Genomic DNA, 101,064 nt, shown 5'->3' on the forward strand with positions numbered 1-101,064 from the left:
TCCGATATCCCCTATTTTTTCTTTTGACAGGCTTTTTTCATAATCCGCAGGCGTCATTCTCCATATATGAATGCGATCCCCGAATTTCAGCCAAAGCCTGTCGGCGATACAGATCCCATCCGGATCAATATCCCCATTATAATAAACTTCGGCCCCACTGGCCAAAATATAGGGTATCAGTATCTGGGCCACGGAACGGGGCTGACCGGAAGTACACAGAAGGGTATGGTCCGAACTTTTCAGATTATGGATTAAATAGCTGAAAACCATCTCATTCTCAACTACATACACCTTCTCCCCAACTGCCTGCACGCCGATAATCCCCTTCATATTCTCCATGGTAATCACATATGGTTCTTTTCGGTCGCAGAACGTATCATAGGCCAAATGCCATCCCTGTTCCGTGAGCAGCTGAAGCCCATAACCGTGGACCATGGAAGATATATTGTCCGGAACAATTGAAACCTGCATCAGCAGTTTCCGCCACTGATGTGCGCTTTCGGGCAATTTCATTTTTTCGCACCAGCAAATTGCGTGTATAAAAAGCAGTCCGGCAGTTGTGCCACGGTCCAAATAATGAGGATTATCTGTTATCTCAGCGGCCAGCACGGCTAACGGATATTCCTCTTCGCCGTTTTCCGGCTCTTTTAGCTTCAACACTGCGTTTCCCACATTTTGCACCAGTTGTTCCGCCTGCTTCTCATCTTTTGCATACTCCCTCATCAACAGCTGATATCCGTATTTTTTCTCAGAAATCATTTCACGCATCCATAAAAGCGCCGCCGAATTATTGCCGGCATTTTTTTCAAAATATCCGCAGATTCTGTCCAGAAACTTATTTTTTCTCTCCAGCTCTTCTTTCTGCCGGCCCTGAGTAGTAATAAGCGTCTCTCCGAAATATTCCTCCAGCACCTCTTTCATATCAACCGGCGCAAAACGTGTTTTTTGCAGTCCTTGTTCAAATTCCAGGAAAGAAAACCGGATCGTTTCCTCATAAAACACTTTACCGATTATGCCGCCTACCGCCCGCCGCTCTTCCTCTGAAGTCCGCTTAAGCGTAATGTTTCCGGCAGCTTTTCCGTAAGATCTCCATTTTTTCCAAAATTCTTCAAAACATCTATGATATGCCTGCTGGCTTTTAAAGTATTTTGCACATTCTTTATTATTGCACATCTAATATCTTCTCACGTCCATTCCATGTATAACGGATCACCGAAACAACCTGTGAATCCTGAGGCCTTGAAAGTTCTGCAATCCGAAGTCCTTTTACCGTCTCAAAACATCCCCACAATGCCTGGGAATTCATAATATAATCAAAATCCAGCTTATGCACAAGCTCGAACATGCTGCTGATATTTTTGTCATCCACTCCTGCAAATGCCTCATCCAAAGCAATGATTCGCGGATGGTCTTCCTGCTCCGCTTTTTTATACTGTGCATTGACTGCCGCAAAAAGAGGAACATACATCGCCATAGCCTTTTCTCCGCCGCTGAAACGGTTAAACGCCGCATTGGTCAAAAACTTCCGCTCCCCTTCCCCACGTCTGAAAAACATGTGGAATTCAAACCATTTGCGATAATCCAGCGCATCCCTGACAAGGTCCATATAATTGATCATATCGCCTTTATCTTCCAGTTTCTGCTTTTCCGTGCGGATTCTGCTTCGAAAATGCGCCGCAACCTTTTCAATATCCTCTATGGTCAGAAGCGTATAATCTCTGAGCAGAATCTGTTCAAGCTCTGCGGTATCTAATTCCATATCATTTTCTGCTTTGCAGGGTTTCCAGTCCAGAGAAAAGATAAGGCCCATAGAGGTATCCATTTCCTTCATGAGCTGCGACATATCCGAAACCCATTTCCGGCTTTCCGCAATCCGGTCCGTGAGCTGCCGGCTGATGGTCTGAGACAAAATATCCTCAAACAGCTCCCTGTCCTTCTTCTGGATCAGCAGTTCCGTCTCATCAATGGCCTGTTTCAGGATTCCGTAAAATTCTTCCAGATATACCTTTTTCCCATTCCACGAGGAAACGACCCGTACCCGCTTTCGTATTGCGCCCGCCGCGGCCTCTGTTTCCAGAGCCGCCTCTGCCGGCGTGTCAAAGCATTCCTCCAGAGATGTGCCGTAATTGACCAGACTGCCGTTATGGCGCTGATATACCTGATGAAGCGCCTGCAGCAGGTCCGTCGGCTCTCTGTTCTTATCGCTTTCCCGAAGTACCGACACCGCTCTCTTGGCACACTCAAAAATCCCCTGGCTTTCTCTGGCAAATACCAGCTTTAGTGCAAGTTCCTCTTCAAAATAATTTCTCAGGCAGGTTTCTGCTATGATTTTCTGCCGCAGACTCTCCTTTTGTTTTGGCTCATCTTCCAGAATCACCCGCAGCCTTTCCTCCAGAATAGCCAAATCTTTTTTTAAAGCATCACACTCGGTCCCAATCTCGTCCAGCTCTTTCTTCAGCTGTTTTAAGCGGTTTGCCTTTTCTGCAATTTCCGGACGGTTAAGGTACTCCTCAAACTGCCGGATCCGAATCCCGCTCTCTTTTTCTTTTGTGCTCCAGCTGCGTTTCTCCACAAAAGCATCATCCATCAGCTGTTCACTTTGAATGAGCCTATCCTTCTCTGCCCTGAGATTCTCCTGATCCGTCCTAAACTGCAGTAACGCCTGCCGGATCTCCTGCCAGATACGGCTATATTCTTCCAGCGCATCATCGGCTTCCTCATAGGCCTCTTCTGTTCTTCCGTATGGAAATGGTTTGCACTTTTGAAGCATTGTCTGGTATTGCCGGTTCTTTTTTAATATCAGCTGCCGCTCCTGCGCTTCTTTTTTTCCACATTCCTCACATATCTTCTGCAGCTTGTATTCACATTCTTTTTCCTGGTCCAGGGCAGCGTTAATCTCGGAAAAACCAGGCAGCTTCTGATATTCCTCCTGCAATTTTTCCAAATGCTCCCGCACCGCTGTAATCTCTTTTTCCAAAATTACAATTGCTTCTGTTATCTCAGAAATCCGGCCTTCCAGCTCACGGATTTTCTGTTCTTTCCGCCTTTTTCTTGCCAGAACTCCCACAAACTCAGCACTACCTGTTTTGCCTGCTTTTCCAGCCAGAATTCCCTGTTGGAAACTTCCGTCTTTTCCAAGGTGAATTCCCTGTCCATGTTCTTTCTCTTCATAAATATTGCTTAGAATCCTCTGAACAGTCTCTTTCAGAGCAGGTTCCAGTTCTTCACTGACAGTCAGCTTGGAAAAACCGGAAGTTCCGCCCTCTTTCACATACAAAACCGTATCCAAAAAACCGGGACACTGCTTCCTGATATTCTCGAAATCATCCGCGGATACTACAAGCGCATCTAAAATCCCCATTTTCTGGAGCTGCGCCTCCAGCCTTGCACAGCCCGTCTCATCCAGATTCTCAGAAAATTCCACCGTTTTATAAAAAGGTACTGCTTTGATACCAGCCTTCTCCAGCGCCTTTCTTGAACCTTCTGCACTCTCGTCCCTCTCCGGCTCCAGATCCCCAGAATTTTGCAGACATGTGAGTTTTTCTTTTTCCTGATCCAGTTCCTCCTTCTGGATTTTCTTCTGATACTCCAAACTGCTTTTTTGATCCATCAGCTCCTGACGCTGGCGCTCATAATCCGTGCGCAAAAGCTCCTGCACCATTTCTGCATCTGCTGCCGACTGATACTCCCGGATCTTCTCCTCCAGTTTTGGAAGCAGCTCACTGTCAGGCCTCCACTGAGCAGATTTTTTCTCTGCTTCATAGACAGCTGTGATCCACTGATCCATACAGCGGACAACATCTTCCTGTGCAGTCTTAAGTTTCTGCTGATCCTCTGCTTTTTCAGTCTGAAGCATTTCCAGCTGCGCCGCCAGTTCATCGTACTGTCCGGATAACTCCTCATACTCACGTATTTCTCTCTTGCATTCAGCCAACAGTTTTTTCAGCAAATCAAGGCTTTTTGCAATTTCCCCACTTTTCTCATGATCTACTCCGTCTATCATCTGAAGAGCCTCTTCGTGCTGATTCCACTGAAGGATTTCCTGCTGCTCTCCCAGTTCCGACTTGGCATCACCTATCTCCTGCTGTATTTGATCCAGGTGATCCTTAATTTCCTTTATTCTGCGCTCTTCCCGCCAGATCATTTCCTGATAATCCCGGATCTTATTCTCCCAAGCGGTAACCTTCCCCGCAGCCTCTTCTTTCTCTCCCATGGCCTGCTCCAGCTTGCGGTCGATTTCCTCCAGATCTGCGTCCAGGAGTCCGACCCGCTCAATTCCTTTTAGCTTTTTTTGCTCTTCTAAGTCAGCCAGACGCTGACTCTTGCTGTTCCTGGCCGCCTCTGTCTCCTGGCTTTTCTGTTCCTGTATGTTAAGCTGACACTGTTCTGCCTCTATCTTCTGCTTCATCGCCATATAAGCTTGTGCCTTTTTAGCAAGCATATATTGATTATACCGGGTATATTCATTCCGTATGATCTTCACATCATCGAAGGCCCGCTTCAAAATCTCCAGACTGTCCTGAATCTCATCCATTTTCTCCATGGCGTCCACCATAGCGCGCAGGTCTTCATCTGTCAGCGTCTGCAAAGAATCATTTAATATCTCATATACCCTGGTAGGCTTAAATTCCTTGGAAAGTTTGGGAGCCCGGACCTTCACAAGCAATTTAATAAACTGTTCATACTGCTCTGCTTTCCGGAATCCGAAAATGTACTGGTTGACCGCTTTTTTATATTCACTTTGGCTTGTCGTAAAAAAATTGTCTTCTCCAAGCTCTGTTTTCATTTCCCTCCTGTCTAAAGGGATTTTGCTCGAACCGATCTCCTTGTACAGCTGCAAATCATAACCAATCCTTCGTCCGTCCAAAATGACAAATCCCCAGAAGTCAATGGGTTTTCCTTTTTTTGCCCTCTGCCCGATGGCAATGGTACGGTATTCTTCCGCCCCCTCTTTTTTGAGTTCCAAATATAAATATCCTGTGGATTCGTCCTTTCCTTCCTCCCCCAGGAAATAATACTCCATTCTACGGTCGCTGGACCCAAAGGGATCCAGCCGGCTCGGTGTACGGTCACCGTCCAATATGAAGGGAATAAAGCTCTGGGTCGTAATGGATTTACCAGACGCATTTTGTCCCCGCAGCAGAAGCTTTCCATTCACAAATTCAAAATCTTCTTCATCATATAACCAGAAATTCACGAACCCTATGCGGTTCATTTTAAAGCGGTCTTTCACTCCCCGGTACCTCCCTCGAAATCCTCCGGATAAACTCCTGCTGTTCTTCCCACAGACGGAAATATAACAATCTGCGTTCCATCATATCGAATCATCAGCCAGGATTTCATATATTTCAACACATGTTCCAGAAGCAGGTCCTCATCCATTTCCCGGTATTCTTTGCTCCATCCGCTGTTCCACTCTCTGCGGCAGGACAAAATCACGTCCGAAATGCGTTCCCTTGTCATGTAAATACATTCATTTTCCTGCTTTTCTAAAGTTCCTTCCGCTACCTCTTTCTGTATCTTCCCACAGACCAGAAGCACAATCTCCGGAAGCATGGCATCTCTTGGATGAACAGAACCATAACAGTCATCCCCGTCCAATGAGATACATGCCATATTTTTGTATAGATTCAGATTGCCTCCCATATTATCGTTGATATATTTTGCAACCCACTGACGCTGATTTTTTAAATAAAGTGAATCCGCGTCCTCACTGCTTTCCCAGTACATAGACGGACACACCGTCAGCTGCCGATACACACGGTTGATGCGCAAGGCGCCTCTGTTTTCCTGAAATTCCTCAAAATCCGTCTTTTCAAAATCCTCCCAGGATTCAAACCCGGAGATGCCGGTTGGAAAGCTGGTTGCAAAATACTTTGAATATCCGGTATTTTCATACAAAACTTCATGCCCGGCCTCCGAGCCAAAGGCCTCGCTGCGTCCCTCATATACCCGGAGCATCTGCAGTTTCTCCATATATTGCAGGACACGGACCAGAGACTTTCTCTGAGTGAAAGAAGTCCAATCTATGGATATATAAGATTTTAGCTGCGTTTCCACATAATCAATCAACTCCGACAACAGAAACTGCTCCTGTTCCTCTTTGTCCTCCAGATACATCAGCGCCACGCACAAAATACAGTAGTCCCTGATTTCCAAAAATTCTCCGATTCCCATAAACGATTCCGCATGGGCCGGTCTTTTCTCTAATTTCAACAAATTTTCCGTGTGAACGAGTTTCCAGCCGAGCTGCTCCCTGACAAACCTCTGAAAATTCGAAATATCTCGTTTCACTTTATAATACGTTTCCTTATCCGAATCCTTACAAATCCAGAAATTCTCTAACAGTGTTCTGAATTCATTCATAATGTTTTAAACTCCAATACAAACGCCGGCATGACCAGATCCCCATCCTCGCACTTTAACACGCATTTTCCTTTCGATCGTGTCAAACGATATTCCTGCCCATATTCTGTCCTTCCTGTTTTCCGGGAATTCATATTGGCCTGCGTGATCCACTGCAAAAATGTAATCCTTGTCTCCTCTGAAATAACCTCTTCTATCTCTGAAAACGTGATCTTGTCAGCCTTGATGTAATGCATAACAATCTCTTTCTGCCGTTTGATCTTCTGCAGATACTTCTCCCTCTGTATGTATTTCTCCAAAGACTTGTCGGTAAATCCTCTCCGGTCTTTTTTCTCCCGATAAGATCTTGTATGAGGTTTCAGCAGAAAAACAGCAGGCTCATCCTTATAAATGCTTTCATTGATCCCATCCCCCTCGCGGGGTTCCAACGTCTTAAAATGCTGAATTTTTTGTACTCCAAAGACATGAGCCGACAATTTCTGCGCCTCTTCCAAATCCTCACATTTCAAAAACAGCTCCAGAAACTTGCGATAATCATCCTTCCTGCTGATTCCGCCGTTCTGGAACTGAACAATCAGCGCTGCATTCTGAATAATACTTCTTATTACGTCATTCGTGATTTTCAGAACTTTTTTGCACTCACATTCGTTTCCCTGAGAATCTATAAACCAGTTTTTCAAAGAATTCCATTTGCCCATCACATTTTCACGAATACCCGGCTCCGCATTCCCATGAAGCTGCAAAACCGCATGTGGAATGTCCAATTCACTCTGTATCACTCTTTCCAGAATATTCTCTTCAATTACGGACATATTATCTGTCAGAATCTGCTCAATCCGCTTGGAATGGCGCTGCAATTCCTGCACAAATTCATTCAAATACTTAATAAACTTGTCCTTATGTACAACAAATTCCACTGACTTCATGAGCTGTTCCGTTTTTCCGGAATAGAAATCCCGCAGATAATCCTGATAATTCTGGTTTAACCTCTTAAAATCCTCCTGAAGCATTCCCCACCACTCATTGATCTCCTTCAGGCTGCTGTCTTTTATTTCTTCCGCCTTTTGCAGACTTTTTTCCAAACGCACAAAAAAATTCGTGGATAAATTTCCGGATTCCAAAAAGAGATTTTCCAGACGCACCGTGAGACGTTCAATCTCAACCGCATACTCCGACATGGTATAGCGATACTGCTTATTCTTGTAATCCGCTATGGTGTAAACCCTTCCCGGATCCTGGATCGGAGTAAGATTTTTCCACTTGACCAAGGCTTCCAGATCTGTCATCAGCTGTTCCATGGTATAATCCGTGAACGTCTTATCCTGCTTAAGCATCTGGTATATATCTTCTTTATATATCTGGAAATGCATCTTCTCATATTCACGGTAAAAACACCGCATAATTTTACGGTATACCGGTGCATTGGGAACGGCTAAATAAGATGTCTCATTAATTGGTTCAAAATATTCCATTTTTATAAATTGCCTCCGAATATGTACTTACAGGAAATTCTAAACATTCTGTAAACCAGCAGAAATGATAACATCAAGATTATAAAGTCCAAATGATATCATATTCCATCGGATCCGATTGTTGCAAAATTTGCAACAACAAAGCCCAGCTTAGTTCACCTTCTGAAAAGTATTTTTATGTGTCAGGATATCATATTAGTAATTAATACTCCAGTAATTTTTACTAATAATTCATAATCTTAAGCATACCATAATCTCTAAAAATAACAACTATAAAAACACAGTGTTTTTACCAAAACTACTATATTTTGTGGTTAAACCCTTTTATTTTCCTTTTAATCCACAATTCCGCATCATTATTACCGTCTCGACATGTGTTGAGGGGATAATAATGATGTTCACAGCGCAGAATTAGCCCTGGGTGTAGCCTCCTACTTCTTATACTACTTAATACAACTCATAATCACATCAAGCACCATCTTTTCCTTTACGCTGTAACGAAATAACTCTTTCCGCATGTGATGAGCGTATATAAAAATTTCTATTTAGCGTTGTTGGGTTATGACAGATTATATAAACTCTTATCACTAAGAAAAGATGTAATTATTTTTTCACTTTAAATAATCTTCCTTTTCCGCTAAAGAATAGACATTTTCCTTATATGTTTCCATAATTTCTAATACATAGTCCGTGACCTCTATAACCTCATTATAATTTGGTACTCGCCTACGCCCATGTACGATATTATGTCTAGGATTTAATAATTCGCGATCAATAAATGGTTCCCTTGCTTTAAACATATTCTCGTAATCTAAACCTATAATCTGAGTGATTTCTTTCAAAACATCTGGTTTAGGATTAGATTCTGTAGGTATAGCAGGCTCATCTTCATCAACTATAGGTTCTGCATTGTCATTTAACTTAATAATAAACTGTTGTGATAGTATGTTTTCATACTCTTCAAGTGCTTTCTTGACAACGGAAGTTTTTACTTTATATTGATTATTAGAAAATAAGTTATAGTGCTTTTTCCTAATTAAAATGGCCGCTATCTCTAATTTCAATTTGCGACATTCTATTTTTTGTCCAGCAATATATGCTATATATGCATTTGAGGCATATCTTATAAATCCTTCGAAATGTGCACATGATAATGTAAAACAAGAGCGTAACAAACATGGCAAATAATCATTTGCTATTATAAGGGTTCTTATATCTAATATTTCTTTTTTTCTCCATTGTAAATCCTGATCTAATTCTTCTAAAAGCATTTCCAAAGTATTTATTTTTATGGCCAATTAAAAAACCTCCTGCCCTACCTTAAGTAACGCTGTAAATCTATTAGTTGATCTTCTTCCTGAGAAAGGCCCATATTGTTTATTTGTATGCATTATTTTAACTTTTTCCATAAAGTCATTCTTAGAAACCTCAGATATATAATAATCAATTTTTTTGCTTACTTCAGGAACCATAGCCTCATATGCACTTAAGGTTATAGAACCCACAAATTTATTATGTTCTATATCATATCTTTTAAATGCATTTTCACCCAACATATTATTTATGTATTTAAACGTTTTTTCAAATATATCCACTTCCTTTTCTACATCTAATGCTTCTGTCGAGATAAGATTTATTATCGTATTATCAAAATATTCATGTAAGCTACTAGGCATATTATTAATATCTCCATGTCTCGCTACTATAAATCTAATAATATATTCTAAATCTTCTTGCTCTTTAATTGCTCTATCAGTAAGAGGCAAACAAGTTTTAAAATCTGCATTTTCCCTCATTTTTGATAATATATCATAAAATTCTTTATTCTCCATAATAATTAGACAAGTTCTTATCTCTTGTGGTGTTAAGTGTGATCCTCCTGTATTCAATCTTTGGAACAAATCATATTTAGCGTCTTTATCACTTGTTGATTTTAGTAATTTCACATCAATTTTTGCTCGCTTAATCAACAATCTTTGAGCTTGAGTTAATTGATATACATCATCGTTTTCATCCTCCCACACGATATTCTCTAATGCTGGCAAGAATTTTGTTTTTTCTAATTTTATTTTAGGATTTAATTTTTTGTTTTCATCCACATATATACCCGCAAATTCAAAAATAGTGGATAATCTTTGTTGCCCATCTATTACATCCCAAATTCCATCTCTTCGATGAAAAATAAAAATAGGCGGCATTGGTATTCCAAGTAAGATCGATTCAATTAACTTTGACTTTTGATCTATTCCCCACCTATATGCTCGCTGAAACTCAGGATGAATATCTATTTCTTCATCCCTATACATATTTATTAGCTCACCTATTGACATTGCATAGCTATCTGTTGCTATTGTCCTTGCTGCTACTTCAATTTGTTCTTGTAACGTGCTAATCATGTCATTTCTCCTTCGCCTGATAGATTTATAGTTGTTTTTAATTTCTGTACCTATTAATTCAAATTACGTTATACTTATTCTATCACATCTTAAAGTCTTTTTATCAGAAAACGCCATTTATCTTTTTATAAATTATGACTTAAGAACTATACTTGCTTCCTATTTTGGGGAAACGTTTCCATTTACTATTTTTATAATAGTTTGTAACGAATGCTAAGCCTATTTCATATTTTCGACAATTGACAACAAACCTCCGTATGGCTTGTCCCCGGAAACATATCCACCCCCCACGCAGTTTTTGCCTCATACCCCATCTTCCTAAACACCGCCAAATCCCTGGCCAGCGTATCCGGGCCGCATGACACATAGACCACTTTTTCCGGTTTCATCTTAACTACCGCCTGGATAAATTCTTCCGTGCTTCCACTCCTTGGCGGGTCCATAAAGACGACATCAACGTGTTCTCCATTGTCCGCCATCCTGCTCATGAACGCACCGGCATCATTACAATAAAACTGCACATTTTTAATCCCATTGATCTTAGCATTCTGAGCTGCGTCCCGCACTGCATCGCGGTTTAATTCCACGCCGATCACCTGGTCTGCCTCCTGGCTTGCCACGATCCCAATCGTACCAATACCGCAGTACGCGTCAATCACCGTTTCTTTCCCCTTAAGTGCGGCCAGCTCCATCGCTTTCCGATAGAGCACCTCTGTCTGTATCGGATTTACCTGATAAAATGATTTAGAAGAGATCCTGAAACGGAAGCCGCACAGGATGTCCTCAATATAGCCTTTGCCGTACAGCACATTCTCCCGGTCACCGAGTACCATACTGGTGTCCCTGCCGTTTACATTCTGAACAATCGTCGTAATTTCCGGGTGCTTTTCTCTCAATGCCCGTACAAAATTATTCTTTGAAGGAAATACAGGAGAAGCGGTAACCAGAACGACCATAATTTCACCCGTTGTGAATCCCCGCCGTATCAGGACATGACGAAGGAGACCATATCCCGTGTCCTCATCATACGTTTTAATCTTAAATGATTTTAACATGCCTCTGATAGTTCCAATAATCTCGTCCGCTTTTTGATCCTCAATCAGACAGGACTCTACGGGAACGACACGATGAGTATTCGCCTCGTACACCCCTGAAACGGGATTTCCCTTTTTATCATGGTCAAAAACAGCGTGTACCTTGTTTCTGTAATGGAAAGGATCCTTCATTCCAATAATTGGCTGCACCTTACAATAGGGCTTCAACAGTTCCTCCAGCTTTGTCTGCTTGATCTTCAGTTGTTTTTCATAAGGCATATCCAGAAGCTGACATCCGCCGCAGCGCAGAAACACAGGACATGCAGAAGTATTCTTTCTGACTGGCTGCCTGTCCACTTTTATTCCTTCCCTGTTCTGTAAATTGGAGTTCCCGCCAGAAGCTCTGTTCCTGCCTGTATCGTACTTCGGTTTCTGGCTGTCATTGCCCCAGTTTCCTTTTCCGCCTGCTCTTTGCTCCTTTTTAGGCCCTTTTTTCTGATCCGACGATTTCTCCCCCGAATCCGGCTTTCGTCCCATCTTCCTGCCTGTATTGGACGCTTTATTCTTCTCCTGCCTTGAACTGCTGTCTTTTGCAGCTTTATCATCACGCTTTCCTTTTGTCGCCTTTTCTGTCACTACTCTCGGTCTTTCCGCTTTCAGCCGGTTTTCAATCATTTGATTTTGCCTTCCTTTTTCTTCTTTTATGTTCATGGCGTATTTGGCTCCCTCCAACACTTTCCGCTGCTAAACTGCCAAATATGATAACTTCCTAAATATAATATTCAGCAAAAGCCATTCTATCGTTACAATCAATCGATAACCATTCCCTCTATAGAACTTATTATAATACAAGACGCTGTATAAAACCATCGAAAAAAACATTGCCCCGTCAATCCTGTATCAGTTACAATTCACGGCCCATTTGTCCGTCTCCTCCGTCCGTTCTGCTTACCTCTCTGCTTACACTTGCATTTTTCCCACACTCTAGTATAATAACACCAGGATTCTTATTACTCCTTTGACAGATTTCAAACAGAAAGAGGCACTCCATATGACAAACATTACGCCAGGAGAACGTGTTACCTCCATACCGGACTTTCACTTAGACCGCACCCTATATACCGGACGGCCCGCAAATCCTGCCGGGCGTCCTGATAAAGAGATACGCACTTACGATCTCCTGGACAAGCTGGGAATCGCCTATCAGCGTTTGGATCATGATCCGACCGCTACGATAGAAGCATGCCGTGATATCGATGCGCTTTTAAACACAAATATCTGTAAAAATTTATTTCTGCGCAATGCTCAGAAAAACAGTTTTTATCTTCTCATGATTCCGGGACATAAAAAATTTCGGACGGCAGTCCTGTCAAAACAAATCGGATCAGCCAGACTCTCATTTGCGGAACCGGAATTTATGGAAGAGTATCTGAACATAACGCCTGGCTCTGTCTCTGTTCTGGGCCTGATGAATGATAAAGAAAATCGTGTCCGTTTGCTGATTGACCAGGCTATTCTTGAACAGGAATTTCTCGGCTGTCATCCCTGTATCAATACGTCCAGTTTAAAAATCCGCACCTCGGACATTATCGAAATTTTCTTACCCTGCATCAACCATGCCTACACTCTGGTAGATCTGCCCGACGATCAGAATTAGAAATCCATCCTTATCATTTCACCCATCGTACTGCATGCTGCATAAAAAATGGCCGCGTTTTCAACGCAGCCATTTTTTTCTTATCCTTATTTCAATCCTCTTTTTACTTCTCTTCTTCTCGCCTACTCCTCATACCAGGCAATCCGATTTTTCCCCTCCTGTTTCGCCCGGTACATGGCCTGATCGGCTTTGGAAAACAGTTCCTGATACTCTTCGTCCGGCTCCCCGGTGCTTGCGGCGATTCCGATACTTACAGAAATCCGGTGTTCGCCTTCCTTCGTAAAATCCTCTGTGCCGTTTAAAAGCTTCATCGCCCTCGTTTTCGTCTCGCCGCACTCGGAATAGACCACGAATTCATCGCCTCCCACCCGGCCAATCAAATCGGAATCCCGGAAAATCTCACGCAGCAGTTCCCCGATTTTAACGAGAATCTTATCCCCGGCCGGATGGCCGTACTGGTCGTTCACATCCTTGAAATTATCAATATCGATCATATATAAACAGCCGCGGCTGCCTCTTTTTAAAGTTTCTTCCATCATATACTCAAATGCCGTCTTATTATACACGCCGGTTAAACCGTCTCTGGTGGACTGGAAGAGAAGCTGCTCCTCCCGCTCCTTCTGTTTGGTGATATCATCCAGTTTTCCGATCAGACAAACAGGTGTATCCGCCCCGTCGTACTCTGCCCTGACGCGACAGATACACCAGCGGTATTCTTCCATATTCGCTTTCATACGAAACTCAAAACATCTGTTTTCGCCCTGTGCCGGCGGACGCTTCACGTATTTCTCCAGCACACTCTTTAAAACCGGAATCTCGATCTGACCGGAAGCGTTCGGTGTAAATAGAATCGCTCCGTCCCGGTATCGATACTCAAACAGGACCGTATCGGCAAATTCCCCAAGTCTCCGGTACAATGCTTCCTGCAGCTCCTGCCCGTCCTGCCCCTGGCCACACTCCTGCATTATCTCTTTTTCCCTCCTCACTGGATAAGAAATCACAGTCATCACGGCCATTGCCGCCAAAGATACTACAAACACAGCCGCAATCAAGCCGCCTGCCGCCCCTTTGTACTGCATTCGGCAGCAGCCAAACATTCCTGCCATAATCAGGATATAGATCAGGCCGCATAAAAAAGCCCCGTTTTTCCAGGACCATTTATCCTTCCACTTTTTTAAATATTCTGTCATCGGACATCCTCTCGCCCTATAGGCACGCACTTTCTTTTAACATTCTCTTTCGTTTTTCTAACTTATATAATAACGCTTTTTATCCGTATATGCAACCGATTTTTCTGCCATTATTACGCATATAAAACGGAATGTCGGGAAAGATTATCCTTTATGATTAACCATAGAGGTGATAAGAATGAATGAACAGTTTGTCAGAAACAGAATTACAGAGCTCCGTTTGAAAAAGGATGTCTCGGAATACCAGATGAGTCTGGATCTTGGTAAAAATAAGAGTTACATTCAGGGTATTTCCTCTGGCCGCTCCATGCCTTCCATGAAACAATTCTTCGAAATATGCGATTACCTGGAAATTACGCCGCTGGAATTCTTTGATACAGAAATGGCGGAACCGCCACAGTTCCGCAGGGCCGTGGAGTTGCTGAAAGAACTGGATCAAGAGGATTGGGAAGCGATTATTCCGCTTCTGATGCGGCTTCGTAAAGAAATAACCCAAAAACAGGCGGAACCATAGCGATCGTGAATTCCCGTCAGGAAGACGATGAAAATCTATTTTTCACCGCCCCTGACAGGATCCACACCGCATGGCTCCGCCTTATATCGTTTATATGCTTTTTTATTTACGCCTGCTTATACTGCCCTCGTATTTTCCTTCAGCCATTCAGCCTCTTCCGCTGTCAAATACGGGGATATCTTCTCATATACTGCACTGTGGTAGCTGTTTAAGAGTTCCACATCCCGCTCGTTCATCAGGGATTTATCGAGTGCTTCCAAATCAATCGGCACAAAGGTCAGAAACTCAAATTCCATAAACTGGCCGTATTCGTTCTTCTCTGCCTTCTTGCAGACAATAAGATTTTCCGTACGTACACCGTGGCTGCCTTCAATATATACGCCCGGCTCGTCGGAAGTCACCATGCCTTCTTCCAGTACACAGTTGTCCTGGCGCTCCGGCACCATACGCCAGCGAATACCGTTGGGGCGTTCGTGAACATTTAACAGGTAACCTACTCCGTGGCCGGTTCCGTGGTCAAAGTTCAGTCCTCTGCTCCAGAGCGGCTCTCTCGCCACATAATCCAGGGTAAGTCCTCTGCACCCATATAAGAACTTTACAGCGGCCAGACGCAGCATACTGATGACGCTCAGGGTAAAATGTTCCCGTTCTGCTTCCGTCGTCTCCCCCAGAGAGATCGTTCTCGTCACATCGGTTGTTCCCTCATAATACTGTCCGCCGGAATCTACCAGATAGAGTCCTTTTGGCTCCAGAGTCGTATTGCTCTCCGGCGTCGCGGAATAGTGGCACATCGCCGCATTTGCCCCATAAGCGGATATGGTATGGAACGAAAGTCCCAGATTTCCCTCCTGCTCTGCGCGCAGATTATCCAGGTAATGCTCCGCGTCAAGCTCGGTGATCGTCTGCTTTCCAATATTCTTTTTCAGCCAGCAGATAAACTTCACCATGGCCACACCGTCTTTGATATGGGCCTTCTTCATATTTTCGATCTCAACCGGATTTTTGACTGCTTTGGCCGGAGCGGTCGGATTCATACGGTCAACAACTGCATTGGATTCATCCAGATTGCTGATGATCGCATAGTTGGTCTTCGCTGTCTCCAGAAGTACCTTCTGGCCCTTTAACTGGCTCACCGCATCGTAAATATCATTATACGGCCGTACGGTAACGCCCAGCTCTTTTAAATAGGATTTCACTTCGCTGTCCAGAACCGCCTCATTGATAAATAAATAGAACCGTTCCATCGTCACCAATGCATAGGAAAGGACTACGGGATTGCAGACGACGTCATTTCCACGGATATTTAACAGCCACACGATATCATCAAGCGTGGTAAGGACGTGGACCGTGGTCTTCTCCTTCTTCATCGCTTCCCTTAAATCAGCAATCTTATCCGCTGCTGATTTGCCCGCGTAGTTTTCTTTTAAAATCCAGACCGGTTCAGCGGATAACGCCGGACGGTCTTCCCAGATGAGATCCACCAGGTCTTCCTTCCAGGAAAATTTCACGTGCTTGTCTTCCAAAAGTTCTTCCAGCTTCTCTCCCAGCTGGCTGTTGACGACACGGCCGTCGAAACCCAGGGTTCCGTTCTGAGGCATAACCTCTGCCAGATACTCTTCCTCGGTCGGAACGCCCTCCTGACCGGATTTCATGAGGAGCACGCCGGTTCCTTCCAGCTGCTTCGCCGCCTGTACGAAATACCGGCCGTCGGTCCAGAGTCTCGCCTCTGTCTGCGTGATAATCGCCGTACCTGCGGACCCTGTAAAACCAGTGATAAATTTCCTGCATTTAAAATAATCGCCCACGTATTCCGACTCATGAAAATCGGAGGTTGGAATCATGTAAGCGTCAATCTGGCGCTCCGCCATCAGGCTTCGTAATGCTGCAATTCTCTCTTGAATCATAACCTTTCGTCTCCTTTTGCTTCATAATAATTCTCGATTGCCGCCGTTATGCCCTCGCTGTAAGTCGGATGGGCCCTCATGGCAAGCATGAGCTGATCCGCTGTCAGGCCATTTGCGATAGCAGTCGCCATCTCACTGATCATATCAGTGGCCCGCGGACAGACGATCTGAGCGCCGACAATGGTTCCGGAATATTCCTCAAAAATCAGATGAATAAATCCGCTCTGTTCTCTGGTAATGATGGATTTTCCATTACCGCTCATGGAGTAGCGCCCGCAGCGCACCTTCATGTTATGGGCCTTCGCTTCTTCCACCGTAATTCCGACGGAAGCAATCTCCGGCTCGGTATAAATGCATCCCGGCACGACTGGAAGTTCCACAAACATGCCATTCGGAACCACAGAAAGCCGGATAGTGTGATGCACGCCCGCGATCTTTTCAACCACATAAGTACCCTCGGCCGCCGCCACATGAGCCAGCATCTTGCCGGCCGTCACATCGCCGATGGCGTAAATGCCGGATTCACTGGTTCGGAACTCTGAATCCGTCTTAAGACATCCGTCTTCCATGGCAAGGCTGACATCCCGTCCAAAAAGTCCGTCCAGATTCGGCTTTCGGCCTGCTGCCAGGAGAATCTGGCCGGAACGGATCGTCCGCACCTCTCCAGCCGCCTCATAAACGCAGATGAGTCCCTGTTCCTCCTCGCGGATTTCCAGGACCTTTGCCTCACACTGGACAGCGATTCCTTTCCGTCTCAGTTCATTTTCCAGGACCTCGGAAACTTCATTGTCCATAGGTCCCAGTAAATGCTCCCGGCTTTCGATGATCGTCACATGGGAGCACAGCGCCTGGAATATCGTTGCGAATTCCACTCCGATCACGCCGCCGCCAATAATCGTGAGACGGTCGTAATTCCAGGTATCAGAAGCCAGCAGCCGGTCACTCGTCAGAACGCCCGGCAGCATCGCTCCCGGAATATCCGGTATCACCGGTTTCGCCCCCGTTGCGATAATAATGTGATCTGCCTCGTAATAGTCTTTACCTGAAGGACTGTTGACCTCCACGGTCCGTCCCCGGCGGATCGTCGCCGTTCCCTCGATATAGTCGACCCCCGCATTTTCAATCGATTCCCGAACTTCCTTCCGGTACTCTTTTACAGAACGTTTCTTATAGTCCTGCATTTTCTTAAAGTCAAAAGAAATGAAATCAGCCGATACTCCAAATACATCACAGCTCTGAAACGCTGCAAACATACTGGAGGCATGAAGCAGAGCCTTCGTCGGAATACACCCCTTATTGACACAGGTCCCGCCCAGTTTTTCCTTCTCTGCAATTGCAGTCTTAAGCCCCAGCCCTGCTGCCTTAAGCGCAGCCGTATAACCGCCGGGCCCGCCGCCTATGATAAAAATATCATAATGTTTTGCCATGCTACTTATTTCCTTCCCTGTATATTTTCATAAAAGTAATGCCACACACCCTTATAACCGGATCAGCCCAAAATGCACACAGGCATTGCGGATTCCATCCGAATCCACGGCATCAGTCACATAATCCGCAGCTTCCTTAAGCTCTTCCATGGCGTTTCCCATGGCGATTCCGATGCCTGCCGTCTTCACGATATCGTAATCGTTCATGCTGTCCCCAAACGCCACCGTACTGGAAAGAGGGATATTAAAATAGTCGCAGAGGCGGATCAGCCCCATAGCCTTGCTGGCTGTCTTCTCCACCACATCCGCGCCCCGTTTTTCCGCGAACATGTGCACATTTACCTCGGGGAACCGGGCCCCCATGGCCTTTGCGCCTTTTTCATCTCCAATGTATGCCATTGTCCTGACGTCCAAATCAGGAAGCTTCCACGGGTCCGCAAACCGGCGTCCGCATTCTCCCCACAGATCCGTATCGTGGCGGTTCACCACTTCCGGATGCACGTAGTAATCATACCCGCCCACACTGGCTCCCACGCTGCAGGCTGCATCCTCCTGTGCATAGGCAATGATCTGCCTCATCAGTTCCTTATCAAACAGATGCTCGTAAATAATCGTGTCCCCCACCGTAATCTTCGTTCCATTCAAATGAATGATGGCATCCGGCCTGATCTGTTCCTTTAACACGACGCTGAAGCTGGAATCCATGTCGCGGCCGGTGGCCAGCACAATGGTGTAATTCTCCCGGAGCCGTTCCAGGGTCTCCATGGCGCTGTCCGGTATCGTCCAGTCCTTATGGTCCAAAAGTGTCATATCTACATCAAAACTCACGATCGGTTTCATATTCTTTCTCACCTGTCTTTTCTCCATGAATCATATCGTCCTTACCATCATATCTTAAAATATAAAATATTTCAACAAATATACTTTTCAAATCGCAAACTTTCTGCTATAATACCATAGTGACCAGAAACGGAGTATGGCGTAGCTTGGTAGCGCGCTCGGCTGGGGGCCGAGAGGTCGCAGGTTCAAATCCTGTTACTCCGATTCACACAGAAGTGTTGGATTGTCTTTATTTATAAGGCTTCTGACACTTTTTTATTATCCAAAAACGCCTTATTTTTTGAAGACAGTTGAAGACAATTATTATTTGTATGGAGTATTGACGTTTTCTTAACACGATTCTTTGTTTCGCTGTCACGGTAATAATTGTAAAGATATTTGAGCGTTGTATCTTTGGTCGTATGGCCTGATACAGGCAAAATTCTGTGCCATTAACGTTTATTAAAAAAACAATGTAGCATGGCAGCCCCCTCACCTATTTTCTACAGAATAAAACTTTACGGGAGACGTACATTTGAAAAACAAGCTACGAAATATTACAGTCAGAAAACAATTATTTGTTTATTGGTATTTGAGCGGTAAAGACTTCGTTTTGAATATTACTCCCAAAGAAGATAAAACAGCTAAAGTAGCACTGGTTTTTAATGGGGTAGCTCCAGATGATGATCCTATCATGTTCTGGGCATTCTATGAAATTAAAGCGCTGAAAGACAATACCGAAACTCTTATTTGCCTGACTAGGCCAAAAATCATAGCAGAAATTATCTCTTTTCTTCTTGATAATACAGATAATCCGTTCAAAAAGGGGCACACCAATGTTTTAAACGACGCTATGATTTTGCTTAATAAAATGGGGTACACCGACTTGAATCCAATTTGGATACGAGAATGGTAATATTAATAACTGGCGTTATATAACCGAAGGGGAGACTTTACATCTCATTACTATAGTATACCCGTACAACAGCAAAACAGTCTATATGAGGACACTGTATTAAATTAAGCGCATTACTATAGAATTAAATTACGGGGGCAAATAGTTTTATTGATAAAATATTCACTTAAACCATTTTCACTATCAGAATTGAAATATTATATGAATTACAAGACAATTCTCTCATCTTTTGATTATGAAACAGGTAATCTATAATCTCGTAGGATAAGTAATAAATAAGATTTAAGGGGGGAATTCTATTGGAAATTATAAACTATTTTGATATATATAATAAAATATTTTGGAAAGAAAAAATTGGCAAAAGTGATTGGGGTGCTGGGCAATACTTATCTAAATTATTACGCAACGATTATTTAATGGATCTGTGTGGAAAATCAACTAAAGTCCTTATGCTTGTCGAAGAACAAACACTTATTTCATTTTGCACTTTAGCAGAACAGGATGAGGTAAGGGATACTTCATTAACTCCATGGATTGGATTTGTATATACTTACCTCTGAAAAAATATCAGTTGCGAAAATGAAGTATCACTTATATTTATATAAATCTTTTTTTCTTACCCTACGAACTACCTTTTTTCTTCTTATAAAAGTTTTTATATCGTTAATTAGTTCAATAATTGCTACTACTGTAAAAATAATCGCCAAGATAAACAAAATAACAGCGCCTATACCAACAAAATATAGAGTAACCTTATTATTTATGCCAAAATATACTACACTGGCATATGTAAATAGAGCGTATGCTATATAAATAATAGGAAGTACTGTCGAGAACTTCTCTGTTGTACTCTTAGCTATAAATTTTTCAATATAATTCGGTTCTATATACCCAATTTCACTTCTCAATTTTTGATTGTTGTGCTTAATATCTTTGTAAAACTTTTCATAGGCAGCTACGGTATCTTTATGATCTATCAGAGAATCTTCGAGCTTACTAAATAGTTTTTTTGTTTCTCCTGTAACATACTTATCATAAGCTTTAATTCTAGTCTTTACCTGACTCACGTAATTATCATAGGCCGTACAAGTAAAATTAAGTTTTTCCCCCCATACAAGAGCTGGATAATAGAATTTATTATAGGATATCTCAAGTTTATTAGTTGGACGTTTTTTATATATCTCATAACGTGTTATTATGAATGTTAATGATGCAGTCATTATTGATACTATAATATTTCCGAATACTTCCATAGTTACTCTCCAATTACAGCGGTAATCCTGCTGCTTATCCATTACATACTAAAAAGATTTATATGACCCCTGGCAAAAGTGCCAGCCTTGTCGACACCTTCAAAAATCGAAAAATCGTTATCCACAAACTATCTAACATGGGTAAAGTTAAAGATTTCTCTTAAAAAATAACGTCACAAGTTGCAGGAGCGCTACACAAACCTTTCTATCTCGCCAACTTTAAGTCCCCAATGGTTCTAATCCATATGAATAATTGTACCACTAAAATTATCATCAGTATAATATATTGGCATATAAAAAGTATACTCTGCAGAATTACAAAGAATATTGTATCCTGCTGTTGTAACTCCTGATTTTATATTTAGTTGATTCATATCTATTGATATAAAGGAAACTGTTTTTTCTGCTTTAGGAGCAATCACTACTTGGTCTAATAGTGAACATGTTTTTGAATCATACATAAAAAAACTTGTATGATAGTCTGGATCTGAAATAGAACACTTAGGCCCTAATGTTATTGGCGAACTCCCACAATTTATAATATTAAGACCAATTAGAATTTTTGAATTTGTTGTCAGGCTTATAACCGCGACAGTTACACCTGACGTATCTAATTGAATTACCCGTCCATCATTATCGCTAATTAGATTATCATCAGGATTGTAATAATTGAATCTTAAAGATCCATCATCATAAAAGTAATACCACTTATCATTTATATATGTTAATCCTTTATTCATATATCCAAAAGTATCGAAATGATATGTCTTTTCATTTAATGAATCACTAAACCAATCATTGATTATTGGCGTTCCGTCATCCTTTTGATATCGCCATCCATTTTCATCTTGCTTCCATTGACCAGCAAATGAGATTAGACAACTACCTAAAGAAATACAAACAGATAGACTTAATGTTGCGATAATACATTTATACTTTTTCATAATCTCCCCATTATCGTGTATGTTAACTGTTCTTTATCTTCATAATTTTACGAATCGAGTACATCTCGCCTTTTATTGTAACTATCTCGTCTAGTCTCTTTCCGACAAACGGATTTTTACTGTCTCTTATTGAGATGTTTATCTGTTCATTAGTTTTATAATGAACGACTACAATATTGTCTCCAATAGAAATAATTTTTACATTCTTTTTAGTTTTTGTACTCTTATTAGAACTAAACTTTTGTTGCTTTGCGCTTTGCTGCTGTGATTTTATATTCTTTATGTCCTTATGCTTTAACGATTTCATTTGCTTTTCAAACTCATCACAATTTAACTTACCGGCGCATTTGTTTTTGTGATTCACCGATGCTTTGCAAGAGCAATATCCAATGTTAAATACGCAATTGGTACTGTCGCATACGCGCTCACTTTTAGCATATTCATAATGCCAAGGTGTACCTTGTAAATCTGATCGCCCCATAATCGCCTCCTATATAAATAAAATATTACCATATTCTGCTACAATTGTGTAGTGGCTCTTTATTTTTAAATACCATCATTTAAGTAGTTCATATGTTCTTTAGAATTTATCCAACCATTAGTTTACAATAGTATTATAACGAATGATCGGGGAACTTTTACTATGGATATTTAAAAAATATACAATGATGCGGTCATTTACTTCAGGCTCATATCACCCCCTGCAAAACCTTAAAAAGTCTAAAAACAAGACCCTTGTTCTTACAATACAAGAGTCTATAAATCGTATACTATTATGAAAGGAAATATTATAGGTTGCGAGAACAATGAAGAGCAGATAGCTAAAGAATTAAGATCCTTAACAAATGAAATAATAGTTAAATAAAATAATTCACGAATATATAAAAAGATGATGCGACGCAATATTAATTTTATAACTTGGGTTAAGGCACAACATCTTAAATCCCGTTACTCCAATTCTTCGCAAAATGCCGGAAGGCCTTTCTCATAAGGGCTCCCGGCATTTTCTAATGCGGAAATACAGATCTGATCACTTCTCTATTTTCACATCATAACTTCCGACAAAATCCTTATAGGCCACGACCACAGAGTAGATATCGTCATTCTTCATAAAGATTTCCCTGTTAGAAGAAATACCGGTTTCATAAGTCTGCAGCACATTTCCCCCTTTGTCAGTCAGAAGCATCTCAAGCGTACCTTCCTTAACAGTGGATGAGTAACTGAATCTATAACGCTCCTCCTTCTTTCCCTGAAAAGAAATCTCACTGCTTCCGCTCTGCGCCGTATCCACAGTCTTCTCCATTGTTCCAACAGACCCCTGCAAGACTGCGGCACGAACCAGCAGAATCACAACGAGGGATATCAGCAAAAATATGATTTTTCTCATCGTACCACACTTTCTTCCGCGCTCCATCCTGTCTTTTCGCCTATCATCAGTCCGCATAAAGCACCCTGCACACGTTTTATTTCCCACTAAGCTCCCTGATCAAATCATTCAGGGTGCATACCCGTCCATTTTGATCCTCCAGCGAATACGTCTCCTGGTTGGCCTTCTTCGAAAAAAATTTAATCAGCTCCTCGAGGCTGTTCAGCAGAACGCCTTCCACCTCACACTTATGCCAGAATACGCCGGACTTATTCACCGTAAGAAACGCCTCCTCGTATAAGGTATCGCTCAACGGCGTGCTGGAAAACCCGCACATTTTATCTTCTGTGATGCTCTCTGCCAGATCTTTATTTACGATCTCACCGTTTGTCCCAGTACAGAATTGGTAAAGCTTATCTGTAATCTCCGGAAACCATTCTTCTTCCCAGAATTTCTTAAACTCCTCGCACTCTTTTTTTCTCTTTCTGTTTGCTATATAATATGTAGTTGACATTGGTTTCCTCCCACATTTTATTTCACTGCATATGACAATCCATCAACCAGTTTATAGATTGAAAAACTGCCTGGTATTTCTAAGCGCTGCCTGCTCCACGGCTTCAACGTCTGTATTTTTGACTGCGGCGATCTTTTCTGCCACATACTTTATATTTACCGGAACATTTCGCCGCGGCAGCCCCTTGATATTCAGCGGCGTCAAATAGGGCGCGTCCGTTTCGATCATCAGCCGGTCGAGGGGGATGCTTTTGACGGCCTCCACTACCTCCCTGTTCCTCCTGTCATCACAGATCCAGCCTGTGATTCCGATATAACATCCCAGCTGTAAATACCGGTATGCCGTTCCCCTTGAACCGGTAAAACAATGCACAACGCTTCTCCGGCACAGCTCCTGATGCTGTTTCATCAATTTTATAAAGTCCTGTTCCGCGCTCCGCTCGTGAAGAAAAAGCGGCAGTTCCAGGCTCTCGGCAATGTCGAGAATATCCGAAAAACACCGTTTCTGATTTTCCTTAGTGGAGAACATTCTGTCGTAATCCAGGCCAGCCTCCCCCACAGCGGCCACTATTCCGCGGTTGCGCTGAATCAGCTCCAACAGCTGTTTCTTATAATTCTCGTCCCATCGGTCGGCATTGTGCGGGTGAATTCCGCAGGTGCACCATGCATGCTCAAATTTGCTTTTTTTCAGATAATCGACCGCCGCGCGGTCTGATTTTAGATCCGTTCCCGTCACGATAAAGCCGACACCGGCTGCAAACGAATCGGCTGCAACCGTTTCCCGGTCTGAATCGAACTGCTTTCCCATCAAATTTAATCCTATATCAATATATTTTAACTCCATGTCGTTCCTTTCGGGAATGATGCTGTATCATTCCAATCCTTATCATTTCGTTAAACCGGCGCGGTCATTTCGATATGATTCCCCTCGCTGTCCACAAATTCCGCAACCCAGTTGTCCTTAATTTTCGTCAAAGGAAAGCAAAGTTCCAGGCCCGCCAGCTTCTGATTCAGCAGCTCCAGACTTTCCACTTCGATACTTGGCAGGCAGTTACTTCCATATGTATGTTCCTCCCCCATCATTTTATACGCAAATAAACCCAGCCGGAATCCTCCAATCGCAAAGATACTGTAGATATCATCCTTGATAAGAGGGGGCATTTCAAAGAAATCCTCGTAAAAGTTCAAAGCCCGTTCCATCTCATCCACACACAAATATAGTGAACGTAAATTGTATTTCATATAATTTTTACCTCATATTTTTAAATGGTTCATCACTGCCGCATTCCTGACTCAGCGGAAACAGCTCCTGTTCAATCATCTCTTTAAATGAAACATAATAGTTTTCAAAGCATTCAAAACACGCCGAATTCTTCGTGCAGTGAAGGCAATCAAAGGATTTCAGGGAGCCATATTTGTTCAATATAAAGCAGCACAGCTGATGGTATGCGCCGCCTAACAGCCAGGTATTGACCCGGAGTAAATCACGCAGGATCTCCTCCTTTGCCTCAATGTCCGCAGGCGTATAAAGGGGGATAAAGATACTCGGATGAATATAACTGTTGGATCCGCTCTCCACCTGGTCGATTTTAGCCATCTTCTCATCATCAGTAATCCGGCCTAAGCCATGATCTTTTGCGATATCCCTCTTGCTGATGATCGTAAAATCACCTTTAAACGCATATTTCTTATAAAGATCGTCGTATCGGTTATTCTTTTTATCATTCATATACAGCAGAACGGATATATAATTCTCAGCGTTAATCAAATTAAACATGTCAAAAAACGCTTCCACGGAGTTCCTGGTATTTCTCCTGACCGGCAGGAAGCCGAAGCAATCCACGTCTACATTGTTCTCTCTCAGATATTTCATATTTGCCTGGAAATTATCTTTTATTAAATAGAACAGCAGATAAATCTCCTCCCGCAGCACATCCGGATACAGCTTCGCCGTCTTCATAACGGCAAAATCCAGATAGTTCATCAGGTTATATTCATCATAAAATACCGGATTAAAAACGTGCATGGAATCCTCCTGTTGTGGACGATATGGTTAATTATACCATAAATATCCATTTTATGGTTACAAATATGTGCGGTAATGTATAAAAGCGTGCACAAATGTTATTTTTACGCCCCAAATCTGTTCCCTCACCCTATATTATCTGCCGCCTGTACGAAAATATAGCGACAAATTATGTAAAATAGAAATCGACAATTCAAACAGAAATGCATATACTGTACTAACTAACGTTCATGAGGTGACCCATGCCAGGCGGATGGTCTTATCAGTCATATCTTACGCCATATGACTCCTTCATATTTTTTAACGCAATCGGAAGACATAGCGATTTCTTCTATACTCCCATAGCCGTAGCAACGCAGGTAGTAAATGGAACCAATTACAAATTCATGACAATCGCAGAACCGCAGACGGAAGATTTAAACCCACAGTTTGCTGTCGTAGATATTTATCAGCCACTAAACGGTGAACCGTATGTAACCAGTATAACCATGCTCTAGTTTTTCATAACTGGAGCATTCCTCTTATCCTGAATGGTATACTCAGAACCACCAAAATGAAAAATGCCGGAGTCCTCTAAAAAAGGATTTCCGGTATTTTTTCGCATTGCAATTTCAGTCAAATTCTCTTCCACAATCCGTATATCTTATCCTCTCACTACACATCCTAACCAGGAGGTGATGAACATGTCCTATATTGCTCCCGCCGTCCAGGCCAAATTCGAGACGCTTTCCATCGATTTGAAAAATGAAATCCTGGATCGGAACGTGCAGATTAACACGATCTACGATCTTATCAACGTTCTGCAGGAAATCGTGAACGAAGGTCAGTAATCATGTGATCCGCACCCAGAATCCGGACCGGAACCCGATAAGCAGTTATCGGCTCCGGTCCGGATTTTTTGTTTTTCCAAATCTATCTCCAGAATACCACAAAACAGGATGGCCGGCAAGATTTATAAAATCGCCTTGACATTACATAATATGTAACGTTATAATAAAAGTATCATATATTACAAAAAAGCACATAGACGGAAGGAAAACGACACCGCCCCGCACCATCGGAAGATTCTGTTTCTCCCGGTCTGCAAAAAGCGGTCTGCCGTAAAGGAGGATCTTATGTCAGAACGGAAAATGATAACACTCGCCACCCGGAAACAAATGGATATCTATATGAACCCGCAGCGTCAGCGCCTTCTAAAGGCCCTGGAGGTAAGCGGTAAGCCCATGACCCCCAAGCAGCTGTCGAATGTCTTAAAGATATCGGCCTCTTCCGTCTCGCTCCATATCAGGAAGCTGGAGGAGCTGGGCCTGCTGGAGCTGGACCACACGGAATCCATCCATGGCATCCAGGCGAAATACTATAAAAAGCTTCCGGTCTCCGTCTCCATAGGCGGGAATCTGGATGATGATTTAAGGGAAGAGCGCTTCTATCTGTCGGATTATATCATGACGGAACTCTGGAATGGTTTTAAAGACCGCCTAAAGCGGGCGAAAGATAAGTCTGATGTGATGACGACCGGAGATTTTACCAGCGGAGTCGTCCATTTATCGAAAAAAGATGCGGAGGAGCTGTACCACTTAATTCTGGATTTCACCGATGCACACTCGGTTCCGGGCAAAGACACGATTCCCTGGGAATTTGGTCTGGTGGCATATCCCCACAGTTCGCTTTCGGAAGAAAAGGAGGAGCAGCCATCATGAAACGAAGCCACATCCTGTTATTTGGGGCCAATGCCTTCGGTACCGGACTTCTCGCGCCGGTACTCTCCCTCGTGCTCTTAAGCCACGGCGCCACCCTGGAAAACCTGTCGCTGTGCATCGGAATTTTTGCCGTTATGGTCGTCGTGCTGGAACTCCCCAGCGGAATTATGGCGGATTTGATCGGAAGGAAACGAATCTTCTTACTGTCTGCCTGTTTCATGATGGCAAACTACGTCCTCCTTATGTTTAGCAGCCATTTCCTCATGCTGGCCGCCGCGTGTGCCATGCAGGGTATCGGCCGTGCTTTCAGCTCCGGCTCCATCGAGGCTCTGGAGATCGAGACGTATCTCCGGGAGCAGGAGGGCCGAAATCTGGAAAAGATCAACAGCACCATGGCTGTCATCGACAGCGTCGGCCTGGCTCTCGGGTCCATTACCGGCGGTGTCCTGGGATTTCTGGACGGCTCCTATAGCCTTCTCCTGATCCTGGCTCTGGCCATACAGGCGCTTATCCTGTTTCTGGCCGCCTGCTTTGTGAAGGAGCCTGCCCGCGAAAGGAGCCCCCTTTCCCCCGTCCTCCAGTTTAAGGAGCAGCTCCGGGGCCTGTATCACTCCCTCCGAAACAGCCTTTCGGTCATCACCATTGTTCTGATGTCTGCCGCCTACGGGCTGCTTCTCTGTACCGTCGAAGTCTACTGGCAGCCGACGCTCAAGACATTTCTCCCCGAGCAGCTGGGATGGATCTTCGGTGTGGTCACCTGCCTGGGCTACTTAGGCGTCACCATCGGCAGTAAAGCGGCCGAGGCAGCCATGCAGTCCAAAAAAGCAGTGCTCACACCGGAAAAGAGCTGGCGTACATACTGGATCCTGCGTTTTCTTCTCGTGTTAAGCGTCGCCGCCCTGGGATTTACCCACCGGGTCTGGCTGTTTCTGGCCCTCTTCGTCCTGGTCTACATTGTGTTGGGCGCCGGGAATCTGATTGAAAATACAGTCTTCCACGAGGACGTCGGCAATGACCAGCGCGCAAGCATGATGTCGGTTCTCTCCCTTTCCCTGCGGGCTGGAGGGCTGGCCGCCTCCGTACTGGGAAGTCTGATCGTAAGCGGTCTTTCCCTGTCGTATGTCTGGCTTCTGTTCCCTCTGTTTTCAGCACTCACCATTGGCGGAATCATGATTTTCCACTACCGGGCCGGAATGCGCTGCCACGCCGCCGAAGCTGGCTGTTAAACCTACATCACCCCAGTTTCCTCCAGCTTGCGCTCGAAGAAATCGTTCAACCTGATCACCTGTTTTCGCAGAACCACGCCCACAAACAGGGAGATGGGCAGATATAAGAGGACCTTTGCCATATCCTCGCGGTAGGCATTTCCGTAGATACCGCCGACGCACTCTCTCATGGCATTAATGGCGTGTGTAAACGGCAGCATCGGATTGACCATACGGAAGAAATGCGGCGTCACCTCAATCGGGAAGGTTCCCCCTGCCCCGGCCACCTGAATAACGAGCAGGACGACCGCCAGGGCCTTCCCCACATCGCCGAAGGAGATGGTGAGCGTGTAGATGATATTGACAAACACCACGCTCGCCAGAACCGCCGCCAGCACGAATTTCGCCGGCTCCAGGCACTGGATCTTCAGCAGGTAGAGGTCTCCCAGCGACACAATAAGCGCCTGCGCCACACCGAACAACATAAAGATGAAGTACCTTCCAAAGTATTTTTCATACGCCTTACCGCCTTGAATTTTCTCGTCCTCCACAACGCGGCACTTCAAAACAGCCACCAGGACCAGACCGCCCACCCATATGGCGAGAATCGTGTAAAACGGAGTCATGGCCGAACCGTAATTTTCAATGGGATAGATCTGATTCTCCTCCAGATTCACCGGGGATGACAGGAAATCCCCCATGGTCTCCGGATCATTTTTCATGATCTCCACAATCTTGGCCAGCCTCTCGCTCTCCTCCACGGATTCCACCTCATCGATGATGCGGTCCAGTTTTTCCTCACCGGCCGCGATCATGGACGCAGTCTGGTCCAGCGTCTCGATCAGACTGTCAAAGGAACCCGTGGTCTGAGTCAGGGTGCCGTCAATCTGCGGCAGAAGCCCGTTAATACCGACTGCGTAATCGGACGCGGCGGAAATGCTGTCATAAAGACTGTCCAGTCCTGCCGTCAGGGCCGGTTTCACCTGGCTGTGATACTGATCCGTAATCCGCGACCCCTGATCCATCATCTCCTCCAGTGATTTCCTGATCTCCTGTCTGGCGTCCTCCGGAAGCTTCCCCGTCCTTAATACCGTGTCCTCCGCCGTCTCTATCATATGTATCATATTTTTCTGCCTGTCGATCTGGCTGGTAATCATATCGGACAGCACTCCCAGAACCTTTCCCGGTCCAGGAATCTTCTCCTTTAAATTGTTCACCAGATCATAAAGCTTCTGGTTCACATTCAGCAGTGTATTTAATACGTCAGAGGCCTTGTTTAATTCCCCTGCTGCCGCGTTCGCATCGCGGTCCCAGCGGTCAATGGCATCGCGGACCGAGCGGTCCACAGAGTCCATCAGGCCATCTTCGATGTCCAGCACATTTCCCACGCTGTCTGTCATGGTGTCGGACAAATCCTCTGAGGTGCGGATGAGACGGCTGGCCTCCGCTCCCGTGTCCTGCCCCGACTTAAGCAGCTCTTTGGAATCCGGAAGCATTGCCTGAACACTGCTCAAAAGACCTTTTCCCGCGGTCAGAGACGATTTTAATGCGCCGACCGAGCTGCCCATCAGAACCAGGTCATTTCTGGCATCCTTCATGGAGGACACCATCTCATCCGCCAGATCCTCCTTCTTCCCTTCCACCGTACCGTAGGTGACGTGAAATGCCTTCCCCAGTGCCTCTGAAGAAGCGCTGATCAGGGATTCATTCACCTGCTGCTGGATGGTGCTGACGCCCTTATCCGTTATTTTCGTGGCGATTGCATTTTTCTTTTCATTCACATAGTACTGAAGCGTCGGCTTCTGAACGTTCGACGTAAAGATGCTGGCCGTCTTCTCGCTGAAGTCCTCCGGAATGATGACACAGGCGTAATAACGGCCCGCCTTCACGCCCTCCACCGCCTGTTCCTCATCCACAAACTGCCATCCAATCTGATCATTTTCATGGAGATTGGAAATAATCATGTCACCGATGTTTACGGTGGTGTCCAGCTGTTCGATCCGTGTCCCCTGATCCAGACTGGCCACAGCCACCCGGAGCCCCTTCGTATTGCCGTAAGGATCCCAGTTCGCCGCGATGTTGAACCACGCATACAGCGACGGCAGTATCATGATTCCCAGCGCTACGATAACCGCCACCGGATTTTTTCCTATGTTCTTTATATCTCTGAGAAATATGGCCCATATCTGCTTCATCTTTCCAAGCCTCCTTGTTTTGCCCTGAAGTGTGTTTAGAAGTGTGTTTATCTTTTTAAACGTAATGGATTATAGCGGTGTGGAAATTAAAAGTCAATAGGCAGATTGGGGGATGTGTCGTATTCCTGTTTCAGAAGAAAATCGCAGGAGAAAAAAAGAATCCCCGCCGCGCATTCCGATCTGCGAGGCGGAGATTCTTTTCTCTGCTTTTTTATCTGCTTTTTATTTCTGTTTATGTATCATTTTTCTTTTTATTCTATTCGTTCTAACGCTGTTTTTCTTCCGTAGCCGCACCGTGAATCAGAGCGTGTTTGAAAAGTGCTCTAACGCATCATCATGAAAGGAAAATTCTGTCCGTTCATGCCGCTGTTCTGATTTCCGCCGCAGCTCTGACCGTTGGTGCAGTTCTGGTTGCCGGAGCAGCTCTGACCGAAGCCGCAGGATCCGTTATCTGCACAACCCTGACCGTAGCCGCAGGATCCGTTGTCCGCACAGCCCTGGCCGTAACCGCAGGATCCGTTACCCGCTAAGTTCTGACCGAGACCGCAGCCCAAGCTGCCTCTGCTGCCCGTACCCGCGCCCAGCTGATTTAACATATTTGCCAAATTGCCGGTCTGTCCGCTGCAGTTAGTCATATAACCATTCATACCATTGCCGCCTCCAACTACCTGGATGGTCGCTGCGTGAGCCGTCATCGGTACACTGGCGATGCTCAGTGCGGTTGCTGCTGCCAGAACAAATAATGGTAACTTTCTCATGATAAAGTCCTCCTTGTATATTACAAAATTGTTACATTTCTGTTACAAAATGTATCATAACATACTGGTACCGCTTTATCACTAGGAGAAAAATGGCAATTTCCCGCTTACTCTGCCAGCTCCAGTTCATCCATGGCGAGCTTTAAGGCTCCCATGATTCCCTGATTGTCATTCAGGCTTGGAAGAACGATGTAGCTGTCCAAATCCTCCAGCTCCTTTGTCTGGATATAGCCGTTTAGCTGGCGCTTCACTTCTTCTCTCACCAACGGCATCATGTGCTCCTGATGCATAACACCTCCGCCCAGAATGATTCTCTGAGGAGACAGGATCACGATGTAATCCACGATGGCCTGGCCGATGTAGAAGGCCTCCATCTCCCATACTTCCTTCCTGTCTGCAAGCTCGATTCCTTTCTTGCCCCAGCGCTCTTCAATGGCTGGACCCGCAGCCAGACCTTCCAGACAGTTTCTGTGATACGGGCATTTTCCCGCATACGTGTCGTCCGGATGCTTCGCTAAAAGCACATGGCCGCCTTCCGGATGAAGCATGCCGTGGAGCAGCTTTCCGTTGGAAATGATTCCGGCGCCCACTCCGGTTCCGATGGTAAAGTACACACTGTTTTCCAGCCCCTTTGTGATGCCCCAGGTCGCCTCACCCAGCGCAGAGCCGTTCACATCCGTGTCGAAGCCAACCGGAACACCCAGCGCCTCTTGGAACGCGCCTACTATATTATAATTGGCCCATTTCAGCTTCGGTGTCGTGGTAATGTATCCGTAGGTCTCTGACTTTCTGTTTAAATCGATAGGACCGAAACAGCCGATTCCCAGCGCTTCGATCTCCTTGTCCTTAAAATATGCAATCAGCTTCGGCATCGTAATCTCCGGTGTCTCCGTCGGAATCGAAACCCGCTCAAATATCTCACCCTGTTCGTTACCGATGGCGCAAACCATCTTTGTTCCGCCTGCCTCTAATGCTCCAAGTCTCATCTCATTACTCCTCCTGTCTGTATTCTTCCTTTATCTGAATCCCGATGTGCCGCAGCTTCCTACAGAGTCCCTGACTCCGGATTGGAACAGATCACCGACATCTTTCCTTCAAATCTCAATTCTCCCGCTCCTGCCGGAACGATAAAATGCTGTCCCGTTTCCAGCGGAATTCCGTTTACATAGCCTTTGCCGCTGATCACGCTGACATTGGCAAAAAACCGGCTGAATTCCCTGGTAAACACGCCGTCGATCTCATACTTGTCCACAGAATAGAACGGACACGTAATGAGGTGCGTGTGCACAGCCCCCGGTATCTTTTCCGTAAAGGTGTCACAGGAGGCCTCTTTAAACGGCGCCTCGATGGTCGCAATGCTCTGTTCCACGTGCAGCTGCCTCGGTTTTCCATCAGACAGTCTGTCATAGTCGTAGACACGGTATGTAATATCACTGCTCTGCTGGGTCTCCAGAATCAGAGTCCCGCCCTTAATGGCATGGACGCATCCCGGATTGATCTGGAAGAAGTCGCCCTTCTTTACCGGGACCTTGCGGATAAATTCGTCCCACTGATGGCCGCGGATCATGGCTTCCATCTCCTCATGGCTCCCTGCATGGTGGCCGATGACAATCTCCGTCCCCGGGTCACAGTCCAGAATATACCAGCACTCTGTCTTTCCCAGCGATCCGTCCTCATGAACCTTCGCATACTCGTCATCCGGATGAACCTGAATGCTTAAATCCGCCTTTGCATCAATAATCTTGACGAGAAGAGGGAACTGATCTCCCGGATAATTCCCGAAAAGCTCCGGCTTCTCTTCCCACAGGCTGCTCAGCAGCCGTCCGTCATACATACCGCCGGCGATCCGGCAGTCTCCATTCTTATGGGCGCTCACAGCCCAGCATTCGCCTGTCGTATCACTTGGAATCTCATAGCCGAACACGTCGCGAAGCTTCGTGCCTCCCCATATTGCTTCCTTGAACACAGGCTCCATAAACAGCAGTTCCATATGTTTTCCTCCTTATTATGACTCATTATACCACCCCTCAATGGTGTCTGTCATAGTACCATTTTACTCGAATAAAGGAAAAAGGGAAAGAGGAAATTTCAAATATCGTGAAGAAATTGACAAATAAGGTACGCAGACCCCGGCGGGGCTGCGTACCTTATATTTGCACTTCATTTTCTCCTGCTTCCTGCAGTCTCTTACTTCCCGTAAACTTCAATCTGCGTCAGCGCCGGGAACGGAGACGGATCATCTGCCTTGATCAAATTGCTGAGCTTCAACCAGGTGATTCCCTTTTTCTCAATTCTGAACTCATGAGGCTTCACGCTCTTTTCCATATCCACCACTTCCGTGGTGCCGTCAGAAAAGGTAAATGTCGCCTTTACCCACCAGTTATCATGAGGGAAATCGGCTCTCGTAACGAGAACAATCCTGTCAAAATCCACGGGACGGCCGAATTCCAGGGTCATCTCCGCATCATCCTGACGGTTAATTCCCCAGGACTCATACGGCCATTCACCGTGAGATTCGTTGGAAACCACGCCGTCAATGGCATTGCGCGCTGCGAACACCGCTTCGCCGCGTGTCTCCACATTCGCATACACATGGGGATAACAGCCCGGATCGCCGTGCTGGTCCATCACGTTTTTCGCAAGATTGCGGTAAGCCGCGGTCTCATACGCCTCCGCTGTTCTCATGGTCAGATAGTGTTTCTCCCCGGCAAATGACTTGGGATTATAGGAAACCTTCTTCTCATCAAATGGGATCCCATAAACCACTTCCGGCTTCGTGATATAAACAAGCGCCTCGTCCATGGTGTCATCCACACGAACCACGTAGTGCTGGTTCACTGCGTCTGTCGTAAATGTGATGGTATCTCCTTCGCAGTACGTGCCCTCGTAAACGAGAACGGCCCGTTCCTCACCGCAGACAGAGCTTTTTACCGCGCCATTTTCATCTTTTATGGTAATCGATACTTTCGCCATCGTCTATTCCTCCTGTTCAAAATAATCTTTATATTCCACATCGATCTGGTGTTTCATGCGTTTCATGCTGTAATAGAGATGTTCCTTCAGGGAACGCTCCAGCCCGGCAATATCCTTTTTCTCCAGCAGTTCAAAGAGCTCCGTATGCTCCCGTATGATCCTGGTAAAATCCGTCTCTGTAACGAAATCCAGCATACGGAACCGGGTATAGTGAAGCTGCTGCGCCTGAATCATATCCCAGAGCTTCATCTTGTCCGTGGCCCGGAACCAGATGGCGTGCATCTCCGCATCCATGCGGTAGAACTGTTCCGGCTCGAATCCCTTCTCCTGAATGAGGGCCTGCTGCTTTCTGATCATGTAGCGGACCTCCTCCATCCACAGCGGAGTCGCAATGTCCACAAAATCCCGCATAACCATGGTCTCCACCGCCACGCGCATATAGATCATCTGTTTGATATTGCTCAAATTTAAAAGCGTTACCTGAGTGCCGGAATAGGGCACGGAAATGACGAACCCCTGCTCCTGCAGTCTTCTGACCGCTTCTCTCACAGGCGTCCTCGAAACGCCGAAACGCTCGCAGATCTCATTCTCACTGATCATCTGCCCCGGTTTCAGCTCCAGGTCCAGTATCTCCCGCTTTAACGTCTCAAAAACGAGCTCCCCGCGGTTTTTATAGGCTTTCGTCTTCTCTTCCATGGCACCTCTCCGTCATCATTTCTAAAAAACATGCCATGAGCTCTGCCGGAAACAGAATCATGGCATGAATATTCGTTCTTTTATAACCAGGCTTAAGTACACCGGGTGCTCATAGTATAGCATAACCTTTCTTTGCGGTCAATTGCCGGCTATGCAGCGTTACCGTTCCCGCCGGTCCCTGTTTCCAGTCATTTACTGCGGCTGCTTGCCGATATAAGCCAGGATACCGCCGTCTACGTAGAGAACGTGTCCGTTGATGAAATTAGATGCATCGGAAGCTAAGAATACTGCCGGTGCCGCAAGGTCTTCCGCTTCTCCCCAGCGTCCTGCCGGTGTCTTGGAAATGATAAACTGGTCAAATGGGTGTCTGGAGCCATCCGGCTGTGCCTCACGTAACGGAGCAGTCTGAGGAGTCGCTATGTAGCCAGGTCCAATGCCGTTACACTGAATGTTGAATTCACCGTATTCAGACGCAATATTCCTGGTCAGCATCTTTAAGCCGCCCTTTGCCGCCGCATAAGCGGATACAGTCTCACGTCCAAGCTCAGACATCATGGAGCAGATGTTAATGATCTTGCCGTGTCCCTTCTTGATCATAGACGGAATAACTGCCTTGGAAACGATAAATGGAGCATTTAAATCAACGTCAATCACCTGTCTGAACTGCTCAGCGGTCATATCGCACATCGGGATACGCTTGATAATACCGGCATTGTTCACAAGAATATCAATCACGCCGACTTCGCTCTCGATACGGGCTACCATCTCATTCACAGCAGCCTCATTGGTTACGTCACATACGTAGCCGTGAGCATCGATTCCCTCTTCTTTATAAGAAGCAATTCCCTTATCTACTAATTCCTGCTTGATATCGTTAAACACGATCGTTGCGCCGGCTGCAGCCATTCCCTTTGCCATTGCAAAACCAATTCCGTAGGAAGCACCTGTAATCAGTGCAACTTTTCCGTCCAGCGAAAACTTGTCTGTTAAGTAATCCATGTTCATGATTTGTTTCTCCTTTACTTATTTCTTTTTTGGTCTGGTCAGTTATTCCGTCATCCCGGTCTGTTTTTAAAAATGTATTCAAATCTTTAAATTTGTATACAACCTCAATGACTTGTATATAGACTAGCATAATGTATTCAGTTTTACAATGTGCAATATCACCAAACTATATTCCCTTTTTTTGTCATTATTTTTTCTTATCCGGATGATCGGCTCTTGAAAACCTGCGTGTGTCTGAAAATTGCTTTTCGTCAGCTGTAAGTCACACGTTGTGGGAAATTGATTCCCAATGGAGGAGGTGCAGCGGGCTGCGCTGACTGTATAGGGGCTTAATATGCTGCGAAGCGGAGTGGGCAGCGGGTGGAATGGATTTTCAGATATGCGCTGGTGAAACGCAGGAAAAAAGCTTCTATGAAACGGCTCATCTCTGCGTTTCATAAAAGCTTTTCTGTTTTTGGCTTTTGGCTTTTGGCTTTTGGCTTTTCTTTTTTCTTTTTACTGTTTCCACCGGCACTCAACGTGCCGGCGGATCTTATCGTGTCAGCGAATATCCATTTTTACGAGGTGATTAGCGGCAGCCACATCCGCATCCGCCTTCAGCAGCGGTGCCAGGAGCCGTAATCGGCATTACGTTGTTATTATTGCCTGCCCAGAAGCCATCTCTGAAGCCGGTCTCATAACCTGCGTTAAAGCCTGCAGCATAGCCGCGGCGGAACTGGCAGTTAGCCCAGTCATTCGGTCTGCATGAGCAGGAATTATTATTGTTATTATTGTTATTTCCGCATCCACAGCTCCAGGAACCGCATCCACAATTACATCCACAATTTACATTACATCTATTATTACAACAACACATATGATTGATCTCCTTTAATTTATCAGGTTTGTACTATATCATATGCGAATATACCTTAGATGTGCATAATCGGAAAATTCACTGCTGCTTACAGGATAGCCAAAACTCAGACACGGAACATGATTCTGTTTTTGAACTCCTGTGCCTTCCCCTCGTTCCAGTCGTGAACCGGTCTGTAATAACCGGCAATTCTGCTGTAGACCGCGGCGCGGCCTCCGCATTTGGGACACACGTTCTGCCTTCCCGGCAGATATCCGCAGGACTGGCAGATAGAGTAGATCGGCGACAGCGTATAATAAGGAATATCATGACCGGTCGTTATGTCGTGCAGAAGATCCCGCGCCTTCTTCCAGTCGTCAAACTCGCGTTCCATATAAACATGGAACACGGTTCCTGCCGTATAAAGCGGCTGCAGCTGATCCTGATTCGCCAGAGCATCTTCCAGGGAACCATCGTAGTCCGCAGGCAGCTTCGTACTGTTCGTATAATACGGTGCATCTCCTTCGTGCCCTGCCGTCCTGATACCAGGAAATTTTTCCTTATCCAGCATGGCGAAACGGTAGGTAGCCGACTCAGCCGGCGTCGCCTCAAGACCGTAGAGATCCCCGTATTCCAGCTGGTATCCCACGATCTTTTCCTTCATATGATTTAACATGGCAGCGGCAAACTGTCTCGTCTTCTCAGATTCCATGCCCTCTCCCAGCCACGGTGCATTCAGGCCGGCCTCATTCATCCCGATAATGCCGATGGACGAAAGATGGTTGCTGAAATCAGACAGATAGCAGGCCGTATATGGGTACAGGCCGTTCTTCAGCAGATTGGAGATTACCTCACGCTTCGTCCGCAGGGAACGCGCCGCCAGATCCATCTTCTCATCCAGTTTCTCATAGAACTCCGCCTCGTTCTTCGACTGATATGCAATCCTCGGCAAATTGATCGTAACCACGCCGATCGATCCCGTATGTTCCCCATATCCGAAGAAACCGCCTGCTTTGCTGCGCAGCTCATGTAAATCAGGAGTTACCCCGTCATAGGAAATTCTCACATCTCCCGGTGTCAGTCCGCTGCGGACGTAATTCGTAAAATACGGCGTACCGTAATGGGAAGCCAGCGAAAACAAAAGCCGGTTTCTCTCATTATCAGACCAGTCGAAGTCCGGAGTCAGTCCATAGGACGGGATCGGATACTGAAAACCGAGTCCGCTGGCATCGCCCTCCAGCATAGTCTCCAGAAATGCCCGGTCCACCATATCCAGTTCCGCCTGGCACTCCCCATAGGTGAAATCCATCTCCTGTCCACCCACGATGGCCTTCTGCGATGCCATATCCTCCGGAACCATCAAATCCAGGGAAATATGGGAAAATGGTGCCTGAGTCCCCCATCTGCTCGGCGTATTTACGCCAAAGACAAAGGCCTCCATACACTTTTTCACCCGGTCATACGAGAGGTTGTCCGCCTTGACAAAGGGCGCCAGATACGTATCAAAAGAGGAAAATGACTGGGATGCCGCCCATTCATTCTGCATAATTCCCAGGAAATTGACCATCTGATTGCAGAGCGTGGCCAGATGCTTCGCCGGAGATGCTGTAATCTTTCCGGTAATTCCGCCGAGCCCGTCCATCAGAAGCCTCTTTAAAGACCATCCACAGCTATAACCGGTCAGCATGGACAGGTCATGAATATGAAGATCACCGCCTATATAAGCCTCGGCGATTTCCTTATCATAGATTTCCGTCAGCCAGTAATTGGTCGTAACCGCGCCTGAGTTATTTAAAATCAGACCGCCCACAGAGTATGTGACCGTAGAGTTCTCCTTCACCCGCCAGTCTTCCACCTTCACATAGTTGTCCACCACATCTTTATAATCCAGCGTTGTCTTACCGAGATTCCTGATCTTCTCCCGCTGCTTCCTGTATAATATGTATGCCTTTGCCACGTCCGTATAGCCGGCTTCCTCCAGCACCTTCTCCACGCTGTCCTGGATATCCTCGACCGCAATCTGGTCGCCCTTCATCTTCCCCTGAAAATCAGACGTCACTCTGATCGACAGCAGTTCCACAATATCTTCCGTATAAAATTTCCCCGTTGCCTTAAACGCCTTCCTTATAGCTTCGGAGATCTTTTCCAGATGAAATTCCACGATTGCCCCATCACGTTTTGCTACTAAAATCATGCCTGTCCCCTCTTTCCTTGTGTCTCATTTGCTCTTACAATACTCTTACAAATATACCAGATTTCCCGTGAAGTCACAACATGCAATAAGCTGAAATACTGTATACACAATATCTTGAGTAAAGGTTTCAACTACTAACCTGATACTTGTCCCATTCAAATGTACACATTTTTTTCATAATTTCATCAAAAATTCTTCACATATCCCATGTATAGTAATACATGTAACAGAGAAAAACCAAACAAAACTTTTTTTCATACTCTGGCCGGCAAGAATCCCCCTCTTGCCGGCCCCTCCCTTTTTATCAGCAATTATTCTTTACATCAAAGCTGGGATTGAAAGCATAAAAATTCTTACTGTCTAAATTATCCTGGGTAATCCGCAGCGCCTCTCCAAATCTCTGGAAATGCACCACTTCTCTTTCCCTTAAGTAACGGATCGGATCACAGACCTCCGGATCCTTCACTACGCGCAGAATATTGTCGTAGGTGCTCCGGGCCTTCTGTTCCGCTGCCATATCCTCTACCAGATCGGTAATCGGATCGCCTTTCGACTGAAACTCACAGGCATTAAACGGAATTCCTCCCGCAGACTGCGGCCAGATACCCGTGGTGTGATCAATGTAATAAGGACCAAAGCCAGATTCCACAATCTGCTCCGGCGTTAAGTTCCTGGTGAGCTGATGAACGATCGTCGCTACAATCTCAAGATGAGCGAGTTCCTCTGTTCCGATATCCGTGAGGAGTCCCTTGCACTCCTTATATGGCATGGCGTAGCGCTGGGATAAGTAGCGCATGGAGGCACCCATTTCGCCGTCTGGTCCCCCATACTGACTCATAATAAACGTCGCCATCTTCGGATTCGGTGTTGTAATATTTACCGGATACTGTAATCTCTTTTCATATCTCCACATCAGCCGCACTCTCCTTCCCAAGGCCACGGATTGTTGACCCAGGTCCAGTAATTATCGGACCGGACTTCGTCAAACATCAGCGGGCCGCACTGAGCCTCATAGGCATCCATTGCCTGTTTCCGTAAATCTGATACATATTGGTAGTAATTCAGCGCATCCTGATCACTGGGATGAGTATCCAAATAGAGAATCACATCGTCCATAGCGAAGCTCGCCTCATAGACTGCTTGAAGCAGAGCGCTGCAGTTCATATCGGTATTTGCCATTATCTGCACCTCCCCATGGAAAACGGTTTATCCAGATCCGGGAAAATTGTCCCTCTGTTCATTGCTTTTTCAACCGGATAGACCTGCTGCCAGCGCTGCCACGGAACGTATGCCATGCCTACCGGAAACTGATCGATATCACAGGATGAATTCATAGAACCGGAATTCGTCGGCATTTCTGGGCGAACGGCTGATTCACGGCCTGACATTACCTCCCGGCGAGCGACCGTACCTGAGTCCATCGGTGCATTCGACTGCGGCATTGCGCCACGGCCCATTGGCATTTCCGGCTGTGGCATAGCTCCACGCCCCATCGGCATCTCCGGCTGCGGCATAACTCCACGCCCCATCGGCATCTCTGGCTGCATCATCGATCCGCGTCCCATCGGCATTTCCGGCTGCATCATCGATCCGCGATCCATCGGCATTTCCGGCTGCATCATCGATCCGCGACCCATCGGCATCTCTGGCTGCATCATCGATCCGCGGCCCATCGGCATCTTCGGCTGCATCATCGATCCGCGATCCATCGGCATCTCAGGCTGCATCATCGATCCGCGGCCCATTGGCATTTCAGGCTGCATCATCGATCCGCGACCCATCGGCATTTCCGGCTGCATCATCGATCCGCGATCCATCGGCATTTCCGGCTGCATCATCGATCCGCGATCCATCGGCATTTCCGGCTGCATCATCGATCCGCGTCCCATCGGCATCTCCGGCTGCATCATCGATCCGCGACCCATCGGCATTTCCGGCTGCATCATCGATCCACGACCCATCGGCATATTCGGCTGCATTGCTGGTCCACGACCCATCGGCATATTCGGCGGCATCGCCGGCCCTGGTCCCATCGGCATCTCCGAACGCATGTTAGGTCCACATCCTGCCGGGATATTCGGCGGCATCTCCGGCCCTGGTCCCATTGGCATATTTGGCTGTGTCGCTCCTCCACGCCCCATCGGCATCTCCGGAGGCATCGCTGGCCCCGGCCCCATCGGCATATTCGGCTGCGTCGCTCCTCCACGCCCCATTGGCATTTCCGGCGGCATCTCCGGCCCTGGTCCCATTGGCATATTCGGCTGCGTCGCTCCTCTACGCCCCATCGGCATTTCCGGCGGCATCTCCGGCCCCGGCCCCATCGGCATATTCGGCTGCGTCGCTCCTCCACGCCCCATCGGCATATTCGGCTGCGTCGCTCCCCCGCGCCCCATCGGCATATTCGGCTGCGTTGCGCCTCCGCGCCCCATCGGCATCTCCGGCGGCATCGCCGGTCCTGGCCCCATCGGCATATTCGGCTGTGATGCCGAATCGTGGCGAACGGCCGGGCCGGATCCCAGAGGAAGATCCGGGCGGATCACCGGGCCTGGGCCCATTGGAACATCCTGACGGCCTTTAGCGCCCTGCGGCACTGGCTGGCAGCCAGGACATCTTTGTTTCGTATAACAATCCATAGGATGAAATACTCCTTTCAATATGATGAGTTTCTAATATCAATTTATGAAAGGAAGGCTTTCTTGTGCAGGGCCAACGCATATTTTTCCATTTTGTTCAAATTGTGAGCCGTGACAGGGGCACTCATAGCGCCCGTCCATCCGATTATATACAAGCCTGCAGCCGAGATGAGGACACCGGGGAACCTTTGGCATAGCGCCACTCATGAGTCCGGCCGCAGAATAACCGGCATGGGAAAGAAATGTGGCTGCCGCCGCTTTGGGCCTGAACCGCTGCGGAGTAAATACCTCATCATACGGCGTCCTTCTTCCCATAATCTGCGCTGTCACGATCCTGGCCGCAGCCATTGACGTCGTCATGCCCCATTTTCCAAATCCCGTTGCCACGTACCAGTCCGCAAGCACGCCGGAGAAATGGCCGATGTAAGGCACACTGTCCACACTCATACAGTCTTCGGCCGACCATCTTCCGTATTCCTCCGTGTCCGGATAAAAATGTTCTCTCAACCGCCGCATCTCTTCGTAAGGATTCTTTTTCGGACACTTTCCAGTCCGATGGCTTCCATGGCCCAAAAGAAGCGTATCCCCCGCGCTCCGAAAGGAATAGGAGTTTTTATCAATCCCCAGATACATTCCCTCCAGCTCCTTTACAGGCCCCAGTGCCATCACGTAGCTCTTTTCCTGATACATCCGCAGAAAATAGAAGCCCGGAATATTCACAAATGGAAAATGACACGCAAATACAATGTGAGCCGCCTTTACCACACCTCTGTTCGTGATAATCTCATGCCCCTTCACCTCACGGACAGTCGTCCGCTCATAGACCGTTAAATCCCCGGAGAGCGCTTCGATGAACTCCAGCGGGTGAAATTGTGCCTGATCTGCAAAACGCACCGCCCCGTGAACAGGAAACGGAAGCTCTGTCTCCCGGACAAAGGAAGCCGGTATGCCGCATCGGGCAGCACAGTCCGCCTCCTGCCTCAGAATTTCCGACTCATTAACCGAAAATAAATAGGCATCCTTCTTCTCAAAGTGGCATGCTATGCGGTATCTGTCAATTAACTTCTCATAATCCCGAATAGCCTGCTGGTTCGCCATGGCGTAAGCGGCGGCATGCTTCTCCCCCATGGTGTTTACAAGCTTCTGGTAAATCAGGTTATGCTGGGAGGTAATCTTCGCGGTCGTATATCCCGACTGGCCGCTTCCGATCCGGTTGGCCTCCAGCACAATCACTTCTTTTCCCTGTTCCTTCAGATAATGGGCCGCCAGAATACCAAAGAGTCCGGCTCCGATTACTGCAACCTCTGTTTTCTTATTACCGGGAAGCGGATTTCTTCCGGGTATTTTCGTTGTCTGTGTCCAGATTGATTTCATATTTTCACCTCACGGTTATCATTCCCCGATATCCTGAAATTTACTTCTTCCTTTTCTCCTTCACCGGTATTTCTATTGACAAACCCAGAACAGTTTGATATAGTTCTAAAAAGAACAGTTCATTTTAAAACTAATTACAACTGTTATACTATCAGTTAAATACTCCGTTGCAAGCGGCAGGGTATTTGACCCACGCGGCAGTCGCCAAATACTCGAGCTAACAGCCAAATGCTCATTCAAACAGCCTGGCACCCGGCTGGCTGCTCGCGGAAATCCAAAGAAAAAGAGGTGAATCATATGGAGACACGCGATATTTTATCCGGAGCTAAGTCCTTTCACAAGATTTACAATCAGGTCATTCAGACCGCGGCCGCACAGCACCATTTATCGCTGATGGATGCCGACATTATTCTGTTTCTCTACAATAATCCGGATTACGACACAGCAAAGGACATCTCCTATTTCCGCATGCTGGCGAAATCAGGGGTATCGGCTTCCGTAGAGTCGCTGACCAGCCTGGGATACTTAGAGAGTCACGAGGACACCGCCGACCGCAGGAAAATTCATTTAAAGCTGACAGACTCCGCCGCCCCTGTCGCCCGGGATTTAAAACGGACGCAGGAGGATTTCTTCGAACGGCTGAACCGCGGGATTTCAGAGGAAGAACGGCAGATGTTCTCGGATCTTTTAAAACGGATGATGGATAATCTAAAACAAACGTAATCAAATCCCCCACAGCAAGCAGCGGAGGCATGAAACTTGAACCGCCGTGAGCAACAGGGTATTTGAACTGCCATAACCAGCAGAGTATTTGAACTGCCATAACCAGCAGAGTATTTGAATCGCCATGACCAGCAGAGTATTTGAACCGCCATAACCAGCAGAGTATTTGAGCCGCCATGACCAGCAGAGTATTTGAACCGCCATGACCAGCAAAGTATTTGCCCCCCCACAGCCGCCGCCAAAAACTCATGCAGCCATCGCACTTAGCTCGTTGCCCGCGGGAATAAACAAGAAAACAAAAGAAAAGAAGGTCTTACCATGCTAGTAAAAATCATTGTATGTCTCTTTGCAGGCCTCGGAGCCGGCTTCGGCACAGGCTTTGCCGGAATGAGCGCAGCGGCCGTCATCAGCCCCATGCTCATCACATTTTTAGGAGTCCCTGCCTATCAGGCGATCGGCATTGCTCTGGCCAGCGATGTTCTCGCCAGCGCCGTATCGGCCTACACCTACGGAAAACACAAAAACCTCGATATCCGAAACGGTATCATGATGATGGCCGCGGTCTTAATCTTCACCCTGATCGGAAGCTACATCTCCTCCCTGGTTCCCAATCACGCCATGGGGAACGCTTCCGTCTTCCTCACCATGCTTCTGGGCATTAAATTCATAGTGAGACCGGTCCTTACGACCAAAGACGCACAGGAATCCAAGACCATGCGGCAAAAGCTGATCCAGTCCATACTGAGCGGCATTGTGGTCGGTTTCATCTGTGGATTTATCGGCGCAGGCGGCGGTATGATGATGCTTCTGCTGCTGACGAGCGTGCTGGGATATGAATTAAAGACTGCCGTCGGAACCAGCGTATTTATCATGACGTTCACGGCTTTGACCGGGTCCCTCTCCCATTTTGCCATCGGCGGCATGCCGGATCTGTTCCTGCTTGTACTCTGTATCGTGTTTACCTTCCTGTTTGCCCGAATCGCCGCCGTTTTCGCAAACAAAGCAGATCCAAAACTTTTAAACCGGTTGACCGGCGTTATTTTGTTTTTGTTGGGAGCTGTCATGCTTCTCGTAAAGTAGGTTCGATATTTACCGAAATCTTCCTTGATTTCATGCCTGTTTTATACTACAATGAAGTTAATAATTGCAAAAACAGGAGGCAGACCACATGAGTTGGTTTCAAAAGAAGACAATCCCCACTCCGTCACCGGCGGAATCTGAGCCCGTGATCACTGAAAGGGCGGAAGAAAGCAAGTTGGAACGTGACGCATGCTACCGGCATCTGTCGGAAGTCATGGATACACCCTCAGACCGCGGAGTTGTATTAAAAGTATACATAGAGAATTTCAAACGACTGAATCAGGTATTCGGTTACGATTACTGTGAGAACCTTTTAAGCCAGATTCTCGCCTATTTAAAAGAAAAGACAGGAAAACCTGTTTATCACTACATCGGTGTGGAATACATCATGATCCTCGACCAGTATTCACAGGGACAGGCATCCGATCTTGCAGAAGAGATCGCCGAACAGTTTGATCACGCCTGGAAAGTGAACGGAACGGACTGCCTCTGTTCCGTACAGATGGGTATGTGCTCCTATCCCGGACACGCCGCGACGCCGGACGAGCTGTTAAAATGTCTCGACCTGGCAGTCTTAAGAGCGGAAGAAGGCGGACCGAACCAGGCCATTATGTTCGACAGTACGCTTCAGAAGCAGCTGCTTCGCCGCCACACCATCGCATTATACTTAAAAACCGCCATTGAAAAAGAAGAGATTGAGGTCCGTTACCGCCCGACGCTTAATATGGAGACCGGAAAGTTCAGCCGCGCAGAGTTTTATATGCGCATCTTCATCAAGGGGCTGGGGCTCATCGGAGCCAGCGAGGTTCTTCCGATCGCTGAAGACTCCGGCCAGATCCGCTCCCTCGAATATTTCGCCCTGGATAAAGTGGGCCAGTGTATCGCAAAGCTCACCGAGGCAGGCAAGGAATTCGATTCCATCGCTCTCCCGATATCTTCTATCCTCTTTTTGCAGGAAGATTTTCTGGATGAGGTCAGACGCGTCATCGATACCTACCAGATCCCCAAGGGCAAGCTTGCCATCGAGATCCAGGAAAGCGCCCTAACCACAGCATACTTAAACATCAACATCATGCTGCAGGAACTGTCCGACATGGGCGTAGAGCTGGTGTTAAATGAATTTGGTTCCGGATATTCCGGCGTAGCCACCATCCTGGAGCTTCCGGTCAACACGCTGAAGCTGGAACGTTTATTCGTATGGCAGCTGGAGACGAACCCGAAGTCGCGCTGCGTGATCGAGGGACTGATCCACATCGCCAAGGATCTGGATTTAAACATCATCGCAGAAGGTGTGGAAACCGAGAATCAGGTGAATATCCTGACGAACGCCGGATGCGACTACCAGCAGGGCTTTTACTACTCCCCGACTCTGGAGCAGGACACGCTGCTTAAAGTGATCGACAATACCTTTGCCGATTCCATCTCTCTGCTAAACGAAGAGAAAGAAAAAATGACAAGAGCATAAACACACATAAAAAAACGCCTGCCGCCGGGAAACACCAGTTACAAAAGTAACCGTTCCCGCCGACAGGCGTTTTACACTCTGGTACTATTTCCGTTTACTCTCCTGTGCCATTACTCACTTCCTGCTGCAGCACGTAAACACCATATATCCTTGCTTCCTGCCTGTGATTCCTTTTCACAATTCCTATCCCAGCACCAGCCGTGCCTTCTCTCCCGCGTTCCGGCAGGCCTGTGCCGCCTGACTGCATTCCTGGGACTTATCGTAGTAATAGCGAATAATGTCCTTTCTGGTGATGATTCCGATGAAGTTCTTCTGGTCATCTACCACGGGAACAAAGTTCTGGTTCAGCGCCTTGTCGATTAAATCTTCCATGTTGGAGTTGGCATATACCGGACGGTTGTCCAGTCTCCGGTCGATCGCCGCCACGGTTACGCGCTCGGCCTCCTTTAAGCTTAAATTAAACTTATTCTTGATTCCCCAGAGCATATCGCCCTCTGTGATGGTTCCAATATATCTTCCCGTTCTGCTGATAATCGGTACCGCGGAGTACTTGTGATACTCCATCTTCTCAAGGGCCTGCCGCAGAGTCTCGTCCTCATAAATATATGCCACTTCACACTTTGGTGTTAAAAAAAACAATATGTTCATAGCCGCACTCCCGTCACATTATTTTCGTCTTTATTATAGCATATTACCTTAGTTCACATATGAACAAATTATTATTTTTTTATAACATTTTAGTAGTAACAGTTCAGCCCTCACTTCCGGCTGTCGCGGTCCTTCCCGGCGCTTTCGTTTCCCGGACCTTTCCTGTTCCGGTTTCGGGCATAAGCATTTCTAAATGTGCAGGATTTTTCTAAAAACCAGTGAAAATCCCCAAACTCGCTGCGCTCAGACAGGTGGGGATTTCCCCTGAACGAAAAATTCTGCGCATTAAGAACTGCTAATGCCCTGCAAAGTCACAGGAAAGGTCCGGGAAACGAAAGCGCCGGGAAGGACCGCGACAGCCTGAAACGAGGGCTGAACTGTTACTTTTAGTAGCCCAGATCCTCGTTGATAAACACGACTTCCGCCTCCACACCGTTACAGGGGCGATCCTGGATGACGGTCGCTCTGCAGATGCGTTCCGGACTGTCACAGTCGTAGCAGCGGTCCCCTCCATTCGCCGCACAGGGCGTCTTCCGGTTCAGACGCAGCGCATTTTTCGGCGCCGCCACGTTCTTTGCACGCATGAGTGCACTGTGCATATCGGGCGAAATCTTGTTTCTGCCTACCAGATAGTACACCTTCTGAGGCCCGTAGATCGTCATGGAGACACGGTTGCCAGTCCCGTCGATATTGACAATCTCTCCGGTCTCGGATACCCCGTTGGCACTGCAGATATAGATCTCTGCCTGCTTCGCCTTCTTAAGCGTCTCTGCCCCTGGCTCCAGCCAGTGCCAGGTCAGCGCACACTCCCCGTCCAGAGCCTCATTCAGTTTTATCTCCTGCAGCGTCACACTGCCTCCCAGTGCCACCGTCTTCCCCTTCACCATCTCTTTTATGTAGGAAGCTGCTTCCTCCCCTGTCTCGAAATATGCAGTATGAAATCCATGCTTTTCAAAATTCTTCTTCAGTATATCGTAATTCATTATTTTTCTCCTTTCCCCGACGGCCACACATAAAAATACCGCTCACAAACCTCATTTTTATTATACCACATCCCCACCTCCATTTACACAAAAAAAACAGAACAGAAAACTTCAATAAGCCTTCTGCCCTGCCTTCTTTTCTTCACCGTATGGTACAGTCCGGTCCGCACGCTCTCACTGCATGAAATCCAGCGGATCTACCGGATGATTCTCGTGCTCCAGCTCGAAGTATAAGTTCGCGCCTTCAATCGAATAATATTTCGTAGGTTCGGCCACATAGCCCAGAACGTCGCCCTGAGCGACATATTCATTTTCCACTACCTGCAGTTCCTTTAACTGACCGCAGACAGCCGTATAGTCATTTCCCATGTTGAGAATGACGTAATTGCCCAGTTCTTCATTAGAACCGATCTCCTGGATTTTTGCATTTGCAGGTGCTACGACCGGTGTGCTCACGGCGCCCTGAATGACGATGCCCGGATTACATTTATACTGATCAAGAGTCGGGAAATAGATGGTGGACTCCATGCTGTAATCCAGAATGACATTTCCTGATACCGGCCATGCCATCTTTGTTGCATCGTTAAAATTGAGGACAAGCGCTGCGGCCGCCTCCTTTTCCGCTCCGGCCTTAACCGCCGGGGTTTCTGCTTCTGTCTCTGCTTTCGCTGTAGCCTTGGCGGAATCAGCAACCTGTGTATCCGCATCCAGATTCTGCTCAGCGTTGGAATCACCGGCAACTGCTACCTGGTTTTCCTGTGGTATCGTCTCTTCTGCAATGACACCCTTCTGGTCCGGAACTTCAAGATATGGACTCTGGCCATCATTGTTTCCTCTTTGAATGGTAATGACTCCTGCCGCAGCAACTATAGTCAGCAGGCCTAAAACCAACAGGACAAGGAATACTTTATCCTTGAACAATTGACTCATTTTCTCTTTCACGTTTATCACCTCGGTAATATTCTTACCAAAGGAGAAAGAGTTATTCAGAAATCAGAACAATATTTTTATAAAAAAATCCTAGAATCTCTTCCGCGGTCTTTCCCTCTTCCGCCATACACTTCGCACCGTACTGGCTGAGCCCGTAACCGTGGCCCACGCCCTGGCAGACCGCCCGGATTCCGCCGTCGTACTCCTCCAGCGTATAAGACGGAGACGGCAGCCCCAGCGCATACTGGACCTCCTCTCCGGTATACACCTTTGTACCGATCTGAATCTGTCCCACATAACCGCCGTCGTCGCGGACGATGATCTGAATGGACTGGGGAAGCTGGCCTGCATCAACAGGCACGCTGTCGGCGATCTGATTAATCCTGCCGGCAAAATCTTCCTTGCTCCAGGTCATCATGGTCAGGTAGCCTTCCGCCTCCACATCGCGTTTGCTGGCCACCGCCTGCAAATACGGATGGCTCTCATCTCCGGTTCTCGTCATCCCGGTGCTGGCCCGGTGAAACAGCGGCTCAATGAGCTTGCCGTCATAGGTGATCACCTCGCCCGCCGTCGAGCGCACGGCCTCTTCCACCGCCTGAAAATACGTCACAAAGGACTCGCTTCCCCACATGGCCTCCATCTGCTTCTCCTCCAGATATTCCATATGAAGCTCCGATTCCTTCACCTCGTCCTGACCGTTCATCTTCTGGTAAATAAACGTCCTGGCGATCACAGCCTGCGCCCGCAGCGCTTCCTTCCCATACTCCGCCGGAATCTGCTTTGCCACGACTCCGGGCAGATACTCTTCCACGTCCATATAGGATTCCCCGTTTTTCCGGTCCAGAATCACCTTTTTTCCGCTGGTAATGAGCGGTACCTGCTTCTTTTCCTCGATTCTGCCTGTCCATGCCAGGGTTATTATATATGGAAGCAGCAATGCCATGACGCATATCATTACAACTTTTTTTGCCACTAAAAACCTCCGCAAGTTCCTTTAAAAAATTCTATGCGGACAATTCTCGTTTATGCAGAAACGTTCCTTTTCCTTCCCACTCCATGTAATTCCCACAAACACGGAGCACTGTTCCCCCAGAGAGGTTACGGCGGTTTCCAAAGGCATACTGCTGAGATACACCGTTTTCGCCCCGGCCTGGTAAAAGGCTTCTGAAAATGCCTTTGCCTCCACCTCCGTCAGTTCCTCCGGCACGCACACTGCAATCCGCGGCTTTTTTATGGAGATACCGATCAGACGCTTCACAAATGAGTGATCATATCCCAGAGCCCGGTGTAAATAAAAACGGAACATATTTGAAGACAATGTAAAATAGGCAACGATTCCCCTCCGCAGCGCATTGACGGCGACAGCAGGAGTCGGCGGAGCATCCATCGCCTCCTCCGCCTCATTTCCCATGGCCATAATCAGACCGGTATCCCTGTTTACAAGAGCCATGGACGATTCCTCCAGCACAATACCTCTGTTTTTCACGTAAATCGTTATTTTCGACGGTTCAAATCCCCGTTTTCCGACTGTACTCTCTGTCATATTCTCCCCCGCTTTCCTCTTTTAAATCAAATCCCCGCCGCAGACGGCACTCAAAAACAAAACGGTGGGAAAATGCCGCCCGCTGTTCCGTCCTGCCGACGGCGCTTCTCGCTGCATTTTCCCACCGTAATTCTCTTAAGCGCTTATTCTGCACTGCCTTACTGATTTGCTTCTATTTCTACCTTCACCTTTTCCAGATGCCAGATGTCGTTTACATACTCCTCGATCGTACGGTCTGAGGTGAATTTACCGCTGCAGGCCACATTCAGAATAGCCGCTTTTGCCCACCAGGACTCATTGCGGTAAGCCTGATCGACCTTCTGCTGCGCTTCCGCGTAGGACGGGAAGTCCTTTAAGATGAAGTACGTATCTGCGCGGTCGCTGCTCTGCGTATTCAGCAGAGAATTATAAATGTCACGGAACAGCTCAGGATCCTGCGGAGCGAAGTAGCCGTTGATCAGCTGCATCAGGACGCGGCGAATCTGGTAATTATTGTTAAAAATCTCCATCGGATTATATCCGCCCTTGTTCTCGTAGCCGATCACCTCGTCGGAGGTCATACCGAAGATAAAGGCATTCTCAGCTCCAACCTCTTCCACGATCTCCACATTGGCGCCGTCCATGGTTCCCAATGTCAGCGCACCGTTTAACATAAACTTCATATTTCCGGTACCGGATGCTTCCTTGCTGGCCGTGGAAATCTGCTCGCTGACGTCGGCCGCCGCGAAAATGATCTCCGCGTTGGACACCTTATAATCCTCGATGAACACCACCTTGATCTTTCCGTCGATGGATTTGTCGTTATTGATTACATCTGCCACGGAATTGATCAGCTTAATGGTCAGCTTCGCCCTCTTATATCCGGCCGCCGCCTTGGCGCCGAAGATAAAGGTTCTCGGAACCATATCCAGGTTGGGATTATCCTTCAGCTGGTTGTATAAATAGATCACGTGAAGAATATTCATCAGCTGGCGCTTATACTCGTGAAGACGCTTTACCTGCACATCGAAGATGGAACGCGGGTCCACGTCGATTCCGTTGTGTTCCTTAATGTATTTGGCCAGGCGGACCTTGTTCTGGTACTTGATGTCCATGAACTCCTGCTGGCACTTCGGATCATCTGCGTATACCGCCAGACGGTGGATATGAGGCAGATTGGTGATCCATTCACTTCCGATCTTTCCAGTCACCCATTCAGCTAACAGCGGGTTGCCGTGAAGCAGGAAACGCCTCTGTGTGATGCCGTTGGTCTTATTATTGAATTTCTGCGGCATCATCTCATAGAAGTCACGCAGCTCTTCCTTCTTTAATATCTCGGTGTGCAGCCTTGCAACGCCGTTGACGGAGAACCCGCCGACGATAGCTAAGTTGGCCATGCGCACCTGGCCGTCGTAAATGATGGCCATCTTGCGGATCTTATCCTGGTTGCCCGGATACATCTGCTGGATCTGCTCCACAAAGCGGCGGTTGATCTCCTCCACGATCTGGTAGATTCTCGGCAGCAGTCTGGAAAACAGCTCGATCGGCCATTTTTCCAGAGCCTCGGACATGATGGTGTGATTCGTGTAAGCACACGTCTTCGTCGTCACAGCCCATGCCTCATCCCAGGTCAGGTTAAACTCATCCAACAGGATACGCATTAATTCCGGCACAGCCACGGTCGGATGGGTATCGTTTAACTGGAACACTGTCTTCTCGAAGAATTTATGGATATCCTCATGCTTTTCCATATACTTCTTAACCGCTCTCTGAACGCTGGCGGAAATGAAGAAGTACTGCTGTTTTAAGCGGAGTTCCTTTCCTGCGTAGTGGTTGTCGTTAGGATACAGAACCTCGACAATGGTTTTCGCTAAGTTTTCCTGCTCCACTGCCTTCTGGTAGTCGCCCTTGTCGAAGGAATCCAGACTGAAGGTATTGATTGCCTCCGCATCCCAGATTCGCAGCGTATTCACCACATTGTTGCCGTAGCCGACGATCGGCATGTCGTAGGGGACGGCGCGGACGGACTGATATCCCTCCTGAACGAAATGCTCTCTGCCGTTCTCCCAGACAGTTCTCACGTAACCGCCGAATTTTACCTCCGTCGCATACTCGGCGCGGCGTACCTCGAACGGATAGCCGTTCTTTAACCAGTCATCCGGAACTTCCATCTGATATCCGTTTTCAATCTTCTGCTTGAACATACCGTAACGGTAACGGATGCCGCAGCCGTATGCCGGATAGCCCAGCGTCGCCAGGGAATCTAAGAAGCAGGCGGCAAGACGGCCGAGGCCGCCGTTGCCGAGAGCCGGATCCGGCTCCTGATCCTCGATGGCGTTTAAGTCGAAGCCAAGTTCATCTAAAACTTCCTTCACTTCCGGCAGCGCCATGATATTGATGATATTGTTTCCAAGGGCACGGCCCATTAAAAACTCCATGGAGAGATAGTACAGGGTTTTCGCATCCTGCTTCTCATACTCCTTGTGGGTTGCAATCCACTCATCGATGATGACATCCTTTACTGCGTAGGCAACTGCCTGGAACGCCTGCTCCGGAGTAGCCTCATCGATCGTCTTGCGGAATACGTTTTTTACGTTATAAATAACGCTTTTCTTAAAGGTTTCTTTATCAAATCCCATACTCATTGTGAATGACCTCCTATCGGTTATTTCAATCTGAGAGAATCCTCGCTTCGTATTACTAAACTTTTTCAACGCCCAGAGTGACATTTTCACCATTGATGTTCCAATCCTTCGTATATCCCGCTGCCTTACCCAGTGTGATGCCTTCTGCGAGGACCTCGCTCTTTATTTCTTCGCCGTGCGCGCCAAAGATTCCGGCAATCTTCTCATTGCCTTCGCTGGTGATGAGGATATGGTCCATAACCTCAAAGCCGGCTTCCTTACGCATCGTCTGAATCTTGCTGATCAACTCGCGGACAAAGCCTTCCTCGATCAGTTTTGGTGTCAGGTTCGTGTCAAGCACAACCGTAACGGTATTATCACCTTCCGATACGTAGCCCTCCATCTGAGCCGTATCGATCAGTAAATCTTCCTTCGTCAGAATCACCTCACTGCCGTCAAAGTCGAACGTGAGGGCGCCCTTTTCATTCAAAGTATCCATGGCGGTGTTGCCGTCCACCTCGGAAAGGGCCTTTCTGATGTTGTTTAACTGTTTTCCATATTTCGGTCCGACAGTCTTTAACTGCGGCTTAAAGCTGTAGCTGGTGAAATCACGGACATCGTCTGTAAAGACAACTGACTTTACATTCAGCTCATCCTCGATGATCTCCTGATAGAATACGGAGAGCTCATGAGGCGCCTTCACGAACATCCGGCCGATTGGCTGGCGGTTCTTGATATTCGCCGTATTTCTGGCCGCACGGCCCATGACTACGATCTTTAAGACCTCGTCCATGTTGTCTTCCAGCTTCTCATCGATGCAGGATTCATCCGCTTCCGGATAATCGCATAAATGGATGCTCTCCGGAGCCGTCTTATCGATATTGCACACCAGATTCTGGTAGATCTGCTCCGTCATAAACGGAATCAGCGGCGCAGCCACCTTGCTGACGGTCACAAGCGCGGTGTAAAGGGTCATATAGGCATTAATCTTATCCTGTTCCATGCCCTTTGCCCAGAAACGCTCACGGCTTCTTCTCACATACCAGTTGCTCATGTCATCCACAAACTCCTGAAGTGCTCTGGCCGCCTCCGGGATCTGGTAATTGCCCAGATTGGTGTCCACGGTCTTGATTAAAGTATTTAACTTCGACAGAAGCCATTTATCCATAACAGGAAGCTTATCGTATTCCAGTTTGTATTTTGTTGCATCAAATTCGTCAATATTTGCATAGAGAACAAAGAAAGCGTACGTATTCCATAAAGTACCCATAAACTTGCGCTGGCCTTCCATGACGGCCTTGCCATGGAAGCGGTTCGGCAGCCACGGCGCGCTGTTAATATAGAAATACCAGCGGATGGCGTCTGCGCCGAATTCATCCAGAGCCTGGAACGGATCAACCGCGTTGCCCTTGGACTTCGACATCTTCTGTCCATTCTCATCCTGCACGTGGCCCAGAACGATAACGTTCTTATATGGCGCCTTGTTAAAGATCAGGGTCGAGATAGCCAGCAGAGAATAGAACCAGCCTCTCGTCTGATCCACAGCCTCGGAGATGAAATCCGCCGGGAACTGCTGCTCAAACAGCTCTTTATTCTCAAATGGATAGTGGTGCTGCGCAAATGGCATGGATCCGGAATCGAACCAGCAGTCGATTACCTCCGGAACTCTCTTCATCTGCTTCCCGCACTTCGGGCAGGTGATGGTCACCGCGTCGATGTATGGGCGGTGAAGTTCGATTGTCTCGGGGCAGTCAGGAGACATGGACTTTAATTCCTCGATACTTCCGATAGAATGCTGATGGCCGCACTCACACTCCCATACGTTTAAAGGAGTGCCCCAGTAACGGTTCCGGCTGATGCCCCAGTCCTGAACATTCTCCAGCCAGTCGCCGAAGCGTCCCTTACCGATGCTCTCCGGGATCCAGTTGATGGTGTTGTTGTTGCGGATTAAGTCTTCCTTCACCTCAGTCATCTTGATGAACCAGGATTCTCTCGCATAATAGATGAGAGGCGTGTCACATCTCCAGCAATGCGGATAGCTGTGCTCAAATACCGGTGCGGAGAACAGTAAGCCCCGCTCTTCCAGATCCTTTAAAACCAGCGGATCGGCCTTCTTACAGAAGGTGCCCGCCCATTTCGTCTCCTTCGTCATCTCGCCCTTGGAATCCACCAGCTGAACGAAAGGAAGATCGTATTTCTTACCAACCTTGGAGTCATCTTCACCGAATGCCGGAGCGATATGAACGACTCCGGTACCGTCTGTCAGCGTTACGTACGTATCGCAGGTCACATAGAAGGCCTTCTTCGCCGGATGCACGAAATCAAACAGCGGCTCGTACTCCTTGAACTCCAGATCCTTTCCGGTGCAGCGCTCCAGTACAGTGTATTCACTATTCAGAACCGTATCACACAAAGCTTCCGCAAGATAATACGTATATTCTCCGTTTTTCACCTTCACATAGGACTCGTTAGGATTCACACAGAGCGCCACGTTGGAAGGAAGCGTCCACGGTGTGGTCGTCCACGCCAGTATATAAGCATCCTCGCCCTTCACCTTGAATCTGGCGATAGCGGAGCGTTCTTTCACATCCTTGTAGCCCTGTGCCACCTCGTGGCTGGACAGCGGCGTTCCGCAGCGCGGACAGTAGGGAACGATCTTAAAGCCTTTGTATAACAGGCCCTTTTCCCAGATCTGCTTCAAAGCCCACCACTCGGACTCGATATAGTAGTTCTCATAGGTAACGTACGGATCATCCATATCAGCCCAGAAGCCGACGGTCTTGGAGAAATCCTCCCACATGCCCTTGTACTTCCATACACTTTCCTTGCAGTGCTTGATAAATGGCTCGAGACCGTATTCCTCGATCTGCTCCTTGCCGTCCAGCCCCAGCATCTTCTCCACTTCCAGTTCGACTGGAAGTCCGTGGGTATCCCATCCGGCCTTTCTCGGCACGTCGCATCCCTTCATGGTACGGTATCTCGGGATCATATCCTTGATAACACGGGTGAGGACATGGCCGATATGAGGTTTTCCGTTGGCGGTTGGAGGGCCGTCATAGAAGGTATAGGTTTCAGCCTTTTTTCTGTTATCGATGCTCTTCTGGAAAATCTCGTGATCTTCCCAGAATTTTTCAACTTCTTTTTCTCTCGCTACAAAATTTAGATCTGTAGGAACTTTGTTATACATCTCTTTTGACCTCCTTTATAAATAAGCTTCCTAATGAAAAAAAGACCCTCGTCCCGTAATCAGGACGAAGGCCGTGCTTCGCTAAACCACCTATTACAGCATACTGACATATGCGTTCCCTGTAACGTAGGAACCACGTCCTGGCTTACCGCTTATACAGCTTTCAGCCGGAGACTCCAGAGTGATATTCGGTCCCATGACTACTCTCACCAGGCTTTCACCCTCCCCGGCTCGCTTTGGATTTCCCACGGTCCTACTGTCTCTTTCATCGTCTTTCTTCCTATAATATAATGGCAGGTTATGCCTTATATGTCCTCTCATTATAGATTTTATGGGAGGAAATGTCAAGTAAAAGACGAAATTTCGGGCATCTGTCGCGTATTTTCGTCATTCTGCCCCGTAACGGGCCCACTCCCCATTGGTCCCTATTACTTTTTGATACCATCCGAACGACTTCTTCCTCATCCTCTTTCCCGTTCCATTGCCTTCGTCGTCCAGATCCACATGGATGAAGCCGTATCGCTTCTTCATCTGTCCGCTGCCTGCGCTCACCAAATCGATGGGCGCCCACGCCGTGTAGCCGAGTAAATCCACGCCGTCCAGCTCTGCGGCATCCATCATGGCGCATATATGCCGCTTTAAATAATCGATCCGGCAGTCATCTGCAACGTTTCCGTTTTCGTCGGGAAAATCCTGTGCTCCCAGCCCATTTTCCACGATAAACAGCGGTTTCTCATACCTGTCATAGATCTGGTTTAAGGTAATCCGAAGTCCCAGGGGATCGATCGGCCAGCCCCATTCGCTATACGTCAGATACGGATTTTTCGCAGAGGCAAACAGATTGCCCTCCGCCGATTCCGCGCTGTCTGCCGTAGAGACACAGCGGCTGTTATAATAGGAAAAGGAGATAAAGTCCACCGTTCCCTTCTTCAATATCCTCTCGTCCCCGTCTTCCATCACAGGCATAAGGCCCTCCCGCTCAAGCGCTCTCCCTGCATAGGCCGGATACTCCCCTCTGGCCTGCACATCGACGAAAAAATAGTTCTCGCGGTCCTTTTTCAGTGCTTCCCACACGTCCTCCGGCCTGCAGCTGTACGGATAGACGCTCCCCGCCGCAAACATACAGCCGACTCTGTTCTCCGGATTGATTTCGTGTGCCATCTGCACCGCCAGGGCGCTGGCAATCAGTTCATGGTGAGCGGCCTGGTATTTCAGTTTTTCCCTCTCGTCCCCGTCCTGAAACAGAAGTCCCGCGCCCAGGAATGGAGCGTGCAGAATCATATTGATCTCGTTAAAGGTCAGCCAGTACCGCACCAGCTCCCGGTAGCGGACAAACAGGGTACGGCAGAGTTTCAAATAGAAGCCGATCATCTCCCTGCTCCGCCATCCGCCGTACTTCTCGATTAAATGCACCGGACAGTCGAAGTGACAGATGGTCACCAGCGGCTCAATGCCGTATTCGTGACACGTCCGGAACACCTCCTCATAGAACCGCAGTCCCGCCTCGTTTGGCTCCTCTTCCTCCCCTCCGGGAAATATCCTCGTCCACGCAATGCTCATGCGGTAGACTTTAAAGCCCATCTCGCCGAAGAGGCGTATGTCCTCCCGGAAATGGTGAAACATATCAATGGCCTCGTGAGAGGGATACCGGTGCTCCCCGTCGCAGACAAGCGATACGTGCTCTCCCCGTATCACTGCTTCACGGTCCGGTCCTGCCGGGCACACGTCCACATTGGAGAGTCCTCTTCCGTCCTCCTGCCAGCCGCCCTCGCACTGGTTTGCCGCAGTGGCGCCTCCCCAGAGGAAATCTTTACTCAGTCCCATTTTCCGATCTCCTTTCCGGTTATTTAACGATCCGCAAAAGCGGTTCCTGATACTCCACCGCGTCATCGGCCTTCACAACGGCGTCCACCGACTGGTAATTCCCATAATTGCTGATCAGAACCGGCGTCTCCAGCAGGAACCCAGCCTCCCGGATCAGCTCCATATCGAACCGCATCAGCGGCTGCCCCGCCTTCACATGATCGCCCTGCTTCGCTGCAGCCTCAAAGCCCTTTCCATCCAGCTGCACCGTATCCAGTCCGATGTGGATCAGAATCTCCGTCCCTTCGTCCGACAGAATTCCAATCGCATGGAGCGTCGGGAAAATGGTCACAACCGTTCCGTCCACCGGTGACACCACCAGACCTTCCTCCGGAAGAACAGCAATCCCCTTTCCAAGAATTCCAGAGGCGAACGCGCTGTCTTTTACGTCTTTTAAATCAATAACAGCGCCCTTCATGGGACTCATGATGGTCAGGAACTCATGAGATGCGAACTCTGGGTTGTTGTCAGCCGTTCCCTGGTCTGCACTGCCACTGTCCGTTCTGCCGTCCTCAGCAGAATCCTCTTTCTTCTTATCTTTATAGACAATCATCGTCATAACAAACGCGATCACCATGGTCAGAAGGGCCCCGGTCACAGCCACGATTAAGTTGCCCATGGAACCGTCCGGCTCCACCATCGCCGGAAACTCGAAGATTCCCATTCCGCCCATCATAAATTTTCTAAAATTGAAGAAACCGTAGAAGCCTCCGCCGATTCCGCCTGCAATACAGCTGATGATAAATGGCTTCTTAAGCGGCAGTGTAATTCCGTAGATCGCAGGCTCCGTCACCCCGAAAATACCGGAAATAAAGTTGGGCAGTGCCATTTCCTTCAGTTTTCTGTCCTTTGTCTTGATGAAGATAGCCAGAACCACGGCCGATGTCGCAAAGGTACAAGCAAAGAACGGCATCATCACGTTGTCGTAGCCCATGGTCATGATATTGTTGATATAGACCGGAATAAATCCCCAGTGCAGGCCGAAGATAACCAGGATCTGCCAGGTAAATCCAACGATGGCTCCTGCCAGCATAGGTGAAAAGCTTCTGATTGTAAGTACTGTCTCCGCGATAATCGTGGATGCAAAGGTGGCAACCGGACCGATAACCAGAAATCCCGCCGGAAGTGCCACTAAAAGCGTCAGCATTGGCACAAAGAAAAACTTGACCAGATCGGGTACAAACTTATTGAACAGCTTCTCGCATTTCGACGCAAAGTATACGATAAAAATAACAGGAATCACCGTGGAGGTATAATCCATGGAGATTACCGGAAGCCCAAAGAATGTGATATACACAGGCGATTCAAACAGCGTCCCCTCAAACAGCGTGTAGAGCGGAGCCATAGAAGCGGAAATACTTCCCGCCTGAATCGCCGGATAGCACATGATCGCGCCGATCGCCAGCCCCAGCATGGGCTTTAAACCAAACTTCTTCGCGGAGGTATAGCCCAGGAACAGCGGAAGAAAGGTAAACAGCGCGTCCCCCACCGCATTGATGATTAAGTATCCGCCGCATGTGTCGGGATATAATCCCAGCACCGCAAACAGCGTGTTCAGCCCCTTCACCATACCACAGGCCGCCATAATTCCCAGAATCGGCTGGAAAATACCGGAGATCGTATCCACAAACCGGTCAAACAGCTTCTCTTTCTTCTCCGGCTTTGCCGTCTCCTCCCCTTTCTCCAGATCGAGAAGCGGGCAGACATCCTCATAGACCTCTCCCACGTGATTTCCGATCACCACCTGATACTGGCCGCCGCTCTTCATGACTGTGACCACGCCTTCCATGTTCTTTAACGCTTCATCATTGGCCGCGGCTTCGTCCGCCAGCTTAAAACGCAGTCTCGTGATGCAGTGGGTAAGTCCGGTAACATTGTCCCTTCCTCCCACGTATTTGACAATCTCTCTTGCCAGTTCTTCATATTTTCCCATTTCATTTCCTCCATCTTTCTATTGATTACCGCGAGCAACGAGTCAGGCGGGCGCGCTTGCGGATCCATCTGACGACTGCCGCGAGGGTCAAATATCCCGCCCCTCACGGTGCTGCATATTTGATACCCCATCACTTGCTTCAGGGTATGTGACTTTGAAATCTGAAGGTCGAGCCAACTGAATGTAACTGCCCTTAATGAAATATCACGCTATGTCTTATGGGATTTCCTCCTTTCCTTCCTTTTATGAATCATGGCCGCGGTTTCCGCGAGACAGAAACGATCCTTGCAATGTGAATACTCAGATAAAGAATCTCTTCTTCACTCAGCGTATATTGGTATTTATCCCCGATAAAATCGGCAATCTTCCTGCCGCACTGGTAAGCTTCCTGATACTGCGCCCGGATCACCTCCGCCAGCGCCGCCACCTCCTGGTCCTCATACGTTTTTCCGGAAAACATCCGCTCCGCGAAAAATTTCAAATGCGTAATGAAGCGGTGGTAATAGACAGATTCCGCGTCCAGCCTGATTTTACAGGTCATGCGGACGATTGTCTCGATTTCCTGCATGACAGTGGTGATCTCATGGACCGTCTTCTGCTTTAAATTCATCTGCGCGTTCACAATATGAAGGGCAATAAAGCCCGCTTCATCTTCCTCCAGCTTTACATGAAACCGCTCCTTCACACAGCGCAGCGCATAGAGTCCCGTATCATACTCCGCGGGATAATACCGCCTGATATCCCACAAAAGCACATTTTTCACATCGATTCCCTGCTTCTTCCGCTCCACCGCCATATAAATATGGTCGCACAGCGGAATGATGACATTCGTGCTGATCTTACTGTTCACATGAACTCTGGCATAGGAGAGAACATCGTCCGCCAGCTTTACGTGTTCCACAGGAATCTCCTGAAGCAGCTCCTTCAGCTGCTCCCTCTGCCCGGCGTCCTCCAGAGAAAAAATCTTTTCGATCTTCTGCTCCTCCACCTCGGAGCCTTCCTTTTTCTGAAACCCAAGCCCGCATCCCACCAGTATCTTCTCGCGCCCTTTTTCGTCCTCCGCAATGACTGCATTGTTGTTCAGTCTCTTCTTAAAGATCATCGAAATCCCCCTTCCGATTCATTTTAGAAATAAAAAAGACCTTGCATCATCAATAAGAATGGCTGCTGCCACTCAAATCCGATCATACAAGGTCAAGCTTGCCCGAAGCAATAACTATCCTTAAGTCAAAGATATATGAAAAAGCATAATTTGTCAAGCATTTTTTTCAGTTTCATCAGACCAGTTTTTTTCAGACCGCAAACAAGTCACCCAGTGCCTCGCTCATCGTCGGATGCGTATAAATCTGATCCCTCAATACCGTGTAGTCCGCATCGAGATCCATGGCCAGCTTCACGATATTGATCATCTCATAAGATTCCTCACAGAACAGCATCGCGCCCAATATCTTATTCGTCTTCGCATCAATCACTGCCTTTAAGAGGCCTTTGGTTCTGTTTAAGACAGCAGCCTTCGGAATCGCGGCCGCCGGCAGTTTGGCGATCTTCACATCCAGACCGGCCCCCCGCGCTTCCTGCTCATTCATACCGACCCTTGAGAAGGAGGGTTCAATGAACACGCTGTACGGAATATGGCTTCTCTTGCCCGCATTCGCATCATATGCCCCGCCGTGAAGGCTGGACCACACGATCCTGAAATCATCCAGGGAAACGTAGGTGAACTGAAGTCCTCCGGCCACATCTCCCATAGCCCAGATATTCGGAGCCGTCGTCTTATAGCCGTCATCTACCTTGACGCCGCCGCGGGCCGTCAATTCCACGCCTGCCGCTTCCAGATTTAATCCTGCCGTGTTAGGTCTTCTTCCTGTAGCGACCAGAATCGCGTCCGCCTCCAGATCTCCCTCTTTTCCATCGACAGAGTAATGGACGTAAGACCAGTCGCCTTCTTTCCGGATCCCGGAAATAGCCGCGCCAATCACAAATTTAACGCCCTTTTCTTCCAGAACCTTCTGAATCTCGGCCGCGATATCTTCATCCTCTCTCGGAATCAGGCGTGCCTCGTTCTGAATGACCGTCACCTCAGAGCCAAATCCTGAATACATGGACGAAAATTCCAGCCCGATATAGCCGCCGCCAATGATGACCAGCTTCTTTGGAAGCTTCTCCAAATCCATAAATGTCTCACTTAAATAAACCTGGGGATTGCCCTCTATTCCCTCAATCGACGGCACAAACGGAGCGCTTCCCGTATTGATAAAGATCTGATCTCCCTCTAAAGTAAACGCCTCCGAACCGTCTGCCGGCACTACATTTACCTGTGTATTGGAAAGGAAGCTGGCAGTTCCGTTATAAATGGTCACCGCTTCCAGATGATTCAGCTTGTCAAAATTCTTTTTTCGAAGCAGGGAAGTAACGCGTCTCTTTTCCTCAATAGCTGTCCTGTATAATTCCGCCTTTTCCTCAAAAGAGATCTTTCCCTTTGCTTCCGTCATCTGGGAACTTCTCACCAGAGACTTGGATGGAATACATCCCACATTGATGCAGGTACCGCCATACATTTTATCCGATTTCTCAATCAGCGCTACCGCTTTTCCCTCACCGGCCAGCTTTCCCGCCAGAGTCTTACCGCCTTTGCCAAATCCTATAATAACCGCATCATACTTTTTCATCTCAAAACTTCCTTTCTTATCACCATTTTTTATTTTTCATCACCAGACACGGTCTCATAGGGCCAGTCCTTAATACCGCCTATATCAATAATATTCTTATAACCAAGGCCCAACAGCTTCTCCGCCGCGTTTTTGCTTCTCACGCCGCTTCGGCAGTAGACCATAATCTTCGCATCCAGATCCGGAAGCTCCTCCGGCATCTCCTCTCCGATGTCTTCCACCGGAATGTTAATCGCATCGCCAATCCGGCTGTCCGCATACTCCTCCGGAGTTCTTACATCCACCACGATGAGCGCATCGTCCGAATCCATAACTTCCTTTGCCTCTTCCGGCTTAAACTTAACATACTGTGAAGCCTGGGCCTCCGCACCGGCCTCCGCTTTCTGCGCCGCCGTCTTCTGTGTCTCCTTGCCGGAAGCACTCCCCCGGCCGCCCGAACACGCCGTCAGTGCTAAAACCGCTGCGGCGATTCCCGCCGTAATCAAATATTTCCCTTTTATCATCTCATCCGCTCCATTCTGTAACTTTTTTTGTTTCAGTTCTTATACTGTAATAATATCAGTTACAGTTATTTCTGTCAAGCGTTTTTTTACATTTTTCCTTAATCTTTTTTTCATAACTGCGCAGTCCTGCTGCGGCAGCCGTCTGCACGCAAATAGAAACGGGTACCGACTCATTCACATGAACTTCGATACCCGTTCCTAGACTACTTCATCCATTGGACTTTACCCTCACTTTTTGTTTTGTCACTGATACTTGTGTACCTGGATGCTCTATATGAAATTTTTTACCTTCGCCACTCCATTACCGGGCCTCATCTATCATCTGGTTTATCTCTGCATCGTCATTTTCATTCTTCTATATGTTAGTAAGCTACATATGTGGAAACCTTTGTTCGGACGAATCATACTTTCTCGTCATACGACTCATACGATGAATTTTCCTTTGCAGTTTATAACGAAATATAGGCATATGTAAAAGATATATAGATTTTTTCCTGCTACTTCATCCATGCTTTCGCATTTATTCATCATAGAAGGAATGGCTTTTCACTGTGGCCGAATGGTTTTTCCTATTGTCCGCTTCCTAATTGGAAATCAGACGAGACTTATGTTTTCGGTGGAATCTACCTCCTTTTCTTTCTATTTTTATCCTTCCCGCTTCCTGTTCCCGGGAGGTTTCTCTATATCTTGTATCTCTTTCCTTTGATAGCTTTATTATATAGTATCTCTCTTCATTTTGCAAGACTCTTTATAAAAAAATAATAAATTATTTCGTAATTGTCAAATTGTATATAATTATTCGAAATATTTATTATTTTATTTGTCTTACTCCATTTGTTTTAGTTATTCTTCTCTATTATTCTGATATTATAGATTGTTATTTTTTTATCAATCACGTTGCGTTTTTGTAAAGTTATGGTATAATGTCCAAAAAGGACAGAGTCCCCGGGCCTTACGGTCCCAATTGCTCCGCCCCCACATTAAACGTTCAGAAGGAGAACACATATGAGCCAGCGCAATTTAACCTTATTAACGGATCTATACGAGTTAACCATGATGCAGGGCTATTTTAAAGAAAAGGATGCCAATGAGACCGTAATCTTCGACGCATTTTACCGCACAAATCCGGGCGGCAACGGTTATGCGATCTGTGCCGGTCTGGAGCAGGTAATTGAATATATCAAAGATCTTCATTTCGAAGAGGACGATGTGGACTATCTGCGATCCACGGGACTGTTCGGCGAAGACTTTCTGGAGTATTTGCGCCACTTTAAATTCTCAGGCGACATTTACGCCATACCGGAAGGCACTGTCGTCTTCCCGCGTGAACCGCTGGTAAAAGTGATTGCTCCTATTATGGAGGCGCAGCTCGTTGAGACGGCGCTGTTAAATATCATCAATCATCAGAGCCTGATCGCCACAAAGGCAGCGCGCGTCGTATATGCGGCCGGCGGCGACGGTGTCATGGAATTCGGACTTCGCCGGGCTCAGGGGCCGGATGCCGGTATCTACGGCGCAAGGGCAGCCATGATTGCAGGCTGTATCGGGACCTCCAACGTTCTGTGCGGTAAGATGTTCAACGTCCCGGTCAAGGGAACTCATGCCCACAGCTGGATCATGAGCTTTCCGGATGAGCTGACCGCATTCCGCACCTACGCCAGGCTGTATCCTTCCGCCTGCATCCTGCTGGTGGACACCTACGACACGCTGAAATCCGGTGTTCCTAATGCCATCAAGGTATTTCAGGAAATGAAGGAGGCCGGAATCCCGCTGACCTTCTACGGAATTCGTCTCGACAGCGGCGATCTTGCCTATTTATCCAAGAAAGCGAAAAAGATGCTGGATGATGCCGGATTCCCAGACGCAGTCATTTCCGCCTCCAACGATCTGGACGAGTCTCTGATCAACAGCTTAAAGATCCAGGGTGCTGCCATCAACTCCTGGGGAGTCGGCACGAATCTGATCACCTCCAAGGACTGCCCGTCCTTCGGCGGCGTATATAAGCTGGCTGCCATATTAGATAAGAAGAGCGGAAAATTTGTGCCAAAGATCAAGTTATCCGAAAATGCCGAGAAGATTACCAACCCGGGCAATAAAGGCATCAAGCGTATTTACAGCAGGGAAACCGGAAAAATCATTGCCGATTTAATCTGCCTCGAGGGCGAAAAATATGATGAAAATAATTCACTGCTGCTCTTCGATCCCATCGAGACCTGGAAAAAGACGCACCTGGCTCCCAACACCTATCATCTCCGTGATCTGATGGTTCCGGTATTTAAAGATGGAGAATGCGTTTACGAATCCCCCGCGGTCATGGACATTCAGGCGTACTGCAAGAAAGAACTGGATACGCTCTGGGATGAATCCCGCCGTCTTGTAAACCCTCACGAGGTGCATGTGGACCTCTCCAATGAGCTGTGGCACATGAAAAATCAGCTTCTGGACAGCTATCATTTTTCAGAATAACGAAAAAAGTTAACCTTTGTTATAGTTTCTGTGGTTGACATCGGTTATAATAGAAGTAATATGACAAAGGAGGTTGTTTTTTATGAGTATGGGGCAGGAAACCAAAATTCGCGCCAGAGACAATGATAAGCTGGCTTTAAAAGTAACAAAAGGACATTTTTCATCCGACCGTTTTCACATTAACTACTACATTGACATGACCACATTGAAGATGCGTCAGGAGGAAGCTGAGCAGGTTGCCAAATCCATGGTGAAGAGATACGTAAACCGTGTTGATTTATCAGGGCTGATCGGCGTAGGAGCGGAAGAGCTCAAGCATTATTCCAAAGCGTTTGCTTCCAAGACTCCAATCGATACCATCATCTGTATGGATGGCTGTGAGGTAATCGGCGCCTATGTAGCAAAGGAATTATCCGAGCTCGGCGTTACCACCACGAATATCCACAAGACTACTTATATCGTGACTCCGGAATTCGATTCCGCCGGACAGATGGTCGTTCGTGACAACATCAAGCATATGCTGAAGGATAAACACGTATTAGTCGTTCTCGCTACCGCGATGTCCGGCCGTACTATTTTAAAGAGCATTCGCTGCATCGAATCCTACGGCGGCATTCTGGAAGGCATCTCCGTTATCTTCGCCGCAGTCAATGAGATCGACGGATATCCGGTTAATGCGGTATTCGATTCTTCCGATCTTCCCGACTTCCGTCTCTCCGAGCCGGAGAACTGTCCGGATTGTAAGAACGGAATCAAGCTGGATGCGATTGTAAACAGCTACGGTTATACAAAACTGGATTAATTGAAGTAAATGAGTTAAAATAACCCCGGGCCACGGCAGGAATACCTGCCGTGGCCCGGGGTGTTTATGGAGTGGAGTCTTAATCGTCATCGCGTTCGTCATCAGAATTTTGGTGTTCATCGTCATCGTCGCTGTCTTCATCATCTTTCGATTTGGAATCATCGTCGTCAGAGTCCCGGTCATTTGATTTTCGGTCTTCCGAGTCCTTGCCTTCGGAATTCCTATTGGCCGAATCCCCGTGGTCGGAATCTTTACCTGCTGAATTCTTATCAACGGAAGCCCGGGCATCCGAATCTTTGTCGTCGGAATCCTTATCATCTGTATCTCGGGTGTTCTTATTCTTATTCTTATTCTTATTGCGTGAATCTTTATTATCTGAATCATGGTCATCCGAGTCTTTATCAGCCAAATCCTCATCGTCTGAATCATGGTCATCCGAATCTTTATCGGTCAAATCCCCATCGTCTGAATCATGGTCATCTGTATCTCCATCGCCGTATTTCTCTTTTCTCATTTCTTCTTTATACTCATTCCAGTCTTCCTCGTCCATCTGGAGCCATGCCGGTTTTTCCTTTTCACGATCAAAGATAATGCGGTAAAGTTCTTCCATGGACATCTTTGACAAAGTTTTTTCGTCGAGATCCGGATAAGCCGCTGTCATCATACGGATAAACTGTAGTTTACCACTGGAAATGTGATAATTTTGGGCTGTCTGATTCAATGCCTGATCCTTTTTCTTTTCCTGTGTCACTATACGGACCGTTTTTTTACTCTCCTCGGCTGTTTTTCTGATACAGTCGCTTAACTGGCTCTGGAGCTGGCTTACACGGTTCGGATTCTTATTTTCTACTGAAATTAAAACAGTTCTCCGATCATCTGTCAGATACTCTTTTTCTTCCATAATCCGGTATAAATCCTTAACCGCATCTTCAACGTTCCAATCCTTGTACGTATGTCCTTCTGCCGCCTGAGCTGCGTCCTCGTTCAGAGGTGTAAAGGAAAGGACTCTGTCTTTTTTATTTATTTTCAATTCAAAGCTTGGATTCACGTCCATGTCTACAATACTGTCTACCAGTATGTTTTCATAGGAGTATACGCCGCCGATACCCGCTGCAAAAAAGAATAGCAGGCAGCCACATACGGCTGCCACATGCCGCACCTGTGCCGGACTGCACAATTTGTGGAGCCAGCTGTTTTTCCATGGCTCCTGCCTGGTGGCGGTGTCCATCTGTTCCATTTTTACCACTGGTGTATCCATTATTTTTTGCAGGGAAGGCTGAGGAAGCTGGTCTACTGCCCGGTTCAGCGATTTTTTGATTTGTGGTGTCTCCATTTTTTTACTCATCGCCCTTACTCCTTTCCTTCCAGATATCGTCTCAATTTTTTTAGCGTCCGCTGGTAGCAGGACAAGACCGTGGACAGCGGAAGCCCCAGATTCGCAGCAATCTCTCTGTGTCGGATTCCCCCCACCAGGTGAAGCAAAAGAATCTGCCGCTCCCGCTCTGTTAAAATATTCATGGCTGTCTCTAAAACCAGTCTGTCTGTGATTTCTGTCACATAAGAATATTCCATCGTGTCTTCCATCTCAAATGCTTCTTCTGATAAAAAGCGGGAATTCCGCCTGAATAAGTCCATGGCGAGATTTCGGGCGATCGTAAAAAGCCACGCCATCGGCTTCCCCTGTTTCTGATACAGATGCGCGGATGCCCGTACTTTTAAATAGGTGTCCTGTACAACATCCTGAGTATCATACGGATTTTTAACGATCGCCAGGACGTAACTGTACAGTACACGCTCCGTCAGGGTATAGAATTCCTCAAGCGCGGACCGGTCATCCTGCCCAATCCGCACGATCAGATTTTCATCTATAATAAGCCGTTGTGTGTGTCTCTCCGGCTCCCCTCCCACTACCATGAAAAATATCATACTCACTTCTCCTCACCGCACACCAGTATTGAAATCATGGAATACTATATCAGCCATCTGCTATTCTTAGGCTATTCCCGCGCTCCCTTTATCAGACTTTTCTGTTCAAAATTGTGTCAATATTTATTTTTGAGGCCGTTGCTGCCTTCGATCTATATCACCTTTCACGAAGGTAACAGCGGTTTCGTTATCATGGCAGCTTCGCTATTATAATGGTCGTCATAAGTCTTAATGGTCATCGTCATCATATTGGTCGCTTTCAGCCTTTACGGCCAGCGTCTTCATATTGATTGCCATCAGCCTTTACGGCCAGCATTATCATATTGATTGCCATCAGCCTTTACGGCCAGCGTTTTCATAGTGATTGCCATCAGCCTTTACGGCCAGCGTTTTCATAGTGATTGCCATCAACCTTTACGGCCAGCGTCTTCATATTGATTGCCATCAACCTTTACGGCCAGCGTTATCATATTGGTCATTATCATGGTCGTCATCAACCTTCACGGCCAGTGTCTTCATGTTGGTCATGGTCGTCATCACGATCATCGTCATCTTCATGATCATCGTCATCATCACGATCATCGTCATCTTCACGATCATCATCATCGTAACGATCATCGTCATCTTCACGATTATCGTCATCGTAACGATCATCGTCATCGTAACGATCATCATCATCGTAACGATCATCATCATCGTAACGATCATCATCATCGTAACGATCATCGTCATCGTAACGATCATCATACTTCCCGCCTGCCGCCTCACTCTCCTCCATCCAATCCAGCTCATCCTCCAGCCATTCAAGCCTATCGCTTCGGTACCAGTCATTGGCGTGGTCAAGCTTATCTTCCAGGGCATCCAGAGAGATTCCCTCGTCCTTTGCGTAAGCCACCAGATCGCTGATCCGCATATTCGCCAGCTGATTGGCCGTCACACTGTCATCCTTTGCCAAAATCTTTTCGATCAGAGCCATACGTCCGGCAGATATATGGTGTTCCTCCGCCAGCTTCTTTAATTCCTTCGTCAGGCTTACATGCTGATCCAGAACACGGCCTTCGATCTGACATTCCTCCAGATAGTCTGCAAGATGGTGGTTCACATTTTTAACCGTGGTTTCTGAGGCCGAACCGGACTTTACGGTCAGTAGGATATCATTTTTGTCCTTGTTGGTAAAATATCCCGCGTGGTCCAGCAGATCGACCACATCTTCCAGGACGTGGTCCAGGTTCCTGTCCTCCATGCGATACTCCTGTAACAATTTTTTTCCGTCTTCGTTCGTCCCCTTTAAAGAAACGACCTGATTCAGCCTGTTCGCCTTCAATTCGATGCTCGGGTTAATATCAAATGCCAGATACTGGCTGGGAGCCCCCAGATAAAGCCCCAATCCTCCTAAAGCTACCGTTGCCGCTGCCGCTATGGCCGCCATAAAATTTTTCTTCATGTCTTTACTCCTTTCGTGTAAAACTGGTTTTTTCTTCCTTTTCATCCTTACAACGGAGCAGACTTACATTTTATCGCAGCCATCTGAAAACTTTTTAAATATTTTTTATTCCCCAGTCTCTTCCCAATCTTCCGGGTTTGGCGTGACCAGATTTTTTGCTTCATAAAGCCCGCACTGAACCATGTGCTCCCGGACCACCTCCAGCACATGGCAGTAGCAAAGCGAAAGCTGACGGGCAAATGCCTCTGCCTCCCCCTCAAGCAGACAATCCATTGCCTTCCGGCACCGCCGGTTCAGTTCATTGGTTTGTGTGGAACCATCGCTGTAAAAACTATAGTAATATCCCCAGTGGAGCAGCCCGCTCACCTCCTGCAATATCACCTGAAATGGTCTCAGGGAAAGGTGCTCTGCCATGGAATGCATAATCAGATCCAGCGGAACCGCTCCGGTCTGCTCTATTTTTTCCAACAGGCCCCTGGCTTCCCCTTTCATCGATTCGGCAGTAAGCATGGCAGCAGGCCAGACCGCGACAGCCATAAACTGAAGCCCGCTCAAATAAAGCAGCGTATCAATTTTAAATACCTTGTTCTTCATGCACTGCACGGTTGCATCGTCATTGAACAGCGTCACCTGTGTTCCCTTAACGTTGTATGTATGGCAGAATCCACATTTATTCAGCATGGCCACCGCTTTCCTGATCGTAGAGACAGAAACTTTGTATTCTTCGGCCAGTGCGGCCTCAGAAGGCAGAAACGTCCCATCCCGATAGGTTCCCACTCCAATCTTATCAATCAAATCGCGGGTAATCTGCATGTAATAATGGTCCCGTCCCTTTTCCGGACTCCAGTAATAATAGTTTTTCTCCTCTTCCGCCGGAAATGGAACCATAACCGACAGTTCTTCCATATACTGCTTAACATCGCCTGCGATCGCGTGATACATTGTCTGAAAGCACCGGCGCACTTCCTTCGGATCACCTGTATTGACCGCCTCCAGCATCCACAGCGGATCCTTATATGCCCTGTATGAAGCCGAAAATGCCGGAGACTTCCGGAATTCAAGGAAAAATGGGACCCGCGCGCAGATCTCAAGGCTCGTAAACGCATCCCGAAACAGCAGGTTGTCCGAAGCATCCAAAAGATTATGCAGCGCCGCCGATGAAGCCTTCCAACGGACAGTAATCTCTTTTTTGCTGCTTTGTTTTAGCTGCCGAAAGCTCAGGCTCACCTTCTCCCCGCCGCAGGATACCATGGAAAATGCGAAAAGCCGCGGCATAATCAGCTCCATCGTCTTATAGACCTCCAGAATCGTATGTCTCCGCTCCAGCACGGATCTTATGGCATGTTCCTTCTGCACCTCACAGTCCGGCTGATACGCCACGATTGAAGGCCTCCTCTCTTCGGTATGGATAAGCCCCTCTTTTTTCAATGCGGCCAGAACATCCTTTACCGTCCGGATCCCCACATGGTAATTTTCACAGAGCTGGCTCATGGATGGCAGCGGATCTCCATATTTTAAGTATCCTGTCATGATCTGCTCTCTGAGATTTTTATATAAATATTCAAATAGTGTCCTCTTCTCTTCCATCTTATCTACCTTTCATAATGCCTCTTCCCAGAACCGTTTTTCTTCTCCCTGGCCTGCCTCATAATTCACAAAACCACCTTCATTATATCACATTTTCTCTCTATACTATATGCTAACGTACACAAATATTATATTGATTTCTCAAATAGGGTAAATTAAAATAAAACGGAGTATAACTATCACAATGTTCTTTATAAATGGAGACAATATAGATGAAAATACGAGAACAGAAAAAACCTGATTTTCACAATCCCTTTTTCAGGAAAGGCCTGCAAATCGGAGTCCTGTCCGTAGGGATTCTTCTGGTTTTTACAATTTTAATCGGAAATGCGGCTGATCTGCGCATAGCCTTAAATCAAAGCACACAAAAATACTTAGACGACGTAACCGTACAGACCGCCCGCGATATCCACGACGCCCTGACCAATAAAATGACGAGCCTCGTCACAATATCCGATACGGCTTCCCATCTGGATGAGGAGTGTACCGGGGAAGAACAACTGGTGGAATTTTTACACAGAAAAGCGCAGATCCTGGAGTTTGACCCATTGATTCTGCTGCACAGGGATGGCACCATCATTTCCTCTGACGGCGATTCCGCTCCTCCCTGGATCGCTTCCGCAGACTTCTTTCAGATTGACGGCGTTCTCGCCTCTTTTGAGGGGGAGGTAAAGGCGAATTACATAGGGGGACAAAGTATTTTTTACTCGGTCCCAATATCCAGGAAAGGCCAGATCGACGAAGTTCTCATCGGTGTGAGAAGCAAGGAGAATATGCAGGCCATGATTTCCACTAAGAACTTTGACGGCGAGATGCTCAGCTGCATCATCAACAGCACTGGACAGGTGGTAATTTCACCCACAGACTTAAAGCCATTTCTGCGGCTGGATGATATTTTCAGGGAGAATAAGGATAAGAAGGTCATAGATGAAATTCACCGAATGCAGGAAAACATGAAAAGCAACCAAAACGGGATCTTGAAATTTACGGCAGTTACGAAGGAAAATCTGATCCTGTCCTACAATTCACTCGGTGTGAATGACTGGTTTCTGCTGACGCTCATACCTGCGAATTTTCTGTCCAGCGGCGCGGAGCGCTATATTTTGCAGTCATTTGTCATCATTGGACTGACCATACTGCTCTTCTCCCTGTTCCTGTTTTCGGTATACCGTTTCTACCACATTCACAGGAAACAGCTGGAACGTCTGGCCTTTGTGGACCCGCTTACCGGAGGTCCCAACAATGCGGCATTTCAACTGAAATACACGGAACTGGCCAAAACTATGGCTCCCGATACGTATTCCATCCTGCTGGTAAATGTCAATGGCTTTAAGCTCATCAACGAACGCCTGGGCATACCGACCGGAAACCAGATTCTGGCCTACTTATACCAGGTCCTGGAACGCCAGCTCCGGCCTGAGGACGATGAATTTGCCGCCCGTGTGGAATCGGATCACTTCTTCCTGTGTCTGAAAGAACACGAACCGGAGAGACTTCAGAACCGTCTGGATGAGATGATCCGGGAAATCAACGCCTTTCGCAGCACGGATCTGCCCGCCTGCCACATGACGTTTCGGCAGGGAGCCTGTGTGGTGGATGACCCCAGTCTGGAGATCACGCTTCTGCAGGACCGCGCCAGACTGGCATGCCAGAGCCAGACTGCCGAACACAGGGAAAAATGCGCCTTTTACGACAACAGCCTGACCGAGCGCATGAAGATGGAACAGGAGCTAAATGATTTATTTGACAGTTCCATAAAAAATCATGATTTTAAAGTGTATTTACAGCCGAAGATCCTGCTGGAGACTAATCGGGCGGAAGGCGCCGAGGCGCTGGTGCGCTGGATTCATCCGGAAAAGGGTGTGATCTATCCCTCGGATTTCATACCTCTGTTCGAGATGAACGGAAAAATATGCAGCCTGGATTTCTATATTTTTACACAGGTCTGCCAAACGCTGCACGCATGGATCGCAAGCGGAAAAAATCCGATCCCCGTTTCCGTTAATTTATCGCGCCAGCATTTCCTGGAACATAATTTTTTGAAGAAATTTGCAGATATTGCAAAAGAATACGAGATACCGCCGGGAATGATCGAGTTTGAGCTGACGGAATCCATCTTCTTTGACAACCGCCAGATTAATGTAGTAAAGGAAATGATCCGCCAGATGCATCAGCTTGGATTTTTATGTTCCCTGGACGATTTTGGATCGGGATTCTCCTCGCTGGGACTGCTCAAGGAATTTGATGTGGATACGATCAAGCTGGACCGTTCCTTCTTTGTCAATATGGCTGGTGAAAAGGCGAAAGATGTGATTGCATGCCTCATCGAGCTGTCTAAAAAGTTGAAGGTACACACAGTGGCAGAGGGAATTGAGACAGATGAGATGGTCGAATACCTCCGTATGATCAAATGCGACATGGTGCAGGGGTATATTTTTTCCAGACCGATTCCCATTTCAGAATTTGAAGAGCGTTACATATGACGGCAGCGCAGCTTTCTGATCGAACTGCCTGTCCCTTAGGATCGAATTAATATGAAGCGCGTTCTGTTCATATTCTGGTCATAATCTTTTTACATCCCGGTCAAACTATCTTCATATTTACCGGATATACTTATAACATAAGAGAAAGATGCTTATGCCTTACATCAGATAAAATTTTTTTCATAATCGCCGGTATTCTTACAGAAGGATACCGGCTCCTCCCTTTTATGGGGCTTTTTTATGTCTTACATCTGCTTTCGGACGATTTTATATTCATCGGCAAACTGATAATGAGAACAGCCGCCGCTGTCGCCTCTTAAAAAGCGGATCATCTCATCTTCGTCCAAATCCATATCACATACGTAACATTCGTAATCCTCGTCGTATGTATAATACATACAGCTTTCACAGTTTTTTCCTGACATCTCGTACATCTCCCCTTTATATTGATTCATCTCTATTGATTCATTTTCGTTGGTCCATTTTCCTTGCTTCATCTGCCACGATCCGTCTTAATTAAATTTTGCAGCCATCGAATCACCGTACTGTCTAAGATCCATGCGGCCGCAAAGGACAGAATCGCGGTCAGCAGCGTCGCACAGACAATGCGCGGAACGTAAAAATGTCTCACCACGGTTTGATCCACCAGCAATTCGGCTGCGGCCTTTAAAATCAGATAGTGAGCCAGATAGGCCGAATAGCTGTGGCGGCTCATCCAGACAGCGGCTGTTCTGGCAACCTTGCATTTTAAATTGCCATAGCACTCAAACAGTAAGAACACTGCCGCCGACATGGCGATCATGGTAGGCGCCAAATCGTGAATTCCCGGTACAAAGCCAGGCGTAAACCTTTTTTGCAGCAGTGTCAGAGCCAGCCCCACGATTCCAGCAAGGGCAAACCACTTAAATTCCTCCCGTTTGAACAGCCTCTTCAGCGCATATCCCAGGACATAGTAGATCAGCCAGCCTTTAAACACCATATAATCAAGAATCTGATCCAGTCCGATGCCAAATCCGCCGGCATAGTTGGTCAGTGTCTGGACTCCAAGGATGAGCAGAATAAAATATTTCAGTTCCTTATCATTCATCGCCTTCATCATACGGGCCAGAAACGGCGTACAGAGGTAGAGCGCTATGATCACATACATAAACCACATATGGTCCGCCATAGGCACTGTACCACTGAAAAAATCCCGCAGGAATTCCACCGGATACTCCCACCAGGATAAGACCTCCTGGCTGCGGCTGACATAGAACAGATAATAAAGGACCGAGAAAAATAAAAACGGGATAACGATGACTTTTACCCGTTTCTTATAAAATTGCGTGATATCTCCGGTCGCCGAATCCAGAAGGAACAGACCGCTGAGCATAAAATATATTCCGACAAAGCTGAGCAGAAGCGGCTGCATGACTGCTGCAAACCACCACTGTTTATCATTGACAGAGACAGCCGGTATGGCGTGGACCATAATGATCGCCAGAACCGCCACCGCCCTTAGAAAATCGTATTTTATCTCGCGTTCTTTCAAACTGATTCCTCCATTTCAATATCAAGTCAATATCAAGTCAACATCAAGTGCTCCCAGTACTGCGCAGCGCAATGCAGTATTAGTATACCATAAACAGTATTTTCGTGAAAGACCTCATCAGATTGTTTCCTGCATCCGGCGAGGGCCAGGCCGTGAACCGGCTCAGCCCTCCTCTCCTGTAAATGTATTGCCTGTTTAGGGAATTGCCTCTGTTCACAGCATTTCGTGAAGTCTGGTCCGCAGCGTCTCCACACGGCGTATGGCTTCACTCACGTTGTCCGACGCCTCCCTGATTTTTGCCTGGACCATCCAGTCTATGATCAATCCATCAAAGAAATAGTCGGCAAAATTAAGAAATTCCCCAATATCGATTTTGAAATCTGCCGGTATATCAATATCCATCAGTTCCCTGCGCAGGCTTCTTAAGCTGCGTCTTGCTTCCTCCAGAGACGTTCTCGCATCATCGATCCTGGAGTGCTTGATCCAGGTAGTAAACATTCCGCCTCCCAGCATATCCCAGATTCCCCAGCTGCCTGCACTTGATAGCGCGGTTTCGGCCTGCCTCAGATTCATGAGCACCCGGTTTGCGGCGGCGATCGCCTCTTCTACTTCCTGTTTTCTTCTCTCTTCTTCCATACTGATTCTCCTTCCTGTCTGACGACAACTAAAAGTTTTCGTGCGTGGCTGGAACTTCCTTTATGAAGAAAAGAAAAAGACTCTTACCGTGGTAGTTCCTGCCACAATAAAAGTCTTGCACATTTCATTTTATACGGGTGCTTATAAAAACACCAAGAAGACGATTTAAAATCCATCGGATGATGGTTCGCTACTCCCTTTTATTGAAAGATAATATATCATATTTTTACAATTTTGTCAACTAATTCAGGTTTCTTTCAGCGCTTCGTTCAGCGCTTCTATTCAGCGTTTCTTTCAGCACCATAACTTTCTCTCCATGGACATCGGTCTCTCCGTTAAATTGGAATCCGAATTTCTCATAGAGGTGGATTGCACCCTGATTTTCTTCGACTACGCTTAAGTAAATCTTCTTTCTGTGGTATTCGCTTCTCAGCTTCCCGATCATCATCGGGAGTACGATGTGGCCATAGCCATGGCCCTGATAATCCCGGTCGATCAGCAGCCGGTCCAGCCAGACACGGCCAAATGGCAGATACTGCCAGAAATAACCGTACATGGAGAAGCCTACCAGCTGTTCTCCGTCATAGATGCCTACCGGACGCCAGCATTTCTCTTCCGCTGCCTCCTTTAAGCATTGTTCGGGACTTTCCACAAATCCCTTCTGTGTTTCGTGAATTTTGAGAGCCAGTACCGCCTCACGGTTCTTGTCATTTACCGGCTCAACATGGATATACATGATTCCCCTTCTTTCTTTATTTTGGCTTTGCCTTTTCCTATCATAAACTATCTGGTAACCCAATAGTCAATAGCTTTTGCCTGTTTTCTGCTTTCGGTATCTACCAGCTGCGTACTCCCTGTATGTGCAGAAAGCGGGATTTCACGTATAAATAGGAATCAAGAGGGCGCATATAAGCGTCAAAGCTGTGCGCCGCCACGTAAATGCGGCCGTCCGTGACTGCGACGATTACCGGACTGTGATAAAAACCGTTGGCATTGCCCAGCTGTACAAGATCTCCCGGCTGTACACCGTCCTGACCGGTTTCTGCCGCGTACGGACCAACCGATTTGTTATTTACGAGAAAATTGTAAAGATACTGCACTCCCGTCCAGCTCGGCGTCCTGTCAGTGCTGCTGTTATAATACCAGCCCATCACCGGCGTATAGTTCATGACCCCGCTCCCCGCGTAAATGCACTGTGAGGCGAAATTCGTGCAGTCTCCTCCAAAATGCTCAAAGTCCAAATACCGTGGATTTCTGCCCATGGCCCATTTCTTTGCATATTCCAGTGCCGCGTCCCGCCGATAGCCTGTTTCTTTCATATTCTTTTACCCGATTTTGATCTTTACAATATAATATGAAACATAATATGAAACGAGTAACGAAAAGTCCTCAAACAGGGGATTCGATTATACGGAGGACCTGGGTGTTTCCATAGCGGTATTGCCTGTTATCATGAAATATAAAAAAAACACAGGAGGCAGAATCATCTGCCCCTGTGCTTCTCCTTCCGTTTCTGCTGTTTTAATTCGAATCTGGCTTCCTTTTCCGCTTCTTTCTGCTCGCGGGTCCGGATCTTCCGTTCCTCCTTCAGCTGCTCATGCTGCAGGCTTAAGGCCTGCTGCGACTTCGTTCCGATGCCGGAGACCGCAGTCTGCATCCTGGCCTCCCGCTGCCTGCGCTTCGGGTTGGTATGTTCTTTTTTTGCCTCAGCTTTCACGGCCGGACTGAATCGCAGCCGATAATAATTCTTAAGGAGCCAGTCATATACCTCGTAATCCTTCGGCTCTATACCGAAGGTGATCTTGCATACTTCCATCGTTCCATCCGAAATCCGTTCCACGACTCCGATCCAGAACGGGTCCTCAAAAAATACCCGAAAGGTCAGCGATACTTTGTCCATAATGATATCCTCCTTATATGATTCAAAATAGACAAAGAACGGACGACCTAAGGAGGAAGGTTACTGACAGCGGTTTCACGAATATTGTCCGCTGCGCCCGGACTACCTACCGGGCTGTGTTTTTATCTTTGTGTTTCGATTTTACCACACTTTATCATATCTTTTCAAGAGCTCTTTTAAACCGCTCTCCCATTCTATCCCAAGGTCATAAACGCATATCTTACAACAAACACAAACGAAATCATCAGCGTTAAAGCCTTCACTTCCCGCCTTCTGCCTGTCATGAGATTCATCAGACAGTAGGTAATCAGTCCGAATGCGACACCATTGGCGATCGAATATGTAAATGGCATAAATACGATTGTACAGAAGGCCGGCAGTGCGTTGCTCATGTCGCTGAAATCCACATCTCTGATGTTACCGAGCATCAGAATCCCCACGAAAATCAGTGCCGGGGCAGTGGCCGCCGCCGGAACAATGCTGACAATCGGTGCAAAGAGAATGGCTCCCAGGAACATCAGAGCGGTTACAAGGCTCGTCATACCCGTTCTTCCGCCCTCCGCGATACCAGCGCTGGATTCCACCACAGTGGTAACGGTGGAGGTTCCTACCATTGCGCCTGCCAATGTCGAGACCGCATCTGACATTAAGGCCTGCTTCATCCGGATTACTTCGCCGTTTTCATCAATCATCCCCGACTGTTTAGCTGCTCCGAGAAGTGTCCCAATGGAGTCAAACATGTTGACCAGGGAGAAGCTGATGACCAGCATCGTTACCGTAAACAGCGTTTCCACAAAGTTTGTTCCGGCAAACAGGCCGGCAAAATCCATCTTTAAAAATGATACTTCCGCGAAATCCTGGAATTTCACTCCAAGATTCATATCTAAATTTGAAAGATGCGTAATACCAAGCGGGATTCCAATCAGGGTTGCCGCTATAATTCCCAGAAGAATGGAACCTTTTACCTTTCTCGCATGCAGAATTCCCATGATGACCAGACCAACCAGTGCCACCAGCGCGCCATTGATCAAAACCATATCCGCGCCGCTTCTCCATTTGGAAAAGTCAACCAGGCTTACGAGTGTGGCCGGATTGGAAATGACGATTCCTGCATTCTTCAGTCCGATAATTGTAATAAACAGACCGATACCAGGGGTAATCGCTGTTTTAACCGCGTCGGGAATTGATCTGATTATCGCCTCTCGCAGACCGATTGCGGTAATAACGATGAAAAAAATACCGGATATAAATACGATAACCAGCGCCTGTCCATACGTATATCCCATTCCCAGCACCACGGTGTATGCAAAAAATGCATTTAATCCCATGCCCGGCGCCTGAGCAAACGGAACCCTTGCATACAATGCACAAAGGATCGTACCAATAAACGCTCCGATACAGGTACCGATAAAGACGCCGTTGGCAATCTTCTGCGCCATCGCTGCATCTCCCATAATCAAGTATGGGTCGGATAAAATCTGTGGGTTCAGAATAAGGATATAGGCTATTGTGATAAATGTTGTGATTCCTGCAAGTACTTCCGTTTTAACGCTTGAATGACTCTGGGATATCCCAAAAAACCTGTCTGCGAATCCTGTTTTTCGTTCCAATAATATGTCCTCCATCTTCCTTTAAATAAACTGCCTGTTAAGACTGCCTGCTTTGCTATCCTGTAGTCTATATTTTAAAGGTTTACGATTGTCGCTCCCTTCCACCAACAAACATGAAATTACCAAAAAAAGAGTCAACTACATAAACTATGTAGTCAACTCTTTACGGTAGTTGGTAGAGACTCTGAGCCAATTCTCAGGATATACATAATGAATAGCACCAATATTTAATCACAAAATTTATTATATACGCTAAAAGTTTTTTAGTCTATTCGCCTTTTTATCAATAAATCTTTATTTTTTTGTGCATTATGTATATTTTGTTATTCTTTTAAACCGCTTTCTTCATCATAAATAATTATCCAGAAGTTACCCGCCCGCATTCACTGCATCGATGGTCGTGGAGAGAGATTACACCTCCGCAGGCCGCACAGGTATAGCGTTTCCGCTCATTTTCCAGAAATAATTCTATGCCGTTTTCCTTCACAAACAGGGACTGTTCTATGAGGCTGACGCCATAGCGTTTGCGATAGCTTCTGTCCAGATCCCGGATTCTTCTGCATGGAAAATCGCTGCATTCATAGCAGTAGGATAGCTCTCTTTCAGCTGCACAGTTCTTTCGCAGACAGGTCCGGCAGTGTCCAGGCTTGCTCTCATCGGTTCCCAGGCAGCCTCCGCAGGCCTTCTTAGTACTGCAGTGTGCAAAACACACCATACAGTTCATTCCGCATGGTGCAAATAGCTGACTGCCGATTGCTTCAGGCATCTTCAATAAAAACCGCCTCCTTTTCCTGAATTGCAGACTCCTGTGTTATTATAATGTTATTATAGTGCCATAACTATGCTTAAAATGGGTTCTCTGCGTAATTCTAATAAACAATCATACGGTCCATGCATCCATACTCCGCGGCGTTCCTAAGTTCTGCTGCAAAATCCTTCCTGTCGCAGGACAGATAGGAAAACAGGGCTCTGTCCCCCTCCGGGCCGCCTGCCAGCTGCTCCATCAGCTGACCTATGGCTTCCTCAAGTTTCTGTGGTTCACAGTTCTTCACACGGCTGCAAAACCGCTCCGTATCGTCTGCCGTCACCGTATCCCCGGACAGCTTTTTCCCCATCATCATATGAATCACCAGATTCCGCATAATGACAGAAGCCACATTCAGGACCAGATCCTCATAATCCCCATGGTAGTGTTCCAGGACCGCCTTTCCGTACGCTTCCGGAAACTTGCTTAAGAATCTCTGTTCCAGGAGAACACAGGATAAATAAAAGTAGATGGCGTCTATTCCCTTTCGCTTCCCTACAGGCCGTAAAATCGGGTAATCCAGAGTGAGCAGATGATCCTGGGGCCGGAATCTGGCATTGTAATGGACAAAGAATTCCGGCATCCCTTTGATGACCGTATCCTCATAACAGCGGTTACCGAAGGAACGAAAATTCGCAATGATCTGATCGTAGACCTTCTTGGCCCTGGCGGTCTTCTCCAGAACCACCTCATACCCCTGCTGGTAAAACCTCCATAAATCCGTGTCTGAGGCGGTGGCTACGCTGTTTTTTCCTGTCTTCACCGCTTCATATTCTGCTTCACGCAGGCAGTAAAGCACCGCTCCCATCAGCTGCTGTGCCGTCTCATAGGTGACGGAGGTGCTGGAAAGACTGGTATACTTTTCCATAAGTTTTCCGACAACAGGCAGCAGTTCTTCCATCGTATAGTCCATGTCCGCCTCCTAACTGAGCAGGTCAAAGAGTGTCTCCAAAAAGAGATCCCTGTCCCAACGTGCTTCCTGTGAAAATTTCTCGTACTCTCCCTTTCCACCGTCCTCCACGTAATCCCGGTATCCGGCGCGAATCGCCCTCGCAAAACGTTCCAGGCACGTTTCCTCCAGATAGGCGACGGAACCGTAACAGACACCGTCAAACTGTTCTTTCATAAATGTCAGCAGTTCCTCATCCGTTAAGTTGTCTTCTGATTCGTTCTTATAGAGATAGAAGATTTCCTGCAGCTCCGCAATCACATCAGCATAGTTTTCCTGCTGCAAATAGGGAGAATCACAGAAAGTCTCTATAATCTCCGGCAATATCCCCTTTCCGAATTCGACCCGCATCTGCGTCCTCAGGGAATCACGCCGGCTCGCCATCAGTCTACCAGCATCTTCCTCAGTGAGTGTGAGTCCGAAGGACTTTGTCTTCTCGTTGCAAGCCAGCACTCTTTCCAGTTCCTGCTTCCGTTGTACTGTTTCCATCAGTTCATACCAGTTCTCCTGCATCTCTTTTCCTCCCCGTATTTGGTAAGTACTGATTCTACGCCTTTCAGACTTTCATTACAAGTCTTGAAAAAAAGAGATTTTTATGGTATGATATAGGTGTGGAAAAAGCGATTTCCGTTTAGGATCGCCGGAGTCCACATTTTTTTTGCTTTTTTATGGAGAAAATTATCCTTTCAGAAAAGGTACGGCACCGCTTTTTATAAATTCTTTGATCGCAGCGCTGTCCGGCAGGTGCATCATATGATGGCGTGTCAAAGGCAGCAGCAAAAGTCCTGTCACCGTATAACTCCCCCAAAAATCCTTCAGCCAGACAGACCCCTTCCGGTCCAGTAAACCACCCTCGCTGACCAGCCGGTCCAAATATTCGGACTCGGGTTTCCGTTTTAAGTCGCTCGGGGTAAGTGATTTGATCACGGCACAGGTCTGACAGCCTACCGCATTGCGGTAATTGATCAGCTCCTGTTTCTTGACGTGCCGGCTGAAACTGATTATTTCGCTGTCGCTCATAACATTACCGGTGTCTTTGACAGTCACATTCATGCGATCCATCCAATCATCATCGAAAATCTGAGACTGTCTGGCAATCAGAAGATTGCTGACCAGATCTTCGATTCGGGCTATATGCCATAAATGCCAGGCTATGGTTTCATCTTTCTCAGTCGGCATCACACTGTAATCCTCATCTGTCAGGCCCTCCAGCACATGATCGCAAAACGTGGGGCTGCTGCTTCCCGAAACCACCCCCGTATGTGTGACCGCATGAAGGTCAAGTGCCAATTCCATAGCCGGTTCAAAGGTCTTTTTCGCCTTTAGCAATCTGCGCAGCCTGTCTGCCTGAAGTTCATAATCTGCTGCAATATCAGACATATCATCGGTCTCCTTTTTCTTTTCTCAGACCAGGGAAAGTGTGAATTGATCTGCGTTTTGCGCAGCACGTTACACTTTCTTCCTGTATTTCTCGAAGCTTTTCTCTGATAAAATCTCGTTCGTCACAAATTTCCCGTCATAGAATAAGGAGTATGTTGTAAATGGGCTTGGCGCGCGCCTTGCAGCTTCCCGGGATTCCAGTTTTACTGTCTTGATCTCAATGCCCTGAGTCCTGGCGTATTCCGCCAGAATCGGAACGTATTTCGACGTGTGGGGACATTGCGCTGTGTAGTACAGAACCCATCCCTTTTCATCGGTCTCACCGGTCTTTGCACACTCTAAAAAGCGCGGCAGGGGTGTCCCGTCTTCAAATGGGAGTGCCATAAGCTCAAAGTACGGCGCGGCAGTATCGGCTGTCACAAATCCTTTATGCTTTAAGTAGGAGCCATCCGACAGAAACGGCATCTTCTTCTTAGAGGAAAGTATAACAAGCCCCTTCTTCCCGTTAGCCCTGGCCTCAGCGATACAGTGCTCCAGCAGCTGGCTGCTATAGCCCTGTCCTTTATACTGGCCGGAAACCCACAGACAATCGATATAGTAGTATCCATCTGCATCGACAGGCACCCAGGCGTACTCCGCCGGCAGGTACTCGATAAATACCTTTCCGCGCACATCCAGTTTTTCGAACACAAGTCCCTCTTTCAGCCGTTCCTTCAGCCACGCCTTCTTGGAGGCCACGCAGGTCTCTCCCTTTTTATCCGATATGGCACAGCAGATGTGCTCTTCTTCGATATTCTCCAAAGTAACCCGTTTGAATTCCATACTCATCATTCCCTCTCCTGTTGTTCAATCCTCTTTCAATCCTATATAGACATGGATCTCCGCCTCTTCGCCGGTCATCCCGTGATACTCTTCAAAATCAGCCTGAAACGTACGATTCAAGTTCATACTCCACAGTTCCATCCAGAACTGAACCAGGGCCTGCTGCACATCTCCCCTGACTACAAACTTCGCATATCTGCCTGCCGGGATCGTGCGGATCCTTAAGTTCTCCGGAAGCCCGGCATCATCCGCCACCTCACAGGCTGCCGTCATATCATAATCGCCGTTCTCATCGCTCTCGTAGTCTGAATAAATTCCGAGGACGCAGCCTCTTCTGTCTGCGGGGATACTGTCGTAAACCCCTTTCGCATAAAAACTTTCCCACAGCCCGCCTATGACGCTTCCCATATCAGGCGCATGGTTATTCGTCCTTGCTGTTATTCCTGCCGCCTTCTTCTCAGGCAGTGTCACGATTTCGTAATTCATCCGGTTGTCCTCTTTTCCACCACTTCTGTGGTTTTCTCATGTACGCTTACAGGATAACACTTTAATCACGACAACTGTATGTCATCATTAACGGTAAATACGACAAATTTTCTCTGCCATGGCGGCAAATTCCACCCGGAGTTCTTCCGGTTCCACCAGTTCCACACGGTCTCCCATGCTGAGCAGCCAGCTAAATACGCTTCCGGGATCGGAAAAGCAGGAGCTGAATACCAGTTTTCCGTCTTCCCTCTCCTGAAAGCTCTCCAGCCCGCTCTCCTCAATCAGCCGCCACTTCATATCTGCCTCGCAGACCGCTGTGACGGAAATCCGCGGCGGAAATGCCTTGTCCGGTGACATATCATACGCAGGAACCTTCCGCTCCTCAAAGCGCTCATCCAGCGCCTTCAGCTCCAGCATCCGGTTTAACTTGAACAGCCGGTAATCCTCACGATCGGTACAGTATCCCCACACATACCAGGAGGACCACTGAAAGACCAGAAGATACGGCTCCAGCTTCCTTCTGCTCTCGCCGGAAGGACCAAAGTACGCAAAGGTGATGTATTCTCTTGCGCCGATCGCCGCCTGAATCAGTTCGATCTTCGGCGCAAGACAGGATTTGTACCAGGACGATAAATCAATCAGGATATGACTGTTTGAGGTCAGAATCGAAGAATTCCCCATGGCCAGCTTGTCCATAAGCTGCTGGTATTTGTTGGTGCCGGATACGCTGTCCAGGCTGCGAAGTCCGGTTAAAATCGACTGCATCTCCGATGAAGTCAGTACAGTCCGGTCGATCCGGTACCCCTCCATGATGGAAATCCCTCCATTGGGCCCCTGTGTGGTTACGAGCGGAATGCCTGCTTTGCAGATGTCTTCGATATCCCGGTTGATTGTTCGCCGTGATACTTCAAACTTCCCGGCAAGGTATGGCGCCGTCACCTTTTCCTGCTGCAAAAGGATGGACAGGATTCCGATTAGTCGGTCAATTTTCATAAACGCCTCCTGTTACTCATGATAGGTCAATCTTCCCAATTGCGCTCACTCGCCCAGCGCCGCCTTCAGATCATTAAAATACTGCTCCTGCTGCTTCTTTAGGTAACCAGGGACAAACGGCTTCATAATCCACTTCTTCACGTCCACCCGCTCTGTAAAATCCGCTTCACAGCCTTCGTCCGTCCGGCGGAACAGACCGGTCCACGTACCTGTCATATTGGCGTTGTCCATGGTAAATTCATACCGGTACGGCGGCTCGAACCGGGTGATCACAAACGTGGTCGGAAAGCCCTCCTTCGTGTATTCCACAAACGTTTTCCCAGGCTCCAGTACATCGATTCTCTGAAGATCACTGCGCCAGCTGCAGTCGCTTAGATCTGTCACAACCTCCCATACCTGCTCGATCCTGCTCTTTAATACTGCCTTTTTCTTTGATTCTGTCATACCCTTCTCCTTCAAGCCTTCTTTTCGCTGCTTTTTTCTCTATTATAGCAAATAAACAGGACATCTGTATGTCGTGATTATTTATTAGAAAATATTTTTTATTTTATGATTTCGCCCCATTTATGATAATTTCCCGGAGAATTTCGGAGGCCCTGCCGGAACTGCCTTTGCAGACGGACAGAAAAATCCGGACAGGATCCATTTTTAGTTCACCTGATACCGCAATATTTTGCCGTTCTGACAGGACGCTGGCGGGAAGAAGGGAAATCCCCATTCCCAGCTCGACGGAGCGGAGTATGGCCTCGACCGTGTCCATCTCGATGATCCGTGGAGCAGGCACACCATGGGATTGAAACCATGCAAGCAGACGGGCGCGGTAAGGGCACGCGGCTATTTTATTTACTATGGCCGGCATCTGAATCATCTCCCGTTCCGCGCAGCCGAATGGGGCGATGATACAGAGTGTTTCCTGAAAGGAAGCCAGTGTCTCCATCTCCTCTGTCACGTACTGCGCCTCCAGAAAGGCACAGTCAGCCTTACCTTCGGACAGATATTGGGCCAGATGATCCTGACTGTCCGTGACCACAGAGAGATTCATTTCCGGAAGCTGTTCCTGAAATGCGGTCAGCCACAGCGGCAGTCTGGATATCGACAGCGTATGAGCCGCTCCGATCCGAAATGTTTTGCGGTCCCTGATTTGGGCTGCTGCTCTGTCGATCCGGTCAAGGATATCTTCCGAGGCGATTAGCAGGCGCTCCCCTTCCGCGGTCAGAGTGACCCCTTTGCTGTGCCGGATTAGCAGAACGGCGTTTAACTCTTCCTCCAGTTTCTTGATTCTTGCCGTCACATTCGACTGTACGTATCCCAGCTGACCGGCCGCCTTCGAGATGGAGCCTGCGCGGGCAACCTCCCGGAATATTCTGAGTTCCTGACTTTCCATAGCTCCCTCCATCATTTAAAATGATACCAGACATCATTACCAACTATTATACACGACGGCGGCAGTTCTGTATAATTAAATAGTAAAAACATCACCGCCGGGCCCGGCACTGGATGATACAGAAAGAAGGAGCTTCCTATGATTGCAATGCAGTATCAAATAGCGCTGCCGGATCATTACGACATGAATCTCATACGCCAGCGCGTGAGACATAACGGGACGAAGACAGATGGTTTTGAAGATTTGCTGTTTAAGGCTTATCTGATACGGGAAAATCAAGGCGGATCAGAAGGCGGCAACGAATATTCCCCGCTGTATCTCTGGAAGGACAGTCCCGGAATGATCCATTTTATATGGGATGGGTACTACGATAATATTGTGTCCTCGTTTGGGAGACAGCGCATAAAACTGGGAATTCCCGTTTTTGTGGAACTTGAAAAAGAATTTTTAACTTCGCGGTTTATGCTGGAAACAGAACAGGCTCTTCCAGCGTCCCGGAAAATGGTGCGGCCGCATTTTTCCGCAGTTGGAAACGGCTGTACCGGGAAGGTGCTGCTCTGTGATCCGGAACAATGGGTGCAGAAGGAGTATTCTTTTTTCGGCAAAAAACCGGACTCGTCTGTAGAAGGAACGGTTTATGAAGTGCTCCATCTGTCGGTGTGACAGCAATGCTATTATTTTTTTACAGTCTGCCGCGGCCATTGACAACTGGAAGTCCGCTGCCTTATACTGTTAGATAATCATTGATTGATCACGGGGGATTTACGATTGGAAAGAATACTGATTATCGGCGGCAATGGCTGCGGAAAAACCACCCTTTCAAATAAGCTGGCGAATAAGTTAAGCCTGCCTTTGACCCATCTGGACGCACTGTATTGGAACGATAACTGGAAGCCTGTGTCCGATGAAGAATTTGACCGGCTTTTGATGTCGGAACTGGTTCAGCCCAGATGGATTATCGACGGTAATATTTCGCGCACAATCCCGCTCCGGCTGCAGTACTGTGACGCCGTCATTTTCATGGATTTTTCCCGGATCAGATGTCTGAGCGGAGTGGTTGGACGATTCGTGAAAAACTATGGTAAAAGCCGCACGGATATGGGAGGAAACTGCCCGGAAAAACTGAATGCGGAAAAGATACGTTTTATTAAGAGTGTTTGGACTCATCACAAAGAAACCCGCAGGCGTTTCTATGATATGATGAGCGAAGCGGATGATGTGAAAATCGTCATATTAAAAAACCGGCGGGAAACAGATCAGTTTCTGTCGGAATTATAAACGTTTAGTTATGATAAATTAAAACCCCCGTATTTCCGGTTATACATGGAAATACGGGGGTTTTGCGGCTTGCGCGGCATAACTAACAGCTTCTTTTTATGCCCTTTTTCCCATCTTATCAGGCAGGCGGTTAAAGACGATCATAACCGCCACCAGCGCGGCAACCGCAAAGAGCAGCGCAGCAGGACTCTTCGTCACTCCCGCGATAATATAGGCGGCAAATGCTATGATTCCGTTTACCACCGCATACGGCAGCTGCGTCCTGATGTGTTCCACCAGATCACACTCCGCGCCGGTTGAGGAGAGAATCGTAGTGTCTGAAATAGGGGAACAGTGGTCGCCGAACAGTCCGCCGGATAAGACCGCGCCCACCGCGATGGCAAACGGTATACCGAACGCCTGTGCCATGGGAATCGCCAGCGGCATCATGATCGCAAAGGTTCCCCAGGAGCTCCCTGTGGAGAATGACACAAACGCGCCAAACAGGAAGATGCAGGCTGGTACCAGAGCCGCGGAAAAGCGCATGGCCTGGAGGAATTCCACGATAAATTCCGCGGTTCCAAGACCGCTGATCATTTTCCCCAGAGACCAGGCCAGAATCAGGGTGACCGCTACATCCGTCATGCCCTTCATGCCTTCCACATACACCTTGAAGGTATCCTTAAACCGCATAACCTTAAAAATACAGATAAATGCCATCAGCACAATTGCACCGAAGAAGTACCCCATAGTCAGGGCAACCCGGAACTCATTGCCGTCCACCTTCTTAAACGGGAAACCGGCCGGGGCCAGCGTGCCGAACAGCGTCACAAACACCACAAGTATCGGCAGAACCACCATAACCGGCTTTGCGTTCTTCCGGGAATATCCCGTTTCCGCGCTGCCCTTCTCCTCGTCCTCCTGCATGAAGGAAAACGTCTCGTTGGACTTCCCGGCACGGAGTTCCGCCTTCTTCATCTGGGAAAAATCCAGCTTCGTAAAGGCAACCAGCGGAATCATGATAATTGCCAGAATTGCGTAAATCTGAAATGGAATCGCCTGAACAAACGTCGTATAGTCGGAATCCATTACTCCCAGATTGTCGAATTCGGACTGGATCAGACCCATAATATAGACGCCCCATCCGATAAACGGAATCAGAATGGCTACCGGCGAGGAGGTCGAATCCAGAATCCAGGCAAGCTTTTCTCTGGAAATCTTCAGTTTGTCAAACAGGGGGCGAAACACCGGCCCTACCAGAAGCGGTGTGCCCAGATCTGAGAAAAAGATTACGATGCCGCCCGCCCAGGCGCAGAGCTGGGCCTTCAGCTTCGTATTCACGTAGCGGTAGACACTCTGGCTGAATGCCTGGGCACCTCCCGATTTCTCCATCAGCTTGATGAAGCCGCCGATAAAGATGATCAGGACAATCACTCCCGCGTTATAGCTGTCCGTCAGCTGTACGAATAAATAATCTCCAATCATCGATTTCACAGCCAGAAACGGATTCCCGTGGCTGAAAATCATCACGCCTGCAAAACCGCCGCAAAAAAGGGACAGGATTACATTCTTGCTCTTAATTGCCAGTATGACCGCAATAATGGGCGGAAGCAGGCTTAAAATACCGTAATTCATTACTTTCCTCCTGAGTATCTTACGAAGGCCTAACCCGATTTCTGATGAGCCTTCGATTTATTATTATGCATTCCCATGTATAAATACCAGATAATATTATCCGATACGGAGGAATTTTACAAGCATTATCTTGCTGAACAGGTATACTTTTTTCCATTTCCCGCCAGTCTCCCTTATCTGTCAAGGGAAAGATCGCAGATCGTCACACTCTCTCCGGCCTCTATCCGCTCCGTTCCCGCTGAAATGTCCACCAGACAGTTACAGCCCGCCATGGAACTGAGGATCCCGGAAGCGTGTTTTTTGACCTCGGGAATCCAGACCTCCCCGTTCTCGAAACGGCCCCTTAAAAAACGGCGGGATGGGCTGGATTTTAAGAATCCCCGGGATAGGATGGCTTTCCTCATCCGGGGGGCATAGAAGGAATCCCCCGTCATAGATTCAAACGCAGGCCGGCACAGGAGTTCAAAGTCTGCCAGTGCTCCAAAGGGATTTCCGGAAAGGCTGATCACCGGAGTTCCGTTTAATACGGAGCCGATGGTGGGCATTCCCGGCTTCATGAGGATTTTCCAGAACAGCCTTCTGGCCCCGGCCATGGCGAGGGCCTGGTGCATGATGTCCCGCTTTCCGACAGACACACCGCCTGTCGTTATGACCAGATCCGCTTTTTGGCACGCATCGCCAAGCGCTTCTGCCATCTCAGCCTCGCTGTCCGGGACACGGCGGCAGACAGGGACCTCGATCCCCAGCTCTCTTAAACGGACAGCCAGGAAATATAAGTTGCTGTCGTATATTTTCCCCGGCTGCAAGGGCTGGCCCGGCTCCGTCAGTTCATCGCCGGAGGCCAGCACAGCCGCCCGGATCTTCCGGTAAACCGTTACCTCGCAAAGCCCCAGCCCGGCCAGAATTCCCGCTTCCACATAGGTCAGGCGTGTGCCCCTCTTAAGGACCGCAGTGCCCGCCTGAATATCTTCACCGCGAAAGCAGTAATTGCCATGCCGCGGACAGCCCTGAAAGACCGCCACGCACGTCTCCCCGTAATCGGTCTTTTCCTGATAAATACAGCAGTCCGCACCCGCAGGAATCGGAGCGCCCGTCATAATACGGGCGGCCTGGCCGGAGCCTACGGCGCGCGTGGGCCAGCTGCCGGCGTCGATCTCCTCCACTACCTCTAAATAAACCGGATTTTCGCTTGATGCATCCGTGATATCGCAGCTTCGGCAGGCATAGCCATCTACCGGCGAACGGTCAAAGGGCGGCTGGTCCCTCTTTGCATACACGTCATCCGCCAGAATTCTCCCTGTACAGTCGAGCACCGAACACCGTTCGGTCTCCGCTATGATACTGCAGTGATCCAAAAGCACCCGGACTGCCCGTTCCAATGTCACCCGCTCTTCTCCTTCGCTTCCCGTTTTCCTGGTATCCATCTCTCTTCCCATCCTGTCATTCGATTTCTTTTTGTTTTCCCTTAGATCTGACGAAAGAGGCGCGCTTCCCGGCGCGCCTCAAATCCTGTTACACCTGCTTCTTCGCAGGGGAGCAGAGCAATTTCATGAATCCGAACAGCACCATCCCGATGATGGCCGTCGTTAAGTAAATCTGCACTCCGGCGATCTGTTTTACCACATAGCCCAGAGTCTCCTGGCCCGCTCCCGTGAAGAACGCGGCCGCCTTATTGGAGGCTACGATACCGATTGCCATGGGGAACGTGAGTCCCGCAAATCCCGGCGCAAACGGCACGGCAAAGAAGGACGGAAGCTTCACGATAATGAACACCAGGGATAAAAATACGCAGAGGAAAAGGACGCTCACCAGGATCATACTCGGCTCCGCAGCCAGATTCAAATAGCTGGCAAGACAGAGGCTGCAGGGGGCCAGCACGATGGCCTGGGTATGCCAGACGGCCGGTTTCACTTCCTTCGCCGCCAGTCTCCAGATCATAAACGGGATAGTTACCGTATAGATACAGAGTCCCCAGATTAATACCGCTTTCGCCATAACCGGCGGAAGCATGGCGGCTCCGACCACCGTGGAAACCATGATTCCGTTAAAGGTGACAAACCAGCTGGGAACGAAGGTATCCAGCTTCACGCCATGGAAGACATTGTTGAACAGGAACACGGCGATGTGAACCGCGTGGATACAGACAGCGGCGATTAAAACCACTCTGGCCGCACCGGGAAACCAGTCCTTATAGTAGCTGCACAGAATCATGGTAACCATGGTGATACCTGCATAGAGACTGGCCGGGACCGTATTTTTATACTCTCCTTTTACTATGGAAGGATAAAGGACAATCTTTGCAATGTAAAACAGAAGCACAACGGTGGAGGCCCACATGGTCACGTGGCGGATCCAGTCGTATCCGAGTCCCTGATAGATGTTGCTTAAGGTGGCGGCGCCGAGCATGGTGGCTACAACCGGAATCGGCATATTTTTCAAACGTTCTTTCATAGATTACGTCTCCTCATAATAGAATTCAAAGTTTTCCTTTGTATGGAAGAAATCGGAATAGTCGATCTCAAACAGCGGTTTCTTTACCCGTGACACATCAATTCTTTTGGCAATCAGCTGGGTCAGTACGCCGCCGTAGGACAAGTCTCCCTGAAGAATTGCGCCGTATATTTTCCCATTTTTATGAATGATTTTCCGGTACTGCTCTCCGTTGTCCTCCATGACTACGGTATACGTCTCATCCGGTATCTCCGGAACTCCCAGGGACATGGTGGGAATTCCCAGGAAATTCATCGTGGATTTGCTTGCAAAGAAGTCCTCCATGGAGGTCTGAACGCCTGCCATGTTATCCGCTGCGGTCATGCCCTGCTTCACCGCAGCAGGCCAGATGGGGGAACGCCCCGTCACGTCGCCCGCGCCGTAAATGTCCGGCACACTGGTCTGGCCGTGGTGGTCGATCACCAGTCCGAACCGGTCCATTTCCACTTCGGTATCCTTTAGAAATTCGACGTTGGGACGCACGCCGGCGGTGACCACAACCATGTCACAGGGGATTTCCGTCCCATCGGTCAGCAGCAGGGAAGTGACTTCTCCGCCGTCTCCCATGCGCACTTCCTTTACGCCCCGGCCCAGATAAAACTGGATGCCTTCTTTCTCCATGGCCTCCTCGTACGTTTTCGCACTGCGGCGGTCCAGCTGCTTCGCCAGTATATGGTCCTCCATCTCTACCAGCGTCACCCGTCTGCCGCCATGGAGAAATCCCACCGCTGCGTCGATGCCTACCAGGCCGCCGCCCATGACAACGATGTGCTCTGCCTTCGCCGCCTCGTCCCGAATCTGCTCCACCTCGTCTAAATTATGAAATCCAAAGACGCCCTTTGCCTCTCTCAAGCCTTCTACAGGCGGAAGGAAGGTATGGGAACCGGTCGCAATTAAAAGACGGTCGTAGGAAAGCTCTGTTCCGTCGGACAGAACCACCTTTTTTTCTGCTTCCCGAAGCGCAGAACAGACAACGCCCTTTCTCCAGTCCACCCGGTACTTTGTCTCAAAATCGGACTCTGCGAAGCAAAGCTCCTCCTTCGTCCTGATTCCTCCCAGATAATGGTGAAGAATACATCTGGAATAAACGGCGTCATCCTTTGATACCAGCACGATCTCCGCCTCCGGACAGTGTTTTCTAAGCTGCCGCACGCCGTTGACTCCGGCTGCGGAAGCGCCTAATACCACGTATCTCATCCCTTCACCTCCTCCAGAGTAATCGCTCCCATGGGACAGATTTCCACGCACATCGGCGCGGGGGAACCATCCTGGGTACGGTGGACACACATGTTGCATTTCATAATTTCCTTATGCTCGACCCGGTCGCTCTTCAGCACGCCGTAGGGACAGGCCATGATGCACATGTAACAGCTGGCGCATTTTTCCTTATCGTATTCCACAAACCCGGTATCGGGATTCTTGTGCATAGCTCCCGTCATACAGGTGTATACACATTCCGGCTTTTCGCAGTGGCGGCAGAAAATGGGTGCGCATTTTGACTCGCTGTCGATCACCACCCGGTTTCTTGCGTCGCAGCTCTCATGGCTGACGACGCAGGCTGTCACACACGTCAGACAGCCGATGCAGCGGCTTCTGTCAATTTTTATCCGGTACATCCGCGTTACCTCCTTCCATTTTCTCAAACCAGACTGGCGTCGCCTTGTAGGATGGCTCCTTCGAATACGGGTCGTAGACGGAAGGCGTCAGCTTATTGCACTCAATATAGTGGATCGGGGCGTACAGCTCTTTTTCCCGCACCTGATCCGAGATCCGCACCTGAAAACCGGCCTTTTCTCCGTTGACGGAGTGGACCAGGATGCGGTCATTTTCCTCCAGACCATACGCGGCGGCCGTCCCGGGATTCATAAAGAGATACGCTTCCCTGGCCGATACGTCGCCGATGAACTGAACCTCACTGGTTCTCGACTGGGTATGCCACTGGCCGACCGAGCCTCTTCCGGTGTTGAACAGGTACGGATACTCCTCCGTGAGCGGCAGAGGATTTTCCATGGGCGCCTCAAATTTGAACTGGGCTTTCCTGCTGGGAGTGAAGAAATTGCCGTCCTCATACAGGCGTCGTTCATCGTCCTCCAGCGCCTCTCCCTCCCGAAACGGCCACTGGACTCCGTTGGAATTCTCCAGCATCTCCCATGTGACGCCGGTAATGTCGCCCGGCATTCCTTTGGAACACTTCTTCATCAGTTCGAAACAGTCCTTCGGCGTCTCCCAGCCCTTCAGCAGACCGCCCATTCCCAGCGCCTTACCCACGCCAAATATGGCTTCGTAGTCCGTGATCTCATTCTCCTTCTTCGCAAGGCAGGGGCGCATGGCGGAAAGGCGGCGCTCCAGATTGATATAGGTGCCTTCCTTCTTGATTCCCGGAACTACGGGGAAGAAGACCGTGCACTCCTCGGCGCTCTCGATGGTGTCGTAGATATCCTGAACCACAAACAGCTCCAGCTTCTTCACCGCGCTTGCAAATGTCTCGTTGTTGGTCCAGCTGTGGCGCGGATTGGTGCAGAGAATCCACAGCCCCTTGATCCGTCCTTCATTGATGCCTTCGATGATCTGGTTATAGGTCGCCGTCGGCTTCTCGGCCAGCACACTCTCGTCCACGCCAAGCGATTCCGCCACCTTAGCCCGTCTGGCCGGATTCGTGAAATCACCGCCGGCGTAGAGAACCGCCGTATTGCTGTAGGACCTGGAGCCCATGGCGTTGCACTGGCCCGTGATGGAATTGGCCCCGGTTCCCGGACGGCCGATATTGCCTGTCATCAGCGCCAGATTGATGATGGCCTGCGCGGTGCGGACCGCCTCATAGCCCTGGTTCACGCCCATGGTCCACCAGAAGGAGACCCGCTTTCCTTCGTGAATCAGCTGCGCCAGCTCCAGAATCTGCTCCGGGGAAAGTCCCGCGGTCTCCTGAGCCTGGTCCAGGGTAAATGGTTTCACAAATTCTTTGAATTCCCCGTAGCCTTCCGTGTGTGCCTCGATGTAGTTCTGATCGATCCAGCCTTTTTCGATGAGAACGTTGGCCAGCGTATAGAGAAGATATAAGTCTCCCCTGCATTTTACCGGGTACCAGTAATCCGCGTTCATGGCTGTCTCCGATTTTCTCGGGTCGATGACAATCACCTTTTTATCGGGATTCTGGCGCACCCGTTTCCAGAGGATGGGATGGGCAACGACCGGATTGGCCCCGATGAAGATAATCGTATCGGAAAGCTCCAGATCCTTAAGTGTGTATCCCGGGGCATCGAAGCCGTAGCTCTGCTTGTGGGCCACGACCGCGGTCGCCATGCAGAGACGGGTATTGCCGTCCACATTGGTCTTTAAGTAATTTCTCATGACGTGGCCGAAAATGGCAAATTCCTCCATGGTCAGCTGGCCGGTGCTGATGCCCGCCACGCTTTCCCGGCCGTATTTTGCCTGAAGCTCCTGTAACTGATCCGCCACATACTGAAATCCCTCGTCCCAGGAAACTTCCTTCATGGAACCGTCCGCCTGCCGGATCTTCGGAAGCGGCGAGGTCTTCACCACAGTCTGCTGTTTATCCAGGGACAGTCCCTTGATGCAGCAGAAGCCGTCGTTGACCGGGTACCCCTTTGTCGGAAGCACCCTGACGATCTTCTCGTCCTCCACGTAAAAATCCAGGTTGCAGTCCAGGGCACAGTAGTTGCAGGTTGATTGTACTTTTTTCATGCGTTCCTTCCTTCCCGTCAATCATTGATCCCGCTGCACAGCCGTTGTGACAGCCTGTCAGCGCCATGCATCGATTCTTCTTTTTTCGTTAATATTTTAACTATAGCAGAAATGTACAAAAAACGCCGTGATTTTCATCACGGCTGTTTAAAATAATTGCTCAAATTCTCCAGGTTGGGAATCCAGAAATGATTCTTTTCCATAAGGATCAGGCCCGAGTCACAGAGTTTCTTCACCTGCCTCGATACCGTTTCCCGCTTGGAGCCCAGCATTTCGGAAAGATAGGTGATGCTTAACTGCATTTCGATGGAGATCCCTCTCTCCGTCTCCTTCCCGTAATCTCTGGCCAGCATGTAGAGCTTGGCGGCGAGGCGTTTTTCTCCCTTCAGCGCGTTGGTGGTGTTCTTCATCTGGCGGTACAGGCGGCGGATTCTTATGGCCATGGAGTTGAAGGCGGCCTTTGTCAGCTCGCCGTCCCGCGCCATCACATGCCACAGCCTGTCCTTCGGAAGGACGAGAACACGGGAGTCCTCCCGGACCTCGCAGTTGATGGAAGCCGGAATATCCTCGAACAGGACTTCATTCAGAAGGTTTCCCGGGCCGTAGACGAATATCACTTTCTTTTCCCCCAGAGTGTTCAGCTTATAGAGCGAAACCATTCCCTCCAGAAGGATATAGAAGCAGGTCAGATCTTCCCGGTCGTAGAACACGTGCTGCCCCTTCTCATACCGCTTCATATAAGCGAATGAAGCGATCTCCGTCCGGCTGGCCGGGCTGGCACATCTCAAAATATTGGATATTTCAAATGCTTCATCCATGGTCATACGGCATGTCCTCCGCTGTTGTGATGGGCTTTTGCGGCTTTGGGGCTGCCGCTGTTATCCGGGTCTGCGGAGTCGAGAAAATGAATGATTACTTCTAATATAGCATCCAGATTGTTTGAAGCGATCGTTTCTGGTACTTTGCAATGCTCTGGCGTTTCTGTCCTGGCCGCAGATTCAGCCATATCCGGTTCCCATCCTCCGTCTGTCACATAGGCCAGCACGGTCGAACGGTCACAGACGGGCTTTCTCGAGACCTCCTGCCGCAGCACTTCGATCTTTGGATAATCCGACTGCTTCTGCCCCTCCAGTAAAATTAAATCCGCCTCCGGAAAGAAGGAAAAGAAGGCGTCTGCCTGTAAACCCGGCTGTTCCTTTACCATGGAAAACTTACTGCCGGAGTACACCACCGTGCCATACGCGCCGGCCTGCTTCATGCGAAAGCTGTCCGTTCCCGGCACATCCGCCTCAAACTCGTGACCATCGTGTTTGATTACCGCAGCACGGATTCCCCTGGAAGCCAGCAACGAAACCAGCCGCTCGAGAAGCGTTGTCTTTCCTGTATTCTTGCTTCCGCTCACCGCCAGCACGGGACAGACTGTCCGTTCCAGTCTTCCGTAGGCATCACGGTCGTTGACGTTTAAAAACCAGCGGTCCGGGAGGTGTTCCCGGCCGGTTTCCAGAACGAGGCACGAGATTCGGGAGAGGAATTCCATCATGCGGTAGTTTCCTTCTCCGATGCATCCGTCAAGCGCAGTCAGACACGTTCTGGAGTAAAAACCACAAAGCGGCTGGATCCGGCCATCGCGCGTCTTCCAGATCACCGCATCGTATTCCGGCGTCCACCGTTCCATCAGGCGGCGTCCCATCTCAGCCCGGATCAGAGGCATGTCGCACGGCACAAACAGAAGGCCGGCCGCGTCCGTCTCTAAAAAGCAGGAACGGATGCCGCCCATGGGACCGATGTGTCCCTGTTGTCCATCGACCGGACGATCCAAAATTGCAGTGCAGTTATCAGGAATTTCGGTTGGATTCCCGTAAATTCCCGTGGACAGGAAAAATGGCAGCCCCAGGCCTGACAGCTCCTCCATAATCTGCCCGGCAAAGCTCCTTCCGTGATAGTCCAGATCGGCCTTATTGACGTACCCCATGCGGCGGCCGGAGCCGCCGGAGAGGATGACGATACCACAGTTCTCTTTCATCCGCTGCCACCTCGTTTACTTAATCGTATCTTTTTATCATATCACAGAATAAAACGGGTTGCAAATGAGAAAAAGGCAGATGGAAGCCAAACGGGTCATTTCGGTCGTCTGCCATTTACAATCCTGTTCAAAAGGAGTAAGCTTACATCATCAGGAGGTGTTTTCCATGAACGAAAAAGCAAAGAAGTATGTAACTATGTTTCGGCAGGTCAAGATCGCATCCGCCGCGACGGTGGACGCCGGGGGCCATCCGCAGAGCCGGATCATCAATATCATGATCGCCAATGATGACGGAATGTACATCGTAACCTCAAAAGGCAAGCCTTTTTATAAGCAGCTGGCCGCCAGCGGTGAGATTGCCTTAAGCGCCATGTGCCCGGAATGCCAGTCGCTGAAATTCACGGGACGCCTGCGCCTTGCAGATAAGAAATGGGTGGACGAGGTATTTCTCCAGAATCCGGGCATGAATGAGGTCTATCCGGGTGACAGCCGTTATATACTTGATGCATTTCTGATTTATGAAGGCAGCGGGGAATGGTTTGATCTGCTTCACTATCCAATCAACCGGGCAAGCTTCTCCTACGGAGGGGCGGATGAGGAAGTGAGCGGATTTTCCATCACTGACGCATGTATCGGATGCGGGCGGTGCGCGGAGGCATGTCCGCAACAATGCATCACGCCGGGGGAGCCTTATCAAATTGCGGGAGACCATTGTCTCCGGTGCGGGTTGTGTCAGGAGACCTGCCCTGTAGGGGCGGTAATTAATCTGAACGACTGATCAAACACTCAGCTGCGGAAAGACAGGTTCCTCCTGATATTTGTTATTTTGTTTCTATCTTGCATCATTTATCCTGGCTGCAGCGGGAGGAACTCTATTTGGAAGTCAGTTTTAATGAGTGTTTTGAGCAGACGAAAATCCACAGGCGGGATGTTATTTATGCAGACAGCGATTGGTTTACCATTCCTAACAGGGCCTATGCATTTCACATTCATTTTATAAAGGAATTAGGGAAATTTTCCGGGAACGGGCGATACCGGACCGGGCTTATCGAAACTGCGGATGATGGGAAATGGAAGATTGTCCTTACGGCCGGGGAAGTAAAAAAACTACGGCAGTGGTACCGGATGCAAAAATCGAATGCGGCCACTGCCGAAGGATCTATGTGAGAGAAAAAGATATGTGAAATAAATTTGCGTGGAAAGCGGTCTGTGTCCCGTCCTCTTTCTTTTCATATTTCATGGAAAATCCACCGGCTGCCGATAACACGCGGTATTCGCAGTCGAACAGCTGTATCCGTGAATTCCTCTCCACTCCTACGTCGTCGTTGTCACCCGGTCCCAGTCTGCGATTCCATCGGCCTGCACCAGCCAGTTGAGCGCGTAATGCCATTCGAAAACAATATCACTGCACAGCATCGGAACCTCCTTGTGGTGGACTCTCGCATCGACGCAGGCCCAGTCATACCGCAGTACCAGATCCTGCATGTCGAGAATCTCGTCCCTGCTGCGAAGCACCGCTGCTTCCATCAGGCTGTCAAAGGTATGGTTCCACATGACAGCCCCAAGCTCAGAGGCATCGCAAATTTCTGTCGGTTCCTTCAACTCCATCATGGACAGTGCCCACAAAAGTACAGAGCAGCACTCGTACCGCCATCCAAACCGGTTATGGAGCGCCGGATCCTTGTCCGGATTTTCGAGATAGTCCCGCTCTTCCGGTGACAGCCAATCCAAAATCTGATAGCGTTCCTCCATCTGTGCGATCTCTTCCGCCGCCATTTCCCTGCAGTTTTCAAACTGGCCGCTGGTATAAATCTCAGACTGGACACAAGCGGTAAAAATACAGGCAAGGCGATGAATGATCACTTCCTTGTCCGGAATTTTACATTCCGATTCGAACACCGACGCCTTTAAATGCTCAAGAAAGGGAATCCCCTTCTCCTTTAAAATGACGATGGAACGCATTTTCCGTTCTCTGTCTGCCTCTTCCTCATTCACCTCACGATCCAGAATCGTGGTGCTGGCCTGCGGATAAAATTCTTCAAAATCACTCTTTCCGTCAATCGACAGCAGCAGGCGGCCATCCCAGTGATACAGATACATATTGGGATACAGCACAAAGGCGCTGAGCTCTTCCGCCATGCCATAAATGGAGTGTATGATACCGTTTGTCCTGTCGCTGTCCCCGTCGATTTCGAACCGGATTCCTATGATACAATTAAACAGACGCATCTGGCAGAGGGCCGCTTCCTTCACCTCCTCATTCTCAAGAGGGGCCTGGGAAAAGAAATTGGCCATTCCATTGGACTGCACCTTCGTCTCCTCGGCGTCCGTTACCAGGTGGAAAACCGATGTTGTGCCATCCTTAAAACGAATCTGAAATTCATCTTCGTCCGTATAAAAGATCCTGTCCATCACATCAGCAAACAGACGGCATGCAATATCCGGCACGGCCTTCCCGTCTTTTCTGCAGGCATACAGTGTCAGGACTGCTTCCTGCGTCTTTGGTTCTTCCTTTTTAGGCTGAGCCTTCTTTCCAAACAGTTTCATGGTATTATCCTTTCTATATCTGGTACAACGCTTGATTCCATTGGCAGAGCGTAAACGTATAATCCAGAGGGAAAATCATCAAAATGAAGGATCTCCTGTATCTGAAATCCGCATTTCTCCATCACCTTTCGTGAACCGTAATTTTCTTCCACCACATAAGCTTTCAGAGCTCTGATTCCCTGTTCCTGTGCAAATGTCTTCAGCAGTTCCACCGCGGCGGTATTGTATCCCTTGTTCCAGAATCTCTGAAAACTGAACAGAGACACCGAATACTCTCCGCAGTTCTCCTCATCCTGTTTCAGGGCGGCGACTCCTACCGGTTCTTTGCTGTCTGCAATTCGTATGAGAAAGCCGTAATTTCCTCCTACCGTATAATGCCGGATGAGTTCTTCTGCCTCCTCCGGCTTCTCATGGGTATCAAAACGCATATATTTTACGATCTCCGGGTCGGAAGTCATGGAAAATACCGTATCCCTGTCTTCTTCCCTTAATTTATCCAGCCAAATGTTCTTTTCCAAAGTCTGTCAAACCTCCAATTTCCATTCTCTATGGCTATTTTACCATAAAAAGTGAGAATTGGAATCCTATATCAGTGAACATACTCATGTATAAATACACGAGCTTCCTGTTTCAGCGCCAATTGCCCTTCTATCTAACAGGTCTTATGCCAGCTCCACAGGCGTTGATTATTCTGTTCGGACCGTCCCGGCC

95 protein-coding genes, 1 tRNA gene and 1 riboswitch (1 of these 97 running past the window's edge) are annotated in these 101,064 nt (G+C 48.0%); of the genes, 21 read left to right on the forward strand and 75 right to left on the reverse strand.

The window, feature by feature from the left end:
* The 7 genes from H8S80_RS24925 to rlmD form a co-directional block, all read right to left on the reverse strand.
* A protein-coding gene (locus tag H8S80_RS24925; RefSeq protein ID WP_117632442.1) for a TIGR02679 domain-containing protein crosses the window boundary here: on the reverse strand, window positions 1-1,173 show its 5' portion. 126 nt of this gene lie to the left of the window's left edge; 1,173 of the gene's 1,299 nt are visible here — the first part of the coding sequence; the start codon lies at window positions 1,171-1,173; its stop codon lies beyond the left edge, outside the window.
* Window positions 1,163-5,233 carry a TIGR02680 family protein gene (locus H8S80_RS24930; protein ID WP_117632443.1) on the reverse strand — a complete coding sequence of 1,357 codons (4,071 nt, stop codon included), beginning with the start codon at window positions 5,231-5,233 and terminating at the stop codon, window positions 1,163-1,165. Before H8S80_RS24930 ends, H8S80_RS24925 begins: the two co-directional genes overlap by 11 nt.
* Window positions 5,230-6,366, reverse strand: coding sequence for a TIGR02678 family protein (locus tag H8S80_RS24935; protein WP_117632444.1), 1,137 nt, complete (start codon window positions 6,364-6,366; stop codon window positions 5,230-5,232). Before H8S80_RS24935 ends, H8S80_RS24930 begins: the two co-directional genes overlap by 4 nt.
* A complete protein-coding gene (locus H8S80_RS24940) occupies window positions 6,363-7,838 on the reverse strand; it encodes a TIGR02677 family protein (RefSeq protein ID WP_048929564.1) in 1,476 nt (491 codons plus the stop codon). Before H8S80_RS24940 ends, H8S80_RS24935 begins: the two co-directional genes overlap by 4 nt.
* A gap of 611 nt (window positions 7,839-8,449) precedes the next feature.
* Window positions 8,450-9,136 (reverse strand): MAE_28990/MAE_18760 family HEPN-like nuclease, encoded by a 687-nt coding sequence (locus tag H8S80_RS24945; protein ID WP_117632445.1) that lies wholly within the window; start codon window positions 9,134-9,136, stop codon window positions 8,450-8,452.
* Complete coding sequence (locus tag H8S80_RS24950) at window positions 9,137-10,234, reverse strand: DUF262 domain-containing protein (RefSeq protein ID WP_117632446.1); 1,098 nt, start codon at window positions 10,232-10,234, stop codon at window positions 9,137-9,139.
* Between the two features lie 224 nt (window positions 10,235-10,458).
* The gene (rlmD, locus tag H8S80_RS24955; protein ID WP_347561490.1) at window positions 10,459-11,979 is read right to left on the reverse strand and encodes a 23S rRNA (uracil(1939)-C(5))-methyltransferase RlmD; all 1,521 of its coding nucleotides are present in this window, start codon (window positions 11,977-11,979) and stop codon (window positions 10,459-10,461) included.
* 340 nt (window positions 11,980-12,319) lie between these two features.
* On the opposite strand from rlmD, the gene H8S80_RS24960 reads away from it, so the two are divergent.
* Complete coding sequence (locus tag H8S80_RS24960; RefSeq protein ID WP_002603041.1) at window positions 12,320-12,925, forward strand: prolyl-tRNA synthetase associated domain-containing protein; 606 nt, start codon at window positions 12,320-12,322, stop codon at window positions 12,923-12,925.
* A 122-nt stretch (window positions 12,926-13,047) separates the two neighbouring features.
* Here the strand turns inward: H8S80_RS24960 and H8S80_RS24965 are convergent, their stop codons facing one another.
* Window positions 13,048-14,115, reverse strand: a complete 1,068-nt coding sequence (locus tag H8S80_RS24965; RefSeq protein WP_117632447.1) for a GGDEF domain-containing protein — start codon at window positions 14,113-14,115, stop codon at window positions 13,048-13,050.
* A gap of 178 nt (window positions 14,116-14,293) precedes the next feature.
* Between H8S80_RS24965 and H8S80_RS24970 the strand changes: the two genes are divergently transcribed.
* Entirely contained in the window at window positions 14,294-14,629 is a 336-nt protein-coding gene (locus H8S80_RS24970) for a helix-turn-helix transcriptional regulator (protein ID WP_025531950.1), read from the forward strand.
* Between the two features lie 116 nt (window positions 14,630-14,745).
* Here the strand turns inward: H8S80_RS24970 and H8S80_RS24975 are convergent, their stop codons facing one another.
* From H8S80_RS24975 to H8S80_RS24985, 3 genes are read right to left on the reverse strand one after another with little or no spacing between them, the layout of a single operon-like run.
* A complete protein-coding gene (locus H8S80_RS24975; RefSeq protein ID WP_054355552.1) occupies window positions 14,746-16,533 on the reverse strand; it encodes an aminopeptidase P family protein in 1,788 nt (595 codons plus the stop codon).
* Window positions 16,530-17,960, reverse strand: coding sequence for a dihydrolipoyl dehydrogenase (gene lpdA / locus H8S80_RS24980; protein ID WP_117632448.1), 1,431 nt, complete (start codon window positions 17,958-17,960; stop codon window positions 16,530-16,532). The genes H8S80_RS24975 and lpdA overlap by 4 nt, the downstream gene beginning before the upstream one ends.
* Before the next feature lie 51 nt (window positions 17,961-18,011).
* Window positions 18,012-18,827 carry a Cof-type HAD-IIB family hydrolase gene (locus H8S80_RS24985; RefSeq protein ID WP_002603036.1) on the reverse strand — a complete coding sequence of 272 codons (816 nt, stop codon included), beginning with the start codon at window positions 18,825-18,827 and terminating at the stop codon, window positions 18,012-18,014.
* Window positions 18,828-18,930: 103 nt separating this feature from the next.
* On the opposite strand from H8S80_RS24985, the gene H8S80_RS24990 reads away from it, so the two are divergent.
* The 3 genes from H8S80_RS24990 (at window position 18,931) to H8S80_RS25000 (ending at window position 20,255) form a co-directional block, all read left to right on the forward strand.
* Window positions 18,931-19,004: transfer RNA gene (locus tag H8S80_RS24990), tRNA-Pro, on the forward strand.
* A 310-nt stretch (window positions 19,005-19,314) separates the two neighbouring features.
* Window positions 19,315-19,695: a hypothetical protein gene (locus tag H8S80_RS24995; protein ID WP_117632449.1), complete on the forward strand. Its 381-nt coding sequence runs from the start codon at window positions 19,315-19,317 to the stop codon at window positions 19,693-19,695.
* 299 nt (window positions 19,696-19,994) lie between these two features.
* Window positions 19,995-20,255 carry a hypothetical protein gene (locus H8S80_RS25000; RefSeq protein WP_117632450.1) on the forward strand — a complete coding sequence of 87 codons (261 nt, stop codon included), beginning with the start codon at window positions 19,995-19,997 and terminating at the stop codon, window positions 20,253-20,255.
* 27 nt (window positions 20,256-20,282) lie between these two features.
* Here the strand turns inward: H8S80_RS25000 and H8S80_RS25005 are convergent, their stop codons facing one another.
* From H8S80_RS25005 to H8S80_RS25040, 8 genes are all read right to left on the reverse strand, one after another.
* Window positions 20,283-20,948 carry a hypothetical protein gene (locus tag H8S80_RS25005; RefSeq protein WP_117632451.1) on the reverse strand — a complete coding sequence of 222 codons (666 nt, stop codon included), beginning with the start codon at window positions 20,946-20,948 and terminating at the stop codon, window positions 20,283-20,285.
* A gap of 236 nt (window positions 20,949-21,184) precedes the next feature.
* Entirely contained in the window at window positions 21,185-21,892 is a 708-nt protein-coding gene (locus H8S80_RS25010; protein ID WP_117632452.1) for a hypothetical protein, read from the reverse strand.
* A 22-nt stretch (window positions 21,893-21,914) separates the two neighbouring features.
* The gene (locus tag H8S80_RS25015; protein WP_117632453.1) at window positions 21,915-22,373 is read right to left on the reverse strand and encodes a hypothetical protein; all 459 of its coding nucleotides are present in this window, start codon (window positions 22,371-22,373) and stop codon (window positions 21,915-21,917) included.
* Between the two features lie 549 nt (window positions 22,374-22,922).
* On the reverse strand, window positions 22,923-23,279 hold the full coding sequence (locus H8S80_RS25020) for a hypothetical protein (RefSeq protein WP_147338555.1): 357 nt from the start codon (window positions 23,277-23,279) through the stop codon (window positions 22,923-22,925).
* Between the two features lie 76 nt (window positions 23,280-23,355).
* The gene (locus H8S80_RS25025) at window positions 23,356-23,772 is read right to left on the reverse strand and encodes a hypothetical protein (RefSeq protein WP_117632455.1); all 417 of its coding nucleotides are present in this window, start codon (window positions 23,770-23,772) and stop codon (window positions 23,356-23,358) included.
* A gap of 51 nt (window positions 23,773-23,823) precedes the next feature.
* Window positions 23,824-24,615: a TatD family hydrolase gene (locus H8S80_RS25030; RefSeq protein WP_117632456.1), complete on the reverse strand. Its 792-nt coding sequence runs from the start codon at window positions 24,613-24,615 to the stop codon at window positions 23,824-23,826.
* A 50-nt stretch (window positions 24,616-24,665) separates the two neighbouring features.
* Window positions 24,666-25,013, reverse strand: a complete 348-nt coding sequence (locus H8S80_RS25035) for a VOC family protein (RefSeq protein WP_117632457.1) — start codon at window positions 25,011-25,013, stop codon at window positions 24,666-24,668.
* A gap of 7 nt (window positions 25,014-25,020) precedes the next feature.
* On the reverse strand, window positions 25,021-25,797 hold the full coding sequence (locus H8S80_RS25040; RefSeq protein ID WP_117632458.1) for a hypothetical protein: 777 nt from the start codon (window positions 25,795-25,797) through the stop codon (window positions 25,021-25,023).
* A gap of 242 nt (window positions 25,798-26,039) precedes the next feature.
* Between H8S80_RS25040 and H8S80_RS25045 the strand changes: the two genes are divergently transcribed.
* From H8S80_RS25045 to H8S80_RS25060, 4 genes are all read left to right on the forward strand, one after another.
* Window positions 26,040-26,294, forward strand: coding sequence for a hypothetical protein (locus H8S80_RS25045; protein ID WP_117632459.1), 255 nt, complete (start codon window positions 26,040-26,042; stop codon window positions 26,292-26,294).
* A gap of 186 nt (window positions 26,295-26,480) precedes the next feature.
* Window positions 26,481-26,627: a hypothetical protein gene (locus H8S80_RS25050; RefSeq protein ID WP_002603024.1), complete on the forward strand. Its 147-nt coding sequence runs from the start codon at window positions 26,481-26,483 to the stop codon at window positions 26,625-26,627.
* Between the two features lie 285 nt (window positions 26,628-26,912).
* Entirely contained in the window at window positions 26,913-27,497 is a 585-nt protein-coding gene (locus tag H8S80_RS25055) for a winged helix-turn-helix domain-containing protein (protein ID WP_117632460.1), read from the forward strand.
* Window positions 27,494-28,723, forward strand: a complete 1,230-nt coding sequence (locus H8S80_RS25060; RefSeq protein ID WP_117632461.1) for an MFS transporter — start codon at window positions 27,494-27,496, stop codon at window positions 28,721-28,723. Before H8S80_RS25055 ends, H8S80_RS25060 begins: the two co-directional genes overlap by 4 nt.
* 2 nt (window positions 28,724-28,725) lie before the next feature.
* On the opposite strand, the gene H8S80_RS25065 is transcribed toward H8S80_RS25060, so the two are convergent.
* The 8 genes from H8S80_RS25065 to H8S80_RS35165 all read right to left on the reverse strand — a co-directional run bounded on the left by H8S80_RS25065 (window position 28,726) and on the right by H8S80_RS35165 (window position 36,767).
* Entirely contained in the window at window positions 28,726-30,897 is a 2,172-nt protein-coding gene (locus H8S80_RS25065) for a YhgE/Pip domain-containing protein (protein WP_117632462.1), read from the reverse strand.
* A gap of 323 nt (window positions 30,898-31,220) precedes the next feature.
* Window positions 31,221-31,655, reverse strand: a complete 435-nt coding sequence (locus H8S80_RS25070; RefSeq protein WP_025531937.1) for a hypothetical protein — start codon at window positions 31,653-31,655, stop codon at window positions 31,221-31,223.
* Between the two features lie 107 nt (window positions 31,656-31,762).
* Window positions 31,763-32,641, reverse strand: a complete 879-nt coding sequence (locus tag H8S80_RS25075) for an ROK family protein (RefSeq protein WP_025531936.1) — start codon at window positions 32,639-32,641, stop codon at window positions 31,763-31,765.
* A gap of 59 nt (window positions 32,642-32,700) precedes the next feature.
* Complete coding sequence (gene manA / locus H8S80_RS25080; protein WP_002603018.1) at window positions 32,701-33,645, reverse strand: mannose-6-phosphate isomerase, class I; 945 nt, start codon at window positions 33,643-33,645, stop codon at window positions 32,701-32,703.
* A 197-nt stretch (window positions 33,646-33,842) separates the two neighbouring features.
* Window positions 33,843-34,628, reverse strand: a complete 786-nt coding sequence (locus H8S80_RS25085; RefSeq protein WP_117632463.1) for a carbohydrate-binding protein — start codon at window positions 34,626-34,628, stop codon at window positions 33,843-33,845.
* Window positions 34,629-34,631: 3 nt separating this feature from the next.
* Window positions 34,632-35,324, reverse strand: a complete 693-nt coding sequence (locus H8S80_RS25090) for a GntR family transcriptional regulator (protein ID WP_002603016.1) — start codon at window positions 35,322-35,324, stop codon at window positions 34,632-34,634.
* Between the two features lie 192 nt (window positions 35,325-35,516).
* Window positions 35,517-36,323: a gluconate 5-dehydrogenase gene (locus H8S80_RS25095; RefSeq protein ID WP_336624631.1), complete on the reverse strand. Its 807-nt coding sequence runs from the start codon at window positions 36,321-36,323 to the stop codon at window positions 35,517-35,519.
* Window positions 36,324-36,452: 129 nt separating this feature from the next.
* Complete coding sequence (locus tag H8S80_RS35165; RefSeq protein WP_117632465.1) at window positions 36,453-36,767, reverse strand: DUF6783 domain-containing protein; 315 nt, start codon at window positions 36,765-36,767, stop codon at window positions 36,453-36,455.
* On the opposite strand from H8S80_RS35165, the gene H8S80_RS25100 reads away from it, so the two are divergent.
* The gene (locus H8S80_RS25100) at window positions 36,741-36,950 is read left to right on the forward strand and encodes a hypothetical protein (RefSeq protein WP_181987971.1); all 210 of its coding nucleotides are present in this window, start codon (window positions 36,741-36,743) and stop codon (window positions 36,948-36,950) included. The two genes, H8S80_RS35165 and H8S80_RS25100, sit on opposite strands and share 27 nt — an antisense overlap.
* Before the next feature lie 341 nt (window positions 36,951-37,291).
* Here the strand turns inward: H8S80_RS25100 and H8S80_RS25105 are convergent, their stop codons facing one another.
* The 4 genes from H8S80_RS25105 to H8S80_RS34425 all read right to left on the reverse strand — a co-directional run bounded on the left by H8S80_RS25105 (window position 37,292) and on the right by H8S80_RS34425 (window position 41,409).
* A complete protein-coding gene (locus tag H8S80_RS25105) occupies window positions 37,292-39,358 on the reverse strand; it encodes a ribonucleoside triphosphate reductase (protein ID WP_002603013.1) in 2,067 nt (688 codons plus the stop codon).
* Window positions 39,359-39,662: 304 nt separating this feature from the next.
* Entirely contained in the window at window positions 39,663-40,271 is a 609-nt protein-coding gene (locus H8S80_RS25110) for a manganese catalase family protein (RefSeq protein ID WP_117502133.1), read from the reverse strand.
* Window positions 40,271-40,537, reverse strand: coding sequence for a spore coat protein CotJB (locus H8S80_RS25115; protein WP_002602947.1), 267 nt, complete (start codon window positions 40,535-40,537; stop codon window positions 40,271-40,273). The genes H8S80_RS25110 and H8S80_RS25115 overlap by 1 nt, the downstream gene beginning before the upstream one ends.
* Complete coding sequence (locus H8S80_RS34425; RefSeq protein WP_187049073.1) at window positions 40,537-41,409, reverse strand: spore coat associated protein CotJA; 873 nt, start codon at window positions 41,407-41,409, stop codon at window positions 40,537-40,539. The genes H8S80_RS25115 and H8S80_RS34425 overlap by 1 nt, the downstream gene beginning before the upstream one ends.
* Before the next feature lie 53 nt (window positions 41,410-41,462).
* Here H8S80_RS34425 and H8S80_RS25125 point away from each other — a divergent pair, with 53 nt between their 5' ends.
* Complete coding sequence (locus H8S80_RS25125) at window positions 41,463-41,936, forward strand: hypothetical protein (RefSeq protein WP_147338557.1); 474 nt, start codon at window positions 41,463-41,465, stop codon at window positions 41,934-41,936.
* 94 nt (window positions 41,937-42,030) lie between these two features.
* Here H8S80_RS25125 and H8S80_RS25130 read toward each other — a convergent pair whose 3' ends face one another.
* The gene (locus tag H8S80_RS25130; RefSeq protein ID WP_117632467.1) at window positions 42,031-43,365 is read right to left on the reverse strand and encodes an FAD-dependent oxidoreductase; all 1,335 of its coding nucleotides are present in this window, start codon (window positions 43,363-43,365) and stop codon (window positions 42,031-42,033) included.
* A 297-nt stretch (window positions 43,366-43,662) separates the two neighbouring features.
* Here H8S80_RS25130 and H8S80_RS25135 point away from each other — a divergent pair, with 297 nt between their 5' ends.
* The 3 genes from H8S80_RS25135 to H8S80_RS25145 all read left to right on the forward strand — a co-directional run bounded on the left by H8S80_RS25135 (window position 43,663) and on the right by H8S80_RS25145 (window position 46,633).
* A complete protein-coding gene (locus H8S80_RS25135) occupies window positions 43,663-44,088 on the forward strand; it encodes a MarR family winged helix-turn-helix transcriptional regulator (RefSeq protein ID WP_002602943.1) in 426 nt (141 codons plus the stop codon).
* Window positions 44,089-44,406: 318 nt separating this feature from the next.
* Window positions 44,407-45,168, forward strand: a complete 762-nt coding sequence (locus H8S80_RS25140; protein ID WP_117632468.1) for a sulfite exporter TauE/SafE family protein — start codon at window positions 44,407-44,409, stop codon at window positions 45,166-45,168.
* A gap of 88 nt (window positions 45,169-45,256) precedes the next feature.
* A complete protein-coding gene (locus tag H8S80_RS25145) occupies window positions 45,257-46,633 on the forward strand; it encodes a GGDEF domain-containing phosphodiesterase (protein ID WP_002602941.1) in 1,377 nt (458 codons plus the stop codon).
* A 183-nt stretch (window positions 46,634-46,816) separates the two neighbouring features.
* On the opposite strand, the gene H8S80_RS25150 is transcribed toward H8S80_RS25145, so the two are convergent.
* The 13 genes from H8S80_RS25150 to H8S80_RS25210 all read right to left on the reverse strand — a co-directional run bounded on the left by H8S80_RS25150 (window position 46,817) and on the right by H8S80_RS25210 (window position 63,495).
* Entirely contained in the window at window positions 46,817-47,281 is a 465-nt protein-coding gene (locus H8S80_RS25150) for a CBS domain-containing protein (RefSeq protein WP_117632469.1), read from the reverse strand.
* 386 nt (window positions 47,282-47,667) lie between these two features.
* Window positions 47,668-48,264, reverse strand: a complete 597-nt coding sequence (locus H8S80_RS25155) for a lactate utilization protein (protein ID WP_117632470.1) — start codon at window positions 48,262-48,264, stop codon at window positions 47,668-47,670.
* A 174-nt stretch (window positions 48,265-48,438) separates the two neighbouring features.
* The gene (locus H8S80_RS25160) at window positions 48,439-49,206 is read right to left on the reverse strand and encodes a M23 family metallopeptidase (RefSeq protein ID WP_002602938.1); all 768 of its coding nucleotides are present in this window, start codon (window positions 49,204-49,206) and stop codon (window positions 48,439-48,441) included.
* 40 nt (window positions 49,207-49,246) lie between these two features.
* Window positions 49,247-50,167, reverse strand: coding sequence for a SpoIID/LytB domain-containing protein (locus H8S80_RS25165; protein WP_002602937.1), 921 nt, complete (start codon window positions 50,165-50,167; stop codon window positions 49,247-49,249).
* A 21-nt stretch (window positions 50,168-50,188) separates the two neighbouring features.
* A complete protein-coding gene (locus H8S80_RS25170; RefSeq protein ID WP_117632471.1) occupies window positions 50,189-50,737 on the reverse strand; it encodes a rod shape-determining protein in 549 nt (182 codons plus the stop codon).
* A gap of 158 nt (window positions 50,738-50,895) precedes the next feature.
* Entirely contained in the window at window positions 50,896-53,361 is a 2,466-nt protein-coding gene (locus H8S80_RS25175) for a glycogen/starch/alpha-glucan phosphorylase (RefSeq protein ID WP_002602935.1), read from the reverse strand.
* 55 nt (window positions 53,362-53,416) lie between these two features.
* Window positions 53,417-56,527, reverse strand: coding sequence for an isoleucine--tRNA ligase (ileS, locus tag H8S80_RS25180; RefSeq protein ID WP_117632472.1), 3,111 nt, complete (start codon window positions 56,525-56,527; stop codon window positions 53,417-53,419).
* Between the two features lie 93 nt (window positions 56,528-56,620).
* A complete protein-coding gene (locus tag H8S80_RS25185; RefSeq protein WP_181987974.1) occupies window positions 56,621-56,776 on the reverse strand; it encodes a hypothetical protein in 156 nt (51 codons plus the stop codon).
* A gap of 138 nt (window positions 56,777-56,914) precedes the next feature.
* Complete coding sequence (locus H8S80_RS25190) at window positions 56,915-58,351, reverse strand: 6-phospho-beta-glucosidase (protein WP_029466701.1); 1,437 nt, start codon at window positions 58,349-58,351, stop codon at window positions 56,915-56,917.
* Window positions 58,352-58,370: 19 nt separating this feature from the next.
* Window positions 58,371-60,323: a beta-glucoside-specific PTS transporter subunit IIABC gene (locus H8S80_RS25195; protein WP_117632473.1), complete on the reverse strand. Its 1,953-nt coding sequence runs from the start codon at window positions 60,321-60,323 to the stop codon at window positions 58,371-58,373.
* A 250-nt stretch (window positions 60,324-60,573) separates the two neighbouring features.
* The gene (licT, locus tag H8S80_RS25200) at window positions 60,574-61,425 is read right to left on the reverse strand and encodes a BglG family transcription antiterminator LicT (RefSeq protein WP_117632474.1); all 852 of its coding nucleotides are present in this window, start codon (window positions 61,423-61,425) and stop codon (window positions 60,574-60,576) included.
* A gap of 190 nt (window positions 61,426-61,615) precedes the next feature.
* The gene (locus tag H8S80_RS25205) at window positions 61,616-62,992 is read right to left on the reverse strand and encodes an FAD-dependent oxidoreductase (protein WP_117632475.1); all 1,377 of its coding nucleotides are present in this window, start codon (window positions 62,990-62,992) and stop codon (window positions 61,616-61,618) included.
* A gap of 29 nt (window positions 62,993-63,021) precedes the next feature.
* The gene (locus H8S80_RS25210; protein ID WP_117632476.1) at window positions 63,022-63,495 is read right to left on the reverse strand and encodes a rhodanese-like domain-containing protein; all 474 of its coding nucleotides are present in this window, start codon (window positions 63,493-63,495) and stop codon (window positions 63,022-63,024) included.
* A gap of 1,005 nt (window positions 63,496-64,500) precedes the next feature.
* Between H8S80_RS25210 and H8S80_RS25215 the strand changes: the two genes are divergently transcribed.
* Window positions 64,501-65,961 carry a nicotinate phosphoribosyltransferase gene (locus H8S80_RS25215; protein WP_002602928.1) on the forward strand — a complete coding sequence of 487 codons (1,461 nt, stop codon included), beginning with the start codon at window positions 64,501-64,503 and terminating at the stop codon, window positions 65,959-65,961.
* Window positions 65,962-66,043: 82 nt separating this feature from the next.
* Window positions 66,044-66,763: a type I phosphoribosyltransferase gene (locus H8S80_RS25220; RefSeq protein ID WP_002602927.1), complete on the forward strand. Its 720-nt coding sequence runs from the start codon at window positions 66,044-66,046 to the stop codon at window positions 66,761-66,763.
* A gap of 79 nt (window positions 66,764-66,842) precedes the next feature.
* Here the strand turns inward: H8S80_RS25220 and H8S80_RS25225 are convergent, their stop codons facing one another.
* From H8S80_RS25225 to H8S80_RS25240, 4 genes are all read right to left on the reverse strand, one after another.
* A complete protein-coding gene (locus H8S80_RS25225) occupies window positions 66,843-68,108 on the reverse strand; it encodes an anti-sigma-I factor RsgI family protein (protein ID WP_187049074.1) in 1,266 nt (421 codons plus the stop codon).
* A gap of 5 nt (window positions 68,109-68,113) precedes the next feature.
* Window positions 68,114-68,689, reverse strand: coding sequence for an RNA polymerase sigma factor (locus H8S80_RS25230; RefSeq protein ID WP_117632478.1), 576 nt, complete (start codon window positions 68,687-68,689; stop codon window positions 68,114-68,116).
* Window positions 68,690-69,182: 493 nt separating this feature from the next.
* Window positions 69,183-70,133 (reverse strand): anti-sigma-I factor RsgI family protein, encoded by a 951-nt coding sequence (locus H8S80_RS25235; protein ID WP_117632479.1) that lies wholly within the window; start codon window positions 70,131-70,133, stop codon window positions 69,183-69,185.
* A 105-nt stretch (window positions 70,134-70,238) separates the two neighbouring features.
* Window positions 70,239-71,720 carry a GntR family transcriptional regulator gene (locus tag H8S80_RS25240; RefSeq protein WP_117632480.1) on the reverse strand — a complete coding sequence of 494 codons (1,482 nt, stop codon included), beginning with the start codon at window positions 71,718-71,720 and terminating at the stop codon, window positions 70,239-70,241.
* Window positions 71,721-71,932: 212 nt separating this feature from the next.
* Between H8S80_RS25240 and H8S80_RS25245 the strand changes: the two genes are divergently transcribed.
* Window positions 71,933-74,203 (forward strand): bifunctional diguanylate cyclase/phosphodiesterase, encoded by a 2,271-nt coding sequence (locus tag H8S80_RS25245; RefSeq protein WP_117632481.1) that lies wholly within the window; start codon window positions 71,933-71,935, stop codon window positions 74,201-74,203.
* Window positions 74,204-74,448: 245 nt separating this feature from the next.
* Here H8S80_RS25245 and H8S80_RS25250 read toward each other — a convergent pair whose 3' ends face one another.
* The 16 genes from H8S80_RS25250 to H8S80_RS25325 all read right to left on the reverse strand — a co-directional run bounded on the left by H8S80_RS25250 (window position 74,449) and on the right by H8S80_RS25325 (window position 86,699).
* Entirely contained in the window at window positions 74,449-74,700 is a 252-nt protein-coding gene (locus H8S80_RS25250) for a DUF6472 family protein (protein WP_117632482.1), read from the reverse strand.
* Window positions 74,697-75,734: an acyltransferase gene (locus H8S80_RS25255; RefSeq protein WP_117632483.1), complete on the reverse strand. Its 1,038-nt coding sequence runs from the start codon at window positions 75,732-75,734 to the stop codon at window positions 74,697-74,699. The genes H8S80_RS25250 and H8S80_RS25255 overlap by 4 nt, the downstream gene beginning before the upstream one ends.
* 213 nt (window positions 75,735-75,947) lie before the next feature.
* Complete coding sequence (locus H8S80_RS25260; RefSeq protein WP_002602918.1) at window positions 75,948-76,370, reverse strand: hypothetical protein; 423 nt, start codon at window positions 76,368-76,370, stop codon at window positions 75,948-75,950.
* A gap of 241 nt (window positions 76,371-76,611) precedes the next feature.
* Window positions 76,612-77,106 (reverse strand): GNAT family N-acetyltransferase, encoded by a 495-nt coding sequence (locus H8S80_RS25265; RefSeq protein WP_117632484.1) that lies wholly within the window; start codon window positions 77,104-77,106, stop codon window positions 76,612-76,614.
* Between the two features lie 100 nt (window positions 77,107-77,206).
* Window positions 77,207-77,689: an amidase domain-containing protein gene (locus H8S80_RS25270; RefSeq protein ID WP_002602916.1), complete on the reverse strand. Its 483-nt coding sequence runs from the start codon at window positions 77,687-77,689 to the stop codon at window positions 77,207-77,209.
* A gap of 164 nt (window positions 77,690-77,853) precedes the next feature.
* On the reverse strand, window positions 77,854-78,270 hold the full coding sequence (locus H8S80_RS25275) for a YjdF family protein (RefSeq protein WP_002602915.1): 417 nt from the start codon (window positions 78,268-78,270) through the stop codon (window positions 77,854-77,856).
* Between the two features lie 194 nt (window positions 78,271-78,464).
* On the reverse strand, window positions 78,465-79,895 hold the full coding sequence (locus tag H8S80_RS25280; protein WP_333490862.1) for an NCS2 family permease: 1,431 nt from the start codon (window positions 79,893-79,895) through the stop codon (window positions 78,465-78,467).
* Between the two features lie 117 nt (window positions 79,896-80,012).
* A riboswitch (purine riboswitch) is annotated at window positions 80,013-80,109 on the reverse strand.
* A gap of 129 nt (window positions 80,110-80,238) precedes the next feature.
* Window positions 80,239-80,652 (reverse strand): DUF3795 domain-containing protein, encoded by a 414-nt coding sequence (locus tag H8S80_RS25285; protein WP_117632485.1) that lies wholly within the window; start codon window positions 80,650-80,652, stop codon window positions 80,239-80,241.
* A 97-nt stretch (window positions 80,653-80,749) separates the two neighbouring features.
* Complete coding sequence (locus tag H8S80_RS25290) at window positions 80,750-81,598, reverse strand: DUF6179 domain-containing protein (protein WP_117632486.1); 849 nt, start codon at window positions 81,596-81,598, stop codon at window positions 80,750-80,752.
* 9 nt (window positions 81,599-81,607) lie between these two features.
* Entirely contained in the window at window positions 81,608-82,147 is a 540-nt protein-coding gene (locus H8S80_RS25295; RefSeq protein ID WP_117632487.1) for a DUF6323 family protein, read from the reverse strand.
* Between the two features lie 165 nt (window positions 82,148-82,312).
* Window positions 82,313-83,014 (reverse strand): DinB family protein, encoded by a 702-nt coding sequence (locus H8S80_RS25300; RefSeq protein ID WP_117632488.1) that lies wholly within the window; start codon window positions 83,012-83,014, stop codon window positions 82,313-82,315.
* Between the two features lie 69 nt (window positions 83,015-83,083).
* Complete coding sequence (locus H8S80_RS25305) at window positions 83,084-83,836, reverse strand: GNAT family N-acetyltransferase (RefSeq protein ID WP_025531465.1); 753 nt, start codon at window positions 83,834-83,836, stop codon at window positions 83,084-83,086.
* A 24-nt stretch (window positions 83,837-83,860) separates the two neighbouring features.
* Window positions 83,861-84,322 (reverse strand): GyrI-like domain-containing protein, encoded by a 462-nt coding sequence (locus H8S80_RS25310; RefSeq protein ID WP_002602908.1) that lies wholly within the window; start codon window positions 84,320-84,322, stop codon window positions 83,861-83,863.
* Window positions 84,323-84,409: 87 nt separating this feature from the next.
* Window positions 84,410-85,315 (reverse strand): helix-turn-helix transcriptional regulator, encoded by a 906-nt coding sequence (locus H8S80_RS25315; RefSeq protein WP_002602907.1) that lies wholly within the window; start codon window positions 85,313-85,315, stop codon window positions 84,410-84,412.
* A 45-nt stretch (window positions 85,316-85,360) separates the two neighbouring features.
* Window positions 85,361-85,759 carry an SRPBCC family protein gene (locus H8S80_RS25320; RefSeq protein WP_110322312.1) on the reverse strand — a complete coding sequence of 133 codons (399 nt, stop codon included), beginning with the start codon at window positions 85,757-85,759 and terminating at the stop codon, window positions 85,361-85,363.
* Between the two features lie 103 nt (window positions 85,760-85,862).
* Window positions 85,863-86,699: a LysR family transcriptional regulator gene (locus H8S80_RS25325; RefSeq protein ID WP_181987975.1), complete on the reverse strand. Its 837-nt coding sequence runs from the start codon at window positions 86,697-86,699 to the stop codon at window positions 85,863-85,865.
* Between the two features lie 138 nt (window positions 86,700-86,837).
* Here H8S80_RS25325 and H8S80_RS25330 point away from each other — a divergent pair, with 138 nt between their 5' ends.
* Entirely contained in the window at window positions 86,838-87,362 is a 525-nt protein-coding gene (locus H8S80_RS25330) for a DUF4865 family protein (RefSeq protein WP_117632490.1), read from the forward strand.
* A gap of 105 nt (window positions 87,363-87,467) precedes the next feature.
* Window positions 87,468-87,977, forward strand: a complete 510-nt coding sequence (locus H8S80_RS25335) for a P-loop NTPase family protein (RefSeq protein ID WP_117632491.1) — start codon at window positions 87,468-87,470, stop codon at window positions 87,975-87,977.
* Window positions 87,978-88,073: 96 nt separating this feature from the next.
* On the opposite strand, the gene H8S80_RS25340 is transcribed toward H8S80_RS25335, so the two are convergent.
* The 8 genes from H8S80_RS25340 to mobB all read right to left on the reverse strand — a co-directional run bounded on the left by H8S80_RS25340 (window position 88,074) and on the right by mobB (window position 97,806).
* Window positions 88,074-89,591: a Na+/H+ antiporter NhaC family protein gene (locus tag H8S80_RS25340; RefSeq protein ID WP_117632492.1), complete on the reverse strand. Its 1,518-nt coding sequence runs from the start codon at window positions 89,589-89,591 to the stop codon at window positions 88,074-88,076.
* Between the two features lie 173 nt (window positions 89,592-89,764).
* On the reverse strand, window positions 89,765-91,015 hold the full coding sequence (locus tag H8S80_RS25345; RefSeq protein WP_117632493.1) for a molybdopterin molybdotransferase MoeA: 1,251 nt from the start codon (window positions 91,013-91,015) through the stop codon (window positions 89,765-89,767).
* Between the two features lie 88 nt (window positions 91,016-91,103).
* Window positions 91,104-92,042 carry a TDT family transporter gene (locus H8S80_RS25350; RefSeq protein WP_002602900.1) on the reverse strand — a complete coding sequence of 313 codons (939 nt, stop codon included), beginning with the start codon at window positions 92,040-92,042 and terminating at the stop codon, window positions 91,104-91,106.
* Window positions 92,043-92,045: 3 nt separating this feature from the next.
* A complete protein-coding gene (locus H8S80_RS25355; protein WP_117632494.1) occupies window positions 92,046-93,278 on the reverse strand; it encodes an NAD(P)/FAD-dependent oxidoreductase in 1,233 nt (410 codons plus the stop codon).
* Window positions 93,275-93,697, reverse strand: coding sequence for a 4Fe-4S dicluster domain-containing protein (locus H8S80_RS25360; RefSeq protein ID WP_002602898.1), 423 nt, complete (start codon window positions 93,695-93,697; stop codon window positions 93,275-93,277). The genes H8S80_RS25355 and H8S80_RS25360 overlap by 4 nt, the downstream gene beginning before the upstream one ends.
* A complete protein-coding gene (locus tag H8S80_RS25365; protein ID WP_117632495.1) occupies window positions 93,678-95,783 on the reverse strand; it encodes a molybdopterin oxidoreductase family protein in 2,106 nt (701 codons plus the stop codon). Before H8S80_RS25365 ends, H8S80_RS25360 begins: the two co-directional genes overlap by 20 nt.
* Before the next feature lie 137 nt (window positions 95,784-95,920).
* The gene (locus H8S80_RS25370; protein ID WP_117632496.1) at window positions 95,921-96,607 is read right to left on the reverse strand and encodes a Crp/Fnr family transcriptional regulator; all 687 of its coding nucleotides are present in this window, start codon (window positions 96,605-96,607) and stop codon (window positions 95,921-95,923) included.
* Window positions 96,604-97,806, reverse strand: a complete 1,203-nt coding sequence (gene mobB, locus H8S80_RS25375; RefSeq protein ID WP_117632497.1) for a molybdopterin-guanine dinucleotide biosynthesis protein B — start codon at window positions 97,804-97,806, stop codon at window positions 96,604-96,606. Before mobB ends, H8S80_RS25370 begins: the two co-directional genes overlap by 4 nt.
* Before the next feature lie 166 nt (window positions 97,807-97,972).
* Here mobB and H8S80_RS25380 point away from each other — a divergent pair, with 166 nt between their 5' ends.
* Together H8S80_RS25380 and H8S80_RS25385 are read left to right on the forward strand one after the other, a co-directional pair.
* Window positions 97,973-98,584: a 4Fe-4S binding protein gene (locus tag H8S80_RS25380; RefSeq protein ID WP_117632498.1), complete on the forward strand. Its 612-nt coding sequence runs from the start codon at window positions 97,973-97,975 to the stop codon at window positions 98,582-98,584.
* Window positions 98,585-98,682: 98 nt separating this feature from the next.
* Entirely contained in the window at window positions 98,683-98,973 is a 291-nt protein-coding gene (locus tag H8S80_RS25385; RefSeq protein ID WP_117632499.1) for a hypothetical protein, read from the forward strand.
* Window positions 98,974-99,120: 147 nt separating this feature from the next.
* On the opposite strand, the gene H8S80_RS25390 is transcribed toward H8S80_RS25385, so the two are convergent.
* On the reverse strand, window positions 99,121-100,353 hold the full coding sequence (locus H8S80_RS25390; protein ID WP_117632500.1) for a DUF4272 domain-containing protein: 1,233 nt from the start codon (window positions 100,351-100,353) through the stop codon (window positions 99,121-99,123).
* On the reverse strand, window positions 100,350-100,871 hold the full coding sequence (locus H8S80_RS25395) for a GNAT family N-acetyltransferase (RefSeq protein WP_117632501.1): 522 nt from the start codon (window positions 100,869-100,871) through the stop codon (window positions 100,350-100,352). Before H8S80_RS25395 ends, H8S80_RS25390 begins: the two co-directional genes overlap by 4 nt.
* Window positions 100,872-101,064: the final 193 nt, after the last annotated feature.

The sequence above is a fragment of the Hungatella sp. L36 genome (genome assembly GCF_014288035.1).

Excerpts from the sequence above, each read along its gene's own strand:
- H8S80_RS24935 (WP_117632444.1), bottom strand. The coding sequence starts at position 6,366 with ATGAATGAATTCAGAACACTGTTAGAGAATTTCTGGATTTGTAAGGAT.
- H8S80_RS24940 (WP_048929564.1), bottom strand. The coding sequence starts at position 7,838 with ATGGAATATTTTGAACCAATTAATGAGACATCTTATTTAGCCGTTCCC.
- H8S80_RS24950 (WP_117632446.1), bottom strand. The coding sequence starts at position 10,234 with ATGATTAGCACGTTACAAGAACAAATTGAAGTAGCAGCAAGGACAATA.
- rlmD (WP_347561490.1), bottom strand. The coding sequence starts at position 11,979 with ATGAACATAAAAGAAGAAAAAGGAAGGCAAAATCAAATGATTGAAAAC.
- H8S80_RS24960 (WP_002603041.1), top strand. The coding sequence starts at position 12,320 with ATGACAAACATTACGCCAGGAGAACGTGTTACCTCCATACCGGACTTT.
- H8S80_RS24965 (WP_117632447.1), bottom strand. The coding sequence starts at position 14,115 with ATGACAGAATATTTAAAAAAGTGGAAGGATAAATGGTCCTGGAAAAAC.
- H8S80_RS24970 (WP_025531950.1), top strand. The coding sequence starts at position 14,294 with ATGAATGAACAGTTTGTCAGAAACAGAATTACAGAGCTCCGTTTGAAA.
- H8S80_RS24975 (WP_054355552.1), bottom strand. The coding sequence starts at position 16,533 with ATGATTCAAGAGAGAATTGCAGCATTACGAAGCCTGATGGCGGAGCGC.
- lpdA (WP_117632448.1), bottom strand. The coding sequence starts at position 17,960 with ATGGCAAAACATTATGATATTTTTATCATAGGCGGCGGGCCCGGCGGT.
- H8S80_RS24985 (WP_002603036.1), bottom strand. The coding sequence starts at position 18,827 with ATGGAGAAAAGACAGGTGAGAAAGAATATGAAACCGATCGTGAGTTTT.
- H8S80_RS25005 (WP_117632451.1), bottom strand. The coding sequence starts at position 20,948 with ATGGAAGTATTCGGAAATATTATAGTATCAATAATGACTGCATCATTA.
- H8S80_RS25010 (WP_117632452.1), bottom strand. The coding sequence starts at position 21,892 with ATGAAAAAGTATAAATGTATTATCGCAACATTAAGTCTATCTGTTTGT.
- H8S80_RS25015 (WP_117632453.1), bottom strand. The coding sequence starts at position 22,373 with ATGGGGCGATCAGATTTACAAGGTACACCTTGGCATTATGAATATGCT.
- H8S80_RS25020 (WP_147338555.1), bottom strand. The coding sequence starts at position 23,279 with ATGAGAAAAATCATATTTTTGCTGATATCCCTCGTTGTGATTCTGCTG.
- H8S80_RS25025 (WP_117632455.1), bottom strand. The coding sequence starts at position 23,772 with ATGTCAACTACATATTATATAGCAAACAGAAAGAGAAAAAAAGAGTGC.
- H8S80_RS25030 (WP_117632456.1), bottom strand. The coding sequence starts at position 24,615 with ATGGAGTTAAAATATATTGATATAGGATTAAATTTGATGGGAAAGCAG.
- H8S80_RS25035 (WP_117632457.1), bottom strand. The coding sequence starts at position 25,013 with ATGAAATACAATTTACGTTCACTATATTTGTGTGTGGATGAGATGGAA.
- H8S80_RS25040 (WP_117632458.1), bottom strand. The coding sequence starts at position 25,797 with ATGCACGTTTTTAATCCGGTATTTTATGATGAATATAACCTGATGAAC.
- H8S80_RS25045 (WP_117632459.1), top strand. The coding sequence starts at position 26,040 with ATGCCAGGCGGATGGTCTTATCAGTCATATCTTACGCCATATGACTCC.
- H8S80_RS25050 (WP_002603024.1), top strand. The coding sequence starts at position 26,481 with ATGTCCTATATTGCTCCCGCCGTCCAGGCCAAATTCGAGACGCTTTCC.
- H8S80_RS25055 (WP_117632460.1), top strand. The coding sequence starts at position 26,913 with ATGTCAGAACGGAAAATGATAACACTCGCCACCCGGAAACAAATGGAT.
- H8S80_RS25060 (WP_117632461.1), top strand. The coding sequence starts at position 27,494 with ATGAAACGAAGCCACATCCTGTTATTTGGGGCCAATGCCTTCGGTACC.
- H8S80_RS25065 (WP_117632462.1), bottom strand. The coding sequence starts at position 30,897 with ATGAAGCAGATATGGGCCATATTTCTCAGAGATATAAAGAACATAGGA.
- H8S80_RS25070 (WP_025531937.1), bottom strand. The coding sequence starts at position 31,655 with ATGAGAAAGTTACCATTATTTGTTCTGGCAGCAGCAACCGCACTGAGC.
- H8S80_RS25075 (WP_025531936.1), bottom strand. The coding sequence starts at position 32,641 with ATGAGACTTGGAGCATTAGAGGCAGGCGGAACAAAGATGGTTTGCGCC.
- manA (WP_002603018.1), bottom strand. The coding sequence starts at position 33,645 with ATGGAACTGCTGTTTATGGAGCCTGTGTTCAAGGAAGCAATATGGGGA.
- H8S80_RS25085 (WP_117632463.1), bottom strand. The coding sequence starts at position 34,628 with ATGGCGAAAGTATCGATTACCATAAAAGATGAAAATGGCGCGGTAAAA.
- H8S80_RS25090 (WP_002603016.1), bottom strand. The coding sequence starts at position 35,324 with ATGGAAGAGAAGACGAAAGCCTATAAAAACCGCGGGGAGCTCGTTTTT.
- H8S80_RS25095 (WP_336624631.1), bottom strand. The coding sequence starts at position 36,323 with ATGGATTACTTAACAGACAAGTTTTCGCTGGACGGAAAAGTTGCACTG.
- H8S80_RS25100 (WP_181987971.1), top strand. The coding sequence starts at position 36,741 with ATGAAACGGCTCATCTCTGCGTTTCATAAAAGCTTTTCTGTTTTTGGC.
- H8S80_RS35165 (WP_117632465.1), bottom strand. The coding sequence starts at position 36,767 with ATGAAACGCAGAGATGAGCCGTTTCATAGAAGCTTTTTTCCTGCGTTT.
- H8S80_RS25105 (WP_002603013.1), bottom strand. The coding sequence starts at position 39,358 with ATGATTTTAGTAGCAAAACGTGATGGGGCAATCGTGGAATTTCATCTG.
- H8S80_RS25110 (WP_117502133.1), bottom strand. The coding sequence starts at position 40,271 with ATGTGGAGATATGAAAAGAGATTACAGTATCCGGTAAATATTACAACA.
- H8S80_RS25115 (WP_002602947.1), bottom strand. The coding sequence starts at position 40,537 with ATGGCAAATACCGATATGAACTGCAGCGCTCTGCTTCAAGCAGTCTAT.
- H8S80_RS34425 (WP_187049073.1), bottom strand. The coding sequence starts at position 41,409 with ATGCGTTCGGAGATGCCGATGGGACCAGGGCCGGCGATGCCGCCGAAT.
- H8S80_RS25130 (WP_117632467.1), bottom strand. The coding sequence starts at position 43,365 with ATGAAATCAATCTGGACACAGACAACGAAAATACCCGGAAGAAATCCG.
- H8S80_RS25135 (WP_002602943.1), top strand. The coding sequence starts at position 43,663 with ATGGAGACACGCGATATTTTATCCGGAGCTAAGTCCTTTCACAAGATT.
- H8S80_RS25140 (WP_117632468.1), top strand. The coding sequence starts at position 44,407 with ATGCTAGTAAAAATCATTGTATGTCTCTTTGCAGGCCTCGGAGCCGGC.
- H8S80_RS25145 (WP_002602941.1), top strand. The coding sequence starts at position 45,257 with ATGAGTTGGTTTCAAAAGAAGACAATCCCCACTCCGTCACCGGCGGAA.
- H8S80_RS25150 (WP_117632469.1), bottom strand. The coding sequence starts at position 47,281 with ATGAACATATTGTTTTTTTTAACACCAAAGTGTGAAGTGGCATATATT.
- H8S80_RS25155 (WP_117632470.1), bottom strand. The coding sequence starts at position 48,264 with ATGAATTACGATATACTGAAGAAGAATTTTGAAAAGCATGGATTTCAT.
- H8S80_RS25170 (WP_117632471.1), bottom strand. The coding sequence starts at position 50,737 with ATGACAGAGAGTACAGTCGGAAAACGGGGATTTGAACCGTCGAAAATA.
- H8S80_RS25175 (WP_002602935.1), bottom strand. The coding sequence starts at position 53,361 with ATGAGTATGGGATTTGATAAAGAAACCTTTAAGAAAAGCGTTATTTAT.
- ileS (WP_117632472.1), bottom strand. The coding sequence starts at position 56,527 with ATGTATAACAAAGTTCCTACAGATCTAAATTTTGTAGCGAGAGAAAAA.
- H8S80_RS25190 (WP_029466701.1), bottom strand. The coding sequence starts at position 58,351 with ATGGGACTGAGTAAAGATTTCCTCTGGGGAGGCGCCACTGCGGCAAAC.
- H8S80_RS25195 (WP_117632473.1), bottom strand. The coding sequence starts at position 60,323 with ATGGGAAAATATGAAGAACTGGCAAGAGAGATTGTCAAATACGTGGGA.
- licT (WP_117632474.1), bottom strand. The coding sequence starts at position 61,425 with ATGATCTTTAAGAAGAGACTGAACAACAATGCAGTCATTGCGGAGGAC.
- H8S80_RS25205 (WP_117632475.1), bottom strand. The coding sequence starts at position 62,992 with ATGAAAAAGTATGATGCGGTTATTATAGGATTTGGCAAAGGCGGTAAG.
- H8S80_RS25210 (WP_117632476.1), bottom strand. The coding sequence starts at position 63,495 with ATGATAAAAGGGAAATATTTGATTACGGCGGGAATCGCCGCAGCGGTT.
- H8S80_RS25215 (WP_002602928.1), top strand. The coding sequence starts at position 64,501 with ATGAGCCAGCGCAATTTAACCTTATTAACGGATCTATACGAGTTAACC.
- H8S80_RS25220 (WP_002602927.1), top strand. The coding sequence starts at position 66,044 with ATGAGTATGGGGCAGGAAACCAAAATTCGCGCCAGAGACAATGATAAG.
- H8S80_RS25225 (WP_187049074.1), bottom strand. The coding sequence starts at position 68,108 with ATGAGTAAAAAAATGGAGACACCACAAATCAAAAAATCGCTGAACCGG.
- H8S80_RS25230 (WP_117632478.1), bottom strand. The coding sequence starts at position 68,689 with ATGATATTTTTCATGGTAGTGGGAGGGGAGCCGGAGAGACACACACAA.
- H8S80_RS25235 (WP_117632479.1), bottom strand. The coding sequence starts at position 70,133 with ATGAAGAAAAATTTTATGGCGGCCATAGCGGCAGCGGCAACGGTAGCT.
- H8S80_RS25240 (WP_117632480.1), bottom strand. The coding sequence starts at position 71,720 with ATGGAAGAGAAGAGGACACTATTTGAATATTTATATAAAAATCTCAGA.
- H8S80_RS25245 (WP_117632481.1), top strand. The coding sequence starts at position 71,933 with ATGAAAATACGAGAACAGAAAAAACCTGATTTTCACAATCCCTTTTTC.
- H8S80_RS25250 (WP_117632482.1), bottom strand. The coding sequence starts at position 74,700 with ATGAAGCAAGGAAAATGGACCAACGAAAATGAATCAATAGAGATGAAT.
- H8S80_RS25260 (WP_002602918.1), bottom strand. The coding sequence starts at position 76,370 with ATGGAAGAAGAGAGAAGAAAACAGGAAGTAGAAGAGGCGATCGCCGCC.
- H8S80_RS25265 (WP_117632484.1), bottom strand. The coding sequence starts at position 77,106 with ATGTATATCCATGTTGAGCCGGTAAATGACAAGAACCGTGAGGCGGTA.
- H8S80_RS25270 (WP_002602916.1), bottom strand. The coding sequence starts at position 77,689 with ATGAAAGAAACAGGCTATCGGCGGGACGCGGCACTGGAATATGCAAAG.
- H8S80_RS25275 (WP_002602915.1), bottom strand. The coding sequence starts at position 78,270 with ATGGACAAAGTATCGCTGACCTTTCGGGTATTTTTTGAGGACCCGTTC.
- H8S80_RS25280 (WP_333490862.1), bottom strand. The coding sequence starts at position 79,895 with ATGGAGGACATATTATTGGAACGAAAAACAGGATTCGCAGACAGGTTT.
- H8S80_RS25290 (WP_117632486.1), bottom strand. The coding sequence starts at position 81,598 with ATGGACTATACGATGGAAGAACTGCTGCCTGTTGTCGGAAAACTTATG.
- H8S80_RS25295 (WP_117632487.1), bottom strand. The coding sequence starts at position 82,147 with ATGCAGGAGAACTGGTATGAACTGATGGAAACAGTACAACGGAAGCAG.
- H8S80_RS25300 (WP_117632488.1), bottom strand. The coding sequence starts at position 83,014 with ATGTCTGATATTGCAGCAGATTATGAACTTCAGGCAGACAGGCTGCGC.
- H8S80_RS25305 (WP_025531465.1), bottom strand. The coding sequence starts at position 83,836 with ATGGAATTCAAACGGGTTACTTTGGAGAATATCGAAGAAGAGCACATC.
- H8S80_RS25310 (WP_002602908.1), bottom strand. The coding sequence starts at position 84,322 with ATGAATTACGAAATCGTGACACTGCCTGAGAAGAAGGCGGCAGGAATA.
- H8S80_RS25315 (WP_002602907.1), bottom strand. The coding sequence starts at position 85,315 with ATGAAAATTGACCGACTAATCGGAATCCTGTCCATCCTTTTGCAGCAG.
- H8S80_RS25320 (WP_110322312.1), bottom strand. The coding sequence starts at position 85,759 with ATGACAGAATCAAAGAAAAAGGCAGTATTAAAGAGCAGGATCGAGCAG.
- H8S80_RS25325 (WP_181987975.1), bottom strand. The coding sequence starts at position 86,699 with ATGGAAAGTCAGGAACTCAGAATATTCCGGGAGGTTGCCCGCGCAGGC.
- H8S80_RS25330 (WP_117632490.1), top strand. The coding sequence starts at position 86,838 with ATGATTGCAATGCAGTATCAAATAGCGCTGCCGGATCATTACGACATG.
- H8S80_RS25340 (WP_117632492.1), bottom strand. The coding sequence starts at position 89,591 with ATGAATTACGGTATTTTAAGCCTGCTTCCGCCCATTATTGCGGTCATA.
- H8S80_RS25345 (WP_117632493.1), bottom strand. The coding sequence starts at position 91,015 with ATGGATACCAGGAAAACGGGAAGCGAAGGAGAAGAGCGGGTGACATTG.
- H8S80_RS25350 (WP_002602900.1), bottom strand. The coding sequence starts at position 92,042 with ATGAAAGAACGTTTGAAAAATATGCCGATTCCGGTTGTAGCCACCATG.
- H8S80_RS25355 (WP_117632494.1), bottom strand. The coding sequence starts at position 93,278 with ATGAGATACGTGGTATTAGGCGCTTCCGCAGCCGGAGTCAACGGCGTG.
- H8S80_RS25360 (WP_002602898.1), bottom strand. The coding sequence starts at position 93,697 with ATGTACCGGATAAAAATTGACAGAAGCCGCTGCATCGGCTGTCTGACG.
- H8S80_RS25365 (WP_117632495.1), bottom strand. The coding sequence starts at position 95,783 with ATGAAAAAAGTACAATCAACCTGCAACTACTGTGCCCTGGACTGCAAC.
- H8S80_RS25370 (WP_117632496.1), bottom strand. The coding sequence starts at position 96,607 with ATGACCATGGATGAAGCATTTGAAATATCCAATATTTTGAGATGTGCC.
- mobB (WP_117632497.1), bottom strand. The coding sequence starts at position 97,806 with ATGAAAGAGAACTGTGGTATCGTCATCCTCTCCGGCGGCTCCGGCCGC.
- H8S80_RS25380 (WP_117632498.1), top strand. The coding sequence starts at position 97,973 with ATGAACGAAAAAGCAAAGAAGTATGTAACTATGTTTCGGCAGGTCAAG.
- H8S80_RS25390 (WP_117632500.1), bottom strand. The coding sequence starts at position 100,353 with ATGAAACTGTTTGGAAAGAAGGCTCAGCCTAAAAAGGAAGAACCAAAG.